General features: G+C 69.3%; 106 protein-coding genes (2 of these 106 only partly in view). 65 read left to right on the top strand and 41 right to left on the bottom strand.

The features are described from left to right. The 7 genes from ACH49X_RS16425 to ACH49X_RS16395 all read left to right on the top strand — a co-directional run. Nucleotides 1-953, top strand: the 3' portion of a protein-coding gene (locus ACH49X_RS16425) for an ABC transporter substrate-binding protein (protein ID WP_323124694.1). It extends 667 nt beyond the left edge of the window; the window shows 953 of its 1,620 coding nt (coding positions 668-1,620); its start codon lies off the left edge, out of view; it ends in the stop codon at nt 951-953. Between the two features lie 2 nt (nt 954-955). Next, on the top strand, nt 956-1,960 hold the full coding sequence (locus ACH49X_RS16420; RefSeq protein WP_357209132.1) for an ABC transporter permease: 1,005 nt from the start codon (nt 956-958) through the stop codon (nt 1,958-1,960). Nucleotides 1,961-2,088: 128 nt separating this feature from the next. Next, complete coding sequence (locus tag ACH49X_RS16415; RefSeq protein WP_397070141.1) at nt 2,089-2,901, top strand: ABC transporter permease; 813 nt, start codon at nt 2,089-2,091, stop codon at nt 2,899-2,901. Further along, a complete protein-coding gene (locus ACH49X_RS16410) occupies nt 2,898-4,520 on the top strand; it encodes a dipeptide ABC transporter ATP-binding protein (RefSeq protein WP_195077848.1) in 1,623 nt (540 codons plus the stop codon). The genes ACH49X_RS16415 and ACH49X_RS16410 overlap by 4 nt, the downstream gene beginning before the upstream one ends. Nucleotides 4,521-4,693: 173 nt before the next feature. Beyond that, complete coding sequence (locus ACH49X_RS16405) at nt 4,694-5,020, top strand: hypothetical protein (protein ID WP_357209133.1); 327 nt, start codon at nt 4,694-4,696, stop codon at nt 5,018-5,020. Between the two features lie 61 nt (nt 5,021-5,081). Beyond that, on the top strand, nt 5,082-5,888 hold the full coding sequence (locus tag ACH49X_RS16400) for a DUF1684 domain-containing protein (protein ID WP_357209135.1): 807 nt from the start codon (nt 5,082-5,084) through the stop codon (nt 5,886-5,888). Beyond that, a complete protein-coding gene (locus ACH49X_RS16395) occupies nt 5,885-7,042 on the top strand; it encodes an LLM class flavin-dependent oxidoreductase (RefSeq protein ID WP_357112498.1) in 1,158 nt (385 codons plus the stop codon). The genes ACH49X_RS16400 and ACH49X_RS16395 overlap by 4 nt, the downstream gene beginning before the upstream one ends. A gap of 113 nt (nt 7,043-7,155) precedes the next feature. Here ACH49X_RS16395 and ACH49X_RS16390 read toward each other — a convergent pair whose 3' ends face one another. Continuing rightward, nucleotides 7,156-8,157: a methylenetetrahydrofolate reductase gene (locus tag ACH49X_RS16390; protein ID WP_195077844.1), complete on the bottom strand. Its 1,002-nt coding sequence runs from the start codon at nt 8,155-8,157 to the stop codon at nt 7,156-7,158. 185 nt (nt 8,158-8,342) lie between these two features. Here ACH49X_RS16390 and ACH49X_RS16385 point away from each other — a divergent pair, with 185 nt between their 5' ends. The 4 genes from ACH49X_RS16385 (at nt 8,343) to ACH49X_RS16370 (ending at nt 13,851) form a co-directional block, all read left to right on the top strand. Then, entirely contained in the window at nt 8,343-9,476 is a 1,134-nt protein-coding gene (locus tag ACH49X_RS16385) for a polyprenyl synthetase family protein (RefSeq protein ID WP_195077843.1), read from the top strand. 14 nt (nt 9,477-9,490) lie between these two features. Then, complete coding sequence (gene crtI / locus ACH49X_RS16380; RefSeq protein ID WP_357209137.1) at nt 9,491-11,074, top strand: phytoene desaturase family protein; 1,584 nt, start codon at nt 9,491-9,493, stop codon at nt 11,072-11,074. 63 nt (nt 11,075-11,137) lie between these two features. Beyond that, nucleotides 11,138-12,856, top strand: coding sequence for an alpha-(1->6)-mannopyranosyltransferase A (locus ACH49X_RS16375; protein ID WP_195077841.1), 1,719 nt, complete (start codon nt 11,138-11,140; stop codon nt 12,854-12,856). Further along, nucleotides 12,853-13,851: a phytoene/squalene synthase family protein gene (locus tag ACH49X_RS16370; protein WP_195077840.1), complete on the top strand. Its 999-nt coding sequence runs from the start codon at nt 12,853-12,855 to the stop codon at nt 13,849-13,851. The genes ACH49X_RS16375 and ACH49X_RS16370 overlap by 4 nt, the downstream gene beginning before the upstream one ends. A 288-nt stretch (nt 13,852-14,139) precedes the next feature. Here the strand turns inward: ACH49X_RS16370 and ACH49X_RS16365 are convergent, their stop codons facing one another. Further along, a complete protein-coding gene (locus tag ACH49X_RS16365) occupies nt 14,140-14,508 on the bottom strand; it encodes an Rv2175c family DNA-binding protein (RefSeq protein ID WP_067800581.1) in 369 nt (122 codons plus the stop codon). 129 nt (nt 14,509-14,637) lie between these two features. Here ACH49X_RS16365 and pknB point away from each other — a divergent pair, with 129 nt between their 5' ends. Then, nucleotides 14,638-16,578, top strand: coding sequence for a Stk1 family PASTA domain-containing Ser/Thr kinase (pknB, locus tag ACH49X_RS16360; protein ID WP_357112523.1), 1,941 nt, complete (start codon nt 14,638-14,640; stop codon nt 16,576-16,578). 63 nt (nt 16,579-16,641) lie between these two features. Here the strand turns inward: pknB and ACH49X_RS16355 are convergent, their stop codons facing one another. Beyond that, entirely contained in the window at nt 16,642-18,027 is a 1,386-nt protein-coding gene (locus ACH49X_RS16355) for a class II 3-deoxy-7-phosphoheptulonate synthase (protein WP_195077839.1), read from the bottom strand. Nucleotides 18,028-18,228: 201 nt separating this feature from the next. Here ACH49X_RS16355 and ACH49X_RS16350 point away from each other — a divergent pair, with 201 nt between their 5' ends. Further along, nucleotides 18,229-18,729: a polyadenylate-specific 3'-exoribonuclease AS gene (locus ACH49X_RS16350; protein WP_195077838.1), complete on the top strand. Its 501-nt coding sequence runs from the start codon at nt 18,229-18,231 to the stop codon at nt 18,727-18,729. Nucleotides 18,730-18,796: 67 nt separating this feature from the next. Here ACH49X_RS16350 and ACH49X_RS16345 read toward each other — a convergent pair whose 3' ends face one another. From ACH49X_RS16345 to ACH49X_RS16330, 4 genes are all read right to left on the bottom strand, one after another. Further along, the gene (locus tag ACH49X_RS16345) at nt 18,797-20,416 is read right to left on the bottom strand and encodes a cytochrome bc complex cytochrome b subunit (protein ID WP_195077837.1); all 1,620 of its coding nucleotides are present in this window, start codon (nt 20,414-20,416) and stop codon (nt 18,797-18,799) included. Continuing rightward, nucleotides 20,413-21,588, bottom strand: a complete 1,176-nt coding sequence (locus tag ACH49X_RS16340) for a ubiquinol-cytochrome c reductase iron-sulfur subunit (protein ID WP_195077953.1) — start codon at nt 21,586-21,588, stop codon at nt 20,413-20,415. Before ACH49X_RS16340 ends, ACH49X_RS16345 begins: the two co-directional genes overlap by 4 nt. Nucleotides 21,589-21,614: 26 nt before the next feature. Next, nucleotides 21,615-22,478, bottom strand: coding sequence for a c-type cytochrome (locus ACH49X_RS16335; protein WP_195077836.1), 864 nt, complete (start codon nt 22,476-22,478; stop codon nt 21,615-21,617). An 85-nt stretch (nt 22,479-22,563) separates the two neighbouring features. Beyond that, nucleotides 22,564-23,175, bottom strand: coding sequence for a heme-copper oxidase subunit III (locus tag ACH49X_RS16330; RefSeq protein ID WP_195077835.1), 612 nt, complete (start codon nt 23,173-23,175; stop codon nt 22,564-22,566). Between the two features lie 186 nt (nt 23,176-23,361). Between ACH49X_RS16330 and ACH49X_RS16325 the strand changes: the two genes are divergently transcribed. Both ACH49X_RS16325 and trpD read left to right on the top strand, forming a co-directional pair. Beyond that, nucleotides 23,362-23,796, top strand: coding sequence for a hypothetical protein (locus tag ACH49X_RS16325; protein ID WP_357112511.1), 435 nt, complete (start codon nt 23,362-23,364; stop codon nt 23,794-23,796). An 89-nt stretch (nt 23,797-23,885) separates the two neighbouring features. After that, nucleotides 23,886-24,947 (top strand): anthranilate phosphoribosyltransferase, encoded by a 1,062-nt coding sequence (gene trpD, locus ACH49X_RS16320; RefSeq protein WP_195077833.1) that lies wholly within the window; start codon nt 23,886-23,888, stop codon nt 24,945-24,947. Between the two features lie 29 nt (nt 24,948-24,976). On the opposite strand, the gene ACH49X_RS16315 is transcribed toward trpD, so the two are convergent. Beyond that, on the bottom strand, nt 24,977-25,252 hold the full coding sequence (locus ACH49X_RS16315) for an Lrp/AsnC family transcriptional regulator (RefSeq protein ID WP_067800602.1): 276 nt from the start codon (nt 25,250-25,252) through the stop codon (nt 24,977-24,979). A gap of 5 nt (nt 25,253-25,257) precedes the next feature. Further along, on the bottom strand, nt 25,258-27,075 hold the full coding sequence (locus ACH49X_RS16310) for a DEDD exonuclease domain-containing protein (protein WP_357209138.1): 1,818 nt from the start codon (nt 27,073-27,075) through the stop codon (nt 25,258-25,260). Nucleotides 27,076-27,670: 595 nt separating this feature from the next. Between ACH49X_RS16310 and ACH49X_RS16305 the strand changes: the two genes are divergently transcribed. From ACH49X_RS16305 to ACH49X_RS16235, 15 genes are all read left to right on the top strand, one after another. Beyond that, complete coding sequence (locus ACH49X_RS16305; protein ID WP_195077831.1) at nt 27,671-28,240, top strand: C40 family peptidase; 570 nt, start codon at nt 27,671-27,673, stop codon at nt 28,238-28,240. Between the two features lie 190 nt (nt 28,241-28,430). Beyond that, nucleotides 28,431-29,495 (top strand): NlpC/P60 family protein, encoded by a 1,065-nt coding sequence (locus tag ACH49X_RS16300; protein ID WP_357113195.1) that lies wholly within the window; start codon nt 28,431-28,433, stop codon nt 29,493-29,495. Nucleotides 29,496-29,636: 141 nt separating this feature from the next. Further along, nucleotides 29,637-30,638 carry a hypothetical protein gene (locus ACH49X_RS16295; protein ID WP_357209340.1) on the top strand — a complete coding sequence of 334 codons (1,002 nt, stop codon included), beginning with the start codon at nt 29,637-29,639 and terminating at the stop codon, nt 30,636-30,638. Between the two features lie 714 nt (nt 30,639-31,352). Beyond that, entirely contained in the window at nt 31,353-32,480 is a 1,128-nt protein-coding gene (locus ACH49X_RS16290) for a glycosyltransferase family 4 protein (protein WP_195077828.1), read from the top strand. Between the two features lie 29 nt (nt 32,481-32,509). Continuing rightward, entirely contained in the window at nt 32,510-32,893 is a 384-nt protein-coding gene (locus ACH49X_RS16285; protein WP_195077827.1) for a polyketide cyclase / dehydrase and lipid transport, read from the top strand. A 37-nt stretch (nt 32,894-32,930) separates the two neighbouring features. Further along, nucleotides 32,931-33,365, top strand: coding sequence for an SRPBCC family protein (locus tag ACH49X_RS16280; protein WP_195077826.1), 435 nt, complete (start codon nt 32,931-32,933; stop codon nt 33,363-33,365). 44 nt (nt 33,366-33,409) lie between these two features. Beyond that, the gene (locus tag ACH49X_RS16275; RefSeq protein WP_397070084.1) at nt 33,410-34,663 is read left to right on the top strand and encodes an ArsA family ATPase; all 1,254 of its coding nucleotides are present in this window, start codon (nt 33,410-33,412) and stop codon (nt 34,661-34,663) included. Next, nucleotides 34,653-35,069: a hypothetical protein gene (locus tag ACH49X_RS16270; protein WP_357205409.1), complete on the top strand. Its 417-nt coding sequence runs from the start codon at nt 34,653-34,655 to the stop codon at nt 35,067-35,069. The genes ACH49X_RS16275 and ACH49X_RS16270 overlap by 11 nt, the downstream gene beginning before the upstream one ends. Then, a complete protein-coding gene (locus ACH49X_RS16265; RefSeq protein ID WP_195077825.1) occupies nt 35,066-36,076 on the top strand; it encodes an ROK family protein in 1,011 nt (336 codons plus the stop codon). Before ACH49X_RS16270 ends, ACH49X_RS16265 begins: the two co-directional genes overlap by 4 nt. A 178-nt stretch (nt 36,077-36,254) precedes the next feature. Further along, complete coding sequence (locus tag ACH49X_RS16260) at nt 36,255-36,986, top strand: 1-acyl-sn-glycerol-3-phosphate acyltransferase (RefSeq protein WP_195077824.1); 732 nt, start codon at nt 36,255-36,257, stop codon at nt 36,984-36,986. 312 nt (nt 36,987-37,298) lie between these two features. Next, a complete protein-coding gene (locus ACH49X_RS16255) occupies nt 37,299-38,063 on the top strand; it encodes a sporulation protein (protein ID WP_357205406.1) in 765 nt (254 codons plus the stop codon). Nucleotides 38,064-38,133: 70 nt separating this feature from the next. Next, nucleotides 38,134-39,699 (top strand): alkaline phosphatase D family protein, encoded by a 1,566-nt coding sequence (locus tag ACH49X_RS16250; protein ID WP_357205403.1) that lies wholly within the window; start codon nt 38,134-38,136, stop codon nt 39,697-39,699. A 52-nt stretch (nt 39,700-39,751) separates the two neighbouring features. Beyond that, entirely contained in the window at nt 39,752-41,029 is a 1,278-nt protein-coding gene (locus ACH49X_RS16245; protein WP_195077821.1) for an FAD-binding oxidoreductase, read from the top strand. Nucleotides 41,030-41,060: 31 nt separating this feature from the next. Further along, entirely contained in the window at nt 41,061-41,321 is a 261-nt protein-coding gene (locus tag ACH49X_RS16240) for a hypothetical protein (RefSeq protein ID WP_195077820.1), read from the top strand. 91 nt (nt 41,322-41,412) lie between these two features. Continuing rightward, nucleotides 41,413-42,510, top strand: a complete 1,098-nt coding sequence (locus ACH49X_RS16235) for a CSLREA domain-containing protein (protein ID WP_195077819.1) — start codon at nt 41,413-41,415, stop codon at nt 42,508-42,510. On the opposite strand, the gene ACH49X_RS16230 is transcribed toward ACH49X_RS16235, so the two are convergent. From ACH49X_RS16230 to ACH49X_RS16220, 3 genes are all read right to left on the bottom strand, one after another. After that, complete coding sequence (locus tag ACH49X_RS16230; protein WP_195077818.1) at nt 42,507-43,163, bottom strand: TetR/AcrR family transcriptional regulator; 657 nt, start codon at nt 43,161-43,163, stop codon at nt 42,507-42,509. The genes ACH49X_RS16235 and ACH49X_RS16230 overlap by 4 nt on opposite strands. A gap of 121 nt (nt 43,164-43,284) precedes the next feature. Then, the gene (locus ACH49X_RS16225) at nt 43,285-43,701 is read right to left on the bottom strand and encodes a cytochrome c oxidase subunit 4 (RefSeq protein WP_067800673.1); all 417 of its coding nucleotides are present in this window, start codon (nt 43,699-43,701) and stop codon (nt 43,285-43,287) included. Nucleotides 43,702-43,714: 13 nt separating this feature from the next. After that, on the bottom strand, nt 43,715-44,848 hold the full coding sequence (locus tag ACH49X_RS16220) for a cytochrome c oxidase subunit II (RefSeq protein ID WP_323124699.1): 1,134 nt from the start codon (nt 44,846-44,848) through the stop codon (nt 43,715-43,717). 364 nt (nt 44,849-45,212) lie between these two features. Between ACH49X_RS16220 and asnB the strand changes: the two genes are divergently transcribed. Further along, nucleotides 45,213-47,156, top strand: coding sequence for an asparagine synthase (glutamine-hydrolyzing) (gene asnB, locus ACH49X_RS16215; RefSeq protein WP_195077817.1), 1,944 nt, complete (start codon nt 45,213-45,215; stop codon nt 47,154-47,156). Between the two features lie 52 nt (nt 47,157-47,208). Here the strand turns inward: asnB and ACH49X_RS16210 are convergent, their stop codons facing one another. Both ACH49X_RS16210 and ACH49X_RS16205 read right to left on the bottom strand, forming a co-directional pair. Continuing rightward, entirely contained in the window at nt 47,209-48,177 is a 969-nt protein-coding gene (locus ACH49X_RS16210; RefSeq protein WP_195077816.1) for a carbohydrate kinase family protein, read from the bottom strand. 250 nt (nt 48,178-48,427) lie between these two features. After that, complete coding sequence (locus ACH49X_RS16205; protein WP_039797033.1) at nt 48,428-48,778, bottom strand: iron-sulfur cluster assembly accessory protein; 351 nt, start codon at nt 48,776-48,778, stop codon at nt 48,428-48,430. Nucleotides 48,779-48,975: 197 nt separating this feature from the next. Between ACH49X_RS16205 and ACH49X_RS16200 the strand changes: the two genes are divergently transcribed. Further along, nucleotides 48,976-49,647, top strand: coding sequence for a DUF3043 domain-containing protein (locus ACH49X_RS16200; protein ID WP_195077815.1), 672 nt, complete (start codon nt 48,976-48,978; stop codon nt 49,645-49,647). 408 nt (nt 49,648-50,055) lie between these two features. Here the strand turns inward: ACH49X_RS16200 and ACH49X_RS16195 are convergent, their stop codons facing one another. Continuing rightward, on the bottom strand, nt 50,056-50,217 hold the full coding sequence (locus ACH49X_RS16195; RefSeq protein WP_195077814.1) for a hypothetical protein: 162 nt from the start codon (nt 50,215-50,217) through the stop codon (nt 50,056-50,058). A gap of 85 nt (nt 50,218-50,302) precedes the next feature. On the opposite strand from ACH49X_RS16195, the gene ACH49X_RS16190 reads away from it, so the two are divergent. The 5 genes from ACH49X_RS16190 (at nt 50,303) to ACH49X_RS16170 (ending at nt 55,262) form a co-directional block, all read left to right on the top strand. Further along, entirely contained in the window at nt 50,303-51,271 is a 969-nt protein-coding gene (locus ACH49X_RS16190; protein WP_357205398.1) for a helix-turn-helix domain-containing protein, read from the top strand. A gap of 219 nt (nt 51,272-51,490) precedes the next feature. Further along, nucleotides 51,491-52,048: a bifunctional adenosylcobinamide kinase/adenosylcobinamide-phosphate guanylyltransferase gene (gene cobU, locus ACH49X_RS16185; protein WP_195077812.1), complete on the top strand. Its 558-nt coding sequence runs from the start codon at nt 51,491-51,493 to the stop codon at nt 52,046-52,048. Nucleotides 52,049-52,592: 544 nt separating this feature from the next. Further along, on the top strand, nt 52,593-53,675 hold the full coding sequence (gene cobT / locus ACH49X_RS16180) for a nicotinate-nucleotide--dimethylbenzimidazole phosphoribosyltransferase (RefSeq protein WP_195077811.1): 1,083 nt from the start codon (nt 52,593-52,595) through the stop codon (nt 53,673-53,675). Next, entirely contained in the window at nt 53,672-54,427 is a 756-nt protein-coding gene (locus ACH49X_RS16175) for an adenosylcobinamide-GDP ribazoletransferase (RefSeq protein ID WP_357205395.1), read from the top strand. The genes cobT and ACH49X_RS16175 overlap by 4 nt, the downstream gene beginning before the upstream one ends. 121 nt (nt 54,428-54,548) lie before the next feature. Further along, a complete protein-coding gene (locus tag ACH49X_RS16170; RefSeq protein ID WP_195077809.1) occupies nt 54,549-55,262 on the top strand; it encodes an MBL fold metallo-hydrolase in 714 nt (237 codons plus the stop codon). Nucleotide 55,263: 1 nt separating this feature from the next. Here the strand turns inward: ACH49X_RS16170 and ACH49X_RS16165 are convergent, their stop codons facing one another. The 3 genes from ACH49X_RS16165 to ACH49X_RS16155 form a co-directional block, all read right to left on the bottom strand. After that, on the bottom strand, nt 55,264-56,361 hold the full coding sequence (locus tag ACH49X_RS16165; RefSeq protein ID WP_195077808.1) for a branched-chain amino acid aminotransferase: 1,098 nt from the start codon (nt 56,359-56,361) through the stop codon (nt 55,264-55,266). Nucleotides 56,362-56,455: 94 nt separating this feature from the next. Then, on the bottom strand, nt 56,456-57,556 hold the full coding sequence (gene gcvT / locus ACH49X_RS16160) for a glycine cleavage system aminomethyltransferase GcvT (protein ID WP_357205392.1): 1,101 nt from the start codon (nt 57,554-57,556) through the stop codon (nt 56,456-56,458). Beyond that, complete coding sequence (locus ACH49X_RS16155) at nt 57,553-58,206, bottom strand: GNAT family N-acetyltransferase (protein WP_357205389.1); 654 nt, start codon at nt 58,204-58,206, stop codon at nt 57,553-57,555. The genes gcvT and ACH49X_RS16155 overlap by 4 nt, the downstream gene beginning before the upstream one ends. Nucleotides 58,207-58,316: 110 nt before the next feature. Between ACH49X_RS16155 and ACH49X_RS16150 the strand changes: the two genes are divergently transcribed. After that, nucleotides 58,317-59,114 (top strand): TetR/AcrR family transcriptional regulator, encoded by a 798-nt coding sequence (locus ACH49X_RS16150; RefSeq protein WP_357205386.1) that lies wholly within the window; start codon nt 58,317-58,319, stop codon nt 59,112-59,114. A 9-nt stretch (nt 59,115-59,123) separates the two neighbouring features. Continuing rightward, nucleotides 59,124-60,635, top strand: a complete 1,512-nt coding sequence (locus tag ACH49X_RS16145) for a leucyl aminopeptidase (RefSeq protein ID WP_195077804.1) — start codon at nt 59,124-59,126, stop codon at nt 60,633-60,635. Nucleotides 60,636-60,814: 179 nt separating this feature from the next. Here ACH49X_RS16145 and ACH49X_RS16140 read toward each other — a convergent pair whose 3' ends face one another. Further along, nucleotides 60,815-61,177 carry an oxidoreductase gene (locus ACH49X_RS16140; protein WP_397070071.1) on the bottom strand — a complete coding sequence of 121 codons (363 nt, stop codon included), beginning with the start codon at nt 61,175-61,177 and terminating at the stop codon, nt 60,815-60,817. 260 nt (nt 61,178-61,437) lie between these two features. Here ACH49X_RS16140 and sucB point away from each other — a divergent pair, with 260 nt between their 5' ends. The 5 genes from sucB (at nt 61,438) to lipA (ending at nt 66,940) form a co-directional block, all read left to right on the top strand. Then, nucleotides 61,438-63,210 carry a 2-oxoglutarate dehydrogenase, E2 component, dihydrolipoamide succinyltransferase gene (sucB, locus tag ACH49X_RS16135; protein ID WP_195077803.1) on the top strand — a complete coding sequence of 591 codons (1,773 nt, stop codon included), beginning with the start codon at nt 61,438-61,440 and terminating at the stop codon, nt 63,208-63,210. Between the two features lie 19 nt (nt 63,211-63,229). Further along, complete coding sequence (locus ACH49X_RS16130) at nt 63,230-64,138, top strand: TIGR01777 family oxidoreductase (protein WP_357205383.1); 909 nt, start codon at nt 63,230-63,232, stop codon at nt 64,136-64,138. Further along, nucleotides 64,135-64,671: a GNAT family N-acetyltransferase gene (locus ACH49X_RS16125; RefSeq protein ID WP_195077801.1), complete on the top strand. Its 537-nt coding sequence runs from the start codon at nt 64,135-64,137 to the stop codon at nt 64,669-64,671. Before ACH49X_RS16130 ends, ACH49X_RS16125 begins: the two co-directional genes overlap by 4 nt. A gap of 396 nt (nt 64,672-65,067) precedes the next feature. Beyond that, nucleotides 65,068-65,814 (top strand): lipoyl(octanoyl) transferase LipB, encoded by a 747-nt coding sequence (lipB, locus tag ACH49X_RS16120; RefSeq protein ID WP_195077800.1) that lies wholly within the window; start codon nt 65,068-65,070, stop codon nt 65,812-65,814. 85 nt (nt 65,815-65,899) lie between these two features. Then, the gene (gene lipA, locus ACH49X_RS16115) at nt 65,900-66,940 is read left to right on the top strand and encodes a lipoyl synthase (RefSeq protein ID WP_357205380.1); all 1,041 of its coding nucleotides are present in this window, start codon (nt 65,900-65,902) and stop codon (nt 66,938-66,940) included. Nucleotides 66,941-67,561: 621 nt separating this feature from the next. Here the strand turns inward: lipA and ACH49X_RS16110 are convergent. Continuing rightward, nucleotides 67,562-67,735, bottom strand: coding sequence for a hypothetical protein (locus ACH49X_RS16110; RefSeq protein WP_357109033.1), 174 nt, complete (start codon nt 67,733-67,735; stop codon nt 67,562-67,564). A 171-nt stretch (nt 67,736-67,906) separates the two neighbouring features. Here ACH49X_RS16110 and ACH49X_RS16105 point away from each other — a divergent pair, with 171 nt between their 5' ends. Beyond that, entirely contained in the window at nt 67,907-68,485 is a 579-nt protein-coding gene (locus ACH49X_RS16105) for a transglycosylase SLT domain-containing protein (protein ID WP_195077797.1), read from the top strand. Between the two features lie 72 nt (nt 68,486-68,557). Here ACH49X_RS16105 and ACH49X_RS16100 read toward each other — a convergent pair whose 3' ends face one another. Next, nucleotides 68,558-69,331, bottom strand: coding sequence for a triacylglycerol lipase (locus ACH49X_RS16100; protein WP_323123881.1), 774 nt, complete (start codon nt 69,329-69,331; stop codon nt 68,558-68,560). Between the two features lie 443 nt (nt 69,332-69,774). Further along, complete coding sequence (locus ACH49X_RS16095) at nt 69,775-70,974, bottom strand: helix-turn-helix transcriptional regulator (RefSeq protein ID WP_357205377.1); 1,200 nt, start codon at nt 70,972-70,974, stop codon at nt 69,775-69,777. A 298-nt stretch (nt 70,975-71,272) separates the two neighbouring features. Here ACH49X_RS16095 and ACH49X_RS16090 point away from each other — a divergent pair, with 298 nt between their 5' ends. From ACH49X_RS16090 to ACH49X_RS16060, 7 genes are all read left to right on the top strand, one after another. Continuing rightward, on the top strand, nt 71,273-71,488 hold the full coding sequence (locus tag ACH49X_RS16090) for a hypothetical protein (protein WP_195077795.1): 216 nt from the start codon (nt 71,273-71,275) through the stop codon (nt 71,486-71,488). Beyond that, the gene (locus tag ACH49X_RS16085; RefSeq protein WP_195077794.1) at nt 71,485-71,694 is read left to right on the top strand and encodes a hypothetical protein; all 210 of its coding nucleotides are present in this window, start codon (nt 71,485-71,487) and stop codon (nt 71,692-71,694) included. Before ACH49X_RS16090 ends, ACH49X_RS16085 begins: the two co-directional genes overlap by 4 nt. Nucleotides 71,695-71,812: 118 nt before the next feature. Further along, on the top strand, nt 71,813-72,319 hold the full coding sequence (locus ACH49X_RS16080) for a DNA-directed RNA polymerase subunit beta (protein WP_195077793.1): 507 nt from the start codon (nt 71,813-71,815) through the stop codon (nt 72,317-72,319). 143 nt (nt 72,320-72,462) lie between these two features. Next, nucleotides 72,463-73,005: a DUF3558 domain-containing protein gene (locus tag ACH49X_RS16075; protein ID WP_357205374.1), complete on the top strand. Its 543-nt coding sequence runs from the start codon at nt 72,463-72,465 to the stop codon at nt 73,003-73,005. 15 nt (nt 73,006-73,020) lie between these two features. Beyond that, nucleotides 73,021-73,395, top strand: a complete 375-nt coding sequence (locus ACH49X_RS16070; RefSeq protein ID WP_357205371.1) for a hypothetical protein — start codon at nt 73,021-73,023, stop codon at nt 73,393-73,395. Between the two features lie 13 nt (nt 73,396-73,408). Next, complete coding sequence (locus tag ACH49X_RS16065) at nt 73,409-74,695, top strand: hypothetical protein (RefSeq protein WP_357205368.1); 1,287 nt, start codon at nt 73,409-73,411, stop codon at nt 74,693-74,695. A 58-nt stretch (nt 74,696-74,753) separates the two neighbouring features. Further along, nucleotides 74,754-75,515 (top strand): ESX secretion-associated protein EspG, encoded by a 762-nt coding sequence (locus ACH49X_RS16060; RefSeq protein ID WP_357109019.1) that lies wholly within the window; start codon nt 74,754-74,756, stop codon nt 75,513-75,515. A gap of 188 nt (nt 75,516-75,703) precedes the next feature. On the opposite strand, the gene ACH49X_RS16055 is transcribed toward ACH49X_RS16060, so the two are convergent. The 4 genes from ACH49X_RS16055 to ACH49X_RS16040 all read right to left on the bottom strand — a co-directional run bounded on the left by ACH49X_RS16055 (nt 75,704) and on the right by ACH49X_RS16040 (nt 78,416). Beyond that, nucleotides 75,704-76,219: a hypothetical protein gene (locus ACH49X_RS16055; RefSeq protein ID WP_357205365.1), complete on the bottom strand. Its 516-nt coding sequence runs from the start codon at nt 76,217-76,219 to the stop codon at nt 75,704-75,706. 378 nt (nt 76,220-76,597) lie between these two features. Further along, nucleotides 76,598-77,494, bottom strand: coding sequence for a WXG100 family type VII secretion target (locus ACH49X_RS16050; RefSeq protein WP_195077787.1), 897 nt, complete (start codon nt 77,492-77,494; stop codon nt 76,598-76,600). Beyond that, a complete protein-coding gene (locus ACH49X_RS16045; protein ID WP_195077786.1) occupies nt 77,491-77,838 on the bottom strand; it encodes a hypothetical protein in 348 nt (115 codons plus the stop codon). Before ACH49X_RS16045 ends, ACH49X_RS16050 begins: the two co-directional genes overlap by 4 nt. Nucleotides 77,839-77,840: 2 nt before the next feature. After that, entirely contained in the window at nt 77,841-78,416 is a 576-nt protein-coding gene (locus ACH49X_RS16040) for a YbaB/EbfC family nucleoid-associated protein (protein WP_357205362.1), read from the bottom strand. A 356-nt stretch (nt 78,417-78,772) separates the two neighbouring features. Here ACH49X_RS16040 and ACH49X_RS16035 point away from each other — a divergent pair, with 356 nt between their 5' ends. Beyond that, nucleotides 78,773-79,513, top strand: coding sequence for a hypothetical protein (locus tag ACH49X_RS16035; protein ID WP_195077784.1), 741 nt, complete (start codon nt 78,773-78,775; stop codon nt 79,511-79,513). Between the two features lie 24 nt (nt 79,514-79,537). On the opposite strand, the gene ACH49X_RS16030 is transcribed toward ACH49X_RS16035, so the two are convergent. Beyond that, nucleotides 79,538-82,984 carry an AAA family ATPase gene (locus ACH49X_RS16030; protein ID WP_357205358.1) on the bottom strand — a complete coding sequence of 1,149 codons (3,447 nt, stop codon included), beginning with the start codon at nt 82,982-82,984 and terminating at the stop codon, nt 79,538-79,540. Nucleotides 82,985-83,120: 136 nt separating this feature from the next. Here ACH49X_RS16030 and ACH49X_RS16025 point away from each other — a divergent pair, with 136 nt between their 5' ends. From ACH49X_RS16025 to ACH49X_RS16015, 3 genes are all read left to right on the top strand, one after another. Beyond that, nucleotides 83,121-84,542, top strand: coding sequence for a WGR domain-containing protein (locus ACH49X_RS16025; RefSeq protein WP_195077781.1), 1,422 nt, complete (start codon nt 83,121-83,123; stop codon nt 84,540-84,542). 127 nt (nt 84,543-84,669) lie between these two features. Next, complete coding sequence (locus ACH49X_RS16020) at nt 84,670-86,163, top strand: serine hydrolase domain-containing protein (protein WP_357205355.1); 1,494 nt, start codon at nt 84,670-84,672, stop codon at nt 86,161-86,163. Between the two features lie 97 nt (nt 86,164-86,260). Beyond that, a complete protein-coding gene (locus tag ACH49X_RS16015; protein ID WP_195077779.1) occupies nt 86,261-88,453 on the top strand; it encodes an elongation factor G-like protein EF-G2 in 2,193 nt (730 codons plus the stop codon). Between the two features lie 581 nt (nt 88,454-89,034). Here the strand turns inward: ACH49X_RS16015 and ACH49X_RS16010 are convergent. Genes ACH49X_RS16010 through ACH49X_RS16000 form a run of 3 tightly spaced genes read right to left on the bottom strand, consistent with a single transcriptional unit; the run spans nt 89,035 to nt 93,570 of the window. Further along, entirely contained in the window at nt 89,035-91,242 is a 2,208-nt protein-coding gene (locus tag ACH49X_RS16010) for a hypothetical protein (RefSeq protein ID WP_357205352.1), read from the bottom strand. Further along, the gene (locus ACH49X_RS16005; RefSeq protein WP_357108994.1) at nt 91,242-93,194 is read right to left on the bottom strand and encodes a type VII secretion target; all 1,953 of its coding nucleotides are present in this window, start codon (nt 93,192-93,194) and stop codon (nt 91,242-91,244) included. The genes ACH49X_RS16010 and ACH49X_RS16005 overlap by 1 nt, the downstream gene beginning before the upstream one ends. A gap of 34 nt (nt 93,195-93,228) precedes the next feature. Continuing rightward, nucleotides 93,229-93,570: a hypothetical protein gene (locus tag ACH49X_RS16000; RefSeq protein ID WP_323123883.1), complete on the bottom strand. Its 342-nt coding sequence runs from the start codon at nt 93,568-93,570 to the stop codon at nt 93,229-93,231. 330 nt (nt 93,571-93,900) lie between these two features. On the opposite strand from ACH49X_RS16000, the gene ACH49X_RS15995 reads away from it, so the two are divergent. Further along, a complete protein-coding gene (locus ACH49X_RS15995) occupies nt 93,901-95,151 on the top strand; it encodes an FAD-binding protein (RefSeq protein WP_357205349.1) in 1,251 nt (416 codons plus the stop codon). Between the two features lie 73 nt (nt 95,152-95,224). Beyond that, complete coding sequence (locus tag ACH49X_RS15990; RefSeq protein ID WP_357205347.1) at nt 95,225-96,247, top strand: hypothetical protein; 1,023 nt, start codon at nt 95,225-95,227, stop codon at nt 96,245-96,247. A 193-nt stretch (nt 96,248-96,440) separates the two neighbouring features. Here ACH49X_RS15990 and glnA read toward each other — a convergent pair whose 3' ends face one another. Then, a complete protein-coding gene (glnA, locus tag ACH49X_RS15985; protein ID WP_067800793.1) occupies nt 96,441-97,877 on the bottom strand; it encodes a type I glutamate--ammonia ligase in 1,437 nt (478 codons plus the stop codon). Nucleotides 97,878-98,129: 252 nt separating this feature from the next. On the opposite strand from glnA, the gene ACH49X_RS15980 reads away from it, so the two are divergent. Then, complete coding sequence (locus ACH49X_RS15980) at nt 98,130-98,585, top strand: RDD family protein (RefSeq protein WP_195077765.1); 456 nt, start codon at nt 98,130-98,132, stop codon at nt 98,583-98,585. A gap of 119 nt (nt 98,586-98,704) precedes the next feature. On the opposite strand, the gene ACH49X_RS15975 is transcribed toward ACH49X_RS15980, so the two are convergent. Both ACH49X_RS15975 and ACH49X_RS15970 read right to left on the bottom strand, forming a co-directional pair. After that, the gene (locus ACH49X_RS15975; protein WP_195077764.1) at nt 98,705-99,439 is read right to left on the bottom strand and encodes a DUF4191 domain-containing protein; all 735 of its coding nucleotides are present in this window, start codon (nt 99,437-99,439) and stop codon (nt 98,705-98,707) included. Nucleotides 99,440-99,501: 62 nt separating this feature from the next. After that, nucleotides 99,502-99,945, bottom strand: a complete 444-nt coding sequence (locus ACH49X_RS15970) for a TY-Chap domain-containing protein (protein ID WP_357108983.1) — start codon at nt 99,943-99,945, stop codon at nt 99,502-99,504. Nucleotides 99,946-100,354: 409 nt separating this feature from the next. On the opposite strand from ACH49X_RS15970, the gene ACH49X_RS15965 reads away from it, so the two are divergent. From ACH49X_RS15965 to ACH49X_RS15950, 4 genes are read left to right on the top strand one after another with little or no spacing between them, the layout of a single operon-like run. Beyond that, on the top strand, nt 100,355-102,022 hold the full coding sequence (locus tag ACH49X_RS15965) for a CocE/NonD family hydrolase (RefSeq protein ID WP_357108980.1): 1,668 nt from the start codon (nt 100,355-100,357) through the stop codon (nt 102,020-102,022). Continuing rightward, nucleotides 102,019-103,389 carry a M20 family peptidase gene (locus ACH49X_RS15960; protein ID WP_357205344.1) on the top strand — a complete coding sequence of 457 codons (1,371 nt, stop codon included), beginning with the start codon at nt 102,019-102,021 and terminating at the stop codon, nt 103,387-103,389. The genes ACH49X_RS15965 and ACH49X_RS15960 overlap by 4 nt, the downstream gene beginning before the upstream one ends. Beyond that, on the top strand, nt 103,386-104,261 hold the full coding sequence (locus tag ACH49X_RS15955; protein ID WP_195077760.1) for an alpha/beta hydrolase: 876 nt from the start codon (nt 103,386-103,388) through the stop codon (nt 104,259-104,261). The genes ACH49X_RS15960 and ACH49X_RS15955 overlap by 4 nt, the downstream gene beginning before the upstream one ends. 9 nt (nt 104,262-104,270) lie before the next feature. Then, on the top strand, nt 104,271-104,723 hold the full coding sequence (locus ACH49X_RS15950; protein WP_195077759.1) for a 6,7-dimethyl-8-ribityllumazine synthase: 453 nt from the start codon (nt 104,271-104,273) through the stop codon (nt 104,721-104,723). A 3-nt stretch (nt 104,724-104,726) separates the two neighbouring features. Here the strand turns inward: ACH49X_RS15950 and ACH49X_RS15945 are convergent, their stop codons facing one another. From ACH49X_RS15945 to ACH49X_RS15935, 3 genes are all read right to left on the bottom strand, one after another. Then, nucleotides 104,727-106,163, bottom strand: a complete 1,437-nt coding sequence (locus ACH49X_RS15945) for a metallopeptidase (RefSeq protein ID WP_357205341.1) — start codon at nt 106,161-106,163, stop codon at nt 104,727-104,729. Nucleotides 106,164-106,293: 130 nt separating this feature from the next. After that, nucleotides 106,294-107,238: an endonuclease/exonuclease/phosphatase family protein gene (locus tag ACH49X_RS15940; protein ID WP_357205338.1), complete on the bottom strand. Its 945-nt coding sequence runs from the start codon at nt 107,236-107,238 to the stop codon at nt 106,294-106,296. 103 nt (nt 107,239-107,341) lie between these two features. Then, a complete protein-coding gene (locus tag ACH49X_RS15935; protein WP_195077757.1) occupies nt 107,342-108,034 on the bottom strand; it encodes a class I SAM-dependent methyltransferase in 693 nt (230 codons plus the stop codon). A 112-nt stretch (nt 108,035-108,146) separates the two neighbouring features. On the opposite strand from ACH49X_RS15935, the gene ACH49X_RS15930 reads away from it, so the two are divergent. After that, nucleotides 108,147-108,473, top strand: a complete 327-nt coding sequence (locus ACH49X_RS15930) for a hypothetical protein (RefSeq protein ID WP_195077756.1) — start codon at nt 108,147-108,149, stop codon at nt 108,471-108,473. 156 nt (nt 108,474-108,629) lie between these two features. Here ACH49X_RS15930 and ACH49X_RS15925 read toward each other — a convergent pair whose 3' ends face one another. Together ACH49X_RS15925 and ACH49X_RS15920 are read right to left on the bottom strand one after the other, a co-directional pair. Continuing rightward, nucleotides 108,630-109,283: a cysteine hydrolase family protein gene (locus ACH49X_RS15925; protein WP_195077946.1), complete on the bottom strand. Its 654-nt coding sequence runs from the start codon at nt 109,281-109,283 to the stop codon at nt 108,630-108,632. A 2-nt stretch (nt 109,284-109,285) separates the two neighbouring features. Next, complete coding sequence (locus ACH49X_RS15920; RefSeq protein ID WP_067801329.1) at nt 109,286-109,612, bottom strand: hypothetical protein; 327 nt, start codon at nt 109,610-109,612, stop codon at nt 109,286-109,288. A 106-nt stretch (nt 109,613-109,718) separates the two neighbouring features. Here ACH49X_RS15920 and ACH49X_RS15915 point away from each other — a divergent pair, with 106 nt between their 5' ends. Beyond that, nucleotides 109,719-110,054 carry a helix-turn-helix domain-containing protein gene (locus ACH49X_RS15915; protein WP_195077755.1) on the top strand — a complete coding sequence of 112 codons (336 nt, stop codon included), beginning with the start codon at nt 109,719-109,721 and terminating at the stop codon, nt 110,052-110,054. A gap of 50 nt (nt 110,055-110,104) precedes the next feature. Here the strand turns inward: ACH49X_RS15915 and ACH49X_RS15910 are convergent, their stop codons facing one another. The 3 genes from ACH49X_RS15910 to ACH49X_RS15900 all read right to left on the bottom strand — a co-directional run. Further along, nucleotides 110,105-113,116, bottom strand: coding sequence for a bifunctional [glutamine synthetase] adenylyltransferase/[glutamine synthetase]-adenylyl-L-tyrosine phosphorylase (locus ACH49X_RS15910; RefSeq protein ID WP_357205334.1), 3,012 nt, complete (start codon nt 113,114-113,116; stop codon nt 110,105-110,107). A 57-nt stretch (nt 113,117-113,173) separates the two neighbouring features. Then, the gene (locus ACH49X_RS15905; RefSeq protein ID WP_195077753.1) at nt 113,174-114,511 is read right to left on the bottom strand and encodes a glutamine synthetase family protein; all 1,338 of its coding nucleotides are present in this window, start codon (nt 114,509-114,511) and stop codon (nt 113,174-113,176) included. Between the two features lie 164 nt (nt 114,512-114,675). Next, nucleotides 114,676-115,343, bottom strand: the end of a protein-coding gene (locus ACH49X_RS15900) for an alpha/beta hydrolase (RefSeq protein WP_357205429.1). Its footprint extends 871 nt past the window's final position; 668 of the gene's 1,539 nt are visible here — the last part of the coding sequence; the start codon falls outside the window, past its right edge; it ends in the stop codon at nt 114,676-114,678.

Below are 115,343 nucleotides of genomic sequence, written 5' to 3'. Positions count from 1 at the left end.
CCGGCTACCACTGGGGTTCGACGGTGTTCGCCCATCGCGGCGAGGCTTACCTGGACAAGATCGAGTTCACCGTGGTGCCCGAATCCGGTGTCCGCACCGGCAGTCTCGCCTCCGGACAGCTGGACGCGATCAGCGACGCGCTGCCGCAGGACGCGGCGCAGATCGAGGCGGCGGGCGGACGGGTGCTCAGCACCGCCAATCCGGGTGTGCCGTTCGGCTTGCAGCTCAACGTCACCCGGGGGCCGCTGCGCGATCCGGCGGTGCGCACCGCCCTGCTGCCCGCCATCGATCGCAAGCAATTGGTCGACACCGTGCTCGGCCCGCAGTTCAAGCCCGCCACCAGCACGCTGGCCAGCAGCACACCCGGCTACACCGACCTGTCCGCGCGCCTGGCCTACGACCCGGCGAAGACGCGCACCCTCCTGGATCAGGCCGGATGGCTGCCAGGGGCGGACGGCGTCCGGGCGAAGAACGGCGAGCGGTTGTCGTTCTCGGTGCTGTTCAGCCAGGTGTTCGCGGGCAACCAGGCGATCCTCGAACTGGTCCAGCAGCAGCTGCGGCAGGTCGGCGTCGAGCTGAAGCTGGATCTGGTGTCCACGGCGGAGGCGACCGCTCGGCAGGGCAGCAAGGACTTCGACGCCTTCTATGGCAACACCACCCGCGCCGACGGCGACATTCTGCGCACCACCTTCGGTCTCGACGGGCGCAATCTCAACGCGCGCGGTCCCATCCCCGCGTTGGACGACGTGCTGAACGGGCAGGTCAGCACCGTCGACACCGCGACACGCAACGGGCTCATCCGCGCCGCGCAGGAACAGGTGCTCGACGCCGGGTTGCAGCTGCCGACCGTCGAGCTGTCCCAGGCCATCGGAGCGAGCGGGAACACACGGGACCTGAAGTTCGAAGCCTCGGCCCGATTGCAGTTCTTCGACACCTGGCTGAGCGGACGATAGTCATGGCGCGCTATCTGGCCCTGCGGGCATTGCAGGCGATCTGGGTGCTGTGGGCGGCGTTCACGCTGTCGTTCGTGGTGCTGTATCTGCTGCCCGCCGACCCGGTCTCGATCGCGGCCGACGGCGGCGGCGCCGGCACGCCGGTGGACAAGGCCGCCATCGCCGAGCTGCAAGCTCGCTACGGGCTGGATCGGCCACTGTGGGAACAATATTCGACCGCGCTCGGGCACGCGGTGCGCGGCGACCTGGGGCATTCGATCGCGACCGGGCAGCCGGTCACCGGCGCGATCGGTGACGCGCTGCCCGCCACGCTCGAATTGGCCGGGACCGCACTGCTCTTCGCGGTCGTCGGCGGTGTCGCGCTGGCGTTCGCGGCGACGCAGAGCCGGCGGCCCTGGCTGCGCAACGCCTTGACCGCGCTGCCGTCGCTCGGCGTCTCGGTGCCGACCTTCTGGACCGGATTGCTGCTGTTGCAGGTGTTCTCGTTCCAATTGCGGCTGGCGCCCGCGTTCGGCGGGCACGGTTTCGCCGGCACGGTGCTGCCCGCGCTCACCTTGGCCCTGCCGATCGGCGCGGTCATCGCGCAGGTGCTCACCGCCGGGCTGGAGACGACCTGGCGTCAGCCGTTCGTCGACGTGGCCCTGGCCAAGGGCGGTTCGCGCTGGTGGGTGCGGCGCACGCACGTGCTGCGCCCGGCCAGCGTGCCCGCGTTCACCATCGCCGGGGTCCTGGTCGGCAACATGCTGGCCGGATCGGTGGTGGTGGAGACGGTCTTCGCCCGCCAGGGCGTCGGGCGGCTGACCCAGACCGCGGTGCTGGCGCAGGACATCCCGGTGGTGCAGGGCATCGTGCTGCTCACCTCGGTGGTGTTCGTCAGCGTGAATCTCGCGGTGGACCTGCTGTATCCGCTGCTCGACCCGCGTATCGCCGCCCGCTCCCGCAGGGTGCGCGGCGAGTCCGAGCAGACCGCCGCCGACACCGCCGAGGAGGCGATCGTTCGTGCCTGACCCTGCTCCCGTCCTTCCCATCGCCTGGCTCGTGCCCGGCGCACCGCTCGCCGAGGGGGTGCGGACTCGTGGTTGACGTCACCGAGGAACAGCGCAGAGCGGTGCTGCCCGGCCTGCGGCGACCGGTCGTGCGATGGAAGACGTTGCGCGGCAACGCCGGAGTGCTGGTCGCGGGCGCCGTCGCCCTGCTCGCCGTCGGGTGGGCGCTGGCGCCGTCGGTCTTCGCCGGTGGCGACCCGCTGACCGGCGTGCCCGCGCAGAAGTTGCAGAGCCCCAGCGCCCAGCACTGGTTCGGTACCGACAATCTCGGCCGCGATCTGTACACCCGGATGGTGCACGGCGCCGGTCTGTCGCTGACCGCCACCCTGGCCGCGGTGGGCATCGCGCTGATCGCCGGGTCACTGCTCGGGCTGCTGTCCGGCGCGATCGGCGGCGTGGTGGACGCGGTCGTCATGCGGGTGGTCGATGTGCTGCTGTCGGTGCCGTCGCTGCTGCTGTCGCTCGCGCTGGTCACCACGCTCGGCTTCGGCACCCGCAATGTGGCCGTCGCGGTGGGCATCTCGCTGGTGGCCAACTTCGCGCGCGTGATGCGATCGGAAGTGCTGCGGGTGCGCCGAGCGGTGTTCGTCGAGGCCGCCCACGCCGCGGGCGTGCGCTGGTACACGGTGCTGGCCAGGCACGTGCTGCCCAACTCCTACCAGCCCGTACTCGCGTTGGCCGCGGTGGAATTCGGCATGGCGGTGCTGGCCGTGTCGGCGCTGAGCTTCCTCGGCTACGGCGCGAAGCCGCCGACACCCGAGTGGGGCACGCTGATCTCCGAGGGACGCAACTATCTGGCGACCGCGTGGTGGATGACCACCCTGCCCGGTCTGGTCATCATCGCCGTCGTGCTCGCCGCCCAGCGCCTCGGACGCGCGATCGGGAAGGGGGAATCCGCGTGAGCGCCTCGGCATCTCCGCTGTTGCAGGTCGAGAACCTGCGGGTTCGTTATCGCTCCGACACCGGTCCGATCACCGCGCTCGACGGTGTGTCGCTCACCGTGGCCCGCGGCGAGGTGGTGGCGCTGGTCGGCGAGTCCGGCTCCGGCAAGTCCACGCTCGCCCACGCCGTGATCGGCTTGCTCGGTCCGAACGCCGAGCTCGCCGGGGGAACCGTGACCTTCGACGGCGCCGTGGTCGACACCGGTTCCGAACGGGCGCTGCGGCGGCTGCGGGGAGCGCGCGTCGGCTTCGTCCCGCAGGACCCAGGGCTGTCGCTCAACCCCGTCCGGCGGGTCGGCGCTCAGGTGGCCGAATCGCTGCTGGTGCACGGGCTGGCCGACCGCAAAGCGGCGCGAGCGCGGGCGATCGAGCTGCTGGCCGACGCCGGACTGGACCGGCCGCAGCTGCGGGCCGCCCAGTACCCGCACGAGCTGTCCGGCGGGCAGCGTCAGCGGGTGCTGATCGCCGCGGCGCTGGCCTGCGCACCGGAGCTGGTCATCGCCGACGAGCCGACCAGCGCGCTCGACGCGACCGTCGCGCGCCGGGTGCTGGATCGGCTCGCCGAGCAGATCGCGCAGCGCGGCACCGCGGTGCTGCTGATCACCCACGACCTGGCCGTCGCCGCCGAACGCGCGGACCGGCTGGTGGTGCTCAACGGCGGCGAGGTGGTGGAGAGCGGCGCCACCGCCGAACTGCTGGCCGCACCGCGCCACCCGTACACCAAGCGCCTGCTCGCCGCCTCGCCCAGTCTCGCTCCGGCCGGCGGCTACCGCGACCCCGAGCCGCGCGACGGCGAGCCGCTGCTGATCTTGCGCGACGTGCACAAGACCTTCCGGGCGCACGGGGGCGACAGCGTGACCGCGGTGGCGGGGGTCGGCTTCGAACTCGGTCGCGGCGAAACCCTCTCGCTGGTCGGTGAATCCGGATCGGGCAAGTCCACCACCGCGCGGATCGCGTTGCGGCTCACCGAACCGGACCGCGGCGAGGTCGTCTTCGACGGGCAACCGCTGTCGCGGGCACGCGGGTCGCGGCTGCGCGCGCTGCGCAAACGCTTCCAGGTGGTGTATCAGAATCCCTACGCGTCGTTGGATCCGCGCTGGCGGGTGGGCGCGATCATCGAGGAACCGTTGCGCGCGTTCGGGGTCGGCGACCGCGCGCAGCGCCGCGACCGCGTGGCGGAGCTGCTCGCGCAAGTCGCGCTCCCGGCCGGGTTCGCCCAGCGCAAGCCCGCCGAGCTGTCCGGAGGACAGCGCCAGCGCGTCGCCATCGCGCGGGCGCTCGCGCTGCATCCGGAGCTGCTGGTGCTCGACGAACCGGTGTCCGCGCTGGACGCCTCGGTGCAGGCGCAGATACTCGAACTGCTCGACCGGCTGCAGGCCGAGTTGTCGCTGAGCTACCTGTTCATCTCCCACGACTTGGCGGTGGTGCGCCGCATCAGCGATCACGTGGCGGTGCTGCGGCACGGTCGCATCGTCGAATCCGGCCGCACCGCGGAGATCTTCGGCGATCCGCGGCACGAGTACACCCGCGAGCTGTTGTCGGCCATCCCGGCGCCGGCCGTGGCGAAAGGCGTGCCCTGATGGCCCCTCCGACCTACCGCCACAGCCGCGTGCTGAACCGGCCCTGCTGGGCTCCGTGCCGCAGCCGCCCGGAACCCGTCCCGTCCTCCGCGATTACCCCTCCCCGCTCACCGGAGCCCACCAGCGGCCACAAGCCGAGCACGTGGTGGCACCGACCGAAAAGGATCGCCCTGATGGTGTACTACGCCTTCAACCGGAAACCCGCCGCCGACGCCGACCCCGCCGACGCGCCGGACGGTCCAGCCGCCACCTTCGACGCCGACCCGGCCCGCTGGTGGCGCACCCGGATGCGCGCCCCGCGTGCCGCCGGCACCTTCGGCAACGGGCGAGTGCACGCGGTCGCACCGGTCCGCGCCCCGCGGGACCGACGCGACGTCCGGTCCTCACCCCCGCTGGCCGCCGCACTGTGGCAGCAGGCGTTGTTCCTGGCACCCGATGTAGCCGCAGCGGGAACGCACCCGGCGCTGCGGCAGCAGATCGACCCGGAGGGCAGGGCCTGATGACCCATCGCCTCCAGCGCCGTCCCCCTCGCCCCACCGCCCACGAAGGAGTCCAAGCGTCATGACCACCAGCATCACCAGCGTTTTCCAGACCGAGTGGGCGCGCTGGCACCACGCGCGCGAAGACCAGCTGCGCGACCCGCTCGGCTTCCTCAGCCTGACCGGGCTGCACTGGCTCACCGACCGTCCCGAGCGGCTGCCGGGTGTCCCCGGCACCTGGTGGGTCACCGACGAGAAGGTGTTCATCACCGCCCAGCCGGCCGATCGGCTGGAGTACGACGGAATCGGCATCGCGGGCGTGCAGATCGTCACGCCCGCCGAAGGCGCGCCCGGACTGCACGTCCGCCAGGAGCGGCGGGTGCTCGAGGTGATCCGCCGCACGGGTCGCTACGCGGTCCGGGTGCACGACCCGGCCGCGCCCGCCCTGCTCACCTTCGACGGCATCCCGTCCTATCGACCGGACCCGCGCTGGGTGGTCTCCGGGCGATTCACACCGTTCGAGGAACCGCGGACCGTGGTCACGGGCGCGGTGGTCGAGGGCATCGAACACCAGCACAGCGCGGCGGGCACCATCGAATTCCGCATCGGCGCGGTGACCGAACGGGTCGTCGCGTTCGGCGACCGCGACGACCTGCGCGTGCTGTTCACCGACGCGACGAGCGGTGTGACCACCTACCCGGCCGCGCGTTCGCTGACCGTCGGCGCTCCCGGCCCGGACGGAACGGTCGTGCTTGACTTCAACCGCGCGGCGAATCTGCCCTGCGCCTTCACCGATTTCGCGACCTGCCCGGTGGCGCCCGCGCAGAACCGGCTGCGCGTGGCCATCGAAGCGGGCGAGCAGGATCCGCGGCAGGGGCGTGCGGCATGAGCGGGCACGTTCCCCTATCCATCCTCGACCTGTCCCCGATCAGCGCCGGCTCCACCGCGCAGCAGGCGCTGCGCAACACCGTCGATCTGGCCCAGCACGCCGAACAGTGGGGTTACCACCGGTACTGGCTGGCCGAACACCATTTCGTCTCGGTGGCCAGCTCATCCTCCATCACCCTGATCGGGTTGGTCGCCGCGGCCACCGAGCGCATCCGGGTGGGTTCGGCGGCCGTGCAGGTGGGTCATCACACCTCGGCCTCGATCGTTGAGGCCTTCGGCACGATCGACGCGCTGTACCCTGGCCGGCTCGACCTGGGACTGGGCCGGTCGGGTCATCGACGCAGCCAGTTCGGGGCCGAAGCCGGGCGGCACAAGGGCGGTAAACCGGTGGTGGACACCGTGACCGGGCGCACCGAGATCCGCGACGGCGTGGTCGTCCCGCCGCCGTTCGACCCGGGCCGCATCCTGGACCGGTCCAAGTTCGTCGCCTCGGTGGGCGCGCTGCAGCAGCGCGGCGCGCAGCCGCTCGACTTCGCCGAGCAGATCGGTGAGGTGCGCGCCCTGCTGGCGGGCAGCTTCGTCAGCCCAGAAGGCGTTGCGCTGCACGCCGTTCCGGGGGAGCACGCCCAGGTGCGGCTGTGGCTGTTCGGAAGCACCGCGGGCGAGAGCGCGGAGCTGGCCGGACGGCTGGGACTGCCGTTCGCCGCGGCATATCACGTCTCGCCGGGCACCGCGCTGGACGCGATCGAGGCGTATCGCGCGGCGTTCCGCCCGTCCGCCGACCTGGCCGAGCCGTATGTGGTGATCTCCGCCGACGCGGTGGTGGCCCCGGACGACGCGACCGCGCAGCGGCTGGCCGCCAGCTACGGGCATTGGGTCTACAGCATCCGCAGCGGCGCGGGCGCGGCCGAGTACCCCGACCCTGCGACCATCGCTCCGCTCACCGCGGAGCAGCGACGTCTGGTCGACGACCGCCTGGCCACCCAGTTCGTCGGCTCACCCGGCACCGTCGCGGAACGGCTCGACGCGCTGCAACGCGTCAGCGGGGCGGACGAATTGCTGGTCACCACGATCACCCATCGGCACGCCGACCGGCTGGAATCGTATCGGCTGCTCGCCGAGGCATGGGGGCTGCGCGCGGCCGTCGCGGCCTGAATACCGGTGCGCCCTGGTGCGGCGCCTGCAGACTTCGCGCTCCGTCGGTCGGCGTCCGGGCCCGCCGACCGTCGGTTCGTCCAGGCGCCCGTTCCCCCGGACAGCCGTTCGCGTCAGGCGCTGACCGGAGTGGCCGTGACGCCGTAACCGAGGTTGGTCAGCACCTCGCTGGTCGCCTTGGCGAAATTGAGCGTGATGAAGTGCAGGCAGGGCGCGCCCTCGTCGATCAGCCGCTGAGCGATCTCGGTGGCGATCTCGATGCCCGCCGCGCGCACCGCGGCGGCGTTCTCCTCGCCGCCGTCGCCCGCCGCCTTGCGCAGCCGGTCCAGCACGGCGGCGGGCAGCGGCCTGCCGCACAGCTCCTCGGCGCGCTGCACCGTGCGCAGCGACGTGATGGGCATCAGCTCCGGAATGATCGGCTTCGCGCCCTCGATCGGGTCGAGCGCAACGAGGCGATCGCGCAGGCGCAGGTAGTGCTCGACGTCGAAGAACATCTGGGTGATCGAATACTCCGCGCCCGCGCGCAGTTTCGCGGCCAGGAACGCGGTGTCGGTCGCCAGGTCCGGCGAACGGTGATGGCCCTGCGGGAAGGAGGCCACGCCGACGTGGAAATCGCCGAGGTCGCGCACGATGCGCACCAGTTCCTCGGCGTAGGAGACGCCCTCGGGATGCTTGTGCCACTCGCCGAGCGGATCACCGGGCGGGTCGCCGCGCAGCACCAGGATGTTGCGGATGCCGGAGTCGGCGTACGCGCCGACCAGCGAGCGCAGCTCGGCGACGCTGTGCTCCACCGCGGTCAGATGCGCCACCGGAAGCAGCGTGGTCTCCTGCGCCAGCTGCCCGGTCACGCGGACGGTGCGGTCGCGGGTGGAACCGCCCGCGCCGTAGGTCATCGACACGAACGCCGGGTGCATGCACTCGAACTGCCGCACAGCGCGCCACAGCCGCGCCTCGGCGGCGGCGTCACGGGGCGGATTGAACTCCACGGAGAACGGCACCGCGTGCCCCGCGTGCGCCCGCAGACTCTGTACGACCGACGGTGTGGCGGAGACGTTCGGGTGCGTCCGGGACGGCCGGCCAGGGGTCGAGCTGCCCCGCACGTTGTCGAAAGTCACCGGTTCAGTGTAGAGGTGGCCGGTGGCGGTCCTGTCGGGTCGCTCGCACGCCCCGCGTATTGTTCGCAGCGGGCGAGTTGTTCGCCACGCCGAGCGACACGCGCGACCGCCTCCCGCTCGGCCCCGAATCATCCGCAGCGCCGGGGCACCCTCCGCGACCCCGTGCGTCCACCGTCCGCACGACCTTGGAGGCTCCTCTGTCCGCCGCAACCGGTACCCAGAAGCCGCGTCCCGCGGTGCCGCAGCCGGGCACCCCCGCCTTTGTCACCGCCGTGGAAGACGCCCTGACCCGCTTCTTCGCCACTCGCCGCCCGGCGACCGAGCGCCTCGGCCCGGTCTTCGTCGAGGCCACCGACGCGCTCGAGCAGTTCGTGCTCCGCGGCGGGAAACGCACCAGGCCCGCGTTCGCGTGGACGGGGTGGCTCGGCGCGGGCGGCGATCCGCAGGCGCCCGACGCCGCCGCGGTGCTCACCGCCTGCTCGGCGCTCGAGCTCGTCCAGGCGTGCGCGCTGATCCACGACGACATCATCGACTCCTCCCGCACCCGCCGCCGCTTCCCCACCGTGCACGTCGACTTCGAGCAGCGCCACCGCGACCGCGGGTGGTCCGGCGATGCGGCGCACTTCGGCGTCAGCGTCGCCATCCTGGCCGGCGATCTGGCGCTGTCCTGGGCCGATGACATGGTGCACGCGTCCGGCCTCGCGCCCGCGGCGATCGCCCGGTTCGCTCCGGTGTGGGCCGACATGCGCACCGAGGTGCTCGGCGGCCAGTTGCTCGACATCAACGGCGAGGCCGGCGGCGACGAATCGGTCGAGGCCGCGCTGCGGATCAACCGGTACAAGACCGCCGCCTACACCGTCGAACGCCCGCTGCACCTCGGCGCCGCCATCGCCGCCGCCGACCAGGAACTGGTCGAGGCCTACCGCGAATTCGGCACCGCCATCGGGATCGCCTTCCAGCTGCGCGACGACCTGCTCGGCGTGTTCGGTGATCCCGCGGTCACCGGCAAGCCGTCCGGCGACGACCTGCGCGAGGGCAAGCGCACCGTGCTGCTGGCCGAGGCGCTGCGGCGCGCCGACGCCGGCGATCCGGCCGCGGCCGCGCTGCTGCGCGCGAGCATCGGCACCGATCTGAGCGCCGAGCAGGTGCAGCGGCTGCGCGCGCTGCTGGTCGAACTCGGAGCGGTCGACGAGGTGGAGCACCGGATCGCCGAACTCACCGACACCGGCCTGGCGGCCATCGAGGCCAGCTCGGCGACGACCGCGGCCAAGGAACGACTGCGCGCGATGGCGCTGGCCGCCACCAAGCGCGCCGCGTGACCAAGGAGACTCGGATGAGAACCGTCGCGGGACCGACCGATCGCGTCGTGGTGGTCGGCGCTGGACTGGCCGGGCTGTCGGCCGCCCTGTATCTGACCGGCGCGGGTCATCGGGTGACGCTGCTCGAGCGAGCCGACCACCCCGGCGGCCGGGTCGGGCGCTACCTGGGCGCCGACTACGAGATCGACTCCGGCGCCACCGTCCTGACGCTGCCCGAGCTGATCACCGACGCGCTCGCCGCCGTCGGCCGTACCCCGGAGACCTGCGCGCCGCCGCTGCGCATCCACCGGCTGGCGCCCGGCTATCACGCCCGGTTCGCCGACGGCGCCGAGATCAGGGTCTTCGCCGACCCGGACGTGATGGCCGCGGAAGTCGAGCGCAGCTGCGGCCCGGGCGAGGCGCGGGGATACCGGCGCCTGCGCGACTGGCTGGCGCGGATCTACGCGGCCGAGTTCACCGAGTTCATGGACACGAACTTCGACTCGCCGCTGGATATGGTGCGCGTCCCCGACAAGCGCCGCGCCCTGGCCGAACTGGTGCGACTCGGCGGCTTCGGCAGGCTCGGCCCCCGGGTGCGCGGGTTCCTGCGCGACCAGCGGCTGGCGCGACTGTTCACCTTCCAGGCGCTCTACGCGGGCATGCCACCCGCTCGGGCGCTCGCCGTCTACGGCGCGATCCCGCACATGGACACCTCGCTGGGCGTGTACTTCCCCGAGGGCGGGATGCGGGCGATCGCCGCAGCGCTGGCGCAAGCGTTCACCGAAGCCGGCGGCACACTCGAACTGAACACCGAAGTGATCGGGATCGACTACGCGGGCCGTCGGGCCCGGCGCGCCCGCGCCGCCGACGGACGCTCGTTCGACTGCGACGCGCTGGTGCTGACCGCCGACCTCGGCTCGCTCGACCGGTTGGGCGTACGGCCGAGGCGCGGTCTACGTGCCTCGCCGTCGGCGGTCGTCGCGCACGGCACCGTCCCCGCCGCGGTGGCGGCGAGCTGGCCGGTGCAGGCGCACCACACCATCGAGTTCGGGCAGGCCTGGGACCGGACGTTCGCCGAGATCACCGCCCGCCGGGGCCGCGGCAAGCTGATGAGCGATCCCTCGCTGCTGCTGACCCGGCCCGCTCTGACCGACCCGAGCCTGGTCATCGACCGCGCCGACGGCCGCTACGAACCGTTCTCGCTGCTGGCGCCGTGCCCGAATCTCACGGCCGCACCGCTGGACTGGCCGCGCCTCGGACCCGCCTATCTCCGCGAATTGCTCACCGTGCTGGAAAAGCGCGGCTACCAGGGAATCGCCGAGCACTTCGCCGTCGATCGGCTCGACACCCCGCGGACCTGGCTCGACCACGGCATGCTCGCGGGCACGCCGTTCTCCGCGGCTCACCTCTTCCGCCAGACCGGTCCGTTCAGGCCGAGCAATTTCCCACGCTCCAGCGACAACGTGGTTATCGCTGGTTGCGGCACCACGCCCGGTGTGGGCGTGCCGACCGCGCTGCTCTCCGGGAAACTGGCGGCAAACCGCATCGCCGGTGAGCTCGGACCCACTTCGCCTGGAACCCCGCGCACCAGCCGGATAGTGTTCGAGGCGACGCCGTAAACTAAGCGCCGACCTATTCGCTCGCGGTTGCGACCGCCGACCATTCGGGGGGACCGACACCAGATGGCATCCCCCGAAACGCGCACCGCTGAGGCCGCCTCCGCCGGTGACATCCGCTCCTCGTCGCCCGCCTCCGCAGGTCGCGAATCGGCTGCCCCCCGCCGTTTCCTGTGGTGGGTCCGCACCTCCGCCGACTTCGCCAGAAGCCCGGAGGGGCATGCCGCCCTGCTCGGCTTCTTCGGCGCGATCATGATCATGTTCGGCGGCTTCGGCGCGGGCAGCGTCCGCAAGCGCGACCCGCTGCTCGAGGCCATGCACCTGTCCTGGCTACGGTTCGGGCACGGCTACGCGCTGTCGACCATCTGCATCTGGATCGGCGTGCTGCTCATGATCACCGCGTGGGTCCGGCTCGGGCGCGCGACGATCGGCACGGCCGACCGCACCGGCGCCGAGGTGACCCTCAACGAGCTGCGCGCCATCGTGGGCATCTGGATCGCGCCGCTGCTGTTCGCCGTGCCGATGTTCAGCCGCGACGCCTACTCCTATCTCGCTCAGGGCGCGCTGCTGCGCGACGGCTTCGATCCCTACCAGGTCGGTCCGGTGGCGAATCCCGGTGTGCTGCTGGACAACGTGAGCCCCGTGTGGACCACCACCACCGCGCCGTACGGCCCGGTGTTCCTGCTGCTCGGGCGGGCGATCACCGCCGTCACCGGCGACAACGTGGTGGCGGGCACCATCGCGATGCGACTGGTCATGCTGCCCGGTCTCGCGCTGATGATGTGGGCGGTGCCGTATCTGACCAAGCACCTCGGCGGCAAGCCGACCGTCGCGCTGTGGCTGGCGGTGCTCAACCCGCTGGTGCTCATCCACCTGATCGGCGGCGTGCACAACGAGATGCTGATGGTCGGCCTGATGTGCGCCGGCATCGCGCTGGTGCTGGAGCGCCATCACGTGGCAGGCATCGTCGTCGTCGCCATCGGCGTGGCCATCAAGGCGACCGCGGGTGTGGCGCTGCCGTTCCTGGTCTGGATCTGGATGCTGCACGAACGCGAACGCCGCGCCGCGCAGCGGGTCGGGCGCGATCCGGCGCACCTGCCCGCGAGCGAACAACCCGGTGACGCCGCCGAGCCCACCGAGGACATGCCGCATCCCGCGCTGGTGTTCGGCAAGATCGCCGGTCTGGGTCTGAGCGTGTTCGCGGTCGTCTTCGTCGCCGCCTCGGCCATCGCGGGCGTGGGCATCGGCTGGCTGACCGCCCTGTCCGGGTCGAAGAAGATCATCAACTGGCTGTCGCTGCCCACCGTGATGGCGCACGCGGTCACCTGGATCACCCCCCTGCGGCTGGAATCGGTGCTCGAGGTGACCCGCGCGATGTGCGCGCTGGCCTTGGTCGCGGTGCTGGCATCGACCTGGTGGCGGTTCCGGCACAGTGAGCGAGAGGCGGTGGCGGGCATCCTGATCGCGTTCGTCGCGATCGTCATCCTCTCCCCCGCCGCGCTGCCCTGGTACTACTCGTGGCCGCTGGCGTTGGCCGCCGGGTTCGCGCTGTCCACCACCACGCTGATGGCGCTGGTCGGGGTGTGCACGTGGCTCATGCTGGTGTTCCAGCCGGACGGTTCGATCGGCCTGTACAACTTCTGGCACGTCGCCGCCGCCACCTTCGCCGCGGTCGTGGCGGCGCTGTCGCTGCGCACGGTGGACCCGCTGCGGCTGCGCGCCACGCCGCCGGGCACTGTCGCGGCAACGCCAGGCGAGGCCACCGCTTCGCCCGCCGCCCGATGACCGAGGGCCGCCTATCCGGTTCCGCCCTGCTCCCGCTGGCCTATCGCGAGTGCAGGCAGATCGCCGCCACCCACGGCCGCACCTATTTCCTCGCCACGCGGCTGCTGTCGGCCGAGCGGCGGCCCGCCGTGCACGCGCTCTACGCGTTCGCGCGGATGGTGGACGACGTCGTCGACCGCGCCGCCCGTCCGCACGACGGCGGCCCGGCCGCGGAACTCGATTCGATCGAGCGAGATCTGCGGGTCGCCCTGGAATCGCGCTCCGGCGTTGCCGCGCAGCACGCGTCGTCCGCCGAGCACGGCGAGAGTTGGGCATCGGTCCCACGGCCGCGCGATCTCGTCTTGGCCGCCGTCACCCACACCATCCACCGTTACGGCATTGCCCCCCAGCACTTCTGGACGTTCCTGGATTCCATGCGGATGGACGCGCCGGGCGCGCCCACGTTCCGTAACCGCTACGGCACCATGGCGCAGCTGCGCGAATACATGCGGGGTTCGGCGGCCGCGATCGGTTTGCAGCTGCTGCCGGTGCTCGGCACGGTCGTCCCGGTGTCCGCGGCCGAGCCCGCCGCCGCCGCGCTGGGCGAGGCGTTCCAGCTGACCAACTTCCTGCGCGACGTGGCGGAGGATCTCGACCGCGACCGCGTCTACCTGCCCGCCGATGCCATCGCCGCGTTCGGCGTCGACGAGGAGCTGCTGTTCGAGTGCCGCCGCACCGGCCGCACCGATCCGCGCGTCCGCCGCGCCCTCGCCCACCTCATCGCGGTCAACCGCGACCTCTACCGCCGCGCCGAACCGGGCATCGACCTGCTCGAACCGCGAGTACGCCCCGCCATCCGCACCGCGGCAACCCTGTACGCCGACATCCTGCACCACATCGAACGCAGCGACTACGCCGTCTTCGACCACCGCGCGGTGGTCCCCCGCCACCACCGCCTCCGCATAGCCGCCACCGAATTCACCACCGCCACCCTCCGCGACCGCCTCGCCCGCTGACGGCGGCCCCGCCCATGCGACACCGGCTTCGAGCGAAGCCCAGACCAGCAAGGTCATCACGCAGACCAGTCACTCCAGACCCGCATGCGACGGACAGCGCATTCCGCTACCGACGCGCCCAGCGCACCGCAATACGACTTTCGAGCGAAGCGAGACCGAGCCTGTTCCGTTCTCGGCCCGGCTCGCGTGTGCGCGGTCGCCGCGCAAGCGACGAAGGAGCAAGCGGCGGTCACTCGGACGCGAGCCACAAGAGGGCCGCGAACACGCCGCGACGAAGTCGCGGCCGAACTAAAACGGCTCGGCGGCGGCTCGGCGCAGCACTTCGCGGGCCAGTGGCCCGTGCAGGGCGTCGATCGGCTTGCCGGGCAGGCTGTCGTCGTCGGTGAAGATCCACTCCAGGATCTCTTCGTCGGTGTATTTGGCGTCGCGCATCACGGTGATCAGGCCGGGCAGCGCTTTCACGACCGCGCCGGTGTCGTCGAAGAATCGCTCGGGCACGCCCGCCACGCCCGCTCTGCGGACGGCGATCAGTTGGTGGTCGCGCAGCATCTGGTGCACCCGGGTCACCACCAGCCCGAGTCGCTCGGCCACCTCCGGCAGCGACACCAGGGGCACCGACTGCGGAAGGACGTCGTCACTGCAGGGAAATGCACTCACCCGCACAACGGTAGACGGTCCCCCGCCGCACGTCGTGAGACACCCGGGGTGGTGCGAGTCGATACCATCGTGGGGGCCGCACGGAGCGGCTGACTTGTGAAAGCCGGAGGACTTCTCTTGATCGGCCAGATGCTGGAAGGGCGCTATCGGATCGATGCGCCGATCGCCCGCGGCGGAATGTCGATGGTCTTCCGCGGGGTCGACACCCGCCTGGACCGGCCGGTCGCCATCAAGGTGATGGACCCGAAGTTCGCGGGCGACCCCCAGTTCCTGTCCCGATTCGAGTTCGAGGCGCGCGCGGTCGCCAAACTCAAGCATCCTTCGCTGGTCGCGGTGTACGACCAGGGCGTCGACGGCGACCACCCCTTCCTGATCATGGAGCTGGTGGAGGGCGGCACGCTGCGCGAGCTGCTGCGCGAGCGCGGCCCGATGCCGCCGCACGCGGTGCGCGCGGTCGCCGAACCGGTGCTCGCGGCGATCGGCGTCGCGCATTCGGCCGGGCTGGTGCACCGCGACATCAAGCCGGAGAACGTGCTGATCTCCGACGCGGGCGAGGTGAAGATCGCCGATTTCGGTTTGGTGCGCGCGGTGGCGGCGGCGAACACCACCTCGGCGAGCGTCATCCTCGGCACCGCCGCCTATCTGTCGCCCGAGCAGGTGACCAGCGGCTCCGCCGACTCGCGCAGCGACGTCTACTCCTTCGGCGTGCTGATCTTCGAGATGCTGACCGGCCGGGTTCCGTTCACCGGTGACACGTCGATCTCGGTGGCCTATCAACGCATCGAGAACGATGTGCCCAGCCCGAGCGGGTTCATCTCCGGGGTGCCGCCGGAGTTCGACGATCTGGTCGCGAAGGCGACCGCGCGCGAACCCGGCCACCGGTTCGCCGACGCGAACGAGATGGCGGCCGCGCTGCGGCTGATCGGCGCCGAGCTACGGCTGCCCGCCTACCGGGTGCCCGCGCCGCAGGACTCCGCCGAGCATCTCAGCGCCGGCTACCGAGCCGTTCCGCCGGACGACCGGCCCGGCTCGGCCGGTGCGTCGGCCCATCCACCGCAGCCGGTGCAGCACACCAAAGTGGTCACCGCCCAGCGTCCTCGTCTCGAGCACAACGCGCTGGAGGGTTACGACCCGCAACCGGTGCGTCAAGCGCACCCCGCACCGCCGTATCCGCCCTACGCCGACGACCTCAACCGCTCCCGGCGCACGGTGTGGGTGTGGGTGGCCGTCGTCGCGGTTCTCACCCTGCTGGTCGGCGTCGGCGGCTGGTGGCTCGGGGTCGGCCGCTACACGGCGGTGCCGCCGATCGCCGGGCTGGACACCGACAAGGCGGTCGCCACCCTGCAGAACGCCGGATTCGAGACCGAGATCAGGCAGAAGGCGTCGGACACGATCCCGGTCGGCGGCGTGGTCGGCAGCGACCCTTCGGCCGGATCCAAGATCACCAAAGGGTCGACGGTCGCCGTCCTGGTCTCCAACGGCAAGCCCAAGGTGCCGGACGTGAAAGCGGGTGACCAGGTGTCGAAGGTCAACCAGCTGATCCGGGACAACGGCCTGCAACCGGTCGACGCGGGCGAAGAAGGCAGCACCGCGCCCAAGGGATCGGTTGCCAGGGTGGAGCCGAAACCGGGCACCGTGCTGCCCCTCGGCGCGCAGGTGAAGGTCTACCGCAGCAAGGGATCCCAGCCGGTGAAGGTCCCCGACGTCCGCGGCAAGTCCACCGAGGAAGCCACCAAGATCCTCGCCGCCGCCGGCATCGCGATCCGCGAGACGAAACCGCAGTTCGACCGCAGCGTCGAGGCGGACAAGGCCATCGGCACCCAGCCGGGCGCGGGCGCCACCATCCAGTCCGGCGACGGCGTCGTCCTGCTGATCTCCAACGCGTTGAAGATGCCCGACGTCCGCGGGTGGACCGTGGCCAACGCCCGCGCGAAGCTGGAGAGCCTGGGGTTGCAGGTCGAGGTGAAGCAGTTGGCGCGCGCGGACAGCTCCCTGGTGGTCTCGCAGACCCCCGCGATCGGAGTCAACCTCGAGGCGGGCGACACCGTCACCATCGTCGCTCTGCCCTGATCACGGCTCCGCGGGAAGGCAGGCGCCCACGCGCCTACCTTTCCGACGATCGCCGTGCGGAACTCAGCGCAACATCTCGGCCACGAGGAACGCCAGTTCCAGCGACTGCTGGGTGTTCAGCCGCGGGTCGCAGGCGGTCTCGTAGCGGCCGGACAGATCGAGGTCGGAGATGTCCTGGGCGCCGCCGAGGCATTCGGTGACGTCCTCACCGGTGAGTTCGATGTGCATGCCGCCGGGATGCGTGCCGAGCGCGTGGTGCACCTCGAAGAAGCCCTGCACCTCGTCGACGATGCGGTCGAAGTGGCGGGTCTTGAAGCCGGTGGACGCCTCGTGCGTGTTGCCGTGCATCGGGTCGCACTGCCAGATCACCTGGTGACCGGTGGCCTGCACCTTCTCGATGATGGGCGGCAGCACGTCGCGGACCTTGCTGTGGCCCATGCGCGACACGATGGTCAGCCGGCCGGGCTCGTTGTTCGGGTCGAGCCGTTCGACGTACTCCACGGCCTGCTCGGGCGTGGTGGACGGGCCGATCTTCAGGCCGATCGGGTTGGCGAGCAGTTCCGCGAACGCGATGTGCGCGCCGTCGAGCTGGCGGGTGCGCTCGCCGATCCACAGGAAGTGCGCCGACAGGTTGTAGAGCACCGGCTCGCCGATCGCGTTCTCGCTCAGGCGCAGCATGGCGCGCTCGTAGTCCAGCACGAGCGCTTCGTGGCTGGCGTAGATGCGGGCCGACTTCAGGCTCGGGTCGTTGACCCGGCACGCGGTCATGAACGCCAGGCCGCGGTCGATCTCCTCCGCCAGCGCCTCGTAGCGGGCGCCCGCGGGCGACTTGGCCACGAAGTCGCGGTTCCAGTCGTGCACCTTGTGCAGGTCGGCCATGCCCGCACCGGTCAGCGCGCGCACCAGGTTCATCGCGGCGCTCGCGTTGGCGTAGGCCCGGACCAGGCGCGACGGGTCGTGCTCGCGCAGCGCCGCGTCGGCGACCAGCGAGTTCACCATGTCGCCGCGGTAGGACTTGAGTCCGAGCGCATCGGTGTCCGACGAGCGCGGTTTGGCGTACTGGCCCGCGATCCGCGCGACCTTCACCACCGGCAGGCTGGCACCGTAGGTGAGCACCACCGCCATCTGCAGCAGCGTACGAATGTTGCCGCGAATGTGCGGCTCGGTGTTGTCGGCGAAGGTCTCCGCGCAGTCACCGCCCTGCAGGAGGAATGCCTCACCGCGGGCGACCTCGGCCAGCTGCCCGCGCAGCTCTTCCACCTCGGCGGGCACGCAGATCGGCGGGACGCTCTCCAGCACGGTGCGCATTTTGGCCGCCTGCTCCGGGTCCCAGGACGGCTGCTGCAGCGCGGGGCGCGCCAGCGCGTCGTCCAACCGCCTGCGCAGCTCGACGGGCAGCGGCGGCAGTTCCGGCAGGCGATCGATGGGTACGTCGACGGTCCAGTTCACGACTTCAGCTTACGGACCGCAGACCCTGTGGGGACACCCAGTCCCAGGGGTGGAATCGCTCCACCCAGGGTGAATGGGTTCTGCCCGGTAGGTGGCGCCACCTCGCGCGACCCGTATGGTTCCAGTGCGATCGAGAACATCGGCAACGCCCCCATTGCGGTCGAACTTCCGGCCGACGGAGATATCAGAGAGGCACAGTGCTTGCGATATTTTTATGACTGCGAATTCATCGAAGACGGAGTGACCATCGATCTGGTCTCCATCGGCGTCGTCTGCGAGGACGGCCGGGAGTACTACGCGGTGTCCACCGAGTTCGACGCCGGGCGTGCGGGGCCTTGGGTGCGCAAATTCGTGCTGCCCCAACTGCCTTCGCCTGCTTCGCCGCTGTGGCGCAGCCGCGCCCAGATCCGCGACGAGCTGTACGCGTTCCTGGTGCCGCGGCCGACCGTGCAACCGGAACTGTGGGCCTGGGTGTCGGCCTACGATCACGTCGCCCTGTGCCAGTTGTGGGGTTCGATGGTCGACCTGCCCAACGCGCTGCCGCGCTACACCAACGAATTGCGCCAGCACTGGGAGGCGCACGGCCGTCCCGAGCTGCCGCCGATCCCGCCGGACGCGCACGACGCGCTCGCCGATGCCCGGCACAATCTCGCCAAGTTCGAGGCCATCGAAGCCGCCCGCCGCGCGGCGCCACGCCTGTGACAACGGCGGCATGACGCGTGACGGCCCCGAGTCGTGATCGACTCGGGGCCGTCGGCGTAAGGGGGCGTCAGTGGCCGTGCTTGCCGTTCGCCGCCTCCTGCGCCTGCTGCAGCACCTTCAGCTGCTTGTGCTCCTCGGCGTGCTCGATCTCGAAGTGCCGATCGCTCTCCTCCTGCGGGTCGGGCCGCAGGAAGCTGCCGGTGCCGGGCTTGCCGGCCGAACCCAGCTTGCTCATCTTCTTCGGCACGGGCGCGCCCTGGTACTCCAGTGGGATCGGGTGGCCGTGGTCGTCGACCGGGCCGAGCGGCTGGTGCACCTCGATGTACTCGCCGTGCGGCAAGCGCTTGATCACGCCGGTCTCGATGCCGTGCTCGAGCACCGCCCGGTCGCTGCGCTGCAGGCCGATGCAGAACCGGTAGGTGAGGTAGTACGCCACCGGCGGGGCGACGAGCAGGCCGATGCGGCCGATCCAGGTGGTCGCGTTCAACGAGATGTCGAACTTGAGCGCGAGGATGTCGTTGACGCACGACAGCGTCAGCACCAGGTAGAACGCGATGGCCATCGCGCCGATCGCGGTCCGGACCGGGACGTCACGCGGACGCTGCAGCAGGTTGTGGTGCGCGCTGGTGTCGCCGGTGAGCCGCTTCTCGATCCACGGGTAGGCGATCAGCACCGCGAACACCAGACCCATGATCAGCGCGACCCAGAACACCGCGGGCACCGTGTAGCGGCCCAGGTACAGCTCCCACGGCGGCATCAAACGCGCCATGCCGTCGGTCCACATCATGTAGAAGTCCGGCTGCGAACCCGCCGAGACCTGCGACGGGTTGTACGGACCCAGGTTCCAGATCGGGTTGATCTGGAACACGCCGCCCATGATGCCCACGATGCCGAGGGTGAAGGCGAAGAACGCGCCCTGGTCGGCGGCGAACACCGGCACGATCCGGGCGCCGACCACGTTGTTCTCCGTGCGGCCCGGGCCGGGGAACTGCGTGTGCTTCTGATACCACACCAGCGCCACGTGCGCGGCGATCAGCGCCAGGATGATGCCCGGGAACAACAGCACATGCGCGATGTAGAGCCGCGGGATGATGATGTCGCCGGGGAAGTCACCGCCGAAGATCAGCCAGTGCATCCAGGTGCCGATGATCGGGATGCTCATCGTGATACCGCCGAACGCGGCCCGCAGGCCCGTGCCCGACAGCAGGTCGTCGGGCAGCGAGTAACCGAAGAAGCCCTCGAACATCGCCAGGATCAGCAGCAACGAGCCGATCACCCAGTTCGCCTCACGCGGCTTGCGGAACGCGCCGGTGAAGAAGATCCGGAACAGGTGGATGATGATCGACGCCGCGAACAGCAGCGCCGCCCAGTGGTGCACCTGCCGGACGAACAGACCGCCGCGGACCTCGAAGGTGATGTTCAGCGCGGTCTCGTAGGCGCGCGACATGGTCACGCCGCGCAGCGGCTGGTATGCGCCGTTGTAGACGACCTCGCTCATGGACGGGTCGAAGAACAAGGTCAGGTAGACGCCCGACAGCAGCAGGATGATGAAGCTGTAGAGCGCGATCTCGCCGAGCAGGAACGACCAATGCGTCGGGAAGACCTTGTTGATCGACCGCTTCACGAAGGCGGCGGCGCGGTAGCGCTCGTCCGCCTCGCTGGCTTGGGCTGCGACTGAAGGACTCATGAACGGCGCTCCCAGTAGGCCGGGCCGAGCGGCTCGATGAAGTCGCCGTTGGCGACCAGGAAGCCCTCAGCGTTGACGGTGATCGGCAGCTGCGGCAGCGCGCGAGCGGCGGGACCGAAGACCGGCTTGCCCCACTCGGTCGCGGAGAACTGCGACTGGTGGCAGGGGCAGAGGATCCGGTTGGTCTGCTGCTCGAACAGCGAGGTCGGGCAGCCGAGGTGGGTGCAGATCTTCGAGTAGGCGAAGTAGTCGCCGTAGTTGAAGCTCTCCTGACCCTTGCGCTTGATCGCCTTCTGCGCGTCCTCGGTGCGCAGGCGGATCAGCATGACGGCGTTGCGGATGCCGCGCAGCGACTGCAAGGTCGCGTGCTCGTCACCGCGCCACTTCTCCTTCCACGGGAACACCGTCTCCATGGCGCCCGCGTCCAGATCCTCCGGACGCACCAGCACCACGTCCTCCGGGCGACCGGTGTCGCGGCGGATGTAGATGGTCTCGCCCGGGTAGTCCGGAGTCCAGCCGGAGACCCACAGCGGCGACTTGTCGCCCTTGGCCCACGGGTTCTTGACCAGACCGCCGACGAACACCAGCAGCGCGCCGATGCCGAGCACGCCGACGCCCGCGCCCGCGGTGCGGGTGATCATCTTGCGGCGTCCCAGCGTGGAGGTATCCAGCGCGTCCTGCAGCTCGGCGACCAGCGTGCGGCGCTCGACCTCGGGCGAAGGACCGTCGTGCCGCTCCTGGATGGAGAGCTCGGCGGGGATGAACAGCTTGCGGATCAGCACCACCGCGATGCCGATGACCAGCACCGAGATGCCGAAGGTCAGGCCGACCAGCGGGGTGAACAGCGAGTAGAGCCCGTGGCCCTCCTCGTCCTTGCCCTTGAACTCCCACGGCCAGAACAGGAACACGCCGACCAGCGCCGCGGCCGCGATGCCGGACACGGCGAACCAGAAGGTGACCGCGCGCTCGGCCCGCTTCTCCGCCCGGGTGCCGGGGATCGGGAAGCGCTCGCGGCGGTAGGCGACGTCGACGCCGTCGCGCTCGGTTCCGAGCTTGACCAGCTCGTCGCGCGACATCTTGTCGAGGTCGGCCTCGGTGGGCTCCGCCGGGGTGGCGTTCACCGACTGCTCCTTCGACAGTTGCGCGTCGTGGCCCTCATCCGGCCGACCCATGTCGTCTCGCTCCTTCTCGCTATTGCTCATGACCTGGATCCGATCCACATCGCGGCGCCGACGACGAGCGTGATGCCGACCACCCAGATGGCCAGGCCCTCGGTCGCGGGACCGAACCCGCCGAGATCCCAGCCGCCGGGGCTGTGTTCCTCGGTCGCGTTCTTGACGTAGGCGATGATGTCGCGCTTCTCCTCCGCGCTCAGCTGGCGGTCGGAGAACTTCGGCATGTTCTGCGGGCCGGTGAGCATCGCCGCGTAGATCTGCTGCTCGCTCGCCGGTTCCAGCGGCGGCGCGAACTTACCGGAGGACAGCGCGCCGCCGCGTCCGGTGAAGTTGTGGCAGGACGCGCAGTTCATCCGGAACAGCTCGGAGCCGCGGGCGATGTCGTCGCCGCGCATCGACTCCTGGGCGACCTGGCCGTCGGCGTCGCGGACGACGGTCGGACCGCCGCCGTTGGAGGCCACGTACGCGCTCAGCGCGTCGGTCTGGTGGGCGTCGAACTTCGGCGGCTTGCGCTGCGCCTGGGCCTCGTTGCGGGCCATCGGCATGCGGCCGGAGGACACCTGGAAGTAGACCGCGGCCTCGCCGACGCCGATCAGGCTGGGACCGCGGTCGGCGACACCCTGCAGGTTCGCGCCGTGGCAGGTGATGCAGGACGTCTCGTAGAGCTGCTGGCCCTCGCGGATGAGCGCGGACTGGTCCTCGTTCGCGGTGGCGCGCTGCGGGTCCGGTGTGAGGGCCGATGCCAGGAAGCCTGCTCCGACGAGGCCCACCAGCAGCGCAAGCCCGCCCGCGATGCGACGGCGAACGCGGCGCTGCCTGCGCGTCTTGCTGGCCTGGCCGTTCCCGGGGCTGGCGGGCTCTGGCGCTGACGGGGGCGATGAACTCATCTGTGTCCCTTTGGAGTAGACGGAACCGACTTGTGCGAAGGATCTTGGGTCGCACCGCGCCCGCTGAGCGGCGCGGCGTCCACGATCAGCGGACGAAGTAGATCGTGGCGAACAACCCGATCCACACGATGTCGACGAAGTGCCAGTAGTAGGAGACGACGATCGCCGCGGTGGCCTGCGCCGGGGTGAACTTGCTGACCTTGGTGCGCGCCAGCAGGAACACGAACGCGATCAGACCACCGATGACGTGCAGACCGTGGAAGCCGGTGGTGATGTAGAACACCGAGCCGTAGGAGCTGCTGGAGATCGAGGTGCCCTCGTGCACGAGGTTCATGTACTCGTAGCCCTGGCCGCCGACGAAGAACGCGCCCATGATCAGAGTGATGACGTACCAGCGGCGCAGGCCGAACACGTCGCCCTTCTCCGCGGCGAACACGCCCATCTGGCAGGTGAACGACGACGCGACCAGCACGGTCGTGACCGGCACTGCGAGCTTCAGATTCAGCTCGGTCGGCTCCGGCGGCCAGTTACCGTGCGCCTGGGCGCGGGCGACGAAGTACATCGCGAACAGGCCGGCGAAGAACATCAGCTCGCTCGACAGCCAGATGATGGTACCGACGCTGACCATGTTGGGCCGGTTCAGCGAATGCACACGCTGGGTAATGGCCGATCCTGGGGTCCCTACTGCGGTCGTCACGGGGGTAAGTATGACTCGTCGTAGTACGACGGCCGTAGCCGGGTACGAAACTCGTTCCTCCGTGTCGGAAAACGCAGGCGAGGACGGGCTCCCGACCAGGCGGGGGGCGGTGACGAGCTCGGTACGCGAGCCGCGCGCGGACGAGCGCCCGGTCAGCATGACAGGCGAGGGTAAGGAGAAGCTGAGATGAAGGTGACACCGCGACTGCGGCGGCTGCTGCGGCGGGACCGGCAGGCCGCGCTCGACCCGGACCGGGCGGATCTGGTCGTGGTCGCGTCCGGCTTCGACGACGCGGAGGCGTGTTCGGCCGCGCTGGCGCGCGCGACCGATCTGACGCCGGACGCGCCCGCGGTGCTGCGCCACCACCTGCGCATCCCGGCCCGGCACGTGCAGGCCGTCTGCGCGATCGCCGCGCAGGACGGCTACTCTCCCGCGCCGCGGGTCGGCGACCCCGGCGCCGACGAGTTCGAGACGGTGATCCTGCGGCGCGTCCAGATCCTCGACGCCCTGCACTGCTCCCAGGAGCGCTCCCGGATGGCCGGGCTGGCCCAGCGCCACGACGGCATCGCCGACGGATGGGACGCCTTGCAACCCGGCTCCGCACCACACGCCCCGGCATAACCGGTCGCGCACTAGGCTGCTCTGCGGACAAACTGGTGCGCGGACCGGTGTGCCGGGACAGGTCGCGACCAGTGTGACGGGAGTGTGGAATGAGCGTGCGCAGCTGGCCCCAGGTGCTGGGAACCCTCGCCGACGGTGGCGACTTGGCCGCGGACGACACGGCGTGGGCGATGAGCGAGATCATGTCCGACAACGCCACCCCCGCGCAGATCGCCGCCTTCGGCGTCGCCATGAAGATCAAGGGCCCCACGCCCGCCGAGCTGACCGGCCTGGCCACCGGCATGCTCGAGCACGCGCGGCTGGTGCGGATCGATGGCGACGCGGTCGACATCGTCGGCACCGGCGGTGACCGGTCGGGTTCGGTGAACATCTCCACCATGTCCTCGATCGTGGTGGCCGCGGCCGGGGTGCCGGTGGTCAAGCACGGCAATCGGGCCGCGTCCTCCAAGAGCGGCGGCGCCGACGTGCTGGAGGCGCTGGGCGTGAAGCTCGCGCTCGGTCCGGAGTCGGTGGCGCGCTGCGTGCGCGAAGCCGGCATCGGGTTCTGCTTCGCGGCGGTGTTCCATCCCGCCCTGAAGTACGCGGGTGCGGCGCGCAGCCAGATCGGCATCCCGACCGTCTTCAACGTGCTCGGTCCGCTGACCAATCCCGCGCAGCCGCGCGCCGGTCTGGTCGGCTGCGCCTTCACCGAATTGCTGCCCGTGATCGCGGGCGTGTTCGCCGAACGCGGCGCGAGCGCGCTGGTGGTGCGCGGCAACGACGGCTTGGACGAGATCACCACCTCGGACACCACCGAGGCGTGGATCGTGTCGGGCGGACGGACGCGCCGGGCCACCATCGATCCGACCCGCATCGGTATCCCCCGGGTCGATCTGGACGCGCTGCGCGGCGGGGACGCCGAAGTGAACGCGGGCGTTGCCCGCGACGTGTTCGCCGGTCGCGGCGGCGCGGCGCGGGACGCGGTGCTGGTGAATTCGGCGGCCGCCATCGTCGCCTACGACTGGTCGCGCGGCGTGGGCGATCCGGACGCGGACCTGCACGCCGCGCTGGCGGCGGGCGTCGAGCGCGCGGCCGAGGCGATCGACACGGGCGCCGCCACCGCGCTGCTGGAGCGCTGGGCGAAGCTGACGCAGACGCTCGGCGACAACTGACGCCCGGCCTGGCGCCGCCCGGTGGAGAACTACTCCCCGAGCGAGAAAGCGGCCTCCACCTCGGCGCGGGAATACGACTTGAACGCGATGTGCGTCGTGGTGCGCAGGACACCAGGGGTCTTGTCGATCCGGCCGGTCACCACATCGGCGATCTGCTCGTGGTCGCGCACCCGCACGATCGCGATCAGGTCCACGTCGCCCGCGCAGGAGTAGACCTCGGCGACGCCGTCGGTGTCCGCGACCGCCTGCGCGGTCTCCGGGATACGGCCGTTGTCGGCGTGGATCAAGACGATCGCGGTAATCATGACGCTCAGCCTAAGCGGTCCAGATAGCCCTGCTCGGTCGGTTGGGCGCGGACCGCGGCGTCGGCCAGTTCCGCCCAGCCCAGCCAGCGTGCCGCGCCATACATCGGCTCGTGGTAACCGTCCGTGGTCCGCACGATCCGCACCCCCGGCCGGGCCAGCCAGCGGGCGACCAGCGCCACTTCTTCCGGGGACGCGCCGCGTAACGGCGGGGCGTCCTCGACCGGAGTCCATGTGTGGTCCGGCAGGTGCGGGCCGAGGGCCGGCAGCGCGCCGGGGTTCGGCAGAGTGGCCGCAACCACGGTTTCGGCGGCGGCGGCGATCTGCTCCACGATGGGCATCGGCGGCACACCGCGCGCCGCGGTGCCGGAGCCGGCGAGGCGGCCGTACCGGATGACCGCGAACTCCCACCCGCCGTCGCCGTCGGGATGCGCGGCGATCAGTTCGGCGATGCGCGCCACCGCGGCCAGTCGCTGGGTGCGCCGCAGCGCGCGCACCACGCGCGCGGCACGATCGCGCAGCCGCGCGGCCGCCTCGAAACGCTCAGCGCGCGAATGGGTTTCGATGCGATCGAGCATGAGGCGAATCGGCGCGTCGCTGTACCCGGCGAACAACGCGCGCACGAGCGCGGGCGCCGCGGCGTACTGCGTCATGTTCGACCGCTTCCCGCCGGAGCCCGCCGGACACCCGCCGACCAGAGCGGGCGGGCACTCGTGCACCGCCTTTCGGGACAGCCGTGCCGTGCAAGTGCGCAACCCGGTGAATTCGGCGATGATCACGCCCAGGTCGGCGGCGTCGTTGCGGGAGTGGAACGGCCCCAGCGCGGCCGCGCCCGGCTCCCGCACCACCGAGAAGCGCGGGAACGGCTCGTCGGTGAGAGTGAGCCACCAGGCGCGCTTGGGAAATTTCGACCGGCGGTTGTAGGGCGGGGTGTGCGCCACCAGCAGCCGAAGTTCGCGCACCCCCGCCTCGAGCGCGTGCGCGCACACCACGTGGTCGACCCGAACGGCCAGTGACACCATCTCTTTCATCCGCCCCCGGGTCTCCGAACCGGTGAAGTAATTGCGGACGCGACGGCGCAAGTTCACAGCCGTGCCTATATATAGGACTTCATCGGAAGGCCCCCGGAACAGATACACCCCCGGAGCGGCGGGGAGATCGGCCGCGAGGGCGCGTTTGGAGCGCTGCCGGGGTGTGACGTCGGGCAGATAGTCGAGCAGCTCGGTGAGACTGTGCACGCCTTGGTTCCCGACCCGGGCGATCAGGGCGTGCAGCACGTCGACGGTCGCGCGGGCGTCCTCCAGCGCCCGGTGCGTCGGCTGGGTGGTGGCGCCGAGCAGCCGGGCCAGCGAACCCAGCCGCACCGAGGGCGCCTCGTCCCGTCCGAGCACCCGCCGCGCCAGCTTCACGGTGCACAGCACCTGCGCGGGCGGCCATGCGGTGTCGCACTGCGCCGCGGCGGCGCGCAGGAACGCCATGTCGAACCTGGCGTTGTGCGCGACCAGCACCGCGCCCGCGGCGAATTCCAGGAAGCCGGGCAGCACCGCCTCGATGCGCGGCGCGGCGTACACCATCGCGGTGGTGATGCCCGTGACGTGCACGACCGCGGGCGGAATCGCCCGACCCGGGTTGACCAGCGTCGCGAACTCGCCGAGCACCTCCCCGCCGCGCACCTTCACCGCTCCGATCTCGGTGATGCCGTCGGCTCCCGGACTGGTCCCGGTGGTCTCCAGGTCCACGACCACGAAAGTCGTGTCGTACAACGGGGTGTCGAGCTCGTCGAAGGCCAGCTGCTTGGCGGCAGGGCGCGGCACGGGTTCGGACACGGCCAGCAGCGTAGAGCGACGGTCCGACAGGAACCGGACGCGCGGAGACGCCACGAAATGTCCGAATAACACCTTGCGGATTCGGAGGCGATACCCGGGAATTGATCTAGAAAATCGAAAAAGAGACCCAGATCACATAAGGTCGAAAACTGTATCAAACATTGCCGCGCGTCCGGTGAAACGCGAGCCGGCACGGCCGGGCGTGTCGCCGCCGGTCGGCTCTACGGTGTACGAACCGGCGACCATACCGGATCCTACGGCGAGTAAACCGCTTCTAGCTGGCGAAATGCCGCACATCCGCACCCCGGGCGGCAGGCCGGTCCGCCCCGCCTCGCGACCCCACCCGGGCGCACATATCCCTACGCATTCCGCGTCGTTATCTTTTCGTGATTCGCTGGGACATATCTCACACCCATTAGCCACCGAAATTGTTGAGCAAGCCCTTTTCGCTTTGCCGAGGCTTTACAAACGACCGTGATGTATTCGTAACCTTCCTGAGACCTCACGGAGTCCGCCGCGCCGAACGGTGCGGCGCCGACGAAGTCCGCGGCACCACCGGGTGCGGCGTCGTGAGGCAGATTGGGAGTACCGCATCATGACGACCAACGCCGCCAAGCGTCAGGCGAAGCGCGCCGTTGCCGCCGGGGCCGTCGGCGCTGCCACCATCGGCGCGTTCCTGCTGCCCGCAGCACCCGCGTCGGCCCAGCCGGTGACCATCCCCGGCGTGGGCACCTTCGACGTTCCGAACGAGCTGCCGGTTCCGCCGGGCCTGCCCGGCCTCGAGCTGCCCGGCCCGGCTCCCCTGCCCTTCGTGGCACCCAAGTCTTCCGGCGACGTCGCGCTGGACGCCGCGCTCAGCAAGGTCGGCTCGCCGTACGTCTACGGCGCGGCGGGCCCGGACGCCTTCGACTGCTCCGGCCTGGTCCAGTGGTCCTACCGCCAGGCGGGTGTCGAACTCCCCCGCACCAGCGGCGCCCAGCTGGCCGCAGGCAGCCCCGTGTCGCTCGACGACCTCCGGCCGGGCGACCTGGTGTCGTTCTACGGCGGCGGCCACTCCGGCCTCTACGCCGGTGACGGCAACGTCGTGCACGCGTCGACCTCGGGCCAGCCGGTGAAGGTGGCGCCGATCTCCTCCATGCCGATCGCGGGCGCGCGCCGCTTCTGAGCAGCCGGTCGGGCCGCGACGTCGCGGCCCGACCGCACCACGGCCCTGTGATCAATTCGTTCTCTGCTGGACATCGACACGGGCCGTTCCGTAACCTAACCGAGACCTTCGACCGATTACCCCGGGTTCGCCCGGAGCAAACCTCGGGGTTCGCCGAAAGCTTCACGAGGAGAACGGGGCACCGCGGGCTGTGGCTGTACATCACCGGGGACAGCAGACCAAACGTCTGGTCGCAGGAACGCTGGCAGCCGGATTCCTCGCCGCTTGTCTCTACGGCGGCGGCCCGGCCGGAGCGGATCCGGTGGCGCTCCCCACGACCGCCGGCGAAGCCGTACAGCGGATGATCGACCTGTCTCGTCAGTCCGAACAGCTCAACCAGCAGGCGCTCGGCGCGGAAGCCGAGTTGGAGGCGAAGCTCGCGGTCCAGCGTGACGCCGACGCCAGGCTGGCCGCCAGCACCGACCTGGTGAACCGGGCCAAGGACGAGGTCCGCCGGTATCAGCCGGTCATCGACCGCACCGCGATCGCCGCCTACCAGGGCGCCCGCACCAATCGCCTGTTCGCCGTGCTGGTCAGCGATTCACCGCAGCAACTGCTCGACCAGATGTCCACGCTGGACGTGGTGTCCGCGCAGACCTCCGCGCAGCTCGAGCACTACAAGAAGGCCACCGACGCCGCGACCGCGGCCGAATCGGAGGCCCGCACCGCCGCCGACGCCGCCCGGTCGGCCGCGCAGAAAGCCGACGCGGTGCGCATCGATCTGGAACGCAAGCGCAGCGATCTCGGCGGCGCCATCGCCGAGGTGGTGCAGGCCTGGGGCACGCTGTCGGCAAAGGACAAGTCCGCCCTCGCCGGATCGCCGTTCCCGCCCGGCTTCGACCGCGACAGCCTCTTGCAGGGCCTCGTCCCCGGCAGCGGAACCAGCGCGCTGGCGGCCGGGCTCACGCGGGTCGGCGACCCTTACGTGTGGGGCGCCACCGGTCCGGACCAGTTCGACTGCTCCGGTCTCGTGCAGTGGGCGTTCAAGCAGGTCGGCAAGAACGTGCCGAGGACCAGTTCGCAGCAGGCCACCTACGGCACACCCGTGCCCAAGGAGGATCTGCAGCCCGGCGACGTGGTGTTCTTCTACTCCGACATCTCGCACGTCGGCATCTACGCGGGCAACGGACTCATGCTGCACGCCTCCACCTTCGGCGTGCCCGTCGCGGTCGCGCCCATGGGCTCGACGCCGTTCCATTCGGCTCGGCGATACTAGAGGCCGTGAGCGAGCCAACCAGCGGCACCGCGTTACCCACCACCCCACCGACCCGCGACGGGCGACGGTGAGCCACCCGCGCGGTCGGCGCGGCATCGCCGCGGCGAGCGGCACAGCCGTGTCCCCGGCCGGGGCGCGCCGATGACCGGGATGCGAAGACTGCGCGCGTGGTGGTCGGCGCGGCGGCGATTCGAGTTCTGTCTCACCGTCGCGATGGTGGTGGCGCTCACCGGCGTGTGCGTGGCGCTGATCATGTTGCCGAGCACGGTGCTCCCCGAGCTGCGGGCCGCGGAGCCGGGGGCGACCGAGGCGGTGGGTCAGGCCGCGGCCGCCGATCCCAGGCTGGCGGAGGTGCGGCGCATCGTCGAGCCGTTCGGATCGATCGTCGCCCGCCAGGTGCCGACCGGAGACGGGCGGCGATCACTGATCGTCGGGCATCCCGATCAGCGGATCGAGATCGACGTGCTGGAACGCGAACTCGCCGACGCCACCGCCGCGGTGACCGACGTCTGGGGTCCCGGCTGGGCGCAATCGGCGCTCGTCGTCGTCGCCTCCTCGCCTTCCGAATTCGCGGCCCTGCTGCGCTCGCCCGATCTGCTGTCCGCCGAGGTCGCCGCCGCCTCGGTCGCCGACCCGTTCACGCCGGGCAGCAAGCCGACCGGCCAGCGGGTCGTGTTCGGCCCCGACACCGGACGCCGCCTCGATCCCGAGGGCATGGCCACGCTGCTGCGGCACGAGCTCACCCACATCGCCGCTCGCGCCGACACCGTCGACGGCGCCCCGCTGTGGATGCTGGAAGGTTTCGCCGACTACACCGCGCACCATCGCGACGGCCAGCGGTTCGCCGACATCGCTCCCACGCTCACCGCGCACGCCCACGCCGGCCGCATCCCCGACGACCTCCCGCCCGACACCGACTTCTCCGGCCCCGACGCCGCCTTCACCTACGAGAAGGCCTGGTCGGTCTGCGCCTTCGTCGCCGAGAAGTACGACCGAACCCACCTCGTCGAGCTCTACCGCCGCATCGCCGCGAGCAGACAGACCCCCGCCACCGAAGACGCCGTCCTCCGCGAAGTCCTCGGCACCACCCGCACCGACTTCGTCGGCGACTGGCGCGAGTGGCTCCGCACCCGAACCGCCTGACCCCGCTCCGATCGTCGGCGCGCGCGGCGCCGCCCCGCTGCCTTGGTCGGTGACCCCATCCTTCGGTCTGCCGCCGCCGCACGGCCCGCACGCCGAGTGGGACATATGACGCAATCGCGACACCACCCGCACCGATCCGCCGACCCGAATCGGCCCGACCCTTCCTCTTCGCAGGCGGAGCTTTCGCCATGCATCGCAGCCTGAGCCCTCGGCTTATGACATGCCCCGCGCACCGCGACGCCTTCCAAGCGAAGCAAGACCGAGCCCCCGCCGATCGCGGCCCGCGCACACATCCAACTGCCCTGCCCACAGTGACCCCACCAGTCCAACCCACACCGCCCACGCGCACAACGTCCCGACTTCTGAGCGCCGACGCGCCCAGCGCACCACAACCACGCCTTCCAACCGAAGCGAGACCGGGCATCGGCCCGGCTCACGTCCAGCGCTCACCGCTCATGGTGACCCACCAGTCCACCCACACGGCCCACGCACAGCGTCCCGACTTCGGATCCCGGACGCGCCCAGCGCACCGCGACCACGTCTTCCGAGCGAAGCGAGACCGAGCATCCGCCGTTCGCGGCCCGGCTCGCGTCCGAGTGGCCGCCGCGCAAGCGACGAAGGAGCAAGCGGCGGCCACTCGGACGCGAGCCACAAAGGGGCCGCGAACACGCCGCGCCGAAGGCGCGGCCAAACAAACACAGTATTTTGTTGCGCATGGCCCGAACTTTGCTGGTTACCAATGATTTCCCGCCGCGGCCGGGCGGTATCCAGTCGTATCTGCAGGCGCTGGCCGGTGAACTGCCGCCGGACGACCTGGTGGTCTACGCGCCGCGCTGGCGCGGCGACAGCCATCTGAAGTTCGACGCCGGGCAGAAGTTCCAGGTCGTCCGCCATCCCACCACGCTGATGCTGCCGACTCCGCTCGTGCTGCGCCGCGCCGCGCGGCTGTTGCGCGGCGAGCAGTGCGACACGGTGTGGTTCGGGGCGGCGGCGCCGTTGGCGCTGATGTCGCCCGCCCTGCGCCGTGCGGGCGCCGAACGCATTCTGGCCAGCACCCACGGGCACGAGGTCGGGTGGTCGATGCTGCCCGGCGGCAGGCAGGCGCTGCGGGCCATCGGTGAGCACACCGATGTGGTCACCTATGTCAGCCGCTACACCCGCCGCCGGTTCGCCTCCGCGTTCGGCCCGAACGCGGCGCTCGAGTATCTGCCGCCCGGCGTGGACTCCGAGGTCTTCCGCCCGGATCCCGCCGCGCGCGCCGAACTGCGCGCCCGGTACGGCTTGGGTGACCGGCCGACCATCCTGTGCCTGTCGCGGCTGGTGCCGCGCAAGGGGCAGGACGCGCTGATCCTGGCGATGCGCGATATCCGTGAGCGAGTGCGGGGCGCGGTCCTGGTGATCGCGGGTGGCGGTCCGTTCGAGGACAAGCTGCGTGCCCTCGCGGTCGCCGCGGGCGTCACCGAGGACGTGGTGTTCACCGGCCGCGTCCCGTCCGGTGAGCTGGCCGCGCATCACACGCTGGCGGACGTCTTCGCGATGCCGTGCCGGACCAGGGGCGCGGGGCTGGATGTGGAGGGGCTCGGCATCGTCTACCTGGAGGCGTCGGCGTCGGGCGTCCCGGTGGTCGCGGGCAATTCCGGCGGCGCGCCGGAGACGGTGATCGAAGGCAAGACCGGCCGTGTGGTGGACGGCCGTTCGGTGCAGCAGATCGCCGACGCCCTGGTGGAGATCCTGTCCGACCGGGACGCCGCCGCGCGGATGGGCGCGGCGGGACGCGCGTTCGTCGAGCAGCAGTGGCGCTGGGACAGCCTGGGCGCGCGCCTGCGACAGCTGCTGCGGTGATCCGCGTCGCATCTACTACGCTCAGCGGAGTGAGCAGTATCCAGGTCGCAGACCAGACCTTCGTCGCCGCATCGGGTGCCGCCGTGGCCGAGCTGCTGGCGGGGCCGAACAATTGGCGCCGCTGGTGGCCGGACCTGGCCTTGGAGGTCAGGGAGGATCGGGCCGAGAAGGGTATCCGCTGGTCGGTGACGGGTGCGCTGACCGGGACCATGGAGGTGTGGCTGGAGCCTTCGCTCGACGGGGTGATCCTGCACTACTTCTTGCACGCCGAGCCGCAGCCCCCGCTGCCCGCGGGCAAGCTGGCCGCCGCCAACCGGGCGCGCCGGGTCGCGGGCAAGAACATGTCGTTCGAGTTGAAGTCCCGGTTGGAGGCGGGCCGTCCCGCCGGTGTCACTCCCGCGCCCCAGCCTTGATCCACCGGCACCGACGCTGAAAGGAACCGCTGTCCGCATGGCCGACAGGACCCAGAGATCGATCGTCATCGAGGCCCCGTCGCAGCAGGTGATGTCCGTCATCGCCGATCTGGAGTCCTACCCGGAGTGGGTGTCCGCGGCGAAGTCGGTCGAGGTGCTGGAGACCGGGCCGGACGGTTTGGCGAAGACCGCGCGATTCGTGCTGGACGCCGGGGTGGTCAAGGACACCTACGTGCTGTCCTACGACTGGCGCGCCGACCGCAAGGCGGTCAGCTGGCGGCTGCTCAGCGGCGAATTGCAGAAGGCGCAGAACGGCACCTACGAGTTGATCGATCGGCCCGGCGGCACCGAAGTCGTCTATACGCTGACCGTCGATCTGAACATCCCGATGATCGGCATGTTCAAGCGGAAGGCCGAGAAAGTGATCACCGATACCGCGCTGAAGGAACTGAAGAAACGGGTCGAAGGCTGACCGCGCACAAGACCCGGGTCGAGCTGTTCATCGGCAAGGGCGGGGTGGGCAAGACCACGCTCGCCTGCGCCACCGCCATGGCCGAGGCAGGGTCGGGCCGTCGCGTGCTGATCGCCTCGCTCGATCAGGCGCATTCGCTGGGCGACGCGCTGGGTTTCCGCTTCCCGCACGATCCGGGCACCGTCACCGGTATCACCACCGTGCTGCCCGGACTGGACGTGATCGAGATCGATTCGCTCGCGCTGCTCGAGGACCGGTTCCGCGACGTGGTGCGTCTGGTCTCCACCGGCCGCGGGCACGAGCACGGCTTCGACCTCGGCGCGCTGGATCCGGCGGAGCTGACCGGTTTGCCCGGCGTGCAGGAACTGCTGATGCTGGTGGAGATCGCCCAGTTCGCCGCCGAGGACGACTGGGATCTGATCGTCGTCGACTGCCCGCCCTCGGCGGACATGCTGCGCATCGTCACCGCGCCAGGCACCCTGCTCGGTTACGTGGAACGGATCTGGCCGCCGCACGCGCGAGCGATGAGCGCCGCGGGCACCGACCTGCGGCGCGCCGTGCTCGCGGCCACGGTGGAGCGAATCGTCAAGGCGGTCGCCGAGGTTCGCGATCTGCTCGCCGACCACCGGCGCACCGGCGCGCGGCTGGTCACCCTCGCCGAGCGGGTGGCGGTGGCCGAATCGCGGCGGGTGCGTTCCGCCGCGGCGCTGCTGGGCTTGCGGCTGGATGCGGTGGTGGTGAACAAGGTGCTGCCCGATCTCGCGGCGCCCGCTGGGGCCGAACATCCGGCGGTGCAGTGGTATTCGAACCGGCGCGGCGAGCAATCGGACATCATCGCCGAGTTGCGGAGCGCGATGCGGGGTATTCCGGTGGTGATCGCGCAGCACACCGGTCCCGAGCCGATCGGGCTGAAATCGCTGGCCGCGCTGTCGGACGCGATGGGCTCGGCGGGCGGCACCGGGGACGCTGCGCTTATGCTGAGCGACAATCAGACGGAGGTCGACGCGAGTTCCGGCGAACCGCTGGTTCGCCTGGAATCCGGCACCGGGTTGCGGTCGGTGTACGCGCTGCGCATGCACCTGCCGGTGGTCGACGCCGCCACGTTGCGCCTTGGCCGAGTGGAGGACGATTTGATCGTGGGAGCGGACGGTGTCCGGCGCCGGGTGCGCCTGGCGCCGGTATTGCGGCGGTGCACGGTCGACGGCGCCGAACTCGAGGACGAATATCTGGTGGTCCGCTTCCGGCCCGATCCCCGGGTCTGGGCGCACGCGTCCGAAAGTCACGGCCATGACCGATGATCCGCACTCGCCCAGGGGCGAGCAGGCCGGCGGTCACACCGCGCCCGACGGTGTCGCCGAGTTCGCCGAGGAGCTGAAGCTGCTGGCCGAGGCGGTGCTGGAGCGGGTGGAGCCGGTGCTGCGGCGCGCGGCCGACGGTCAGGTCGAGTGGTCCAGCTGCAGCTGGTGCCCGGTGTGCGCGGCCGCGGCGCTGGTGCGCGGTGAGCACCACGAGGTGCTGGCCGCGATCGCCGATCACGGCACCGCGATCGTCACCGTGCTGCGCGAAGCGTTGGCGGGGGTGCCGGTCGAACCGGTCATGCCCACCGACGCCGATCCGGAGACCGGCGCGCCGCATCACCACGACCGGCGCGGGGACGACGACGGCCCCCGTTACGTCGACATACCCGTGACGATCAAGGTATGACGCAGCAGATGGCCGGTACGCGATCGCTGACCGTCGGAATAGACGTCGGCGGCACCAACATTCGGGCGTCGGTGATCGACGACAGCGGCGAGGTGCTGGACACGGTCCAGGCGCCGACGCCGCATTCCGCGCGAGCGCTGGAGGACGCGCTGGACCGGGCCGTGCGCGAGCTGTCCGGCAGGCATCCCATCGGCGCGGTGGGCTTGGCGGTCGCCGGGTTCATCAACGGCGACCGCTCCACCGTCCGGTTCGCCCCGCACCTGCCCTGGCAGGACGCCCCGGTCGCCCAGCGCCTGACCGAACGACTGGAACTGCCGGTGATCCTGGAGCACGACGCCAACGCGGCGATGTGGGCCGAGTACCGGTTCGGCGCCGCCGCGGGCGGGCACAACGTAGTGCTCGTCGCCATCGGCACCGGTATCGGCGCCGCCCTGCTCATCGACGGCCAGTTGTACCGGGGCACGCACGGCGTCGCGCCGGAACTGGGTCATCTGCAGGTGGTTCCGCAAGGGCGGGCCTGCCCGTGCGGCAAGCGCGGATGCTGGGAGCGTTACTGCAGCGGAACCGCCCTGGCCGAGACCGCGATCGAGATGCTGGCCAGCGACACCGTGCGCTCCGTGCTCGCCAGGGACGTGGCGCGCGATCCCGGCTCGCTGACCGGACGGCGGGTCGCGGGCGCGGCGCAGGACGGCGACCCGCTCGCCGTGCGGGTGATGGCCGACTTCGCGCGCTGGCTCGGGCTCGGGCTCGCGTTCGTCAGCGACATCTTCGATCCGGACCTGGTGGTGATCGCGGGCGGGGTGAGCAGTTCGGCGCCGCTGTTCCTGGACGAGGCGCGCGAGGAGTACGCGCGGGCGATCACGGGCGCGGGGCACCGGCCGCTGGCCCGCATCAGGACCACTCAACTCGGCGAGGCCGCAGGCATGATCGGCGCCGCCGACCTCGCCAGGGCCGCGCTGCCCTCGGACGCGCGCAAGTCCGCGCGCGTCGCCCGGACCAGCCGGTGACACCGCCGCCGCGAGCCGTCGCGGCCTGCCGCGACACGCCGACGCGTACCATCGCTCGGCGTCGGGGCCGAAGTGTGGTGAGATTCGCCGCTGCGGTTGGATGTGATCTTGCACCAGCGGTAAAGTCGGCAATTGACGCAGGTGCCCGCTACTATCCCGGTCCCGGGGGAAGGACGTCATGTTCTACTGGCTGCTGAAGTTCGTGCTGCTGGGACCGTTCATTCATCTCTACAACCGGCCGACGGTCGAAGGTGTGGAGAACATTCCGGCGGACGGGCCGGCCATCATGGCGGGTAACCACCTCTCCTTCGCCGACTGGCTGTTCGCGCCGCTGCTGAGCCCGCGGCGAATCAACTACCTCGCCAAGGCCGAGTACTTCACCACGCCCGGCATCAAGGGCCGGTTGCAGAAGTTCTTCTTCAGCGCCACGGGTCAGTACCCCATCGACCGCAGCGGCGCCGACGCCGCCGAGGACGCGCTGAACGCCGCCCGCAAGCTGCTCGACCAGGGCCGTCTGGTCGGCCTCTACCCCGAGGGCACCCGCTCCCCCGACGGCCGCCTGTACAAGGGCAAGACCGGCTTGGCCCGCCTGGCGCTGGAGACCGGCGTCCCCGTCATCCCGGTCGCGGTCATCGGCACCGACGAGGTGAGCCCGCCAGGGCCGTTCCGCTGGCGCCGCAGGAAGGTGACCGTCAAGTTCGGCGAGCCCATCGACTTCTCCCGCTACGAAGGCATGGGCGGCAACCGCTTCGTCGAGCGCGCCGTCACCGACGAGGTCATGTACGAGCTGATGCGGCTCACCGGCCAGGAGTACGTCGACGTCTACGCCCACAGCCTGAAGAAGGGCGTCCCCAGCGGCAGCCGCCCGTCCTCCGTCTCCGTCCGCATCCCGGACACCGCCGCGGGCTGACCCGAAGCCCCGCCTCGGCCCCGAGACAGTTCTCGGGGCCGTTTTCGTATCGGCTGAATGCCCGCGCAGCGCGGCTCCGCGACCGCAGCACCCCAGAGTGGGCCGCCGCGCCCTCGGGAGTCCGCCGCCGCTCGAGCCGTGGCCGCTTCCGTGTGCCTCTCGGAACATGCTGCCGTGTCGAGCATTCCGAGTTCGGCAGCGCGACCGGCTCCGGACGCGGGAGAAGTACGGGACAAGGGATCGAGATGGCGTTGCCCACAACGTAAGGGAACGCCAAGGTTTTGTTCGGCGAGGTCGGGGAGACTGCGGAGCATGTTCGAGAAGTTGCTGGCGGCGGCCGGGGTCGGCGGGGCCGAAGTGGAGACCGAGTTGTTCACGCCGGGGGTGCAGCCCGGGGGCACGGTGGAGGGCGTGATCCGGTTGCGGGGCGGGGCGGTCGCGCAGGAGATCACCCGGGTGGCCGTCGAGTTCGTGACCAGGGCCGAGCAGGAGTACGAGGATCACGAAGGCGTGCGCGACATCGCGTTCGGCCGTACCGGGGTGCACGGGCCGTTGTCTCTGCCCGCGGGTGCGCCGCTGGAGTTCCGGTTCGCGGCCCGCGCGCCCATGGAAACACCGATCACGTTCTACAACGGACGGCACCTGCCCGGCACGGTGGTCTCGCTGCGCACGATCGTGGGGATCCACGGCGCGGTGGACGCCGCCGACACCGACCCGATCGGCGTCGGCGCGCTGCCCGCCCAGCACGTGCTACTGGAAGCGGTGGAGCGCTTGGGATTCCACCTGCGCAGCGCGGACGTCGAGTCCGGCCGGGTGCACAACACGCCGCAGACGCTGCCGTTCTACCAGGAGATCGAGTTCACCGGCGCGCCGAACTACCCCCGCTTGAACCAGCTCGAGGTGACTTTCGTCCCGACCGACACCGGCATGAGCGTGGTCCTGGAGGCGGACAAACGCGGCGGCTGGCTCTCCGAGGGCCGCGACGTCTTCGACGCGCTGTGGGTGGACTACCAGCAGCTGGGCGGGGTGGACTGGGCGGGCGAACTGCACCACCGCATCGCGCGCCTGGCGCACTGAGCCCTGCTTGTTGTCCGCCCGGACCCGGCCCGTTCACGCGCCGTTGAGGTAGTCGCGTCAAGGTTGCCTCATGACCGGCTCGGACTCGAGACCATCCCGGCGAACCGTATTGCGCGCCTCCGCACTCGGATTGGTGGCGGCTCCCGCGCTGGCGGCATGCGCACGGGACGACGGCCCGGCGCTGGTGCGGCAGCGTCCGGCGCTCACCCACGGAGTCGCGGTGGGCGATCCACGCGCGGACGGCGCACTGATCTGGGCGCGCGCCGATCGCCCCGCCACGTTGCTCGTGGAAACCGCGGCTACCGAATCGTTCCGCGACCCCAGGCGTTTCACCGGGCCGCTGCTCACGCCCGACTCCGACGGCACCGGCCGGGTACGCGTCAACGGCCTGCCCGCCGGGACGCAGGTGCACTACCGGGTGACGCTGCGCGGCGAGGACGGCGCCACCTCCGAACCGGTCACCGGCGTCTTCCGCACCGCGCCCACGGCCGCGTCGGACATCCGGCTGCAGTGGTCCGGTGACGTCGCGGGCCAGGGTTACGGCATCAACCCGGAGCTGGACGGCATGAAGATCTTCGCCGCCATGGCCGCCCGCGACCCGCACCTGTTCCTGCATTCCGGCGACTCGATCTACGCCGACGGACCGCTGCGGGAATCGATCACCCTTCCCGACGGCCGGATCTGGCGCAACGTCGTGAGCGAGGCGAAAAGCGCTGTCGCGCAGACTTTGGACCAGTTCCGCGGCAACTACGCCTACAACCTGACCGACGAGAACTACCGCCGCTTCAACAGTGCGGTCGCGCAGGTGGTGCAGTGGGACGACCACGAGACGGTGAACAACTGGTACCCCGGCGGCCTGGTCGCCGAATCCAAGGGCTACACCGAACGCGCCATGGACACCCTGGCCACCCGCTCCTGGCAGGCCTTCCACGAGTGGATGCCATTGGAACCGAGGGAAGCGGTGGACGGCCGCCTGTACCGCAAGATCGCCTACGGCCCGCTGCTCGACGTCTTCGTGCTGGACATGCGCACGAACAAGGACGCGAACGACGCCAACACCGGACCGGACGGACGCATCTTCGGTCCGGCACAGACCAAGTGGCTCGTAGACAGCCTGCGCGAGTCCACCGCCACCTGGAAGATCATCGCCAACGACCTGCCGCTCGGCCTGGTCGTCGCGGACGGTGAGCAGAAGAACGCCACCGCATTCGAAGGACCCGCCAACGGCGATCCAGGCGCACCGTCGGGCCGGGAGCGCGAGATCGCCCGGGTGCTGTCGTCGATCAAGGCGAACAAGGTGACCGGCGTCGTCTGGCTCACCGCCGACGTGCACTACACGGCGGCGCACCGCTATTCGCCCGAGCGCGCGGCCTTCACCGACTTCGACGAGTTCTGGGAGTTCGTCTCCGGCCCGCTCAACGCGGGCGCGTTCGGCCCGAACCAGCTCGACGGGACGTTCGGTCCGGAGGCGGTCTACGTCCACGCACCGCCGGTGCAGAACAGCTCACCGCTGGACGCCTTCCAGCATTTCGGCGAGGTGCGCATCGACGGAAGATCGAGGGAACTGACCGTCGATCTGTGCGACGCCGCCGGATCCGTCCTGTTCAGCAAGAGCCTTGCGCCCGCGTCGCGATGACACCCGGCTTCGGGGAAGCGGCGCGGGCCGCGCTGTGGTTAGCTTTTCTGCCATGAGCACGCCGCACATTGTCTCCAACGCCGAGGAATACCTCCCCCGCGATACCGCCGATGTCGTTCGCACGGTGCGGGATTCACGCGGGCGAACGGAACGGTTGATGGTGCGCGGCGGCGAGCTGATCGACGAGGGGCTCACGCTGCCCGCCCAGCCGACCGTGGTGTCGCTGCGCCGGATGAACCAGGTGCTGGACATCAACCTGGGCCGGCGCACCGTCCGGGTGCAGGCGGGCGCGAAACTGTCCGATGTCGACCGCAGGCTCGGCGCGCACGGACTCGGCCTGCCCATCGTCGGCGACCACCGCGACATCACCGCGGGCGGCTTCGCGTCGGTCGGCGGCGTCAGCGCGGCCTCGCACAAGCACGGTCTGTTCATCGACCAGATCGTCGATCTGGAGTACGTCGACACCGATGGGCGCATCGGCACCTGCGGGCGCACCCACCACACCGAGCGGTTCCAGCGCATCCTGGGCGCGGGTGGCCGGGCGGGCATCATCACCGCGCTCACCCTGGACGCGATCGAGATCGACAAGGAGCGCACCTGGCTGACCACGCACGCCGACCGGTTCCTCGACTTCGACTCCTTCGTCGAGCACGCCTACGCGGAGATCCTGCGCCCGGGCAACGCCGAACTCCAGGTCGGCCGCTGGGTGGACACGGCGCCGCTGAAGGTGGCGCGTCCGGTCGGCACCGGCCACGTGCAGCTGGGCACCGTGCGGTTCGGGCAGTGGTCGAGCCTGTACCCCACCGCGCCGACCAGGGGGCTGCGCGCCCGGCGCGAGGTCGGGTCGCGTGCGCGGAAATCGCTGGGCGCCATCGCCTCCGCCGCGCCGGGCAAAGCGGGCATGCCCGTGCGCAACGCGGCCGCGGGCGCGGTGCTGTTCGCGCCGAAGGTGCAGACCCTCCGCGATGCCGAGTATCTGGCCGATACGGCGCTCAGCTCGTCCGAGCGTGGTCCCGCCTACCGGGTGGGCGTTTTCGCGCCCCTGTCGAGCTACACGTCGGTGTTCTACCGTCTGCACGACCTGTTCTCCGGCCACCGCGAACGCACCGGCTGCTTCACCGTCATCTCCGCGATGACCTACGGCGTCCGCTCCCGCTACCTGCGCGCCGAATCCGCCGCCCGCGGCCTGCCCGCCGAGGACCACGGCCTGATCACCTTCACCTGCCGCCTGCGCCCCGCCGCTCTCCCGTCCGAGCAGTTGCGCGACATCGTCTCCGGCATCGAGGAGATCTGCCGTTCGGAGAACTCGCTGCGGTACGAAGCGGAGTAGCGGTTCGGCCCCGCGCCGTCCCGTGGATCCGGTGCGCCCGGACCACGGTCGGTGGCTGGAGCAATTCGTCGCCGGCCAGTCGCTCGTGCAGGCGGGACGCCGCGTCCCGTTGGTGGGTGGCGTCTACCTCACCGCAGGCATGCCGCACGATCGGCTCGACGCGATCCTCGCCACGGATCCGTGCCTTCTCCACGGCGTCGCGACGCACGAAGTCGTCGAATTCACCTTGCTGCTCGGCATGCCGACCTGCTCGCGGCCACTCACACGGAATTCCCGGAAACGCCACCGGTAGCGAGTCCCCGTGCGACATAGTTGTAAACGCTCGCGTTCCCTACTTATACGCGGGCGTACCCCACTCCATGTTCGTGATCGGATCAGACTTCATGAGGACGAGCACATCTGCCGCGGCGATCAGCGCATTCGCCATTTCGGCCCTGGTCGCGGGGACCGCGGCCTGCTTTCCGGCAACGGCCTACGCCGACGACGCACCCGACGGAGCCGCACCGGGGGTGATCACGGTGGACACCACCAGCGACGAGGCAGCGGCCGATCCCCGAAGCGGGCAATGCCGCACGGCCTCCGGCGCCTGCACATTGCGCGCCGCGGTGCAGGCGGCCAACGCCCATCCGGGTAGCACGATCGCGCTTCCGGCCGGTCGATATGTTCTGACGATAGCCCCCGACCAGCGAAAAGTGCAGGGGCGCAACCCCGATGCGACGACAGGAGACCTGAACCTCACCGCGCCGACGATGCTGCGCGGCGCCGGTCGCGATCGGACGGTGCTGGACGCCGACGGGATCGACCGCGTGCTCAGCGTCTCCGCGCCCGTGACATTGACGGGTTTGACCGTCACCGGCGGAGTCGCCGCCCAGCACGAGATCCCGTTCTATGACACCGGCGGGGGCGGCATCGCGAATTCATCGGATCTCGTCCTCGATGACGTCGTAGTCCAGGGCAACAGCGCCGGATACGGCGGCGGCATCTTCAACGTGCCGGGCTCGGACCTGAAGACGCGGAATACGGTCATCACCGGCAACTCCGCGGGCGAGGCGGGCGGCGTGCGCTGCGACAACACCTGCGCCTTCACCGACACCACGATCACCGGCAATCGCGTGGTCGACCCCGGAGTCTGGTACCGCCCTGGCGGATTCGCCGGTCGTGGCGGCGGCGTCGACGTCCGAGGCAGGGGCGTGGTGACGTTCGATCGCGCGACGATCACCGGGAACACCGCTTCGGACGGCGGCAGCGGCATCAACGTGGCGCCTGCCTACCTCGACACCCTTCCGCGCCGGCTGACCGACCTGGTCGGCGTCCCGCTCGGCACGGTCGTCCTGCGGGACTCCACCGTTCTCGGGAACAGATCCGGCGCCGCCGTGGTCAACTGTGTCGAGGTGTTCGCGAGAATCGTCTCCGAAGGCGGCAATACCAGCGACGATGCGTCCTGCAACCTCACCGGGGCCGGCGACAGAGTCCTGTCCTAGCCCGCGGGCGTCGCCGGGCCGAGCAAGGCGCGATGGATGTACACGACGGCTTCCTCGAGCTCGAGCAAGTCTCCTCCGGCCCGGAGGGTTCGTCGGATGGCCTCGTTGGTCGCGTCGGTCACCGCGAGGTACGCGTGGTCCGGAACGGAGGGATCGACCGGGCCCGCCGTCGCACGCCACGATCGGATGAAACCGGCGAACCAGTGCTGGCATCGTTCGAACGACTCGATCGCGCGCGGCCCCGCCACGGCGGTCTCCAGATAGAAGGCGCGGGCGAACGACGGCTCGTCCCGCAGCAGGGTGAGGTATTCGCGTATGCCGCGGTGAAGCGCCTCGAGCGGCTCGACGGGTTCGGCCAGGATCCGTCTCATCGCCTGCCGCAGATGATCGATCATCAGATCGCGGCCGGTCTCGGCCGCCGCGAGGAAGCAGGCTTCCTTGTCCGGGAAGTGCTGGTAGAAGGTCCGGCGCGAAACCTTCGCCGTCGCGGCGATGTCCGCGACCGTCGCATCGAGGTAGCCGCGCTCGGCGACAACGACCGTGACGCCGAACAGCAGACGCTGACGTTGCGACCCCGTCACCAGGTCGCGAGCCAGTCCGTGCGGCCCGTGCGGTAGGGCCTTCAGGATCGGCTCCAGCAACTTCTCTCCCACCCGCACCTTCATATCAGGTGCGGGCCTGGCAGCCGTATGAACTCCGCCCTCCGGCAGGCTCATCACCCACGAAAACGGCCCCACCGGACAACCGGTGGGGCCGTTTCGGTGCGATGTCGGCTCAGTGCTTCTCGGGCCCGAGGTAGTACTCGAACACCAGGCCCGCGGCGGCGGTCAGGATGCACACGACGCCGATGCCGATCAGCCAGAACTGGAAGAAGGCCAGGCCGAGGGCGGTCACCGAACCGGCGGCGGCCAGGGTGATCGGCCAGAAGCTGCCGGGCGAGAAGAAGCCGAGGTCACCGGCGCCGTCCACGATCTCGGCGTCTTCGTAGTCCTCCGGGCGCAGGTCGAGACGACGGGCGACGAACCGGAAGTAGGTGCCGATGATCAGCGACAGACCCGCGGTCAGCACCATGGCCGTGGTGCCGGCCCATTCGACGCCCGTGCGCGACTGACCGGTGAAGAAGCCGTAGACGCCCGCGATGATGACGAAGAACACCGTGAGCAGTTCGAAAATCCGCGCTTCGATCTTCATGTCAGATCAATCCTCACTTGCTCTCGGCCGAGGCGGCGCTCTTGGTGTCGCGCCTGGTGTTGAACGGCGCGGTGGACGTGGCGACCGGGGACTCCCCGATGGACTCGAGCGCCTCGGCGTTGGTCTTGCCCGCCTGGCGCGCGTCCAGGTACTTGGTGAACTTCTCCGGCGTGACCGCGCGGACCTCGAAGTTCATCATCGAGTGGAAGGTGCCGCACATCTCCGCGCAGCGGCCGACGAACGCGCCTTCCTTCTCGATCTTGGTGATCTGGAAGACGTTGTCGGAGTTGTTCTCCTTCGGGTTCGGCATCACGTCGCGCTTGAACAGGAACTCCGGCACCCAGAAGGCGTGGATCACGTCGGCGGCGGCGAGCTGGAACTCGATGACCTTGCCGGTCGGCAGCACCAGGACCGGGATCTCGTTGCTCGAGCCGATCGTCTCGACCTTGTCGTAGTGCAGGTAGGACAGGATGTCGTTCTCCGGCTTGCCGTGCACCGGGCCCGGCTGCGGGTGACCGTCCTTGGTCCGCTCCTCGTACCCCTCGAGCTGTTCCTGGTTCAGCGCCTCACGCGAGGCGTCGATGCCGTCGAACCGGTAGCCGTCCTTGAAGTCGACGTTGCGATAGCCGAACTTCCAGTTCCACTGGAAGGCGGTCACGTCGACCGTGACATCGGGGTTGTCCACCTTCTCCTGCACGTAGCCCTGCACGACCACGGTGAAGTAGAACAGCACGGCGATGATGACGAACGGGATCGCCGTGTAGGTCAGCTCCAGCGGCACGTTGTAGCCGGTCTGGCGCGGGAACTCCGGTGAGTCGGCCTTCTTGCGGTGGAACGCGACGGTCCAGAAGGTCAGGCCCCAGACCAGCACGCCCATCGCCAGCGCGGCGACGACCGACCAGGTCCACAGTTCCCGCATCCGGGTGGCCTGCGGCGTGATGCCAGACGGCCAACCGAACCGCAGCCAAACATTGTCGATCGAGCAGCCCGAGACGAGCAGCGCGGTGATCCCCAAGGACACCGCCAGCCCGGCCCGCCGAAGGATGCGGCTGGGGGGACGGTTGGCCGGCGAAGCCGGCGGGGCGGGTGAGTACTGCCCACCCCGGGCGGGTCGTGCCCCGATCTCTTCGCTCGCCTTGTGCGCCACGCTCACGCCTTCCTGGTCGCCACACATTCCGACAGTGCATCGTCGGGGCTGCGATCTACCCCGGCGATACGTCCTAAGCTCGTTCCAGGGCACCCTCTCGACCAGCGCGTGACACGCGGGTCGCCTGAGAGAGACCTGAGTACTACGCAGCGTAGACCAAACGCACCCCTCGGTCGTCGTCGGGTCGGCTTCGACACCTCGGGGAGCTCAGCGCGATCACCGCCACCAGCGATTCCGCCCGCGACGTGATGCGCGCGACGCGCGGACGCCACGGGTGCGGCATACTCGGACACTAGATTTCGTCCCCTTGCGCGCCATCCGGTGCGCGCGTATCCCGACTGCGAGAAATGAGGTTGCCGACGCCGTGTGTGGACTGCTCGGATTCCTGGCATCTGACGAGGCGGCACCTGGCACGGTGGAGCAGGTCTACGAGGCCTTGCACTGCGTGCGTCACCGCGGCCCGGACGAGCGCGGCACCTGGCACGACGACCATGTGATCTTCGGCTTCAACCGCCTGTCGATCATCGACATCGAGCACTCGCACCAGCCGCTGCGCTGGGGCCCGCCCGAGCAGCCCGACCGCTACGCGTTGACCTTCAACGGCGAGATCTACAACTACCTGGAGCTGCGCGCCGAACTCGCCGAGGCGCACGCCGCCGAGTTCCCCGACGGCAAGATCTTCCAGACCGAGGGCGACAGCGAGGCCATCGTCGCGGCGTTCCACTACTGGGGGCCGGAGGCGGTGCGGCGGCTGCGCGGCATGTTCGCCTTCGCGATCTGGGACACCGAAACCGGGGAGCTGTTCCTGGCCCGCGACCCGTTCGGCATCAAGCCGCTGTTCCTGGCCACCGGACCGGGCGGCACCGCGTTCGGCAGCGAGAAGAAGAGCCTGTTGGAACTGCTGCCCGCGCTGCGGTTGAGCGACGCGCTGGACCCGAGGGCGCTGGAGCACTACACGGTGCTGCAGTACGTCCCGGAGCCGGAGACGCTGCACAAGGACATCCGCAGGCTGGAGTCGGGCAGCTACGCCACCGTGCGGCCCGGTGCGGCGCCGGTCGTCACCCGGTACTTCACGCCGAAGTTCCCGGTGCGCCCGTTCACCCCGGGTTCGGCGGCGGCGCGCTACCGGGAGATCGCCGCGGCGCTCGAGGACTCCGTCGCCAAGCACATGCGCGCCGACGTGACCGTCGGTTCGTTCCTTTCCGGCGGCATCGACTCCACCGCGGTCGCGGCGCTGGCCATGCGGCACAACCCGAAGCTGATCACGTTCACCACCGGGTTCGAACGCGAGGGCTACTCGGAGGTGGACGTCGCCGCCGAGAGCGCCGAGGCGATCGGCGCGCGCCACGTGGTGAAGGTGGTCTCCCCCGCCGAGTTCGCCCAGGCCATCCCGGAGATCGTCTGGTATCTCGACGACCCGGTGGCCGACCCGGCGCTGGTGCCGCTGTACTTCGTCGCGAAGGAGGCGCGCAAGCACGTCAAGGTGGTGCTCTCGGGTGAGGGCGCCGACGAGTTGTTCGGCGGGTACACCATCTACCGCGAGCCGCTGTCGCTGAAGCCGTTCGAGAAGCTGCCGCGTGGCCTGCGCAGACTGGCCGGCAAGCTGTCGGACCGGATTCCGGACGGCACCAGGGGCAAGAGCCTGCTGCACCGCGGCTCGCTCACCCTCGAGGAGCGCTACTACGGCAACGCGCGCAGCTTCAACGACGCCCAGCTGCGCGCCGTGCTGCGCGAGTTCCGGCCGGAGTGGACCCATCAGGACGTCACCGCGCCGCTGTACGCGCAGTCGCGCGGTTGGGACCCGGTGGCCCGGATGCAGCACCTGGACCTGTTCACCTGGCTGCGCGGCGACATCCTGGTCAAGGCCGACAAGATGACCATGGCCAACTCGCTGGAACTGCGCGTGCCGTTCCTGGACACCGAGGTGCTGAAGGCGGCGGAGGGGCTGCCGTTCGAGCAGAAGATCACCAAGGACACCACGAAGTACGCGCTGCGTCAGGCGCTGGAGGGCATCGTGCCTCCGCACGTGCTGCACCGCGCCAAGCTCGGCTTCCCGGTGCCGCTGCGGCACTGGCTGCGCGGCACGGAACTCTACGACTGGGCGCAGCAGCAGATCGCCGAGTCGCAGACCGACCACCTGCTGAACAAGGCCGCGATCAGCGAGATGCTGGTCGCGCACCGGGCGGGGACCGCCGATCACAGCCGCAGGCTGTGGACCCTGCTGGTGTTCATGGTGTGGCACGGCATCTTCGTCGAGGACCGGATCAAGCCGGAGATCCAGGAGCCGGTCTACCCGGTCTCGCTCTGAGGTACACGAAAGGCGCGCACCCGGTCGGGTGCGCGCCTTTCGTCGTTCAGGGTCAGAGCAAAGTCTTGATGTCCGCCGCGGCCTCCGGGCCGTAGGCCTGGGTGAGGCGCTCGAGCGCGGACTCCTTGTTCAGCGTCCACTCCTGGGTGCCCATGGTCTCCAGCACCAGCACGGCGATCAGGGAGCCCAGCTGCGCGGAACGCTCCAGGCTCAGCCCGGCGGTGTGCGCGGTGAGGAAGCCCGCGCGGAAGGCGTCACCGACGCCGGTGGGCTCCACCTTCTCGAGCTCCGGCACGACGCCGACGGTCACCTCGGTGCCGTCGCGGTCGACGATCCGCACGCCTTCCGCGCCCAGGGTCGTGACGCGGACGCCGACCTTCTGGGCGACTTCTTCCTCGCTCAGGCCGGTCTTCTGCAGCAACAGCGCCCACTCGTACTTGTTCGTGAACAGGTACGCGGCGCCGTCGATCAGCTGCACGGACTGGTCACCGTCCAGGCGGGCCAGCTGCTGCGAGGGATCGGCGGCGAACGGAATGCCGAGTTCGCGGCACTCGGCGGTGTGCCGCAGCATCGCCTCCGGGTCGTTGGCCCCGATCAGGACGAGGTCGAGCTCCCTGGACTCGGACAGCTCGGCGATGGAGATATCGCGCGCCTCGCTCATCGCGCCGGGGTAGAACGACGCGATCTGAGCCATGTCGTCGTCGGTGGTGCAGACGAAACGCGCGGTGTGCGCGCGATCGGACACCAGCACGGTGGAGCAGTCGACCCCGTGCTTCTCCAACCAGGCGCGGTACTCGCCGAAATCGGCGCCGACGGCACCGACGAGCAGGGGCGTGCGATTGAGCAGGCCCATGGCGTAGGCGATGTTGCCGCCGACGCCGCCGCGCCGAATCTGCAGATCGTCGACGAGGAAGCTCAGCGACACGTGGTCGAGCTGATCGGCCAGCAGTACGTCGGCGAACCGTCCGGGAAAACGCATGAGGTGGTCGGTCGCAATGGACGCGGAAACGGCTATGGACACGTGGCTGAGCCCCTTCAACGGTAGGCGGCAGGCGGTGCAGACCGGGACGCGAGTCCCGATCTCACCGTAGCTGATGCCGCCTGTCCGGGTCTTCAGGCCGTACTAGTTGAGCGGCACCGGATTTGCGTTCAGGTCCTGCGTGAGTGCCGCTCGGGTCCTGGGCGTTCCCGACGAGTTACCCGTGTCCGCACGAGATCAGGTGTTCCGATCGAACGCGGCCGATCTCCGCGACCGCGCCGGGATCACTGCCTCAGTTGAAGGAGTCGCCGCAGGCGCAGGAGCCGGTGGCGTTCGGGTTGTCGATGGTGAAGCCCTGCTTCTCGATGGTGTCGACGAAGTCGATCGAGGCGCCCTGCACGTACGGCGCGCTCATCCGGTCGACGGCCAGCGTGACGCCGCCGAAGTCGACGGTCAGGTCGCCGTCGAGCGAGCGGTCGTCGAAGAACAGCTGGTAACGCAGGCCGGCACAACCACCCGGCTGCACCGCGATTCGCAGCGCCAGGTCGTCGCGACCCTCCTGGTCGAGCAGGGCCTTCGCCTTCGCGGCGGCGGCGTCGGTCAGAGTCACACCGTGGGTGGCGGTCTCGTTCTGCACAGTCATGAACTCTCCTCGAGGAACCTGTGGTCAACCCGTGAACAGCGCACGGGTCGTGTCGGTCAACACCACTCGGCAGGCTGCTATTCCTCCATCTTGCCACCACCCCCGCCGCGACGGCGCGCAACCTCCGTGACCCCGCACACTCCCGGCGAATCGGACCGCATTTCTCGCCGCGCTACCCATCGAATAGCCTGGTCGATGTGAAATTGTTCCGTCGCGGCGAGTCCAGCACCACCGACGCGACCGCCGAATCGACGGTGGTCACGGACGGCGACTCGGCCGCGGGCACCACCCGCGCGGCGGCGACGGCCACCGCGGGCAAGGGCCGTCCCACCCCGAAACGCCGTGACGCGCAAGGCAAGCGCCGCGGCCCGATAGCGCCCGCCCCGCTCACCGCCAAGGAGGCCCGCGCCCGGCGCAAGGCCGCGCGGGGCACCAGAGCCGAGCGCAAGGCCGCGGCCGCGAAACGGCGCGAGGCCGCCGCGGATCGGCGCGAGCGCATGCTCGCGGGCGAGGACAAGTACCTTCCGCCCCGCGACCAGGGGCCGGTCCGGGCCTTCGTCCGCGACATCGTCGACGCCCGGCGCAACCTGGTCGGCCTGTTCATGCCGATGGCGCTGGTGCTGATCTTCTCGATGTTCCTCGCCCCCGCGCTGCAGACCGTCGTCACGTTGGCCATGCTGGTGATGATGCTGTTCATGGGCATCGAGGGCGTCCTGCTCGGCCGGGTGGTGAACAACCGGGTCAGGGAGCGTTTCCCGGAGACCACCGACGGCGGATACCGCCTCGGCTGGTACGCCTTCGTCCGCGCGTCGCAGATCCGCAAGATGCGCGCCCCGAAACCACGGGTCGGCCCGGGCGACGCTGTGTAGTTTTTCCAGCGCCTGCGGCGCTGGGTGTTCGCGGCCCCTTTGTGGCTCGCGTGTGCGCGGCCGCCGCTTGCTCCTTCGTCGCGTACGCGGCGGCCGCGCACACGCGAGCCGGGCCGCGAACGGCGGATGCTCGGTCTCGCTTCGCTCGAAAGTCATAGTTGGGGTGCGCTGGGCGCGTCGGTGGCGAAGCTACTGATCAGGTGCGCACCGTCCGGAGTGGCTAGTCGGCTGGCCGTCCGGGGTGACTGGTCGGACGGCCGTCCGCCGCGCCGGTCGCAGCCTTCGGCTTGATCGGGTCGGCGGTCGGCGCCTACTCCTTCGTCGCCTATGCAGCGGCCGCGCACGCGGGCTGGGCTGCGGATGACAGGTGCACGGTTTCCGTCGCGCGATCAGAGCGATTCGGCTGGGTCAGCGGTGGTGGGTGTTGCGGCCGAGGATGGCGGTCAATTCTGCGTGCAGCCGTTGTGCGTCGCGGTCGATCACCTGCGCGGAGCCCGCGCGGTCGGTGCCGCGGGCGACGAGTGTGGCGAACGCCACGATGACTGCCAAGGTGATGAGGAAAGTAACCATGGCAGTAATTTTGCGGTCAATGATTTACCGCCGACAGTGGCGGTACCGACATTGTTCGTCAAAATCCGGCCACTAGACTGGCGGCATGCTGTCGAAGGTCGCCGTGGTGCTGTCCGAACGCATGGCCATGTTCGAATTCGGGGTCATCTGTGAGGTTTTCGGGCTCGACCGCACCGCCGACGGACTACCCGCCTTCGATTTCCGGGTGTGCGGGGCCGAGCCGGGCGTCCCGTTGCACTCCACCAGCCCCGGTATCACCGTCACACCTGAGTACGGGCTGGAAGAGCTGGCGGCGGCCGATCTGGTGGCCATCCCCGCCGCCGCGGCCGATCGGGGGTTCGATCCGCGGATCGTCACGGCCGTCCGCGACGCGGCGGCCGCCGGGGCGACCGTGCTCACCGTGTGTTCCGGCGCGTTCCTGGCCGGTGCGGCCGGGCTGCTCGACGGCCGTAAGTGCACCACGCATTGGCGCTACGTGGAGCAACTCGCCGCCGAGTATCCCGCGGCGACCGTCGATCCGGATGTGCTGTTCGTCGACGAGGGCGATCTGATCACCAGCGCGGGCACCGCCGCGGGCATCGACGCCTGCCTGCACCTGGTGCGCCGCGAACTCGGCAGCGGCGTGGCCAACGCGATCGCGCGGCGGATGGTGGTCCCGCCGCAGCGCGACGGCGGGCAGCGCCAGTTCATCGAACGCCCGGTCGCGGCCTGCACCTCCGACAGCCTCATTCCCACCCTGGAGTGGATGAACGAGCACCTGGATCTGCCGCACACGGTGGAAGACCTGGCCACACGCGCCAACATGTCCACCCGGACCTTCGCGCGCCGTTTCGCCGCCGAGACCGGAACCACCCCGGTGAAATGGCTCACCAACCAGCGCGTACTGCTGGCCAAGCAACTGCTCGAGGGAACCGACCTCGGACTGGAACAGATCGCCGCCCGCTCCGGCTTCGGCTCCGGCGCGCTCCTGCGCCACCATTTCCAGCGCCTCGTCGGCATCGCCCCCACCGAGTACCGCCGCCGCTTCGGGCGCAGCTCGGACGCCTCCGCCTGATCACGGAGCCATACAGCCGACCGGCTTTCCGCGTACGTCCGAGACGTCTCGGCATACTCGCCCCGGTTCATCGAGCACCGTTGCTGGTCGCCGTCTGTTCGGCCTACCGTCACAGATTCACCGCGGCTGCGCCTGCCCCATCTTCGGAGTTCCCCGCCCGGACCGGGCATGCCTCGAGAGTCACGCGGCAATCCGCGGTTCGGTTGATACCGTGCACTCGTGTCCGAGACTCCCGCGCCTACGCCACGCAGCATCCTCGTTCTGGGTGGCGCGCGGTCGGGGAAGTCGGCGTTCGCGGAGGACCTGGCCGTGCGGGCGGGCGGCCGAGTACGCTACCTCGCCACCGCCGTGCCCGACCCCGCCGATCATGATTTCGCCGAGCGCATCGCCGCACACCGAGGCCGACGCCCAGCGGGCTGGTCGACCATCGAAAGCGCCGACCCCACAGCGGTTCTCCTCGCAGCCATGCCGAGCCCGCCGCCGGTCACCCTGATCGACGACATCGGCACCTGGCTGACCGCCCGCATCGACGCGCGCGAAGCTTGGGAAGCGCCGCGCGGCACGGTCGCTCCCGACACCGACGCGCTGGTCTCTGCCGTCGCCGCCTACACCGGCGACCTCGTGATCGTCAGCCCGGAGGTGGGTATGGGCGTCATCCCGGCCACGCGTTCGGGCCGTCTCTTCCGCGACGAGATCGGCACCCTCAACCAGCGCTTGGCCCAGGTCTGCGACGAGGCTTTCCTGGTCGTCGCGGGCCTCCCCCTCCGTCTCAAGTAGCCGCCGTTCGCAGCGCTCCCTCGTTGCGAGCAACCACCGACCGCGACAGGCGGCCCGCGACGCGCCGGGCGACGCAGCCGCGGCTCGGCGGCGTCGGAGGACTGCCTGGTCACTTGGATGTCGCGGCCGGAAAACGCGTGTTGTCGCCCCGGAATCCCCGGCCGCGCCGCCGGTCGCCCGCCGCGTTTCCTGCATGTGCGCCGACCACTGCGCGAGACGATCGCCGGGACGTCGTCGCAGAGGCTCCTGGCTCCGACCTCGATCACACCGCTGTGTCGAGCAGGTCGCGCCCTTGGCGCCGATTCGCGACGTCGATCATGGTGTCACCTGCGCCGATCACCGACCCGGCTCGCGGAGGTCTCGCCGACACACCGCCGACCCGGAGCAGGCCGCGTCCTACCTTCTCCGGCAGCGAACCGGCAGGTGGTCCTGCGGCGCGTCGAGCGGCTACGCCGTGATCAGGTCACGGCCCCACGGCGTGGAAGGGCAATGGCAAGATTGGGCGGCGTAGTCGGCGGGACCGCCATGACCGAAAGGCTCGATAGTGACGCACGGATTCGGACCGGTAGCGCCTCCGGACACACAGTTTCGTGCGGCGGCCGAGCAGCGGCAAGCCCAGCTGACCAAACCCGCTGGTGCACTGGGCCGATTGGAGCAACTCGGCAACTGGGTGGCGGCCTGCCAGGGCGCCTGCCCGCCGAAGCAGTTCGAGCGCGCCAGGGTCGTGGTCTTCGCCGGGGATCACGGCATCGCGCGGCACGGGGTGTCGGCGTATCCGAGCGAGGTCACCGCGCAGATGGTCGCGAATTTCCTCGGCGGCGGCGCAGCGGTGAACGCGCTGGCGGCGGTGGCCGGCGCGACGGTCAGGGTGGCGGACATCTCCGTCGACGCCGACACCGACCCGCAGGTGTCCAAGCACAAGGTGCGCCGCTCCAGCGGGGCGATCGATCGCGAGGACGCGCTCACCGCCGACGAGGTCCAGGCGGCGATCGAGGCGGGCCGCGCCATCGCCGACGAGGAGATCGACGCGGGCGCGGACCTGCTGATCGCGGGTGACATGGGTATCGGCAACACCACACCCGCCACCGTGCTCATCGCGAGCCTGACCAATACCGAACCGGTCGCCGCCGTGGGGCGCGGCACGGGCGTCGACGATGCCGGATGGATCCGCAAGGTCGCCGCGATCCGCGATGCGATGCGGCGCGCGCGCCCGGTGGTGAAGGACCCGGTCGAACTGCTCCGCGTGGCCGGTGGCGCCGACTTCGCCGCGTTGGCCGCGTTCCTCGCCCAAGCCGCCACCCGGCGCACACCCGTCGTCCTTGACGGCGTCGTCGTGACGGCCGCGGCGATGGTCGCCGAGGACCTCGCCGCGGGCGCGAGCGCTTGGTGGCTGGCCGGTCACCGCTCCACCGAACCGGCGCACGACCTCGCGCTGCGACACCTGCGCCTGGAACCCCTGCTCGACCTGACCATGCGCCTCGGCGAGGGCTCCGGCGCGCTGACCGCCCTCCCGATCCTCCGCTCGGCGGTGGCCGCCCTCGCGGAGATGTCGACCTTCGCCGAAGCGGGTGTCAGCACCGCCGACGCCGAACCGGCGAGCGCCCCGCCGAACCTGCGAAAGTCGTGAACGGTACCCGGCTGGCGATTTCCTGGCTCACGGTGCTGCCGGTGCGCGGGCCGGATGCCGTCGACCGGGCCGCGGCGGGCCGTGCGATCCTGCTGGCGCCGCTGGTCGGCGCGCTGCTCGGAGCCGGAGCCGCGGGTTTGCTGTGGGCGCTGAGCCGGGCCGGGGCGAGCGCGGCGCTGGCCGGGTTGCTGGTGGTCGGCGCGCTGGCGTTGATCACCAGGGGCATGCACCTCGACGGCTTGGCCGACACCTTGGACGGACTCGGCAGCTACGGTCCGCCGGAGCGGGCCAGGCAGATCATGAAGAGCGGCGGGGCCGGCCCGTTCGGTGTCGCGGGGCTCGCGTTCGCCATCGGCATACAGGCGTTCTCGTTCGCGTCCTTGGCCGACTCGGCCCGATGGTTCGCCGTCGCCCTCGCCGTGGCCACCGGCCGCGTCGCGGTGATCCTCGCCTGCCGTGGTGTCCCGGCCGCGCCTGGCACCGGGTTCGGCGTCCTGGTCGCGGACACGCAGTCGGCCACCGCCGCGGCCTTCTGGTCCGTGACCACGGTGGGTCTGGCCGTGTTCGCGGTTCCGCGCTGCCCGTGGCTCGGCCCCTTGGCCGTCGCCCTCGGCCTGACCGCCTCCACGCTCCTGGTCCGGCACTGCGCGCGCCGCTTCGGCGGGCTCTCGGGTGACGTCCTCGGCGCGGCGGTCGAGACCACCGTTGCGCTCACGGCAGTCGTCCTGTCACTCACCGTCCAGCCCGTCTGACCGTCCCCGAGAGGCCGGATGGAACGTTGTCCGGGGTGAATCAGCGGCGAGAGTCTGAGTCACTGGAATTTTTCCGGCCGTGGTGCGCGGATCGTCTGGGTCGGGCAATAAGGTGGGCGGTATGTCTTCTGAGCGCCTGTATTTTCGCCAGCTGTTGTCGGGACGCGACTACGCCGTGGGCGATCCGATCGCGACGCAGATGCGCAACTTCGCGTATCTGATCGGCGATCGGGAAACAGGCGAGTGCGTGGTGATCGATCCCGCCTACGCCGCGGGTGATCTGGTCGACATCGCCGAGGGCGACGGTCTGCGCTTGAGCGGGGTGCTCGCCACCCACCACCACCCCGACCACGTGGGTGGCACGATGCTCGGCTTCACCCTGCGCGGGGTACGCGAGCTGCTCGAAAAGACAAGCGTCCCAGTGCATGTCAACGCCAAAGAGCTGCCGTGGGTGGCGAATGTCACGGGAATCGCCGAGAGCGAGCTCACCGGCCACGAGCACGGCGACAAGGTCACCGTCGGAGCCTTCGACATCGAATTACTACACACGCCCGGCCACACTCCGGGCAGCCAGTGCTTCCTGTTCGACAACCGCCTCATCGCGGGCGACACCCTTTTCATCGACGGGTGTGGCCGCACCGACTTCCCCGGCGGCGATTCGGACGAGATGTTCCGCAGCCTGCGCTACCTGGCCGGACTCGCGGGCGACCCGGTCGTGTATCCGGGCCACTGGTACTCGCAGGAGCCCAGCGCGGCGCTGTCCACTGTCCGGGACAAAAATTACGTCATGCGCCCGCAGACGCTGGAGCAGTGGCACATGCTGATGCCGGGCTGAGTCACATCCGCCGCATCCAGCCGTGCTTGTCGGCGAAGGTGCCGCGCTGGATGCCGGTGAGGGTGTCCCGCAGGGCCATGGTCACCGTGCCGGGCTCGCCACCGCCGATGGTGAATTCGCCCGCATCGGAACGAACCCAGCCGACAGGCGTGATCACCGCGGCGGTTCCGCACGCGAAAACCTCGGTGATCTCACCGGATTCGGCGCCCTTGCGCCATTCCTCGACCGAGATCCTGCGCTCCTCGACCGGGAAGCCGGAATCGGCGGCGAGGGTGAGCAGCGAGTCGCGAGTGATGCCGGGCAGCAGCGAACCGGACAGTTCCGGGGTGACCAGCCGTGCGTCGGAGCCGGAACCGAAGACGAAGAACAGGTTGTTCGTACCCATCTCCTCGACGTAGCGGCGCTCGCACGCGTCCAGCCACACCACCTGGTCGCATCCCTTGGCCGAAGCCTCCGCCTGCGCCAGCAGGGAAGCGGCGTAGTTGCCCGCGACCTTCGCCTCACCGGTCCCGCCCGGCGCGGCGCGCACGTATTCGGTGGACAGCCACACCCGCACCGGCTTCACGCCACGCGGGAAGTACGCCCCCGCCGGGGAGCCGAGCAGCAGGTACTTGTACGCCGCGGCCGGTTTGACGCCCAGCCCGGCCTCGGTGGCGAACATGAACGGCCGCAGGTACAGCGATTCCTCACCGCCCGCCGCGGGCACCCAGTCGCGGTCCACCTCGAGCAGCTGGCGCACCGACTCGATGAACAGTTCGTCGGGCAGCTCGGCCATCGCCATCCGGCGAGCCGACCGGCGGAAACGCGCGGCGTTGGCGTCGATGCGGAAACAGGAGACGCTGCCGTCGCTCTGCCGGTAGGCCTTCAGGCCTTCGAAGATGGCCTGGCCGTAGTGGAACACCATGGTCGCGGGGTCCAGCGCCAGCGGCCCGTAGGGCTCCACCCGCGCGTTCGTCCACGTGCCGCCGACGTAATCGATCGAGACCATGTGATCGGTGAAGTACCGCCCGAACCCCGGCTCCGTCAGTACCTCCTGTCGCCGCTGCGCCGGAAGCGGCGCGGGGTGCGGAATACGGGTGAACTGTGCGGCAGCGGTCATGGCGACGATCCTATCCGGCCCCGTTGCGGGCATTTCGCCACGGTCCACCCCCCTCCCCGCGCGGCCGAGCGCCGCCGGGGCCTGCGGAAAGCGGCTACTTCGTGCTGGTCCGGACGAACGGCGGGCGAACGATCTCGCAGCGCAGGCGGCGGCCGCGCACGTCGACCTCGACCTCGGCGCCGGGCTCGAGGCCCGCCCCGGTGTCGAGCAGGGCCAGCGCGATACCGAGCTTGAGGGTGGGCGAGAAGGTCCCTGAGGTGGTTTCGCCGACCGGCTCGCCATCGCGCAGCACGGTTTGCCCCTGCCGGAGCACACCGCGGTCGAGCGCCTTCAGCCCCAGCAGGATTCGGCGCGGACCAGCCGACTTCTCCTGTTCCAGCGCGGCCTTCCCCCAGAACTGCGGCTTCTGCCAGCCGACCGCCCAACCGCAGCGCGCCTGCACCGGGGAGATGTCGAGGGAGAGTTCGTGCCCGTGCAGCGGATAGCCCATCTCCGTGCGCAGGGTGTCGCGGGCGCCGAGCCCGGCCACCTGGCCCTCAGCGGCACGCACCTGCTCGACCGCGGCGCGGAACAGCGGTTCGGCGTCGTCCCAGCGGGGCAGCAACTCGTAGCCGTGCTCGCCGGTGTACCCGGTGCGGCAGACCCGGACCGGGCGGCCGTCCCAGTCGGCGTCGGCGTAGGCCATGTACTCGAGGTCGGCGGGCAGCCCGAGCGCGCTCAGCACCTCGACGGAGCGCGGGCCCTGCACGGCGAACACGGCGTAGTCGCGGTGCTCGTCGCTCACCGTGACGCCTTCGGGCGCGGCCTTGCGCAGTTCCGCGACGACCGCCGCGGTGTTGGCGGCGTTGGGCACCAGGAAGATGTCGTCGTCGGAGACGTAGTAGGCGATCAGGTCGTCGATCACGCCGCCGTCGGGGGCGCAGCACAGCGTGTACTGCGCCTTGCCCGGCCGGATCCGGCCCAGATCGTTGGTCAGCGCCGAGTTCACGAACGCCGCGGCGCCGTGGCCGCGCACCGTCGCCTTGCCGAGGTGGCTGACGTCGAACAGCCCCACCGTCGTGCGAACCGCCTGGTGCTCGGTCACCGTGCCCGCGTAGGACACCGGCATCTCCCAGCCGCCGAACGGCGCGAAGGTCGCCCCCAGCTCGACGTGCACGGCGTGGATGGGTCCTTGCAGGAGGTTCGTCTCGGTCACCAGCCGAGCTTATCCGGGCCGGGTCCGGCCGAGTCCCGCACGCGCTGCGGCCGGTACCACATCGGGATGAGCGTCGGGCCGTTCTCCGGCAACGTGTGCGTCGTTCCGGTCGGCGCGAATCCGCAGCGGCGGTAGAGCCGGGCGGATCGCTCGGTGCTGGCTTCCAGGAACGCCGGGACGCCGGCTTCGGAGGCCGCTGCCAACCGATCGGCCAGGATCGCCGCACCGGCTCCCTGACCGCGATGCTCCGGCACCGTGACGATCACTTGCAGGTAGCGGTGCGGGAACTCGCGGGGATGCTCGCGGGCGAGCAGGTCGGTGACGATCGCCAGCCGCTGCGCCACGCGCAGATCGGGAGCCTGTTCGAGCATGGTCCGCGCCTCGGCGGCTTCGTCGGCGAATCGCTCCACCGAGGTGACGTGCTGCCAGATCGATATCGACCAGATCTCCTCGCCCGCCCCCGCGACCCAGATCTCGTCCTCGCGCAACGCCCGGTCGACCAGGCCGGGCACGAACGCGGTGCGCAAACCCGCGTCGGACTGCCCTTCGAGCACCCACGCGGTCACCACCTCGTCCGCGCTGGCGATGCCGAACGCCTCGATCAGCGCGTCGCGGTCCGCGACACCGGCCTGGCGAGCGGTGATTTCCATCCCCGTCCCCTTTCCTCGTGAACACCGTTTTCCGAGCTCGAATCTAGGCAGCTCACAGCGGTATCAGTAGCATTTCGTCACACCTGTTGGTGTGTCGAAAAGGATCGGCGATGACCTGCGCTACCTGCCGCGACGAACTCACCCAGCCCAGCCGGGGCCGGCGGCGCAAATACTGCTCACGCTCCTGCCAGGCCCGCGCCTATCGCGCCCGCCGCGCGGCGATCCCGGTACGTGGCCCCGCTCGTACCACGCGACTGACCACCGTCGGCATCGCCCGCACGGCGGTGGAGCTGGCCGACCGCGACGGAATCGACGGCCTCACCATGCGCCGCCTGGCCAGTGCGCTCGGCGTCGCCACCGCCACCCTCTACCGCCACTTTCCCGACCGGGAAGCGCTGCTGGCGAGCATGGCGGAACTGGTGCTCGCCGAGATCCCGCCGCCAGGGCCGGCGTGCACCGGCCTGCGCCCCCGGCTGCGGCACGAGGCGCACGAGGAGTGGCGCCTCTACCGCAGGCATCCGTGGATGCTGCCGCTGCTGGCGCGGGTGCGCCCGCCGCTGGGCCCCGCGCTGCTGGACGTCCTGGAACGGAACTTCGCCGCCCTCGATCATCCCGGCCTGACCAGGCAGAACGGATTCACCATCTATCTCGCCGTGTCCGGCCTGGTCCAAGGGCTCGCCCTGCTGTGGAGTTCCGAGCGCGCCGACCGCTTCGGCGATCCGCGCGACGCCGCCGAGACGCCCCCTGAGTTCGCCGAGTTGCTCGACCCGGCGCTGCGTCCGGTCCTGCACCGCTACTTCACCGACCTGGACTCCGGCTTCGGCATGGACTTCGACGACCTGCTGGCGAACGCGGTGGAACTGCTGCTCGACGGCGTCGCGCTGCGCCATCCGGAACCAACCGAATAGCCTGTGCCAATGACCGCTGTTGCAGATCGCTCGCTCGGACCGGAACTGGCACGCACCGAGACCATCGGCGCGGACACCGATGTGCTCGTCATCGGCTTGACCTCCTCGGAGGACGGCCCCGCCATCGTGCCCGAGGACCTGTTCGGCGACGTGCTCACCGCCGACGTGCGCGCGGAACTGCTCGATCAGCTCGGCGCGGTGGGCGCCAAGGGCAAGGCCGAGGAACTCACCCGCATTCCGGCGCCCGCCGGACTGGACGGGGTGACCAGCGTCCTCGCCGTCGGGCTCGGCTCCGCCGAGAAACTCGACGCCGAGCAGATCCGCCGCTCGGCCGGTGTCGCCGCCCGCGCGCTGTCGGGCACCGAATTGGTGGTGACCACGCTGTCCGGGCTGGATATCGGCGCCGCCGCCGAGGGCTTCTACCTGGGCGCCTACTCGTTCACGCCGTTCCGCTCGGACAAGTCCGCGCCCAAGCCGGACGAGCGGCCCGTGGCCCGCGTCGAGTTGCTCGTGCCCGAGCCGGGATTCGGCGAAGAAGCCCTGTTCCGCGCGCAGCTCACCGCCGAGGCCGTCGCCACCGCACGGGATTTCGTGAACACCCCGCCCAGCCACCTGTTCCCGGCCGAGTTCGCCTCGCGCGCCCAGGAACTCGCCGAGGCCGCGGGCCTCACCGTCGAGGTGCTCGACGAGAAGGCCCTGGAAGCGGGCGGTTACGGCGGCGTGCTCGGCGTGGGCAAGGGTTCCTCGCGCCCGCCGCGGCTGATCCGGATCACCTACGCGGGCGGCCCGAAGAAGGTCGCGCTGGTCGGCAAGGGCATCACCTTCGACACCGGCGGCATCTCCATCAAGCCCGCGCAGAACATGGAGAACATGACCTCCGACATGGCGGGCGCCGCCGCCGTGATCGCCACGACGCTGCTGGCCGCGCGGCTGAGCCTGCCGATCACCGTCACCGCCACGGTGCCGATGGCGGAGAACATGCCGTCGGCCACCGCGCAGCGCCCCGGCGACGTGCTCACCCAGTACGGCGGCACCACCGTCGAAGTGCTCAACACCGACGCCGAGGGCCGGTTGATCCTCGCCGACGCGATCGTGCGCGCGAGCGAGGACGAGCCGGAGTACCTGATCGACGTGGCCACCCTGACCGGGGCGCAGATGGTCGCGCTCGGCACCCGCACGCCCGGCGTGATGGGCACCGACGAGTTCCGCGACCGGGTGGCCCGCATCTCGCGCGAGGTCGGGGAGAACGGCTGGGCCATGCCGCTTCCCGCCGAACTGCGGGCCGACCTGAACTCCAAGATCGCCGATCTGGCCAATGTCGCGCCGCACCGCTGGGGCGGCATGCTCTCGGCCGGGCTGTTCCTCAAGGAGTTCGTGCCGGAGAACGTGCAGTGGGCCCATCTCGACGTCGCGGGCCCGGCCTACAACACCGGCGGTCCGTTCGGCTACATCGGCAAGGGTGGCACCGGCGTCCCGGTCCGCACGCTGATCGCCGTGCTGCAGGACATCGCCGCGGAGTGAGCGTCACGCGCGCCGTCCGGGGTGGCTCCCGGACGGCGCGCGTCGTCCATGCGCCCGGCAGCACGCGTCCGGCGGACTCCGAGCCCACCGGGAATCGGCGGATCCGGCCGGCGTTCACGACCGCTCGGGAAGCGGCGCACGGCGCCCGGGAATCGGGCGCAACGGACAAATCGACAGCCTCAGAGGTCGTACAGATCGCGCTCCAACTCGCGCTGCCGCTCGATCCGCTTGCGCGCGTCGTAGTCGCGCATCCGCTGCGGATATCCGGTCTTGCCGACGTCGTAGACGGGGATGTGCAAATCCTTGGCAAGCCTTCGCGCCCCGCGCTCGCCGACGATCCGGCGTGTCCATTCACCATCCGCGGCAACAAGGACGACTGTGACATCTGTCACCGTGGTCTTCGGTTCGATATAGCCCTCGACGCCCACATGCGTGCGCACCCAGTCGGCCAGGTACCGAGCGTCCTGCCCGGACACCGAACCCCCACGTAGAGTGCCGCCACCCCGGGCGACGCCGCCGCGGAAACGATCCAGCAAACCCAACGACGCCGACCTCCTTTCCTGCACCGGAGAATGTTCACCGCCGGTCTTCCCATACTGCCAGCTCCGCGCAGTTCGCCGCCCTGTGCTACATGGCTTGCGGACGAGTGCAAGGATGGACCGCGGTACAAGAACCACACGGATCTCCGGTGCCACGCACAATGATCGGTGGCTTCCGGACTCCCGTCGCGACCCGCGGCGGGCGTCCGCAGCGAGATCAACTGTTGTAGAACCCCGTCGAGCAGTCAGAGGAGTCAACGGACATGGCCTTCTCCGTCCAGATGCCCGCTCTTGGTGAGAGCGTCACCGAGGGAACGGTGACCAGGTGGCTGAAGCAGGAAGGAGACACGGTCGAGGTCGACGAGCCGCTGCTCGAAGTCTCCACCGACAAGGTCGACACCGAGATCCCGTCCCCCGCGGCGGGTGTGCTGTCGAAGATCGTCGCAGGCGAAGACGACGTGGTCGAGGTCGGCGGCGAACTCGGCGTGATCAGCGAGCCCGGTGAGGCGGAGTCCTCCGCTCCCGCGCCCGCTCCGGAAGCCGCGGCGCCCGCGCAGGAGACTCCCGTCCCCGCGGAGGAAGCGCCCGCCGCCGAGCCGCAGGCCGAGCAGTCCGCTCCCGCCGCCCAGGCCGCTCCCGCGTCGTCCGGTGACGGCACGCCGGTGAAGATGCCGGAACTCGGCGAGTCGGTCACCGAGGGCACCGTCACCCGCTGGCTGAAGTCGGTCGGTGACGAGATCGCTGTCGACGAGCCGCTGCTCGAGGTCTCCACCGACAAGGTCGACACCGAGATCCCGTCCCCCGTCGCGGGCACCCTGCTGGAGATCACCGCCCAGGAAGACGATGTCGTGCCCGTCGGCGGGCAGCTCGGCGTCATCGGCAGCGGAGCACCGGCGGCCGCCGCACCGGCTCCCGCCCCCGCACCGGCCCCCGCGCCCGAGCCCGCTCCGAAACCCGCCCCGGCACCGAAGCCCGAACCGGCTCCGGCCGCCGCCGCTCCGGCCCCGAAGCCCGCGCCCGCCCCCGCACCGGCTCCCAAGCCCGAGCCTGCTCCCGCGCCCGCCGCCACCGCGGCCGCCGAATCCTCCAATGGCGCAACCCCCTACGTCACTCCGCTGGTCCGCAAGCTGGCCGAGGAGCACAACGTCGACCTCGCCGCGATCACCGGTTCCGGTGTCGGCGGCCGCATCCGCAAGCAGGACGTGCTCGCCGCCGCCGAGGCCAAGAAGGCTCCGGCCGCCGCCCCTGCCGCGTCCGCTCCGGCCGCGCAGGCGCCCGCGGCGCCCGCCGCCGCCCGTTCGCAGCTGGCTCACCTGGTCGGCACGGTGCAGAAGGCCAACCGCATCCGTCAGATCACCGCGACCAAGACCCGTGAGTCGCTGCAGACCACCGCGCAGCTGACCCAGGTGCACGAGGCCGACGTCACCAAGATCGCGGCGCTGCGCAATCAGGCCAAGGCGGCGTTCAAGGAGCGCGAGGGCGTCAACCTGACGTTCCTGCCGTTCTTCGCCAAGGCCGTGGTCGAGGCGCTCGGCGTGCACCCGAACGTCAACGCCAGCTACGACGAGTCCAGCAAGGAGATCACCTACCACGCCTCGGTGCACCTCGGCATCGCCGTCGACACCGAGCAGGGCCTGCTGTCGCCGGTGATCCACAACGCCAGCGACCTTTCGCTGGCCGGACTCGCCCGCGCCATCGCCGACATCGCCAACCGGGCCCGCAACGGCGGCCTCAAGCCCGACGAGCTGGCCGGCGGCACCTTCACCATCACCAACATCGGCAGCCAGGGCGCGCTGTTCGACACCCCGATCCTGGTTCCGCCGCAGGCGGCCATGCTGGGCACGGGCGCGATCGTCAAGCGCCCGGTCGTGGTGACCGACGAGACCGGCAACGAGTCCATCGGCGTCCGCTCGATGTGCTACCTGCCGCTCACCTACGACCACCGCCTGATCGACGGCGCCGACGCAGGGCGCTTCCTGACCACGATCCGGCACCGGCTCGAGGAAGCGGCGTTCGAGGCCGATCTCGGCCTGTGAGGAAGGTCCCGCGGCACGTATGAAGGTCGTGATCGCCGGCTCGTCCGGGTTGATCGGGACGGCGCTCGTCGCGGCTCTGCGCCGCGACGGGCACGAGGTCGCCAGGCTGGTGCGCAGGAAACCGGCTGGCCCGGACGAATTCGCCTGGAACCCCGCCCGCGCCCAGCTGGACCAGCGGGCGCTTCGCGACGCCGACGCCGTGGTCAACCTGTGCGGGGCAGGCGTCGGACGACGGCGCTGGAACGGCAGCTTCAAACAGGAGTTGCGCGACAGCCGGATCACACCGACCGACGTGCTGGCCGGGGCGGTGGCCGCCGCCGGCGTGCCCGTGCTGCTCAACGCCAGCGGGGTGCACTACTACGGCGGCGACACCGGCGATCGGGTGGTGGACGAGTCCTCCCCCGCCGGTTCGGGATTCCTCGCCACGCTGTGCCAGGATTGGGAGAAGGCGACCGAGCCCGCCGCCGCGGCCGGTGCGCGCACGGTGCTGTTGCGCAGCGCCGTGGTGTTGTCCCGGGCCGGCGGCCTGCTCGGAATGCTCCACCCGCTGTACGCGATCGGCTTGGGCGGGCGGCTGGGCAACGGCCGCCAGTACACGCCGTGGATCTCCATGACCGACGAGATCGGCGCGATCGTCTTCGCGCTCACCCACGACACGGTGTCCGGTCCGATCAACGTGGTCGGCCCGGCCCCGGTCACCAACGCCGAGTTCAGCCGCGCGCTGGGCCGGGCGCTGCATCGCCCCACGCCGCTCGTCGTCCCGGCGTTCGCGCTGCACGCGCTGGTCGGTGAGCTGGCGCGGGAGGCGATCCTGCGCGGGCCGAGAGCGATTCCCACCGCCCTCGAGGAAGCGGGCTACCAGTTCCACCATCCCACCATCGGCGCCGCGCTGGCGGCCACGGTGGGACGACCCGGAGATGCTCGATGACCGACCGAATCGACACCAGGCCCGCCACCGTCATCCGCGACGCCACCACCGACGATCTTCCGGCGATCCTCGACATCCACAACACGAATATCGCCACCTCCACCGCGATCTGGGACACCGAGCGCGTCGGCCTGGACGAGCGCCTCGGCTGGTTCCGCACCCGCACCGGCGCCGGGCTGCCCGTGCTGGCCGCCGAGAGCGACGGGGAACTAGCCGGTTACGCGAGCTACGGGCCGTGGCGCGCCAAATCGGGATACCGCTACACGGTGGAGAACTCCGTGTACGTCGACGACCGTTTCCAGCGTCGCGGCATCGCCACCGCCCTGCTCACCGAACTGATCGACCGCGCGCGCCGCGCGGGAGACGTGCACGCCATGATCGCCGCCATCGAATCCTCCAACACCGGTTCGATCCTGCTGCACGAGCGCTTCGGCTTCCGCACCGTCGGCGTGCTGCCCGAGGTGGGCCACAAGTTCGGCCGCTGGATGGATCTGACGCTCATGCAGCTGACCTTGCCGGTCGACGTCGACTGACCCCGCGTCTTCACACCGGGGCCTGCCGAATGCGCCGGCAGCGCTAGGGGTGCGCGCTCGTTGATCTACGCCGGGCAGCGAGCCATTCGGCGCTGCTGCGAGCGCGCGGGGTCTTGCACTCCCACCGGCAGGTGTCAGTGACGAAATGCGCTTCCGCCGGTGGGGATGCCGATCGTCGCGGCGAGCTCGGGCACCGCCACGGTCGGCCGGGCGCTGGACCACCCGGTGCGCCCGAGCTGACCACGCGCGCGGTCGGCGCAGTAATCTGCCGCCGACCACAACGACTCCACCGCGCTGGACCTTGTCAGCTCTCCCCTGGCAACCCCGATTCAGCTGTGGGGGCTCTCACCTCGAGGTGCTGGAAACGGCTGCCCCCGTGGGCGTACCGTCATCGCTGTGACCAAGCCGCGCACCACCGTGTCCGCCCGCTTCGATACGACCCCGATCGTGGTCGACGACCTCGGGCTGATCGACTACCACGCCGCCTGGGACCTGCAACGCGGCATCGCCGAGCAGCGCGCCGACGGCACCGGATCCGATCATCTGCTGCTGCTCGAGCACCCCTCGGTGTACACCGCGGGCCGCCGCACCGAAGCCGACGATCTGCCCATCGACGGCAGCCCGGTGGTGCAGGTCGATCGCGGCGGCAAGATCACCTGGCACGGTCCCGGCCAACTGGTCGGCTATCCCATCGTGCGGCTCGCCGAGCCGGTCGACGTCGTCGGCTACGTGCGCCGCCTCGAGGAGGCGTTGATCACCGTGTGCACCGGCCTCGGGCTGGTCTGCGGCCGCGTCGACGGGCGCTCCGGCGTCTGGTTGCCCGCCACCGAGTGGCATGCCGAACGCAAGATCGCCGCGATCGGTGTGCGCGTGCAGCGTGGCGTCGCTCTGCACGGCGTCTCGCTCAACTGCAACTCCGCCCTCGACGGGTTCCAGGCCATCGTCCCGTGCGGCATCCGCGACGCGGGCGTCACCACGCTGACCCGCGAACTCGGCCGCGAAGTCACCGTCGCCGAGATCAAGCCGCTGGTGGCCGACGCCATCGTCCGCGCGCTGGACGGCGACCTGCCGGTCACCGACCACGACATAACCCGCGTCACCCCTGGTGACACCACCCCGCAGTCCCCGATCACGACGGCGTAAGGTCGATCAGGTGACCTCAGTCGACACCCCGACACCACACGGCGCGTCCGCAGCCGAATCCGCTGCGGCACTCCCGGGTCCCTCCGTGGCTACGCACGCTACCGCCTCCGGGCCCGACGCTCGCGCCGCAAACGGCCGCAAGCTCCTGCGCATCGAAGCCCGCAACGCGGAAACCCCGATCGAGCGCAAACCCAAGTGGATCCGCACCCGCGCCACCATGGGCCCCGAGTATTCCGAACTCAAGGGCTTGGTGAAGCGCGAAGGCCTGCACACCGTCTGCGAGGAAGCGGGCTGCCCCAACATCTTCGAATGCTGGGAAGACCGCGAGGCCACGTTCTTGATCGGCGGCGAACAGTGCACCCGCCGCTGCGACTTCTGCCAGATCGACACCGGCAAGCCCGCCGCCCTCGACCGCGACGAGCCCCGCCGCGTCGCCGAGAGCGTCCAGGCCATGGGCCTGCGCTACTCCACCATCACCGGCGTCGCCCGCGACGACCTGGAAGACGGCGGCGCGTGGCTGTACGCCGAAACCGTCCGCGCCATCAAGCGTTTGAACCCGCACACGGGCGTGGAACTGCTGATCCCCGACTTCAACGCCGATCCCGACCAGCTCGCCGAGGTCTTCTCCGCGCGCCCGGAAGTGCTCGCGCACAACCTCGAGACGGTCCCCCGCATCTTCAAGCGCATCCGCCCGGCCTTCCGCTACGAGCGCTCCCTCGCGGTCCTGACCGCCGCCCGCGAAGCCGGCCTGGTCACCAAGTCCAACCTCATCCTCGGCATGGGCGAAACTCCCGAGGAAGTCACCCAGGCCATGCGCGACCTGCACGACGCAGGCTGCGACATCCTCACCATCACCCAATACCTGCGCCCCTCCCCCCGCCACCACCCCGTGGACCGCTGGGTGAAGCCGGAGGAATTCGTCGAGCACTCCAAGACGGCCGAGGAAATCGGCTTCGCCGGCGTCATGGCCGGCCCCCTGGTCCGCTCGTCCTACCGGGCCGGACGGCTCTACGCCCAGGCGATGGCCCACCACGGCCGCGAGATCGCCCCGGAAATGGCCCACCTCGCCGAGGAAGGCACGGCCTCCCAGGAAGCCAGCTCCGTTCTGGCCCGCTTCGGCAGCTGACCTACCTCCGAGCACCTTCGGCCCTCGCGTCCTTCCTGCGCGAGGGCCGACGCATATCTGCGAAGTCCGGGCAGACCGAGCAACTCCAGCAACCGGACAAACTAAATTGCGAGCTTAGTAAGTCGGCGTCTTAGTTCCCTGCCACGCTGTCGCCGGTGCCCTCGATCGCCCGGTTCAGCCGACGAGCGAGCAGGTCGGGTCTCGACAGCCTTGACCGCTCGGTACTCGCGGCCCTCCGGCACCGGCCGTGACACCGGTCGTTGCTGTCTCCCACCCGGTGTCGCCGAGACTTGCCGCTTTTAATGCCCTGGGGGCCAGAGGATCTCGTCCGAGCGTGGGAGTGACCCACCGCCATACGGTCGCTTCCGTTGTCGGTAGTGTCCATTCCAGCCCCTGAATTGCAATTCACGGCAATACAGCGAGACATGCTTGCGAGGAAGATTCCGATCGCTCAGCTCAGCCGTAACGCATTCGCCGGGTACCTCGCGCCGAACGGTCGCCTCAGGTCGGGATCGGGACTCCGGTGATCGAATCGAGACAAACTCGGTCTCATTACCGCGAAAGTGAGATTTGTGGCGTAAATCACGTTTATCTGCAAAAACGCAGGTCAGCGCCGCGCGCTCAGGCGTAGAACAGCACTCCAAGATCGGTAATTACTGTCATTAATTTTGAGTTTGCCCAATGTTCACCGGCCGTGATCAAGCTGAGATCAGGTCCGGAAGAGACCTGAGAAACCAGCTTCACAGCTCCACCGGCTTGTTTCTCTTCGGGTACGGCAGCGGCACCGTCGGGCACCGCCCGATTGTGCACCGCGTCGCGCCGCCGGGGATTCGAACCCGGCTTTCACAACGAAATCCGAAAACCGCACACGAGCCGAGACGGCGAACACCGCGCCTGGTGCCCGCCGTGGATCCCGCGCTGGTTTTTCCGGCCGGATCGCCGCACGAACAAGGAACTGATTTCTCGATGCCTGACGCACGCCTTTCTTTCCTCCGCCGCCCGTCCCTTCGTAAGGGCGCAGCCCTCGCCGCCACCGTCGGCGTGATCGCCGTCGGTTTCTCCGCAGGTGTCGCGGTGGCCGACGACCACGCTCCGGCTCCGGTCGCCGCCGCCGCGCCGATCGACCTCCCCGGCCTGCCCGGCCTGCCCGCGCTACCCGAACTGCCCCCGCTGCCAGGCCTGCCCGCACCCGAGGGTTTCCTGCCCGCGCCGCCCCCCGTCTACGAGAACAACCTCGACGGCTGGATCCGTCAGTCTCTCGACATCATGCGGATGCACGGCATCCCGGGAAGCTACGAGGGCATCCACCGCAACATCATGCGGGAATCCGGCGGCAATCCCAAGGCCATCAACCTGTCGGACTCCAACGCCGCCAAGGGAACTCCGTCCAAGGGCCTGCTCCAGGTGATCGACCCGACCTTCAACGCCTACCACGTCGACGGCACCGCCTTCGACATCTGGGACCCGGTCGCCAACATCACCGCCGCCTGCAACTACGCGGCGCATCGGTACGGCTCGATGGACAACGTCAACGGGGCCTACTGAGCCTCGAACCGAATCCGGGCAAGCGCCTCCTCGTCTCCTCGACGCGGAGGCGCTGCCGTTTCCGGGCCCCGACTACTTCACGAAGTCGCGCACGCCCTCGAAAACCGTCGACGACGACAACAGCGCGACATGGCCCAGACACGGCGTCTGGGTGTTGGTCGCGCCGCTGAGAACGGTGCTCTGATCAGGGTTGATGATCTCGTCGCACGGTGACCACCAGGTGCCGTAATTCACGCGGCCGGGAGTCTCGTCGGTGCTGTTGAGTTCGGCGAGGAAAGCTGAACCGGGCCGCATCTCGGTGCAGGAGACGTCGAAGCATCCGTTGGCGACGTCGGTGCCGTGATTAGGGCCTGCGATGGAAACCCAGTCGTCGACGGAATTCAGGCCGTCGAGGTTCTTCAAGTACCAGCGACTGTTGAGGCCGCCCATCGAGTGGGAGACGATATCGACCTTGGCTGCGCCGGTTTTCGCGCGCAGGGCATCGGCCTGCGCTTTCACCTCCAGTGCGATGTCCTTGTTCGACTGGGTGGTGTCGTAGCTGAATCGTGCCATCTCACCCTCGGAGTATCCCGCCTCCAGGAATCGGCCCCACATGTAATTCCAGTCCGCCGCAGATCCTTGCCAGCCATGGACGAAGAGGATCGGATCTCGCGCCGGCGCGGCGGCCGCCTGCGGCGTGGCGATGCCGAGGGAAGCGGTAGCGGTCGCGACCAGGGTGAGTAGTGCCATCCCGATGCGGCGCGTGATCGATGTGGTGCGCATGAATTGACTCCGATCTGCTCGCTGCACTGCGAGCAGACAGAAGATAGCGTCCAGCGGCTCATCCGGAGAGTTGTGAGACTTCACTGTTTCAACTCGCCGCCGACTTCCGGGATCTATCGCGGCGCGCGAGACAATCGCGGGAGAAGCTGTGCCAGGCCACGCCTCGACCGTTCCCCGGACGCGGCAGCAGCCACAGCGTGACTCACCGAGGGCCGCTTGGGTCTGGGCGTACCCTTCACCTTCACGGCCGTGGTCCGTCGGCGGACGAAATCCGAATTGCCGAGCAAGGCCAATGCGTGTGGCCTTGTCGATCTCACTCCACTGGCCAGATGGGCGTCAGCGCCGCACATCGATTCCGAACATGAGGAAACTCCGTCATCCGGTAACTTCGGCACCCTCAATGGCCATGTGCACTAAGGCAATTCGACCGGCGACACCTTTCCCACGAACTCCGCGACGGTCAGGGGATACGGCGAGGCTTGTTCACGACTTCTCGAGCCGTTGGCGCTGCGAACAAATACGAGTTGTCAGACCTGCGCCGCGCGCCGAGCCAGGAACTCTCGCACCTCGGGGACGCGAGCGTGGCCGCGCACCGTACTCGCGATAGCGTCGATGCGTTGGTGCAAGCGGGTGGATGCCAGTCCGGCGATGGTGTCGTAGTTGTCGGCAAGCAGTGAGCAGGCTCGTGCGACGTCACCCGCGCTGACGAAGTTGCGCGCCAGGCTGAGCTGCCACGCCGCGCGCTCCCTGGGCCAAGCCGATGAGCCGTCGATGGCAGCTTGCATGTGTGTCGTTGCCGCCGCGTGCTCGCCGACCCACATCTGGGCTTTGCCGGTGATGAAGTTCAGTTCGGCCTCGGGCAGGAATACCCACTCCGGATCATGCCCCCGAGTGGATTCATACGCACGGAAAGCTCGGTTGATCGCCGACGTCATCGCGGTCTTGTCTCCACGGGCACCGTGTGCCTCGGCCTCGCGAACGGCCATCAGCGCGCGCAGTTTCGGCCCGCCTTGACGAAGGGAAGCCTGTGAGGCGGCCTGCGCGTACTGCACCGCCAAAGGGTTCTTTCGCATGTCTCCTGGAAGGCTGATCATCAGACAGCTGGCATTCCCCAGCGCATGCGCCGCGGCGATGCCGTCCCCGGCCGCGTTCGCGGCGTTCGCCGCGTCCGCGTAATACCGCCGCGCGTCGTCGAGACGCCCGGCGTCGTAGTGCACCCACCCGGCGGCGGTCATCATCTCGGCCGCGGCGCTGGTGAGCGCACGCCCGACCGCCTCGGTGTAACTGCCCTGGTCGAGAAGCTGTTCGACATAGCGGACCTGATTGGCCGCCACCCGGCACAATCGGTCACCGCCGACCACCAGATCCAGTTCGTGGATCTGGTTCACGCTGTCGATGATGGCTTCCACGTCGCTCGCGCCGACTTTCCCGCCGGACGCCGACGCGGCGCTCGCGGTGGCGGAAACCGACATCATGGCAGCCCCGGCGCTTCCTAATGCCCCTGCTTTGAAGAAGTTGCGACGGTCCACATCTGCCTCCTGGTCCGACTCCACTACCAGTATGGCAAGCGGAACTCCCAGTGCGCGGGCTACGAGCCGTAAGACCCGAACGTCGTGCGAGGCAGGCCCGCCGCGCTCCAGACCCGAGACGGCGGGCTGTGAGAAGTTGATGAGCGCACCCAATTCCGTCTGCGTCATGCCGACGGATTTCCTGATGCGCCGGATCACTTCGCCCGTGGTCATGTACATGGCCGAGCGTCCCCCTGATCGTTGGTCGGATTTCCCCACAGCTTTTACCCCGAAAGCGGTTGTCCCGGGAGGATATACGGCTCTTCGGATAGCCGGAACGAAAACGGCGATCGACGCTCCCGTTTGGCGGATTACCGCGCTTACCTTCGGTCGCGGGTGCCCGGGACCGGGATGACGCCGCGCCATCAGCGGTGCATCAGCCCGTCACAGTGGCGGGCCGGTGGCGAGAGCCCCCGGCGCCGGGCGCCGGTCGATCCGCGAGACAGAGAGGTTTCCCGTGTCCACCCATTCCCTCGCCATCTACCAGCTCATCGCCCTGTGCGACGCGGCCGCCCACCAAGCGCCGATGCGACCGTTCAGCGTCGGCCAGGCCCATGACGTGATGCAGATCCATGTGGCCTGCCGCGCGAAACATTGCGCACGCAAGGCTGCGGCACGGCAGGTGCTCGTCGACAGCGGACGAATGGTGCCCGATCCGAGCAGGCCGCAGTGACGGCAGCCCCGCCGGGGCCGCCGCACCGGCGCCGCCACATCCGGATCGAGTCCGGCCCGTTGCGCCTCGACTACCAGGCGAGCGCCGAACACGCCGAAAGCGTCGCACATGCGCTGGCGCAACGGTTCCCGGCTGTCGAGGTCACCGTCGACGACGACTGGGACGACGATCTCCCGCACCTGCCATGCGCCCGGCTGTGGGACTGACCGCCGCGCCCTGCCACACCCTCATCCATCATCGAAACGCCAACGGAGATCTCATCGATGCGCTCCACTCGTCCGAAACAAGGCCGACTGTTCCCTACTGCGCGCTAGGGAGCGGGCCATGAACACGGATTCCGCCTCCGATCCCACACTCACTCGCTGCCTGCGCTACCGGCACGTCTATGGGCTGCCGTGCTATGTCCACGAGGAAACTCGGCGAATCACCCTGCGCGCAGGTGAAGTAGGCGCGGTGACGGTGCCCGAACAGGTCGGCAGAATGGTCCACGCCGACCTCGCCAGGCAATACCTGCTCGGCCCCGTCATCGCACACGGCTCCGGACGCTGGACGATTCTCGTCCGCCCCGACGACACCCGCCGGCTCACCGACGACACCGGCATTTTCATCGCACTGCTGCGCGCCTCCGCGACCATCGTCCCCGACGGCGGCGAGATACTGCTGCCCTCCCCCACCGACGAACGGACCGGCTACCGGTGGTGGGCCGTCGCACCGCGCGACGCGTTCCGCCCCCATATCACCACCGTTGTCCGGTCGATCATTCTCTGCACCGACCGCACTGCGCACCCCTCCGGCTTCCAACAACCTCACCGGCCGCGAGACCACTCGTAGCGACGATCGCCGAGCCACGCTCCCGCCGATGGGATGCGCGAGCCGAGCCGATCTCGTCTGAGCGAATCCGATGGAACCGAGGGCCACCCGAGCGCGTCATAGACTTCAGGGACGACTTCGACGGCCCGGATCGGGAGGCTTCGGTGGGACGACGGACGACAGCGACGGTTGCGGTGCTCGCTGGAGCGGCGCTGGTCGCATCGGGGTGCGATTCCGGCACGAACGGAACTGCCACGCCGAGCACCACAACCGACACATCAGCGGCCACTGCGGCACTGTGGGATCCGTGCACGCAGGTTTCGGATCAGATACTTCTCAAGATCGGCGTGAGTCCGGCGACAAGGGAGTCCGGCGTCGCCGGTGTGGAGGAGCCCGGATGGAAGCACTGCACTTGGAGCAGTGCAGACTTCGCACTCGGTGTCTGGTCGACAATCCACTCCGTAGACGACTTCCGAAAGAAAGAAGGAAATATCGAGTTTACTGATATTTCAGTCCGTGGGCGAAGCGGAGTTCAGTATCGTCGAGCAAAGGACAAGTTCGATGAAGACTGTGCTCTAGTCTTTCCCGCAAGCTATGGCGCACTGAGTATCACGATTTACAACCATGCGTCATCGAAAAGTGTGATTGCACCATGCACCAGGGCAATGACAGTTGCCGAGACTCTGGTCCCGACATTTCCTCGCTGACCAAGGAGATCATCTATGGCGATGGAAGAGGACGTATCGCGCTGGCGCTACCTCGCTGACGAAGCGAAGGCTGGCCGCCTTCACTTAGACCGCTCGGTCGCGAAAGAGTGCTGGGATGCCTGTGAGCGCCAGATCCAGCTCTACAACTCTCTGCGCACGAGTTTGAAGGATGTCGAAATGGTCACGGGTCTCGGCAGGTTCGACTGCTCCGACGAGCTGGCGAAGATGCTGGGCGCCAAGGCCATCGGCGGAGACGGCGATGTGGACTCCGCGCTGAGAGAGCACATCGAGGTATTGACCCTGATGCGTGATACCATCCAGATTTCCGTGGACCGCATCGGCGCACAGGACGACTCCAACGCGCAAGACACGAGCAATCTGCTGAACTGACCGGGGGAAGATCATGGGTCTGCCATTCTTGGTGGCGATCGGCGCCGCCCTGCTGGAGCAGTCGAAATCGGGTCCACCGGACAGCGGCTCGCGCGACGAGAGCCCCGACGCGGCCATCGCACGCAACCGCATCGCCGAGATCATGCGCGGTGGCACCGATTTACAGACCCAGTCGCCGAGAGTGTCCGAGAGCGCCTACAAGAATCCGGACGGAATCGACGATCTCTACCAACGCGTGCAGGCTATGTCGATCACCGATGTCGTCGCGCTGCATCAGCGATGGGAATCCATTCGCGATCGGCTCGAGCAGGGATTGCGGAGTTTCGGCCCGGAGATCGGCAAGGCCATGGAGGGCAAATGGGAGGGGGCGGCGGCGAAGGCCGCGGCGGACGGGATCAAGGAATACGTCGACAAGTCCAGCGGCCTGATCGGTTCGGTGCAGATCGTCGCCGAGAAGGTCAAGATCATCCGATCCGGCATCGAGGTCACCCGGCCCGCCGTGCAGGAAGCGCCTGCGCACACATGGACCAGCAACGTCGCGAGTTGGGTGCCGGGCCCGACCTGGAAGTTGAACCAGCATCGCGACGACGCCGCGCACGATGCGTCGGTGAACGTCGTCAAGAACGTCTTCTATCCTGCCGTCCGGGAGGCCGACACCGGCGTTCCGCTGGTGCCCAAGCCGTACAACCCCGTGCAGAAAGCCGGAGACCAGCCGCCCGCGCCTAACAACGGTTGGCAGCCGTCGTCCTCCGGTAACGACACCGCCGACAAAGCGACCACGACCGACCGAACGCAAGAACCAGCTACCCAGAACACGCCGGAGAGCGCCGTTCCGGCCAGCACGAACCCTGCTGCGGAGCTGGAGAGCACGCCCGAACAGACCACGACCACGCCCGCAGGCACGAGCCCGTCGACTCAACCGGCAAGCACGAATGCCGGCACCGATCCGGCATCGACCCGCCCCGGAACACCGAGCCCCGGCTCCCCCGGCACGCCTCACCCGAGCACCGTCACCCCGGGCGTGCCCGGCCTCGGCACTCCCGCGCCGGGTCGCAGCAGCAATGGTGTGCCCGGCGTCCCGGGCGGCGTTCCCGCAGCCGCGTCCGCGCGTCCTGGCACCGGGCGGCCGGGGGCGAGCGGCACGCCGGGCATGATGGCGCCGGGTGCTCGCGGCAAGGGCGACGACGACAAGGAACACCAGACGAAGGACTATCTGGTGAACCAGCGCAACGGCGAGGAACTCACCGGGCTCGGTACGGAGAACAGGGCGAAGTCGGTGCCGCCGGTGATCGGTGAATGAGCGACCCGGGTATCGACGCCACGCGACCACCCTGGCAGACAACGAAGGAATCAGCTTCATGAACCGGCGGGACTGGTCATTCACCGCACTCGGCTTCACGGTGCTGTGGCGGGCCGTCGACCGAGACGTGCTGCCTTACCCGCTGCAGTACCGATCCACCGCGGAGACCGTCGCGGATTACGAGTCGGAGTGGAGGTCCGAAGCCGCCGGGCTGCACCGCCGCCTCGACGAGTCCCTCTACAGCGCGCTACGAGTGCTGGCCGAACCCGAGGCACGCGTCGAAATGGCGGGATTCCACGGGGAAGACAAACTGCGCGTTCACGCGGCCGTGCATTACCGGCATGCTGTGCTGCTGGTGCAGGAGCCCACGTCGTCGCCGGATCGCGGCGGGGCGGTGCACATGTCGCTGATAGATGCGCAGAGCGTCAGCCGCCGGGTCATCGACCTGCTGCCCGACGGTGCACGCGGCAGCGGCCCCGGTATCGAGATCTCCCGGCACGAACTCGACGCCGAGGACGAGGAACCGTATCGCGTGGGCGCCCCGGCCCCGCCCCGCGTCCGAGCCCAGCAGTTCTTCGAACGCCCCCGCACCACCATCGCCCACGTCGCGGTGTATGCGGGCCCGGCATGGGACAACCGCCCGGCACCCGCCCGTGGCTTCCACGTGATGGACTATCCCGACGGCCGCTATCTCGTCCGCAGTGGAGCCACCCTCGAGGCCATCCCTGCCGACACTGCGGAAGCACGATCCCAACTCGACCGCGCCATACACGCCACGGTCGCGGCCTTCCGCGAGGAAAACGATCCCAGCTACAGCTGACGCCATCGGTACCGCTGCTTCCCAGCCGCAACCGGAATCGAGCGCGCCGACGGACTCGGCAAACGGTCCAGCGCCGGATCGCACCGGGCGAACAGCTCACTTCCCCCTCTGTGCAGCGGAACCGGCCGCCCGATGGCATGTCGTTGCCGATCCGCACCAGCACCGACATGCCACAGCGCTTCGACGACTCAGTCGAGGATGTTCATCACCACCGCCGTGAGCGCCAGGGCGAGGAACAAGCCGCAGACGACCCAGCTGGTGCGAATCCAGTTGAGACCCGGCCATCTCGGCGGTTTCGGAGCGATCGCGCCGGGCAGAAGGTGAAACGCCGGGGAGCGGTAGTACACCGTCGTCCGGCATCCGGGTTCCACCGGCACCACGGCGTCGGCCGGACCCATATCGGAATCCCACGCCCGGACGAACCACGTGACGAGGCCGTGGACGCCTCGCGTCAGAACTTCTACCCGGTAGAGTCCAGGCGCCGCCGGAATGCGAGTGCGTCCCCACGAGGCGTTCGGTATTTCGTTGCCGTTGACGTAGATGCGCGGTCCGGTCGTCGCGTACACGGGGGCCGCGATCCACCACCGGAAGTAAGACGTGTCGACCACTATCCCGGTCTCGCCCGGCTCCGGCCGGTAGGCGTCGACCGGGTGACGCTCGGTGTCTTGGGCGAACCGGAGTCGCGGCAGGCCAACGGTGTGCATCGGTGGCGGCACATAGTGCGTTCTCCCGCCATACGAAAACATCTCCGGTGCGTAGGGGTTCGGCTGGACCGCGTGGGGCGCGGACCGGCCTCGGTCCCCATGCGGCGGCAACGGTGCGCCGAAGCCCGGCTGCGGTGCGGGCGGAGGCCCCGCCTGCGCGGGCCGCCACGGATCGCCCCAACTCGACTGCGGCGGCGGAGCACCCGGACCGGTTGTCCCGGGTGGCGGCGGACCGAAGCCCGCCTGCCCGACAGGCGGGCCGCCCGAGCCCTCCACCGGCCCCGTCGGCCGAGACGGTCCATTTGCCGGACCACCGGAATGTGGCCCTTGCTGATAGTTCACGGTACTGATTCCCCTCGTCGTGCCGACTGTGGATGATCAGGCCTGGGCAGGCTGGTTGTCCTTACCCAGAAGGGCATAGATGACAGCGACAACGGCCTGCGTGAGCGTATGGACGTCTTTGAAGGCCTTCGCCATGTCGAGAAGCAGTGTCGAGATCTTCAATCCATCGCGCCCGATCCTCGCGAGCGCCGCCGCGGCGACATGCGGCCCCGCGGCGCCCAAGCTGATCGCGAGTTCGATGGAGTAGCCGATCAGGGCTCCCGCCAAGCTGGTCAGGATGTCCTGGACCATCTTCCGGAAAGCTTTGACGATCTGTGCGACGGTGTGCATGATCTCGCCGAGAGTGGCCGCTACCCCGCCCGCCCCGGCGATCTGGTCGATGAGATCCGTGGCCCGGCTCCGGTACGCATCTCCCGCGCTCCCGGTCCATGTCGCGATATCGGCTTCCAGACCCGACTGCCACGACGTGCTCATAGTGGTCAGCTCGGTGGCGATATTCTTCCAAGTCGTGGAATACGCCTCCACCATCTTGTCGTTTCCGGCGAGCCCGTCCAGCACCTTGCGGTATGGCTCGACGTGCGTGAGCATCCAACCGGCGATCTGGTCACCCACGAACCCGAACGGATCGACCCACGCGTCCGCGGCGGTCACCCCGGCCGCGATGCCACCGGTGATCGACTCGAAGGTCTTCCCGTTGCGGAAATTGGCGTACGCCTCCCAAGCGTCCCCGGCGATCGTGCCGGACAGGAACCCGGGCAGCTTGGTTTCCTCGTCCGGCTTCAGGCCGACGTCGTGCATCCAGAAGACGGTCTCCTGGAAATACTCCTCCCGGTAATCGGTCCCCTCCGCGATCAGTCGATTGTTCTCGGGCTTCTTCCGGTCGTCGAAACCGGGAGTGTTCTCGTTGAGCCAATTGCCGACACTCGTGCTCACTTCGGGCCTCCAGACGCGCCGGCGATGGTTTCCCGCAGTTCGGTCACCGACCTGCCGAACGCGCCGTCTTTGTCTTCGAATGCCGTTGCCACGGTGGCGAGTTTGTCGGGCAGCGCTGCGACGTCCTCCGCGAGTTTGCGAATCACCGCGATGGTGTCGCGATGCTTTTCGGCCAGCACCATCCGCACGAACGGCCGCGGGATCTCGCCGAAACCGTCGTCCGCTTCGCCAAGGTAGCAAGCGGCTTCGAGCGACAGCCGCAAGCTCTCCATGAGCGTCCGCAGGTTCGCGGCGTGATCGCGCACCTCGCCGGGATCGACGGAGATGGCGTCGGGATTGGTCATGGTCACACCAGCCAGGAACGGTTGTAGTACTCGGTCTCCGGATCCGGCTCGTCGGGAACGACGATCTGGTCACGGTTGGGTTTGCGGCCGCGCGGGGAGGAAGTCGCGTCCGCGGCGACCGGGCCCGGCGGCGGGGCATAGGCGGGCGGCGTGTTGGGCGCGCTGTCACGCGGTGAGCCCTGAGTACGGTCGTCGGACGCTGCGGAAGGCTCCGGGTCGGGGAAGCGCTGGGCGTACTGGGCGGTGATCGCGGCGCCCGCCTCGTCGTCACCGACGGTGTCGCGCACCAGCTCGGTGACTCGCGTGCGCAGACTCGACTGCGCCCGTCGCATGCACGACAGGATCTCCGCGGACAGCGCCCCCGGATCCATCCCGCGCGAGTTCGGCGACAGATCGATAGCCGTGGGGACACCGCTGCTGTCCACGGTGACACCGACCCGGCCGTCCCTGCTGGACTCGGTGACCGTCAACGCCTGCATCCGGCCTTCCAGCTCCTGAAACCGCCCGGCCCTACGCTCGAGATCCGCTGCCATCCGCGCCAAATCATCCGCGGCATGGCCCACATCGAATGCGGCCATCAACACCTCCACTTCGTCGCTGCCTACTTCGAATCGACCTGCCGACACGCGACAACCGGAGTTCCGCTGTGTCTCATACCGACACAGACGCAGCGCACGGCCGATCGGTTCCATGGAATTTCGCGTTCCGACCGAACCGGCGCGTGCCGATCCGGCCCGAACATACGAAGGCGGCCTTGCCCTGCACCGGCACGTCGCTGTCCGATACACGACAAGTACTGCGCCACAGGGCATTCAGCGTCGAGCAAGTCGCCGCAACTGGCTCATCGAGCCGACGAACCACCATCGACGCAGGTCGGACGGGTACTCCCGCCAGTGACAACAGGTGCGGCTCCTGGGACACCTAACCTTGCCCTATGCCTCGCTGGAGTACGCACCGTCGCAAGCCGGCGGAGGTGGGCAGGCTGGCACGGGTCGGTGGCGATCCCGAATCATTCTCGGCCGCAACTCTTTCCAGATCGATCACCAGATCGATCACCGCCGCGGCGAGCGGACCGGGCAGGTCGTCGAACGCGAACAGCGAAGCACCACCGCCGCCGCGAGTGCATCCCGGCTCGCTGGCGCCCAAGAGCGAATCTCTCGCGCAGGCGACGGCGATGCCGCCGCCGCCCGAACGTGAGGATGACGAGCCGCATCGGGTGCACCACTCCGGGGCGGCCGCATTCGTCGGGCTCTGCGTCGGTGTGGTGCTCCTGCTGGTGTCGGGGTGCCTACTGGTGAACAACCACCCGACCGGAACATCGGCAGCTGCCACGACGGCGCTGCGCACCAGCGCACCGAGCGCCCCGGCGGCGACATCCACCGTGCGGACGACAACGCAGGCAGCCGCTGCGCCTCCCGTCAAGACGGGCATCGGGGTCACCTTCGGAAAGGTCGTCGCCAACGACGGCACGACCATGGTGGTCAGGAACGCGTTCACCAGCAGCAGCGTCAAGGTCCGCGCGGACGCCGACACCAAGGTCAACGTCTTGGTGGCCAAACGGGCGCCGGACATCCGCGTCGGCGCCATCGTCGCCGTCTACGGGCGGCAATATCCCGATCACACCATCGTCGCCGAGATCATCACCGGCATCTCGATCGGCGCACCCTCCAGGTGAGCGCAGCTGGGCGGGATCGCAGCGTCAGTCCCTCCCGCGCAAAGCCGCCTCCACCGCCGCGTCCTCGACCGGCTCGGTCTGTCCCCACACGACACGTGCCAGCCGCAGCTTCCCGGACATGCTGGCCACCAACGCCGCCTCCGCCACCTCGCCGGCCTCGCCCTGCCGGAGCGCTTTGCTGTAGCGAACCGCATCCACGACGACCGATTTGACCCGCTCGTGATCGAGATAGGTCCGCAGGTCACGACGCCACTGCCCGATCGCAGCCGCGGGCTCCGCGGCGACCCATGCGGCGAGGAACGCCTCCTGCTCTTCGGCCAGGTACCCCATCTTGTGCAGATGCGTGGCGACGTCGTAGACCGGGTCGCCGAACAGTGCGAATTCCCAGTCCAGGAAGACGACCCGGTCGTTTCGCACAATCATGTTCTTCCGATGCACGTCGGCATGCAGCATCCGGAAAGGCCTGGCCTCGAGGGTGTCCCACGCCGCGACGATGTGCTGCAGCGGCTCGTCGGGCACGCCCAAGCGCCGGTATACCTCACCGAAGTCGGCGCTGCTCTCGCGGTGCACGCGCGCGGTGACGGCGGACAATCGGCGGGCGAACGCGGCGGGGTCCTCACCCCAATCCGGCTCGACCGGCGGCAGCAGATCCCGTGGGATACGCCGGAGCTCACCGAACAACGCCGCCACGTCCTGCGGTACGTGCGCCGGAACCCGGACGCCGCGCGGCGCGATGTGATCCAGCAACTCGCCGTCGATGTAGTCGTGGATTTGGTATGCGGGGTGGACCGATTCCCAGCGCAGCCTCGGCGCCGAGGTGACGAAGGGCTCGATCGCGATCAGCACGGCTGGTTCTGGCCACTGCCGCAGATCCATCACATCGGCGCCGTCGACGGGAATTCGCACGTTCACCGTCCCGGCGACGCCGTCGACGCGGACGTTGTGGTTGTAATACCCCGCAGCCGACCGCGATCGGGAAAGCGCGTCGTCGTACATCGACTCGGCGTCGACACCGATCACCCGCGCGATCACGCGTGCGGCGTCGCGGTCCGAGACAGACCCTGGCGTCGGCGGCTGGATGCGCGACCGCGCGGCCGCCGCGGCTTTCGAGATATCGGGTTCGGTCCAGCCGTACAGCGCCAAGACCGCTCGCGCGACGAGGACCAGCCCCGGGTAGACGTTCGCGCCCTCGAATTCCGCGATGGCCCAGCGCACACTGCGGACAGCATCGTCGCGCTGCCCGCGGCGCGCGAAGACCCCCGCGCGGAACAGTTCGGCCCTGGCCCGTCCCGAGCGGTACCCGGCCTGCTCGAGAATCTCGCACGCTTCGGCGAGTGCGTGCTCGGCCGCGTCCAGTTCTCCGAGCGACAATCGGGCGAGCCCCAGGGCGGTGTAAGCCTTTCCGAGTTCGTGCAACGCGCCGAGTTCACGCTGCCGCACGATCGCCGCTCCGGCTGCCTCGATCGCGCGGGCCGGGTCCGTGAGCGCCAGGAGTTCGGCCAGGTTCGTCGCGACATTCGCCTGTCCGACGACGCTGCCCGCCGCTCGGTAGTGAGTCTCGGCCTCGGTCAGATACCGGGCGGCACGTTCGGTGTCGAACGCCAGCCGGTAGGCGAGATGACGCAACCGTGCGATGTCGCCGAGGAACTCCCGGTCGTCGTCGTCCGCCATCGCGACGAGTTCCTCACACATGGTCAGGGCCTGACCGAATCGACCTTGGCACATGTGCAGATCGGCCGCCCACTGCCCGGCGACGAGCCGGGCTCGCCCCGAGCCGCGCGACCATACATCGTGATAGATGGCCAACGCGTCGTCGGTGTCGCCGAGTATGCGGCGTGCGTTCGCCGCCGCGACGGCCAATCGCTCGGCGATCGGACCGGTCCGGTCCAAGGCGACGTCCCGGGTGAGCCGATCGGCTTGCTTGGCGTCGCCGAGCAGCACCGCCGCTTCCGCTTCCAGGCACCGCGTGAGTTCCGACAGTTCGGCCATACCTGTCAGGTTCTCATGCGTTTCGCTCAGGTAGCGGTCCAGATCGCTGATCACGCCGCCGATTCCCTGGCTACCGCCCGCCGCCTCGATCCGGTCGACGTATCCCAGCAACGTCACTGCGGACAGCAGCCCCGACCGGACACCGTGGTACCCCGCCTCCCGCAAGGCCGCGACCCGGCCCGTCGGCCGCTCGGCGCGCGCGAACCAGAGATCGTGCAGCAACGCGTGCAGATTGCGCCGCACATCGGGATCCAAACGCCGCTGCAACGCGTCGACCATCAATTGGTGCAGCTGGAACCGTTCGCCCTCGTCGCTCTCGTCCGCCGCGTACACGAACGAGTACGCGACCAGGGACTTCCACGCGGCTATGTGGTGCGGTAGGTGGAACTGCCCCGCCACCGCGGTGAAGATCTCCTGATCGAACGTCCGTGGCAGTCCCAGCAGTTCCAGTATGCGAACTTCGTCAGGGCGCACATGTTGCAGGAAGCGTTCGAGAATCGTCTCCGGAGAGACCAATTCGGACGGTGTCACCCAACCCGCACGGGTGCGGGCATCGATGGCCAGATGCAGGTAGAACGGGACGCCCGCGCTGGAAGCGGCGATCGCCGCGCGCTCGGCGGGATCCTCTATGCCGGAGGAATCGAGCAATTCGAAGCGGGCGTCCATCGGCAGGTCGTCGACCGGCACGGCCCGGATCCGGGTCGACCACTCCGGGTCATGACGCTCCCACCCCAGCGGCTCGCGGCTGGCGATCACCACCAGCCCGGTGTCCAGCTGCGCGACCACGTCGCGTAGCCAGGCGTCGGACGCGGCCGCGCGGCCTTCGCGATCGGTGCCTCCCATCAGCGCTTCGTAAGCGTCCAGGAAGACCACATAGGGCTTGCCTTCGGTCCCGCTCTTCAGGTCTTCCGCGAACAGGTAGGAAACGGCTTCTTCCAGGCCCGCGAGACTCAAACGGTCCAGTTCCTGGAGGACCGGATCGTGGCGGACCCGATGGGTGCGGATCACCCTGCGGGCGCCGAGATCGAGCAGCCGGGTCGCGGTGCCGAAGACCGGGATGCCGGTGGCGTCGTTGAGTATCTCGGTCAGGATCTCGCTGTGCTCGGCGAGCGCGAGCGAGTCCGGGGTCAGGCGCAGATGCGGGTGCATGCGCTGCCACAACACCGCACGGGCGATGTCGAAGCGGTGGAACTTGATCTTCTGCGCGCCGAACTGCATGCGCAGCACCGCGAGTCCGTCGGCGGCCTGGCGATGACTCGGAACCTGCAGGTCGAGCACGGCCGCCGGATACTTCTTCCCGACCCGCGCCCGCAACTCGGTGACCAGCCGGGACTTGCCGATCCCGCCGACTCCGCCGAGCAGCATGATCCGGGGACGCTCGGCGGCCTCGGCCAGCAGTTCGTCGAACCGCGTCAGCACCGGTTCGCGGTCGACGAACGGACGGCTGGTCGATCCCGGCTGGAACCGCGCGGTCAACACCATGGCGTATCCCCCTCCTGACGAGCCCGGCACGATTCTGCCAGATCCGGCCACCGGTGAATCCGGACCCGCCGCCGAATGTCGGTGCCCGTTGCTAACTTTCGTCCCGTTCCGATCTGACGAAAACAGGCGAGGCGCTATGACTATCGGGGGAACCACCTATCTCGAACTGTCCGAGGACAGTGGTACCGCGCACAAGTTCTACGAGGTGATCGTCGCGGGTACGCAAGTGAGCGTCCGCTTCGGTCGCATCGGTGAACAAGGGCAGACGAAGGTGAGTTCGTTCGCCTCCGAGGAGAAGGCGCGGGCGGCCGCGGCGAAGAAGATCGGCGAGAAGGTGCGCAAGGGCTACGCGCCCGCCGTGATGGGCGCGCGGGCCAGGCGTCCGGTGACCAGGCGGGCGATCAGCAGCGGGCGTTCCACCGCGAAGGCAGCGCCGGTGCTGTGGAGTTTCGACTCCGGCGCGGCCGCCTTCGGCATCTTCGTCGACGAGCGCCGCTGCTGGGTGGGCAACGAGAGCGGCGACGTGTTCACCCTGACTCCCGACGGCGTGGTCACCGGCCGCTACCGCCTGCCGGATTCGGTCAAATGCATCGTCGCCGACGACTTCTGGATCTATGCCGGATGCGACGACGGGCGCGTGTACGACCTATCCGGCAAGGTGCCGCGGGCGGCCTACGACATCGCGGCCGATGTGGACATCTACTGGCTCGACATCCACGACGGCATCCTCGGCGTCTCCGACCGCCAAGGCGGCATCACCGTGATCGACCACGAGGAGGAGTCGCTGTGGACCCGGCGCAGCACCGGCGATTCCGGCTGGATGGTGCGCATCGACGCCGACGGCGTCTACCACGGGCATTCCACCGGCGTCACCAAATACGACCTGGACAGCGGAAGCACCATGTGGCAGGTGGGCACCGGCGGCGACGTCCTGTTCGGCTGGCAGGAATCCGATGCCGTCTACGCGGGCACCGCCCGAAACCAGGTCCGCATGGTGTCCAAAGGCGGCCGGGCCGAGCGCACCTACCAGTGCGACGCCGCGGTCTTCTCCTGTGCCGCTTCCCCGGACGGCCGCTACGTCTTCGCCGGCGACAACTACTCCTCGGTGTACTGCTTCGACGCCGCGGGCAACCGCGTGTGGAAGCTGGCCACCGGCTGCGGATCGGCGTACTCCATGCAGTACCACGACGAGAAGCTGTACTTGGTCACCACGACCGGCACGCTGGCCTGTCTCGATGTCGCCGAGGCCGCCATCCGCGATGCCGAGCAAGGTGTGCTGCCGCAGACGGTGTCGGTGAAGGCCCCCGAGATCTCGGTGGTGGTGCCCAGCAACACCGTCGAACTCACCTCCGAAGCGGGCAACGGCATCGTCGTCGAGTGCGTCAGCCATGGCAGTTCCCTGCGCGTGCGAGTCGTGTCGCCGGGATATCACCACGGATGGAACGTGCAGTTCCCCAAAGACATTCGCCGAGCAGGCGCTCGATACGTGGTCGACGGCATCGCGGAGTCGGTGCGCGGTTTCTATCGCGTGCGCGGGGACATCCGCCGGCTGTCCTGAGACAGACGTTCGGCAAGAAAGCGTTCCTCGCAGGTCTCGTAGATGTGCGAGGAACGCTGACAGCAACCCGGCCGCTCCGGGTCCTGGCACACTGACAGAAGCACTTTCGAAGAGGGGGGACGACTCGATGGGTGGACGATTCACATCGCTGGGTGCGCTCGTCGCGGCGCTGACGACCACCGCGGCGTTGCTGGCCGGGTGCGCGTCGAACCAGCGCGAGGACCGAAGCTTTCCAACCGAGGCAGCCGAGCAGATCGACCGCGTCGTGCGACCGCAGATGGACGCGCGGCTGGCTCCTGGAGTGCTGGTCGCGGTGCGTGACCCGAAACGGGGCGCCTTCGTCAGGGCGTACGGCACGGCCGATCTCGCCACCGGTCGTCCGATGGACGTGGCCGATCATGTCCGGATCGGGAGCATCACCAAGACGTTCACCGCCACCGCGGTGTTGCGCGCGGCCGACGAGGGAAAGCTCTCTGTGGACGACGTGCTGGAACGGTACGTGCCGGGCGTGCCGAACGGAGACACCATCACCCTTCGGGATCTGCTCGGGATGCGCGGCGGCGTCTGGGATCTTCGCCGAGAGCGGGCCTTCGCCGACCAGATAGTCGCAAAGACCCCGGCGTTCGAATGGCACGAGGGCGACCGCCTGCGCGCGATCATCGCGCATCCGGAGAAGGCGATGCCGCCGCGCGGCCGCGTGGAGTACTCCAACTCCGAGTACTACCTGCTGGGCCTGGTGCTCGAAAAGGTCTTCGGGAAACCGGTGCACCAAGTGATCGGTGAAGTCGTCGCCGCGCACGGACTGCGCGCCACGACGTATCCCACCGACGCCGCCGTCCCCGCGCCCGAGAGCCGCGGGTATTCCTACTTCGACGAAACGCCCACCGATGTCACCGCCCGGACCACCCCGGCCCTCTTCGGCGCGGCAGGCACCATGGTGTCCACGATCTCCGACCTCGCTGAGTACGCCCGCCTGCTCGGCCGCGGCGACCTGCTGAAGCCGGAGACCTTCCGCGCCAGGACCCAGTTCGCCGGAGATCTGCGCTACGGCCTGGGCATGGTGGAGTTCGGCCGCTGGATCGGCCACAACGGCGCCGTGCCCGGCTACACCACCCACATGGCCTATCTCCCCGAGCAGGACGCCGGCGTCACCGTCGCGGTCAGCGAATTCACCTCTCCGCCCCTGCTCGGGGTGACCGCGTCGGTCATCTGGTTCGGCATCGTCCGTCAGCTGTATCCGGGCACGGTGCCCGGCGTGCCTGCGGGCACGGAACCGGAGCCGCCACCGGTGCCCGCGGTCGCCGATCTCGACAACCGACTACGACAGACGCTGGACCCCGCGGTTCCCGTCGCGCGGAAGCCGCTGCGGATCGCGGACGACGACAAGGACCCGGATTTGGTCACTCGGGTCGCGGAGAGCTTGTCACCGACCACCACGACGGTCGGCAAAGTGACCGCCGCAGGCGGCCACTTCCTCGCGACCGTCGTCTTCGCCGGGCCCAACGGCCGCCGCCCGGCCATCGTGCCGTTCGTCCCGCGCGACGGCTCCTGGCGTATCGACCGGTCTTGGGCGTGCGAGAACATCGCCGGAACCGGGCCGCCCTCGCCCGCCTGCGAATGACCCGCGCTCCGCACCCTGATCTGCCGATTCGTCGGCGGAACGCAACGCCCGGTGGGAAGGTGGACGTACGGCAGGTGTCGGCAGAGGAGCGAGACACATGGTGGACAAGACCAACGGAGCTGCCGCGGGCGACGGCGGCGTGATGACGGCGGAGCGGCCCGACCAGATTCGCAACGTGGTCCTGGTCGGGCACAGCGGGTCGGGAAAGACCACGCTGGTCGACGCCATGGCGCTCACCGCGCGGGCGGTCAATCGCGCCGGGCGGGTCGAGGACGGCACCTCGCTGTCGGACTACGACGAGATCGAGCACCGCCAGCACCGATCGGTGCAGCTGTCGGTGGTGCCGGTGACGTGGGACGGTAAGAAGGTCAACCTGGTCGACACGCCCGGGTACGCGGACTTCGTCTGCGAGCTGCGGGCGGGGTTGCGCGCGGCCGACGCGGCGCTGTTCGTCATTTCGGCGGCCGAGGGAGTGGACGGGATCGCGGGAGCGACCAGGGCGCTGTGGGAGGAGTGCGCCGCGGTCGGGATGCCGCGCGCGATCGTGATCACCCATCTGGACACCGCGCGCGACGAGTACGACGTGATGACCGAAGCCTGCCGCACCGTGCTCGGCGGCGGATCGGAGAGCATCCTGCCGCTGCACCTGCCGGTGTACGGCCCGAAGAACCCGGACGGTCACCGGCCGGTCACCGGCATGGTGGAGCTGCTGCCGCACTGCGTGGGCGACTACTCCTCCGGAGAGGAGGTCCAGGGCGACCCCTCGCCCGATGAGGCGCCCGCGCTGGAAGAAGCGCGCAATCGCCTCATCGAGGGCATCATCGCCGAGAGCGAGGACGAGAGCCTGATGGAGCGCTACCTCGACGGCGAGGAGATCGGCCTGGCGACGCTGGTCGCAGATCTGGAGCGAGCGGTCGCGCGGGGCACCTTCCATCCGGTGCTGTTCGCCGCGCCCGCGCCGGAAGGGGCCAAGCAGGGCCTCGGCACGGTGGAGCTGCTCGACCTGATCACCGGTGGTTTTCCGACGCCCGCCGAACATCCCATCACCGCCAGCAACGGCGCCGAACCGCATCCGCTGCGCTGCGACCCGGACGGTGAGCTCGCCGCGGAGGTCATCCGCACCGCGTCCGACCCGTACGTCGGGCGGGTCTGCATGGTCCGCGTCTTCTCCGGCACCTTGCACGCCGACGACACGGTGCACATCAGCGGGCACGGCCTCGAGGACCGCGGCCATGAGAGCCACGAGCTGGACGAGCGGGTCGGCGCGATCTCGGCTCCGTTCGGCAAACAGCAACGCCCGCTGCGCCAGGCGATCGCGGGCGACATCGCCTACGTCACCAAACTCGGTCATGCCGAGACCGGCGACACGCTGTCGTCCACGGACAGCCCCTTGCGGATCGAGCCGTGGCCGATGCCCGATCCCCTGCTGCCCGTCGCCATCCGCGCGCACAGCAAGACCGATGAGGACAAGCTCTCCCAGAGCCTCGCCCGGCTCGCCGCCGAGGACCCGGCACTGCGGCTCGAGCACAACGCGCAGACCCACCAGCTGGTGCTGTGGTGTCTCGGCGAGGCGCATCGCGACGTCGCGCTGGAACGATTGCGAACTCGGTTCGGCGTGCAGGTCGACCTCACCGACTACCAGGTGGCCTTGCGGGAGACGTTCGCGGGCAAGGCGACCGGGCGCGGCAGGCATGTGAAGCAGTCCGGCGGGCACGGGCAGTACGCCGTGTGCGAGATCGAGGTCGAACCGCTGCCCGAAGGGTCCGGGATCGAGTTCGTGGACAGAGTTGTCGGCGGAGTCGTTCCGCGCCAGTTCATTCCGTCCGTGGAGAAGGGCGTCCGCGCGCAAGCCACCCGTGGATTGACCGCCGGTTATCCGCTCGTGGACGTGCGTGTCACGCTGTTCGACGGCAAGGCCCATTCGGTCGACTCCTCCGACGCCGCGTTCCAGACGGCTGGTGCGCTCGCCCTCCGTGAGGCAGCGGCCGCCGCGGGGATCAGGGTGCTGGAGCCGCTGGCCGAAGTCTGGGTGCTGGTCTCCGACGACTACGTCGGACCGGTGCTCAGCGACCTGTCCAGCCGTCGCGGTCGCGTCCTCGGCACCGAGCCGCACGGCGCCGGGCGCACGCGGATCCACGCCGAGGTTCCCGAACTCGAACTCAGCCGCTACGCCATCGACCTGCGCTCCATCTCCCACGGCACCGGCGATTTCACCCGCGCGTACGCGCGCCACGAACCGATGCCCAACCAGGTCGCCGCCGCGGTGCGCGGGGAGAAGGCACGCGCGTAGTCCGCTTCTGCCGAGCCGCTGAGCCGCGCCGTTCCGCCAGCGCGCTCGGCGAGCGGCATCGGTCACCGGCTCAGGCGGATCGATGCCGCTGATCCGACCGCACGGCGCGACAACGCATACGCCGACTCGAAACTCGCGAACCTGTATGGGCTCGACCGGCGAGGCCGCGATCGCGGTGGCCGCTGACCGGGGGCGCGAGCACCGAAGCGTCCCGCTACTTCCCCACTGTTCCGTCTGCCGAATCTGGCGATAGCCGGGCATTTCGGCCGCACACCATCGATGGCGCCCTTCCCGCCCTGCGCAGCGCCACCGACCCGGAGGTCGAAGGCGGTGAGTACTGAGGTCCTGCCCGACTTCCGAGATACAGAAGCTATCCGGCCAGGGTCCAGCCGAGCAGCCGCGCGCGCGATGGTCAGCGGGACATCAACCTGTGTGAGGCATCGGAGTGCCTGACCGGAGGGCGCTACTGCGTCGGATCCGCGGCAGGGCAGGCGAAGCCGAACGCCTGACCGCGCGCCCGGCGGGCGAGCATCGCGACCGGTCCACTTCGCGAGGGATTCGGTCGCGATGCTTCGCGTCGCTCAGACCTGCGGCGGATTGATGGCCGGCGGACCGGCGGGTTGCGGAGCAGCGGGCGGTGCCGTGCTCAGGGTGGGCGTAGGCGGTGTCGCGGCCGTGGGGTCGGTGGCGGAACCGACGTTCAGACCCGTCGGATGCGCGTAGCCGGTGAAACCGCCGTACTTGTCCGTCAGCGGCGGGTTGTTGGGGTCCAGCGGAATCAGTTGGCCCTCGTCCACGATGGTCAGCCCGGTGTCGGTCTTGACGATCAGCGCGCTGTGCTTCTCCCATTGCACGACATCGCCCGACTGCAACTGGGCGACATCGTTGACCGTCGCCCAGGGATGCTCCGCCGTCGACTCACCGGGAGTCCCGGCGTACGCGGCCGCCGCGTCCATGGCGGTGTTCTGCGCCTGCCGCTGCAAGGGTTCCGAGATGTCCGGGGGCACCTGCACGGTCTGGTTGCCGATCTGGAGCGGCACCGTTGCGCCCGGCGTCGTCACAGCCGGCGGCGTACCCGCGTACGTCGGCGCCGTCACACCGGAAGGGCTTCCAGGCTGCGGCTGACCGGTTTGGTTCGCGGCGGCCGCCTGCGCCTCGCGCTCGCGCCGCCGTTCCTCACGCCGCTCTTCGCGCTCCTCGCGCTCCCGCCGGTCCTCTTCTTCCTGGTAACCGTTGTGCTGGTTGCCCTGGTTCATCATCCCCGCCATGGCAGCCATCATGGCGAGATTTTGCAGCATGCCCGCGCCGCCGTCACCACTGCTGCCGGTCGAGCCGGTGGAGCCGGTATTGGCGCCCGTAGCGGTTCCGGTGCCAGTGCCCTGCGATGACGAATCACCCGTGGAATTCCCATTGCCCGACGTGGACGTATCGGTGCCACCGTCGGAGCCCTCCGTGTCACTGTCGGATTGCGAGTTGCCAGTGGAATCGTCGTCACCGGTGCCGTCTTTGTCACCGGCGCCCTCTTCGTCACCGGTGCCGTCTTTGTCACCGGTGTCACCGTCATCGTTGCCGTTATTGTTGTTGCCGTTGTTGTCGGTGCCGTTTCCGTTGTTGTTCCCGTTGTTACCGTTGCCGTCGTTACCGTTATTGCCGTTATTGCCGTTTCCGTCGTTACCGTTGCCCTGGTCGCCCTTGTCCCCCTTATCTCCCTTATCCCCTTTGTCGCCCTTGTCGCCCTTGTCGCCTTTGTCGTCACCGCCGCTGTGGTCATCGGCGTCTTTTCCGTCGACGTCCTCAGCTTGCTTCTGATATTTTTTCGTCGCTTCGCCGTATACCTTTTCCCACTCGGCGGTGGCATCGTCGATGGCCCGGACGTAGTACCGCTGCTCCGCCTCGGCAGTGAGAAAATATTCGCCGTAACCCTTGGTTCCCTCTTTTGTATTCTTCTCGTAGACAGGCACCTGCATCTCGGAGGTGGGGGGACCACCGGAGCTCTCGGTGAGCGTATTTCCGCTGCGCGTGAGACTCGCCATCGCAGGTGCGTACTCGAGATCCTTGTTGAGCTCGTCCATGATTCTTTTCAGCTCTTTGAAGGTATCGGAGCCGGTGATCTTCGAATCATAGGTGGCATTTGCGACAGACTTGTGGTCGCTGGTGTGGTCCTTCTGCCGCTTCTCCAACTGGGTTTTCAGTTCGCCGTGCGCGTCTCTGACCTTGGACCAGCCGTCCGCGCTCTCGACCTGCTTGCCGTCGAGGACCGCGGTGAAGTCCGGCGCAGCTTTGGGATTACCGACGCCGAGCGTGTCGAAGTCCCACTGCATCGTGAACTCGGTGTCCGCGATCAGTTGTCTCAGCGCCTCACTCGCACCTTTCGGCACATAGAGGTCGACGTACTGCGCGTGCTTGTCCTCGCCCTTGAAATCCTCGTAGCCGTAATCCCCGAACTTCGGATCGCCGGCGGCATCGTCCTCTTTCTTTTTCTTGGCGTTGAGGTAATCTTCCGGCTTTTTGGTCTTGAGCGATTGGATGAGATCCTTGTACTCGGGCTTGTCGGCGAGACCCTGCTCCTCGGCATCGTGCACCAAACGTTCCATCAGATCGTACTGATATGCGTCGGCCCATCTGATGTCACGAAGCCTGTTGAATGCCTCTGTGAATTCGGTCGAATTCAGCCCTGCGAGCTTGTTCAATGAATTCTTGGCTTGGTCGTCCTGGAAACCGACACTATCCCACCCGTGTGCTTCGTAGTCGTGTTTGATCTGCGAGACGACGTCGTCCACCTTGCTCATCAGGCTCTCCTCTGCTCACCGGAGCTCTCCGACCCCGCCAGACCACTCAACAATCCGGTGACGGAAGGGGGACTCTCGCCATGGCTCATAGAACTCACACCGCCGGAGACCGTTCTACTCATGCGGGCAGTCTGCGCAACCGATACCCGCGCTGTCGCCGGGAACAACGGATGCTCGGTGATCTGGCTGTAGGTGTAGAGCGCGTCACGGAGGGTCTGCCGGTCGGGCTCGCCTTCGGCGAGCGACAGCAACAGTTCATCGACACGACGTTCGAAGACCATGCCGCGCAGTACCTCCATGTCGGCCACCCGCAACGGGACGCCGCCGACCGGGATGTGGGACACGTCGATCCGTCGCGAATTCGCCGCGGCCGCTGTCAGCGCGTCGGCCGCTCGTATCTGATGCCACCAGCTCGGCGGGACGGGCAGACCCGCGTGCAGGGCATCGAGGATTCGAGCGCGGTGGGGCGAGCCATTCCCGTCGGCGCCTGATATGGCCGCCCGCACTTGAGCATCCGCGGCCCGCGCCAACTCGACGCACTTCGCCCGGATTTCCGCATCCGGCACCGTCGCGGCCTCCCGCAGCAAGTCGTCCGATCCGGCCAGCGTGAGCCGATCGACCAATCCGGGCCCTGGGGATGTGAGATCGACCGCGGACTCGGCGGCGGGCACCCGGTCCTCGATGGCGACGTCGCGGCCGAGTGTTGTTCGCAGGTCGTCCGCTATAGCCGCGGACGACACCAGGGCACTGATCCGGACCGGCCTGCGCTCGCCTACCAACAAGGTGAATTCGGCGAGCATCCGGGCCGGATCGGTAGTTCCTTCCAAGGCCGCGACGGCTTCTCGACCTGCGGCACGCAATATCGAGTCCCACCGCCACGGGATGATGACTTCCGACGGAAGGAACAGTCCGGGAGGCAACCAACCACGCCCCTCGGTGGAAGTCAGCAGGACCAGGGGCCCGGCGGGAGTCCGCGCCACCGCTACCCCCCAGTCGAGACCGAGCGCCGAATCGGCTACGGCGGAGAGAATCGCGGCAAGCAGAGTGCGCGCGAGCGCCAAGTCGTCTTCTACGCGCTCACCCACCACGAACGACGGCAGCGCCCTGCGATCCTCGGCCGGGTGGAGGGCCGCCGCCAACGGGCCGGTAGACAGTGGAGCGGGTGGACGAATGGCCGTACGCGCACTCATACCGTCTGTGGGAACCGCCGCGGGGAAGACGCTTCCCGCCATTGGTGCGAGCAACCCGTCTGTCGTGCCCATGGGACCGCTCACGTCGATCGACACCTCGGCGCTGCCGTTCTGGAATCCCAAAGGGTCGAGAGATGCGCCAACGGCACCGGGCTCCGGCATCCCGTTCACGCCGAACTGCGGCATGCCGGGCGTAACGGGCATCGTGCCCTGCGGGGGGACGACTCCCGTCGGCATGCTGTCGTGGATCTGCGGGAGGGATGCCGCGGGCTGCGCCGGTACAGAGTCGGAGTGTCGAGCGCTCTCCGGCATCTGAGGCGTGGCCGATGTGGTGGGAGGATGCCCCGGTTGTGCGCCGTTCGTCAGCGGCGTGTCCGGAGCTGCGCCGACCGGCGCCGGGGGACCGGGGAGCGTACTGAGAGCAGGACCGCCTCGCGGCGCGCCGTTACCGAAGTCACCCGCATTGCCGATGGTCTGCCCACCGGAGTGGTCGGCGTCTTCGAGGGCGGCCGCGGCGGCGAGCAATTCGTCTCGCGTCCGCTCATGTCTGGCGGCGAGGCGCTCAGCCGACTGGTGCCGCCTGTTGTAGTAGTCCACCAGAGCACCCCGCATCGGGTCGGCGATCACACCGTAGGTGGACTCGAACTCGGCAAGCCAGTCGTGCGGGATCTCGCCCCACTTCCGGATGTCCGCGGCGAGCGAATCATGCTGCTGGGCCATGCGGCGCAGCTGATCCGGCTCAACATCCAGGTGATTGGGCATGCTCGGTCGATCCCTCCCGCCAGCTATCTCGGGTTCATTGTTCCGCCTTCCCAAAATTGGGGACCGGATCGCTTCCGGTTTTCCACTCCTGCATCACCTCGGCGAAGGGGCGGGGCAAATTCTCGGCATTGTTCATGGCGAAGTGGTATTGCCGCCGGGCATCCTCGGTACTTTCGGTGATGGCGGCCATGATCTCGGCGGCGAGTTCCTGGTTGCCGAATCGGGCACAGGTGCCGGGCGCCAGATAGAGATCCCGCAGCCGTCCCATCACGTCGACCTCGGGAATGACCAGGCCACTCGGGGAGGGTCGGCGCGCCACGATGGCGTCGGACCGTTCCCGCATCTCAGCGATGCGGTGCCGCAACTCCCGGGCCATGCTCAGTCCGGCGCGTACGTAAGGATGTACTTCCCTCACAGATCCTCACTTATCCGCGGCCACCGAACGCCCGCCTATGGGCGATCGGCGCGCCCGCACTCGTACACATGTCGGCAACGCCGTCGCCGAGCGCCCGGCTCTGCCGAGCGCAGGGCGCCCTTCAGGATGCGGCACCCCGAAAGAGTCCACTTCCCAACCGTGGGAAGCGAGCATACTCGAGCCAGAGCCGGTTTCCCGCACGGAGATCACGAGTTCCGCGAGGCCCCCATCGACGATTTCAGCACCGACTTCGGAGGTCTGCGCTACGCCGTCCCACGCGCTGTACACCGGATGCCATCCGCATTTCCTTCCGCGCTGCTCGGCTCCGGTCGGCAGTTGACGTTGCGCGGCGCGGGTCATTCCTCGGACGGGCAGACCGTCACCGAGGGAGAACTGCTGGTCACCTATGCGCCGGAATCCGCCGCCGCGCAAGTGCGGGACCTCGGTGACGGCCTGATCGAGGTCCCTGCCGGGATGAGCTGGTACGGCTTGGAGCGTTATCTGAATCGCCGGGGCGCGGCATTTCCCGTGCTGCCCGACTATTTGCAGTTGTCGGTGGGTGGCACGCTGTCGGTGGGCGGCATCGGCATCGACTCCGTGCGCTCCGGCATGCAGGTCGATCACGTGGAGCGGATCCAGCTGATCGACGGCACGGGGACCAGCCGTTGGTGCTCGCGTACCGATCACTCCGAGCTGTTCCGGTTCGCGCTCGGCGGATCGGGCACCGTCGGACTGATCGAACGGGCGGTGCTGCGCACCGTGCCGTACCGTCGCGACACCCACCTCCACCGCACGCGGCACGACACGACGGCCGAACTCGCGGAGCACACCGAGCGGATGGCGTTGCGCGACGACATCGACATCTTCTACGCGTCCATCCGGCACGGCGTGGTCCAGACCACCACCGGATGGCGCGGAAGCGGTCCGAAGCGCTGTGGCGACGCCGACTGCGCGATAGTCGCCGATCTCTCGCTGCGGGGAAACTACGGCACCGCGCGCACCGTCGCCCCGCCCGCCGGCCATGCCCGCTTGTGCGCCGACTTCATCGTGCCCGCCGGGCAGCTGGCGCCGTTGCTGGCGGCCGTGGACGCACTACGGCACCTGGATGCACTGGACGGTGGGCTCGAGCTGTTGTGGATTCTGATCGTGCGCCGTTCCTCGGACGCGACCGCATTCCCTTTCACTCCGGTCGGCAGTGCTCCCGTCTCGATCGCCGTGGGCTTCTGCACATCGCTACACCGCGAGTTCGCCGCCGTCGACGCTACCCGGACCGCGTTGCGCGGCCTGCTGGAGCGCTGTCTCGAGTTGGGCGGACGTCCCTACCTCTACGGCTTCGACGTCCTGGACGCCGCACCGGCCGAGCGCCTCTACGGAGCGGACCTCGCCCGGCTCGCGCAGCTGCGCTCGGCCCACCGCCTGGACCACGTCAACGCCCACCACCCGCTTGTCCGTGCGACCGTGAGCCCTCCTCCCGACAGTGCCCACTCCCCTGCTGCCGCCAACGATGGGAAGCCCGATGACAGGACGTCTCGATCCGAGTGAGAGAGTTTGGCGATATGGGTAGAAGTGTCCATCCGCCGCTCGCCGCTCCCGACATCGGCAAACAGTCCTGACGATGGTGTCGTCTGAAGCGGCGGGAGACTTCCTGGTCGATTTGGCCGAGCGGTTGACCGTCTCGTGTGACCCCGCCTCTGTTCGCGCGATGATGGAGCGCGCCTGCGGTGGACAGCTTTCCGAGCGAGGGCCGGATGGATACCGCGCCAGTCTTCTGACCCTCTCCGGACTTCCGTTCGAGGCAAGTGTGTCCGGCGGCGGCGGCAAAGTGGCGCCCGTGGTTCGTTACGCCACCGAGACCGCCACTCAGGAAACGCGATTCGACTCGCGCGTGGCCGCCCAGATCGCCGCGATCCGTGCACTCGTCTCCTGGCTGCCGAACGGAGACCAGACGGTCGCCGATATGTTCGAGTCTTTCGTCACGACGCTGTATCCCGATCCGGCGAGTGTGTCTGCACGTTATCGCTCGGCTTCGTGGATCGGTGTCGTCCACGACTCCGCGGTGCCGGACCACGCGGCCCGGCTCAAGGTATACGGCTACCCGGACGTCGTGCCCGGAGGGCTGCGCCGGTTGTGTGACGTGTGGCCTGGATTCGCCGATCTGGCTCCGGTGCCCGACGATCCGAAGCTCATCAAACCGGTCATCGCCGCGCTCGAAATGGATGCCCGCGGCGAGTTGAACCACAAGATCTACCTGCGCGCCGGATACGACGCCGCCGTGCCGATGAAGCTGGTCCGAGACTTCGGCCATCCGGCGTGGGAGGTCCTGTCCGAACTCGTCCGGTGCGGTCTCGACGCGGCCGAACTGCACAGGTATGACTACTTCATCTGCTGCGCACGCGGTTCGGGCCCCCCGACCTACGCCTTCACCTTGGCCGCCCGCGTCGGCGACGACCTGGCCGGACTCGCACGCGAACTCGCGTCCCGGCACCACGGCAGCACCGTCGCCGTGGACGCACTCGCACAGGTGGCAGCGTCATCCGGCGCGAGCTGGCGTTACTCGGCAGTCGGACTGGGTGTATCCGCCGAGCACGGCCTCGACAAACTCAACGTCTACGGCGTCCCCACCTGGAGCGACGCGTAGCACCGCGACCACCGACGCACTGGCGCCCGTTCCACTGTGAACCTCGCCTGCGGATGGCCGGGCCGAACGCAGACGAGTCCACCCGCTCCGCGATCGATGAAGTGATCGCGGAACGGATGGACTCGCCGGAACCCTGCTGCGGACGGAGGACCTCGGTCAGATCCTCCGCCGCAGGTAAGAAGCCCGGAAGGGCTTACACGTCGAAGTACAGCTCGAACTCGTACGGGTGCGGACGCAGGTTCACCGGGGCGATCTCGCCCTCACGCTTGAGGGTGATCCAGGTCTCGATCAGGTCCTCGGTGAAGACATTGCCTTCGGTGAGGTAGTCGTGGTCCTGCTCGAGGCGGTCGATGACCGAGGCCAGGCTGGTGGGGGCCTGCGGGATGTTCTTGGCCTCCTCCGGCGGGAGCTCGTAGAGGTCCTTGTCGACCGGGGCCAGCGGCTCGATCTTCTTCTTGATGCCGTCCAGGCCGGCCATCATCATGGCGGCGAAGGCCAGGTACGGGTTGCCCGAGGAGTCCGGCGCGCGGAACTCGAGGCGCTTGGCCTTCGGGTTGTTGCCGGTGACCGGGATGCGGACCGCGGCGGAGCGGTTGCGCTGCGAGTACACCAGGTTGATCGGGGCCTCGTAGCCGGGGACCAGGCGGTGGTAGGAGTTCACCGTCGGGTTGGTGAACGCCAGCAGCGACGGCGCGTGGTGCAGGATGCCGCCGATGTAGTGGCGGGCCAGGTCGGACAGGCCGCCGTAGCCGGCCTCGTCGTGGAACAGCGGCTTGCCGTCCTTCCACAGCGACTGGTGCACGTGCATGCCCGAGCCGTTGTCACCGAAGAGCGGCTTCGGCATGAAGGTGACGGTCTTGCCTTCCTGCCACGCGGTGTTCTTGACGATGTACTTGAACAGCTGCAGGTCGTCGGCCGCGGCGAGCAGGGTGTTGAACTTGTAGTTGATCTCGGCCTGACCGGCGGTGCCGACCTCGTGGTGGCCGCGCTCCAGCTCGAAGCCGGAGTTCTGCAGGTTGGTCGAGATCTTGTCGCGCAGGTCGACGTAGTGGTCGTAGGGCGCGACCGGGAAGTAGCCGCCCTTGTTGCGAACCTTGTAACCGCGGTTGCGGGTGCCGTCCGGGTTGAACTCCGCGCCGGTGTTCCAGGAGCCGGAGACCGACTCGATCTCGTAGAAGGCGCCGTTCATGGCCGAGTCGTAGCGGATCGAGTCGAAGATGTAGAACTCCGCCTCGGGACCGAAGTACGCGGTGTCGGCGATGCCGGTGGAGCGCAGGTACTCCTCCGCCTTGCGCGCGACGTTACGCGGGTCGCGGCTGTAGGCCTCGCGGGTGAACGGGTCGTGCACGAAGAAGTTGAGGTTCAGCGTCTTGGCGGCGCGGAACGGGTCGACACGCGCGGTGGAGAAGTCGGGCAGCAGCAGCATGTCCGACTCGTCGATGGACTGGAACCCACGAACGGAGGAGCCGTCGAACGCTAGCCCTTCCTCGGCGAGGTCGGTCGTGAAGGCCTTCCCCGGGATCGAGAAGTGCTGCTGCACACCGGGCAGGTCGCTGAAGCGGATGTCGACGTACTCGATGTCCTCGTCAGCGATGTATTTGATGACCTCGTCGGCCGTGCTGAACGTCACTTGTTCTCCTTACGGATCGGTTCCCAGCCAGTGTCGCTTGCATGGGTTCGTCGCGACCAGACGCTATGGATGCCGTGTTTCCCTGCAGTCAAGGATGTGTTTCGCCGGTGTTACACGTGCATCCGGCGGCGTGGTGCTGACCACCATGACTCGAAATGCATGGTAGTCCTGCCCTCGCGGTGGCGCGCGGCGACGCTGAACTCCGCATATGCGATGCCCGGAGCCCGTTCCGTCGCGCCTATTGTGGGGTGCATGGCACGCATCACCGGCTCCTGGCTTTCCGGACCCCCGGCCGACTCCGGCGGCCCGGCAACCCCCGAGTTCCCCGGTGCGCAACTCGGCCTGCCGAAGACCGGGGCGGGCTCGCTGGCCGGTATGGGCCGCCGCATCGCCGCCCTGTTCGTGGACTGGCTGATCGCCCTCGGCATCGCCGCGCTGATCACCCGCAGCGGTTCGGCGTCGAGTCTGACGCTGCTCATCTGGTTCGTCATCGGCGTGGGCGCGGTCACGCTGTTCGGGTTCACCCCGGGGCAGTATTTCCTGCGGCTGCGCACGGTGCGCGTCGACGCGGCGGTGCCGGTCGGCTTCGTGCGGGCGCTGGCCAGGCAGGTGCTGCTGCTGTTCGTGGTGCCCGCGCTGTTCACCGACGCCGACGGGCGCGGCATGCACGACCGCGCGACCGGCACGGCGCTGGTGCACTCACGCTGAACGTCCGATTCGCGCGGTAGCGATCCGACCGAAAGGCCCGCCTCCGGGACAGGGAGGCGGGCCTTTCGAGTTCGAGGACAGCGCGCGCCCACAAGGCCGCCCAGCGCGCCGGAGCAGGATCAGCGACGGCGGATCGTGCGCTGCACGCCGCGCATCTTGGCGCCCGCGGGCATCGGCCCCTTCGGCAGGGCGGGCCCGCTGCGCGCGCTGAGGGCCGAGAGCCTGCCTTCGATGAGGTCCATGCGCTTGGTGTCGATGTTGCGCGGCAGCTTGGTGAGGTAACGCTGGAGGTCCTTGAGCGGGACCTGGCCTTCGTCGTTGCCGATGACGACGTCGTAGATCGGAGTGTCGCCGATCAGCCTGGCGGTGCGCTTCTTCTCCTGGGCGAGCAGCGACTTGACCCGCTGCGGGGCGCCCTCGGCGACCAGCACCACACCGGGTAGGCCGATCACCCGGTGCACCGCGTCCAGTTGCGTAGTGGCGGCGACGCCGTTGCTCACCCGCCATTTGCCTTGCAGGTTGTCCAGCACCCAGGCCGCGGCGCCCGCTTGGCCCTCGGCCTTGCGGTAGACGCTCTTCTGCACCCGCCTGCCGAAGATGATGAACGCCACCAGCGCGCCGAGCACGACGCCCAGCGGGATCAGGAACCAGGTCAGCCCGAAGATCAGGCCGATGACGGCGAAGACGGCGGTGCTGCCGACCAGGGCGCCGATCATCAGCGGAAGCAGCAGCTTGTCTTCCTTGCGCTGCATCTGGAACGCCTGCCACAACTGCTTGCGGCGTTCCCTCGACTGCTGCTTGCGGGCCGCTTTCGCCGCGGCCTTCGCTTCCTTGGTGGGCTTACCTGCTGCCATGACTCTCAGGATAGTGCCCAGGTAGTCGCGGCTCCGCCGTGGGACAGCGGCCCGACCGGGCGCTACCCCCGGCGCGCGATCGATCCGAGCACCGTGAGATCCAGGTCACCCGATGCCTCGGTCCAGCCCATCGCTCGCAACTCGGCCGGGGCAGCGACACCGAGAGCGTCGCGCAGGCCGACGGCGACCGAGCGCGCGAACTCCAGCAAGCTGTTCGGCGCGATGGGCCAGAACAAGACCCTGGTCCAGTTGTCCGCGTCGTGCCCGTCCGCGGGCGCGTGCCAGCCCAGTGCCCGCAACTCCCGCACGGCGGTCTCCGGTATCGGGTTGCTCAGATAATTGTTTCCGGCCAGTTCGGCGGATAATTTGATGTCGTATTGGACAAATTGGACATAGCGATTTCCGGGGGCGGCGATGATGAGGGTTGCCCGCGACGGCAGCTCCGAGAGGCAGTGCGCCAGCGCTTGCACGAACTGTTCCCAATCCGTTGTCGCCGGCTCGCTCATTCTTCCCCCGGGTATTCGCACTGGGGTGATCATACGCCGCCGCAGCCGGGACACCAGACGAATCCTCTTGCGAGTTCACGTAGTTCGCCGGACTATAGCCGTTTGCCATATCAGATATCGCCTCCGCGCCGAACACCGCCGGGACCTGCGACATCCGCGCCGCGTGACACCGGGCCGCGCGCGGCGGGCGCACGGATCACGCGGCGGAAAGTCGATCCCCGATCGAGGTTTTCGATTACCTCCGGCGTTTTCGGGCTGGCGCAGAATGGCTTCCGCAGGAATGCTTTCGATTCGCATCGCATTGTGGCTTCGCCCCGGCCCGCGCGAAGTCGGCGGGGAGACGACAAGTACAGAACCACTACCCCGGTTCCGGGGGCTGGACGACCGTGCGGCCACACTCGATAGTCCTATGGTGATCGAACGAGCCGTCCTGTCTCGTGCCCTCTGCGGCCTGATGTTGCTGTTGGCCGCGTGCGTCCCCGCTCGAGCGGCCGCGGAACCGCTGCCGGTGCCCTATCAGTGGAAGCAAGCGTTCATCGACGGCACGGACGGCACTCGCCTGCACGCGGACATCCTGCGCCCGGCCGACGTCTCCGATGACACCCGCACGCCCGTCATCCTCACCGTCAGCCCGTATCGCGCGCACCTGGCGTACCTGAGCGAACCGCGCGTGACCGGCGGCCCGTCCACCGACAATCTCACCGCCGAGTTGTTCCTGAACGCCGGATACACCTACGTCATCGTCGACCTGCGCGGGTTCGGCGGCTCCAGCGGCTGCCCCGATTTCGGCGGCCAAGGGGAACGAGCCGACGTCGCCGCCGCCGTGGAGTGGGCGGCGAGCCAGCCGTGGTCCACCGGCCGGGTCGGACTGTTCGGCACGTCGTACGAGGCGTGGACCGGCCTGATGGGCCTGGCCGCCGCCCCGAAGGGCCTCGCCGCGGTGGGCGCGTTCGAGCCGGTCGTCGATCCGTACTCCTACCTGTACATGCAGGGCGTCTCGTGGAAGTTCTCCGGCAAGCCGGTCACCGAGAGCGGGGTGCGCCCGGCCGACTTCGCGGGACTCGAGCACCTGCTCATCGCCTCGACCCCGCCGCGCCCGGAGGACTCCGGCGAATACCAGGCGAATGCGACGCAGTTGCCGTGGCAGTGCTATCAGCGCTACCTCGCCGAGATCGGCGACCACAACCCCGACACCGTCTTCTGGCGGGATCGCGATCTGGTCGCGCGGCTGCGCGGCGCCACGATCCCGCTGTTCCTCGGGCAAGGCTTCGTCGACTACAACACCCGGGCCTACCGTGTGTTCGATCTGTGGAACGGCCTCGGGCCAGGCGAGCACCGCGCTTGGTTCGGCCAGTGGGGACACCGCACCTGCCACGACAAATGCGGCACGCCCCACTTCGACACCGAACTGCTCGCGTTCTTCGACAAGCACGTCGCCGCCCGCGACGTGCAGGTGCCGGGCCCGCGGATCACCGTCGGCCAGTTCGACGGCCGCTGGCGCGCCGAGACGGCGTGGCCGCCCGCCGACGCGAGCCGGGTCCCGGTCGAGTTGCGGACCGGCGAGTACACCGACCGCGGGCTGCTCCCCGGCCCCGATCGCGAGATCTGGTCGGTCTCCGCGCCGCTGACCGGTGACCAGCACCTTTCCGGCATCCCCACCGCAACCCTCCGGCTCAGCGGCCCGCCGAGCGCCACGGTCGCGGTCGAGCTCTACGACATCGCGCCCGACCTGCGGGCCACCGTCATCACCCGCGGGATCGCACCCGTCCGCGACACCGCCGAGGTCCGGCTGCTCGCCCAGGACTGGCCGATCGCGGCGGGCCACCGGATCGGCGTGCGGATCACCGACGTGGTCGACGACGTGTGGTCGCACTCCCCCGCCCTCGCGGCGGTCTCGGTGACCTCCGCGCGCATCGAGCTGCCCCTGCTGACCGGAACGCGTCGTCCCGATCTGCCGGGCGGGCTCACCGAAGGCATCGTGAAGTGGCGAAACGAGAAGACGATCGCCTTGGACCCGCGTGTGTTGAACAATGCAACGGTGTCCATGAATCCGCCCGACCGCGCCGGTGACCGATGACGGAGCCGGTCGACGACCCGACCGCCGAACGCCTCGCCGCCGCGCTGCGCTGTGCGACGGTGTCCACCGACGACCCGAGCGAAGCCGACAGCGCGGCGTTCGACCGCCTCGACGCGCACCTGCGGGCCTCGTTCCCCCGGGTGCACGCCGAACTCGAATTGCGGATGTTCGCCCACAGCAGGCTCTACCGCTGGCCCGGCGCCGAACCGGACCGGGTGGCCGCGATCCTGCTCGCGCATCAGGACGTGGTGCCGGTGGACGACGCCAAGCGCTGGACGCACCCGCCGTTCGCCGGCGTGGTCGACGGCGAGTTCATCTGGGGGCGCGGGGCGATCGATGACAAGAGCCGCGTGCTCGCCATCCTGGAGGCGGTCGAATCGGCGCTCGTCGCGGGCCTGCGGCCCCGGCACACCGTGTACCTGGCCTTCGGGCACGACGAGGAGGTCTTCGGCGGCGAGGGCGCCGAGCGGATGGCCGAGCACCTGCGCGCGGCGGGGGTGCGCGCGGATCTGCTGCTGGACGAGGGCGGCGTGATCACCGCCGGCGTCGTGGAGGGCGTGCGGCAGCCGGTGGCGACGATCATGCTCGGGGAGAAGGGGTACGCGACGGTCCGGCTGTCGGTCACCGAGGTGGGTGGGCACTCGTCCATGCCGGGCAGGCAGACCGCGGTCGGCCGGATCGCGCGGGCGGTGAGCCGCATCCAGGACCATCCGATGCCGCTGCGCCTGACCCCGGTGATCGCGGACATGCTGACCAGGATCCGCGAGGTCATGCCCGCGCCGCGGCGGCGCCTGCTCGGTCTGGCGAAGCTGGCCGCGCCGGTGATCACCCGGGTGATGGCCACCCAGCCGCAGACCGAGGCCATGGTGCGCACCACAACGGCGCCGACGGTGATCCGCGGCGGCGTGCGGGCCAACGTGCTGCCCCAGCGGGCCGAGGCCATGGTGAACTTCCGCATCCTGCCCGGCGACACGGTCGCCTCGGTGCTGGCGCACTGCCGGAAAGTGGTGCGCGACAGAGGAATCCGATTCGAACTCGTCGGCATGTCATCGGAGCCGTCACGGATCACCGGACCGGGCCCCGCCTTCGATCTGATCGCCGGCCTCGCCCGCGCCGTCGTCCCCGGCATCGCGGTGACCACCGGCATCGTCCCCGGCGCCACCGACTCCAGGCACTACGACGACCTGGCGGGCACCCGGTGCAATTTCGCCCCCATCGTGCTGGACGAGCGCGACCTCGGCTCGATCCACGGAACCGACGAGCGCATCTCCCGCGTCAACTACGCTCGACTCATCGAGTTCAACCGGCGACTGATCGAGCATTTCGCGACGGTCGGCGCGCCATCGACGTCAGGAGCTGATGGATGACGACCGAGCCGACGGCGGGCGACGCCACGCCCGCGATCCGCACCGAGTCCGGTGAGTTCGACGGCGTCGGCAGCGGAGTGGCCTGGCGGGCGTGGCTGCCGGAGGGCGCGCCGCGGGGCGTGATCGTCCTGGTGCACGGTGTGGCCGAGCATTCCGGCCGCTATGTCCACGTGGGGCAGCGTCTGGTCGCCGCCGGTTTCGCGGTCTACGCGCTCGATCACATCGGCCACGGCAAGTCCGCGGGCGGCAAGGCCAATATCGGCTCCATGGCGGGCGCCGCGGACAATGTCGCCGCCATGCTGGACATCGCGAGCCGGGAACAGCCCGGCGTGCCGCGCTTCCTGCTCGCGCACTCGATGGGCAGCCTGATCACCCTGTACCTGGCCACCCGCGCGCCGATCGACGTGGCGGGCATCGTGCTGTCCGCCCCGCCGCTGGACATCCCGGTTGGCAATCCGGTGCAGCGCGCGCTCGCGCCGGTGCTGAGCAGGTTCACCCCGAATCTCGGTGTGCTGAAACTCGATTCGTCGCAGATCAGCCGCGACCCCGCGGTCGTCGCGGCCTACGACAACGATCCGCTGGTGTATCGCGGCAAGCTGCCCGCGCGCACCGGCGCCGAGATGCTGAGCGCCACCGACACGGTCAAGCAGCGCTTGGCGCGGGTCACCGTGCCGCTGCTGGTGCTGCACGGCACGGCCGACGCGATCGCCGCGCCGTCGAGCTCCGACCTCATCGAGCGGGGCGCCGGGTCGAAAGACCTCACGGTGATCCGCTACGAAGGGCTCTACCACGAGGTGTTCAACGAGCCCGAGCAGGACAAAGTGCTCGATGATGTCGTCGGATGGCTGGAAGCGCACCTTACCGGACAGTAGTATCCCTGCATGAGTACCACCGGATCCATCGCGTTCATCCGTGCCAGCTGGCACGCCTCGATCGTCGGCAAGGCGTACGAGGGCTTCCGCGCCGAGTACGCCGACCTCGGTTTCGATCCCGCGACCATCGACGTCTTCGAGGTGCCGGGCGCTTTCGAGATCCCGCTGCACGCCAAGCGCTTGGCGCGTTCCGGCCGGTACGCGGCGATCGTCGCGTCCGCGCTGGTGGTGGACGGGGGTATCTACCGGCACGATTTCGTGGCCTCGGCGGTGATCGACGGGCTGATGCGGGTGCAGCTGGACACCGACGTGCCGGTGTTCTCGGTGGTGCTCACCCCGCACCACTTCCACGAGCACAGCGAGCACGTCACGTATTTCACCGAGCATTTCGTGACCAAGGGCGCCGAAGCGGCCCGCGCGCTGGCGGGCACGCTCAGCTCGCTGCGGTCGCTGCCGGTGTAGCGCCTACCGGAACTCGGCCAGGCAGGCGCTCTCACCGTCCAGGACGCCGGTGCGGAACGCTTCCAGCCGCTGGTAGCCGCTCGGCACGACCTTGCCGTTCACGTCGGCGGCAGCGAGACCGTCGGCGAGCAGGCCGGAGACCGCTTCGTCCAGATCGCCCGCGGACAGGTGCGGGTCGCTGCCCGGCTCGCTCAATCTGGTGGTCACCACGCCGCTGAGGCAGGCGGTGCGCAGACCGGCTGTCTCCGCGCCGGTCAGCGACAGCTTGCGATCCTGTTGCACCGCGAGCACATAGCGCGAGACGAAGACGACGAACGCGTTGTAGTCGCCGTCCACGACCGCCGACAGCGGGTCGTCGTCCGCCATCGTTCCGCCGCGGCGGGCCAGGGCGGGCACGTCCGTGCCGATCCGGTTGACGCTCGGGCAGTACGACACCGGCCGGGTGACGGTTCCGTCCGAGCAGCCGCGGCCGACGCCGGAGTAGTCGAATTGCGGCGTGCGGGTGACCGGGAAGATCTTGGTCAACGCCGCGCTCAGGCTGGTCAGCGCGGCGGCGTCCACCGGAAGCTGCGCCTGTTCCTCACCGGGCTCGAAGGTGGTGGGGAGATTGCCCCGACGCTGGGCGATCTCCTTCCTGGTGATCTTCTTGCAGCCGTCGGCGCCGTCGGTGTAGCCGATCTGCACCGCGGTCACCCGCTCGAAGGCCGAGCCGTGCACGTTGTCCGGATCGTTCGGGTCCCGGTCGCGCACGGCCACCGTCGCGCCGAGCACGGCGTTGAGGCCGTCGGTGGTGTTGAGCGTGAAGTGCGCCGAATTCCCTTCGGCCACATGCCGCAGGAAGACACCGGCGAGGCAGTCGGCCTGCTGCTCCTGCACCAGCGGCGGGGTCAGCAAGCCCGCGAGCCTGGCCTGCCCTTGGATGGCGTGCCCGTACTCGTGGGCGAGCACCATCACCACCGCCATCTCGCCGTACTTCTGCACCAGCTTCGGCAGCAGGACTCCCCGGTCCCAGCCGATGGTGTGGTCACCGCCGCAGTAGGCGGCGTTCACCACCTGGTAGGTGTCGGATTTGCAGAACTTGACCGACTGGGTTCTCGGCGCCTTGGCGTCCCAGGAGATGAACCTGGTCACCGGCTTGAAGGTGCCGGGGAAGTGCTCGGGATACTCGGTGGTCCAGAAGTCCTGCACGTCGGCGATGGTGTTGAGAGCCAGCTTGTCGACGGCGCCGCCGTCGCCGTTCTCCGCGGTGAGCGGCGCGTCCGGCACGCCCTTGCGGGGACCGTTCGGGCCGGAAGCCGTCATCGATCCGGCCAGCTCCCAGGTGTCGGAAGGCGGCGAAACCGGCTGCGCCGCACGGTCGTTCGCGCCCTGCGCGCATCCGGCCACCACCGTCGCCATCACCGCGAGCACGGCAACACCGAATCGCCTGATCCTCGTCATGAACTCGCCTCCCCGAGTACCGCGTCTCGGGCCCGCCGAGCGCTCACATCGTAATCGCCGCGAGCGCGCTGCGCGCATCACGGCGCCCCGACCGCCTTTGGATGGGCAAGGCGGCGCGGCGATTTCGCCGTCACCGCAGGCGGACGCGGGACAGCAGCGCTCGGTGGTCGGAGCCGGGGACGGAGAGGGTGCGCACCTGTTCGGCGGTTGCGTCGGCGAGCAAGATGTGGTCGATGCCGATGACCGGTCCCCAGGTGCGATCGGCCGGGAAGGTGGGCAGCAGGCCCGCGCCCGCCTGGTCGGCCGCCGAGGCGAAGCGTCCACGCAGCAGGTCGCGGAAGGCCGTGTGGTCGCGGGTCGCGTTGAAGTCGGCGCCCACGATGGCCGGACCACGCTGGGCGTCGAGGATCTCCCGGGTCCTGCGCATCTCCGCCTGCCAGGCGGGGAAATCGAACGGTGGCGGGACCGGATGGAACGCGAAGACCGTGATCGGACCCCGTTCGGGGTGATCCATCGTCGCGGAGACGTTGTTGAGGATGTATCCGTCGTATTTCACGGTGTCGCGCAGTGGATAACGGCTGTAGATACCGGTGCCGCCACCGCCGTCGCGGGTGGGCTCGGTGTAGTGATACGGCAATTCGCCGGGCAGGCCTGCGCTCGCCAACCGATCCAGCGCGGCCTCGGTCAGTTCGTCCACCGTCAGCACGTCGACCCGGTTGTCCCGCACCGCGCGCACCACGGCGGCCGGATCGGCGCCGCCGAAAAGCAGATTCGACTGCATGACGGTGAGCTCCGGGCCGCTCGCGGCGCGGCTCTCCGGCACGAACGCGGGCACCAGCGTCCACAGCGCCGCGACGGCCAGCACCCCGGCGACAGCCGCGCTGCGCCACCCGCGCGCTATCAGCAACAACACCAGGCCGACGATCGCGCCGGTCATGAAATACGACGCCCCCGACGCGAGCAACACCAGCCCGCGTCGCTGCCACGCCCCGAAGTGCAGCACCATCCCGATGGCGCCCACGGCTACTGCGCACCACCCCACACCGAGCAATGCCCGGTCCATCCATCTACGCATGCGGTCGAGCCTAGGCAATGCCGGTGAAGCCCTTGAGATGGTGCAGCTCGAGACCAGCGCAGAGGAAGCCCGGGCACTTCGATGCGACCTCGCTGTCGGAGAATCAGCCCAGGTGGGCCGACAGCAGCCAGGCCGGAACCGACTTGCGGCCGCCGGGCTCGTCGCGTATCCCTTCGAACCGGACCGGCGCGCCCTCGGGCAACTCCGCGGGCAAGTCGGCGTGAATTCGCGCCGGCCTGATCTCATCGATCGTCCAATACTTCGACACCACCTCCCCGAGCTCATCGGCGGTGACCGGCGACGGCCCCGGCTGGGGCACTTCGGGCAAGCCTGCCCGGTCGAACACGAGCGCGAAGTACGACGCGCCCGGCGCGGCGGCGCGGACGATCGCCTGCTGGTAACCATCCCGCGACTCGACCGGGATCGAATGGAACAGCGTGCTGTCGACGATGGTGCCGAAGCGGCCGTCGTAGCCGGTGAACGAGGTGATGTCGGCGACCTCGAACGAAGCGTTCGGCAAGCCACGCCGGGCCGCCTCGGCACGAGCCAGCTCGATCGCGGTCGGCGACAGATCCAATCCCACGGTCCGGTAACCCCGCTCGGCCAGATACAGCGAGATCGCCGCCTCCCCGCATCCGACGTCGAGCACGTCACCGTGGAATTTGCCCTGCTCGATCAAGACGGCGAGCTCCGGCTGCGGTTCGCCGATACTCCACGGCGGTTTGACACCCGGCCCGAACGGGCCGCCCGCGCCCCGATAGATGGCATCGAAATCCAGATCATCCGGTGTCGTCATAGCAAACGAATATCAGTGCACCGGCCCCAGGCCGGGGACCTTCGCACGCGACGCGCCTGATCCGCTCGGTGGGCGCCGGGAGGGGTGATATCCCGCCTACACTGGCGGCGTCGTGAAAGGGGGAGGAATGTACGTCGAGGAGTTTCGCGCGGCGGGACCGTTGACGGCCGAGATCGCCGAAGACCTGGCACTCGTTCCGAGTATGTATCGTTCGTCCATCACGATCAGCAGCAACGGGCGCAGCGTGCACGCGCCCGTGCTGCCGGTGGCCTGGGACGTCCTGCGGATCCGCTCCGGCACCGAGGTCACCGTCACCACCGCGAACGGGCTCGGCGACGAAGACCGGCAGGCCCTGCGCCGGTTCGTCGATCGCTTCCAGAGCTTGACCGGCGGCGCGAACGTCCCACCGCGCGTCGACTCGCCTCGCCGGAGCCGGTGACCCGGCTGCCTCGTCCGGCCGGTCGTCGACTCGGGCAGCCCAGGAAACCGTGCGACCGGATCGCGGTTCGCTGCGTACGGATATGGCTGCCCGTTCGGCCGGGCGGACAAGGCGATGACCATGACACCGGCACGCCGCGCGCACCGGCTCGGACCGTCAACGTCGGTCGGCGTGCCGACTCATGGCCGCGGTCAGCGCGGCGGTGTCCGTCGTCAGCGATCCACCGGTGAACTCGAGCGTGGCATAGGACCTCTCGGCCGCCGCCGGATGACCGGCGCCGCACGCGTCGGTGACGATGATCGGCAGGTAGCCCAGGTCCAGGCTGTGCCGCACGGTCGGCTCGATACCCACCTCCATGGCGATGCCCGCCACAGCGTAGGTGTCGATCCCGCAGTCGCGCAGCGCGAAGTCCAGTGGGGTGGCCACGAACGCCGACATGGTGATCTTGTCGAACACCACCTCGTCCGGACCCGGCGTCAACTCGGGGACCAAGTGGAATTGCGGCGACCCCTGCGGAAAGCTCGAGCGCACCTGCGCCGGATCGTCCACCCGCTGCCAGGACATCGCGCCGCGCAGTTGGGCAACGCCCGATGCCGCGACCGGCAAGGACATGTGCCGGGTGTAGAACACCCGGAAGCCCGCCGCTCGCGCGGCATCGCGCAGCCGGACGCACGCCCGCACGATCTCCTCGCCGCCGGGAATCTGCCGCACAATGCCTACCTGCATGTCATAGATGAGCAGCGCCATCCGCGCGGGATCGCAGGCTTCCGGCACGGTCTGCGGAATGCTCAGGCCGAATGCGTGCCGCATGCTCACGCGGTCCGGTCGTAGGGCTCGGCGACGTCGACGGCCGGATCCATCAGCGCCTCCAGCGGAAGCGGCGCCTGGACGGGGACGAAAGTCCATTCCAGGTAGCCGGCCTTGGTCAGCGGGAAGTCCGCTACGTACTTCCGCGCCTCCTCGACACTGCCGACCTCGAAGACGATCACCACGCCTGGCTCGTCGGCGCGGGCGTAGTTCTCCCGGACGATGCCCGCCTTCCACAGCCGCCACACATTGGCGACCTCCTCGGGCAGGTACGGGTTGATCGTCTCCAGGGTGACGCCTGGCTTGAAGCGGTCGAAAACGATGACCTTCACGATGTTTCGCTCCATGTCTGCGGTGGTCGATCCGAACGTCATTCATGGAATCGCGATGATTACAGTGTTACAAGAACGCACTTTTCAGTGAGTACCCGGAGGACAGGTGCCCGGCAAGCGCTACAACTGCGCCGTGGAGGTGACCGTCGATCTGATCGGCGGCAAGTGGAAGCCGGTGATCCTGGCCCACTTGAAGGAGGGCGTGCACCGCTACGGCGAGTTGCGCAGGCGGATGCCGTCCACCAGCGAGAAGATGCTGATCCAGCAGTTACGTGAGCTGGAGTCCGACGGCTTGGTCCGGCGCACCGTCTTCGACACGGTGCCTCCGCAAGTCGAATACACCCTCACCGACGAGGGCCGCACGCTCGTCCCCGTGCTCACCGCGCTCTACGACTGGGGCGAACAGCGCGCGGCCCGTGCCGGCCTCACCGTCGGCGCCTGAGTCCGGGCGCGCTCGATTCCGCCGAGAAGGACCCCGACCGAGCAGCAACCTCACGCCCCGAAGACTCGTTCGACAACCGCTTTGGCGCGCCGGGTGACGCGCATGTAGTGGTCGAGGAATTCGCTGCCGTCGTCGTTGGGCCATCCCGCGACACGTGCGACGGCGGAAAGGAGCCGCCCCGGGCCGGGGAGCTGATCGCTCGGCTTGCCGCGCACCAGCACCAAGGCGTTGCGGGCGTTGGTGGCGGTCAGCCACGCGTCGCGCAGCAGCGCCACGTCCTGCGCGTCCAGCAGCTCGGTCTGCTCGATCACGTCCAGCGCCTCGAGCGTGGAGGTGTTGTGCAGGCCGGGCACCTCGTGGGCGTGCCGCAGCTGCAGCAGCTGGACCGTCCACTCGATGTCGGCCAGCCCGCCGCGGCCCAGCTTGGTGTGCGTGGCCGGATCGGCGCCGCGGGGCAGCCGCTCGGCGTCCACCCTGGCCTTGATCCGCCGGATCTCACGCACCGCCTCGGCCGACACACCGCCCTCCGGGTACCGCACCTTGTCGATGACGTGCAGGAAGCGCACCCCGAGTTCCTCGTCACCGGCCACCTGGTGGGCGCGCAGCAACGCCTGTACCTCCCACGGCTGCGCCCACTGCTGGTAGTACGCGGCGTAGGCGGCCAGGGTGCGCACCAGCGCGCCGTTGCGGCCCTCCGGACGCAGCCCGGCGTCCACGTGCAGCGGCGGGTCGGTGCTCGGCGCGCCGAGCAGCTGCTGCACCCGGTCGGCCACCCCGATCGCCCACTTCACGGCCTTGGTCTCGTCCTCGCCGGGCCGTGGGTCGCAGACGAACAGCACGTCGGCGTCGGAGCCGTAGCCGAGTTCCATGCCACCGAGCCTGCCCATGCCGATCACCGCGATGTCGGCGGGCGCACGGCAGCCCAGGTCGGCTTCGCTCGCCCGGATCACCGCGCGCAACGACGCCTCGAGCACCGCGACCCACACCGACGACAACGCCAGGCACACCTGCGGCACCTCGAGCATGCCGAGCAGATCGGCCGACGCCACCCGCGCGAGTTCGTGCCTGCGCAGCGAACGCGCCGCGGCCACGGCGCGTTTCGGGTCCTCGTAGCGCGCGGCGGCGGTGAGAATGCCGCGGGCCACCTCGTCGGGCTGCGGGCCGAGCAGCAGCGGGCCGCTTGGACCGTCGGCGTACATCCGGATCGTCTCCGGCGCGTTGATCAGCAGATCCGGCAGGTATTCCGAGGAGCCGAGCACGATCATCAACCGTTGCGCGATCGCCCCCTCGTCGCGCAGTTCGCGCAGGAACCAGATCTGGTCGGCGAGCCCCTCCGACACGCGGCGATAGGCCAGCAGGCCCGCGTCGGGATTCGGTGTCTCCCCGAGCCATTCGAGCAGCGTCGGCAGCAGCAAGGCTTGGATGCGCCCTTTACGGGACACACCACCGGTGAGGGCCTTCAGGTGGCCGAGAGCGTGTTCCGGCGCCGCGTAACCGAGCGCGGCCAGCTGCCGGATGGCGGCCTCGGGGCTCAGGCGCAGCGCGTCGGGTTCCATCCGCACCACCGATTCCAGCAGCGGCCGGTAGAACAACTTGGCGTGCAAGCGCCGCACCCGCACGGCGTTGCGGCGGATCTCGCTGCCCAGCACGCCCACCGCGTCCTGTCTGCCGTCGGGCCGGATGTGCGCCGCGCGGGCCAGCCAGCGCATGCCCTCCTCGTCGTCGGCGGCGGGCAAGGTGTGGGTGCGGCGCAGCCGCTGGAGCTGGAGCCGGTGTTCGAGCAACCGCAGGAACTCGTAGGACGCCGTGAGATTGGCCGCGTCGTCGCGACCGACGTAACCGCCGGCGGCCAGCGCGGTCAGCGCCTCGACGGTGCCCTGTACGTGCAGGGTCTCGTCCACCCGCCCGTGCACCAATTGCAGGAGCTGCACCGCGAATTCGACGTCGCGCAGACTGCCGCGCCCCAGCTTGAGTTCGCGTTCGCGCAGATCGGCCGGCACCAGATCCTCCACGCGGCGGCGCATCGCCTGCACGTCGGCGACGAAATCGGGCCGCTCCGACGCCGACCACACCATCGGCATGACCGCGTCGCGGTACTGCTCGCCGAGCGCGATGTCGCCGGTCGCGGGACGATTCTTCAACAGCGCCTGGAACTCCCAGGTCCGTGCCCAGCGCTTGTAGTAGGCGATGTGCGAATCGAGCGTCCGCACCAACGCACCGGCTTTGCCCTCAGGCCGCAGCGCCGCGTCGACCTCGAAGAAGGCCTGGCTCGCCACGCTCATCATCTCCGCGGCCAGACGAGTGCCTGTGGCGTCGGCGGGTTCGGCGACGAACACCACGTCGACGTCGCTGACGTAGTTCAGCTCGCACGCGCCGCACTTGCCCATCGCGATCACCGCCAGCCGCACCGGCACCGGCTCGTCCTTGCAGACCCGCGCCACCGCGACCGCGAGCGCCGCGGTCAGGGCGGCGTCGGCCAGGTCGGTGAGGTGCCTGCCGACCACCTGGTAGGGCAGCACCGGCTCGTTCTCCACCGTGGCCGCCAGATCCAGCGCGGCCAGCAGCATCAGGTGATCGCGGTACCGCTTGCGCAGCGACGCCACCACTTCCGGCCCCGAGATGCCCGCGCGGAACAGCATCGGGGTCGCGTTCGGCCCCTCCTCTTGCGCCGCGTCGACCACAGCGAGCAGATCGGCGATCAGCTCGTCGCGTCCAGGTAATTCCTTGCGCCGCAACCGTTCCCACGCCTCCGGCGCCGCGACGAGATGATCGCCGAACGCGCTGGAAGAGCCGAGCAGCGCGAACAGCCTGCCCCGCAGCGCGGTATCCGTGCGAATCGCCGAATCGATGGCGTGCCAACCGTCCCCGATGCTCTCCCGCAGCCGCATGAGCGTGGTCAACGCGAGATCGGCGTCCGGCGCGCGGGACAACGACCACAGCACGGGGATGCTCTCGACGTTGTCCCAGCCGAGATCACGCAGCGACGCGGCGGCGGAGGGCTCGAGCAATCCGAGCCGGCCGACACCGGGGACGGCGGAGCGCGCGGAGGGGGGCCGGACCATGGTTCTCAAATTACCCGGCCGCGATCGGGGGCACGCGGCCCCGTGGCATCGCTCGGATTACAACCCGAGATATTCCTTCAGCTCGAACGGCGTGACCTGGCTGCGGTAGTCCGCCCACTCCCTGCGCTTGTTGCGCAGGAAGAAGTCGAACACGTGCTCGCCGAGGGTCTCGGCGACCAGCTCGGAGCGCTCCATCGCCTGTAGCGCCTCGTCCAGCGTGCCCGGCAGCTCGCGGAAGCCCATCGCGCGGCGCTCCGCGACGGTCAGCGACCACACGTCGTCCTCCGCCTCCGGCGGCAGCGTGTAGCCCTTCTCGATGCCGCGCAGACCGGCCGCGAGCAGCACGGCGAAGGCCAGGTAGGGGTTGCACGCGGAATCCGGGCTGCGGATCTCGACGCGCCGCGAGGACGACTTGTTCGGCGTGTACATCGGCACGCGCACCAGCGCGGAGCGGTTGGACCGGCCCCAGGAGGCCGCCGTGGGCGCCTCGCCGCCGTGGATGAGGCGCTTGTAGGAGTTCACCCACTGGTTGGTGACCGCGCTGATCTCCGGGGCATGCTCGAGGATGCCCGCGATGAACGCGCGCGCGGTCTCCGACAGGTTCATCGGGTCGTCGGGGTCGTGGAAGGCGTTGGTCTCGCCCTCGAACAGGCTCATGTGCGTGTGCATCGCCGAGCCCGGGTACTGGGCGAACGGCTTGGGCATGAAGGTCGCGCGCACGCCCTCGTCGATGGCCACTTCCTTGATCAGGTAGCGGAAGGTCATCACGTTGTCGGCCATGGACAGCGCGTCGGCGTAGCGCAGATCGATCTCCTGCTGGCCGGGAGCGCCCTCGTGGTGGCTGAACTCCACGGAGATGCCCATGGACTCCAGCGCGTCGATGGCGTGGCGGCGGAAATTCGGCGCCGAATCGTGCACGGCCTGGTCGAAGAAGCCGCCGGAATCGGCGGGGATCGGGACGCCGTCCTTCGAGGTGTTCTCCAGCAGGAAGAACTCGATCTCGGGGTGCACGTAGCAGCTGAAGCCGACATCGCCCGCCTTGTTCAGCTGGCGGCGCAGCACGTGGCGCGGGTCCGCCCAGGACGGCGAGCCGTCCGGCATGGTGATGTCGCAGAACATGCGCGCGGAGTGCTGGTGGCCCTTGCTCGTGGCCCACGGCAGCACCTGGAAGGTGGACGGATCCGGCCGGGCGACCATGTCGGCCTCGGAGACGCGGGCGAAGCCCTCGATGGCCGAGCCGTCGAAACCGATACCCTCTTCGAACGCGCCCTCCAGCTCGGCGGGCGCGATCGCGACGGACTTCAGGTAGCCCAAGACGTCGGTGAACCAGAGACGTACGAAGCGGATGTCCCGCTCTTCGAGCGTCCGCAGCACGAATTCCTTCTGGCGATCCATGCCCGCGAGCGTAAGCATCCGGCGTTAAATCTGTGTTACATACACGCTTAAGATTGCTGACCTGGATCTTTTCGGAAGACTCCGCACAGTCGGATCGTCCGGTTTGTGAGTTTTTTCCGTACCGGGCCGGGGTGCGTGATCGATCAGCAACCCGGCCCGTCCGCTCAGCAGGTGAGGCCGGAAGCGGGTTCGGTCAGGTCGACCAGATAGGCGACGACCGCGTCGTCGACGCACGGAACGCCGCCCGCGAGCGCCACCGTGTGCCGGTTGCCCTGATAGGTGATCAGCGCGGCGCCCAGCTGGCCGGCCAGATCGACCCCGGCCTGGTACGGCGTCGCCGGGTCCTCGGTGGTCGAGACCACCACCGTCTTCGGCAGGCCGGTCACCGAGATGCGATGCGGTTCACTCGAGTTCGGCACCGGCCAGGCGGCGCACAGCTCCAGTGGCGCCGCGCCGGTGCCGCGCCCGTCGTCCAGGAAGGGGGCCGCCTTCCGGTATTCCGCGTCCTGACGTCCGGCCACCGCGCGGTCGGTGATGCGCGGATCGTCCACACAGCGGATCGCGTTGAACGCGTCGGTGGTGTTGGCGTAGGTGCCGTCGTCGCGGCGGCCGTCGTACAGATCGGCCAGCGTGAGCAGCGTGTCGCCGCGCCCGTCGCGCAGCTCGGACAGCCCGAGCGTGAGCACGCCCCAGAACTCGTCGGTGTAGAGCGCTTGACGCACGCCGGTGATCGCGTCGCCGTAGGTCAGCCCGCGCGGGTCGGTGGTCGCCGCCGGCTTGTCCCACAGCGGGTTCACCAACGCGCGGAACCGCGCCACCGCCTGCGCCGGGT

Origin of the sequence: Nocardia sp. NPDC019323 (assembly GCF_044389845.1) — a bacterium.
GTDB lineage: Bacteria > Actinomycetota > Actinomycetes > Mycobacteriales > Mycobacteriaceae > Nocardia > Nocardia implantans.
The sequence above is the reverse complement of the archived record's forward strand: the minus strand, read 5'-3'. Positions and strand labels throughout refer to the sequence as shown.

Bases quoted from the DNA above. Each gene is read 5' to 3' on its own strand.
- ACH49X_RS16420 (WP_357209132.1), top strand. From the start codon at position 956: ATGGCGCGCTATCTGGCCCTGCGGGCATTGCAGGCGATCTGGGTGCTG.
- ACH49X_RS16405 (WP_357209133.1), top strand. From the start codon at position 4,694: ATGGTGTACTACGCCTTCAACCGGAAACCCGCCGCCGACGCCGACCCC.
- ACH49X_RS16400 (WP_357209135.1), top strand. From the start codon at position 5,082: ATGACCACCAGCATCACCAGCGTTTTCCAGACCGAGTGGGCGCGCTGG.
- ACH49X_RS16395 (WP_357112498.1), top strand. From the start codon at position 5,885: ATGAGCGGGCACGTTCCCCTATCCATCCTCGACCTGTCCCCGATCAGC.
- crtI (WP_357209137.1), top strand. From the start codon at position 9,491: ATGAGAACCGTCGCGGGACCGACCGATCGCGTCGTGGTGGTCGGCGCT.
- ACH49X_RS16375 (WP_195077841.1), top strand. From the start codon at position 11,138: ATGGCATCCCCCGAAACGCGCACCGCTGAGGCCGCCTCCGCCGGTGAC.
- ACH49X_RS16370 (WP_195077840.1), top strand. From the start codon at position 12,853: ATGACCGAGGGCCGCCTATCCGGTTCCGCCCTGCTCCCGCTGGCCTAT.
- pknB (WP_357112523.1), top strand. From the start codon at position 14,638: ATGCTGGAAGGGCGCTATCGGATCGATGCGCCGATCGCCCGCGGCGGA.
- ACH49X_RS16345 (WP_195077837.1), bottom strand. From the start codon at position 20,416: ATGAGTCCTTCAGTCGCAGCCCAAGCCAGCGAGGCGGACGAGCGCTAC.
- ACH49X_RS16340 (WP_195077953.1), bottom strand. From the start codon at position 21,588: ATGGGTCGGCCGGATGAGGGCCACGACGCGCAACTGTCGAAGGAGCAG.
- ACH49X_RS16335 (WP_195077836.1), bottom strand. From the start codon at position 22,478: ATGAGTTCATCGCCCCCGTCAGCGCCAGAGCCCGCCAGCCCCGGGAAC.
- ACH49X_RS16325 (WP_357112511.1), top strand. From the start codon at position 23,362: ATGAAGGTGACACCGCGACTGCGGCGGCTGCTGCGGCGGGACCGGCAG.
- trpD (WP_195077833.1), top strand. From the start codon at position 23,886: ATGAGCGTGCGCAGCTGGCCCCAGGTGCTGGGAACCCTCGCCGACGGT.
- ACH49X_RS16315 (WP_067800602.1), bottom strand. From the start codon at position 25,252: ATGATTACCGCGATCGTCTTGATCCACGCCGACAACGGCCGTATCCCG.
- ACH49X_RS16305 (WP_195077831.1), top strand. From the start codon at position 27,671: ATGACGACCAACGCCGCCAAGCGTCAGGCGAAGCGCGCCGTTGCCGCC.
- ACH49X_RS16295 (WP_357209340.1), top strand. From the start codon at position 29,637: ATGACCGGGATGCGAAGACTGCGCGCGTGGTGGTCGGCGCGGCGGCGA.
- ACH49X_RS16290 (WP_195077828.1), top strand. From the start codon at position 31,353: ATGGCCCGAACTTTGCTGGTTACCAATGATTTCCCGCCGCGGCCGGGC.
- ACH49X_RS16280 (WP_195077826.1), top strand. From the start codon at position 32,931: ATGGCCGACAGGACCCAGAGATCGATCGTCATCGAGGCCCCGTCGCAG.
- ACH49X_RS16270 (WP_357205409.1), top strand. From the start codon at position 34,653: ATGACCGATGATCCGCACTCGCCCAGGGGCGAGCAGGCCGGCGGTCAC.
- ACH49X_RS16265 (WP_195077825.1), top strand. From the start codon at position 35,066: ATGACGCAGCAGATGGCCGGTACGCGATCGCTGACCGTCGGAATAGAC.
- ACH49X_RS16260 (WP_195077824.1), top strand. From the start codon at position 36,255: ATGTTCTACTGGCTGCTGAAGTTCGTGCTGCTGGGACCGTTCATTCAT.
- ACH49X_RS16255 (WP_357205406.1), top strand. From the start codon at position 37,299: ATGTTCGAGAAGTTGCTGGCGGCGGCCGGGGTCGGCGGGGCCGAAGTG.
- ACH49X_RS16250 (WP_357205403.1), top strand. From the start codon at position 38,134: ATGACCGGCTCGGACTCGAGACCATCCCGGCGAACCGTATTGCGCGCC.
- ACH49X_RS16245 (WP_195077821.1), top strand. From the start codon at position 39,752: ATGAGCACGCCGCACATTGTCTCCAACGCCGAGGAATACCTCCCCCGC.
- ACH49X_RS16235 (WP_195077819.1), top strand. From the start codon at position 41,413: ATGAGGACGAGCACATCTGCCGCGGCGATCAGCGCATTCGCCATTTCG.
- ACH49X_RS16225 (WP_067800673.1), bottom strand. From the start codon at position 43,701: ATGAAGATCGAAGCGCGGATTTTCGAACTGCTCACGGTGTTCTTCGTC.
- ACH49X_RS16205 (WP_039797033.1), bottom strand. From the start codon at position 48,778: ATGACTGTGCAGAACGAGACCGCCACCCACGGTGTGACTCTGACCGAC.
- ACH49X_RS16195 (WP_195077814.1), bottom strand. From the start codon at position 50,217: ATGGTTACTTTCCTCATCACCTTGGCAGTCATCGTGGCGTTCGCCACA.
- ACH49X_RS16190 (WP_357205398.1), top strand. From the start codon at position 50,303: ATGCTGTCGAAGGTCGCCGTGGTGCTGTCCGAACGCATGGCCATGTTC.
- ACH49X_RS16170 (WP_195077809.1), top strand. From the start codon at position 54,549: ATGTCTTCTGAGCGCCTGTATTTTCGCCAGCTGTTGTCGGGACGCGAC.
- ACH49X_RS16165 (WP_195077808.1), bottom strand. From the start codon at position 56,361: ATGACCGCTGCCGCACAGTTCACCCGTATTCCGCACCCCGCGCCGCTT.
- ACH49X_RS16155 (WP_357205389.1), bottom strand. From the start codon at position 58,206: ATGGAAATCACCGCTCGCCAGGCCGGTGTCGCGGACCGCGACGCGCTG.
- ACH49X_RS16150 (WP_357205386.1), top strand. From the start codon at position 58,317: ATGACCTGCGCTACCTGCCGCGACGAACTCACCCAGCCCAGCCGGGGC.
- ACH49X_RS16145 (WP_195077804.1), top strand. From the start codon at position 59,124: ATGACCGCTGTTGCAGATCGCTCGCTCGGACCGGAACTGGCACGCACC.
- sucB (WP_195077803.1), top strand. From the start codon at position 61,438: ATGGCCTTCTCCGTCCAGATGCCCGCTCTTGGTGAGAGCGTCACCGAG.
- ACH49X_RS16130 (WP_357205383.1), top strand. From the start codon at position 63,230: ATGAAGGTCGTGATCGCCGGCTCGTCCGGGTTGATCGGGACGGCGCTC.
- ACH49X_RS16125 (WP_195077801.1), top strand. From the start codon at position 64,135: ATGACCGACCGAATCGACACCAGGCCCGCCACCGTCATCCGCGACGCC.
- ACH49X_RS16105 (WP_195077797.1), top strand. From the start codon at position 67,907: ATGCCTGACGCACGCCTTTCTTTCCTCCGCCGCCCGTCCCTTCGTAAG.
- ACH49X_RS16080 (WP_195077793.1), top strand. From the start codon at position 71,813: ATGAACACGGATTCCGCCTCCGATCCCACACTCACTCGCTGCCTGCGC.
- ACH49X_RS16070 (WP_357205371.1), top strand. From the start codon at position 73,021: ATGGCGATGGAAGAGGACGTATCGCGCTGGCGCTACCTCGCTGACGAA.
- ACH49X_RS16065 (WP_357205368.1), top strand. From the start codon at position 73,409: ATGGGTCTGCCATTCTTGGTGGCGATCGGCGCCGCCCTGCTGGAGCAG.
- ACH49X_RS16060 (WP_357109019.1), top strand. From the start codon at position 74,754: ATGAACCGGCGGGACTGGTCATTCACCGCACTCGGCTTCACGGTGCTG.
- ACH49X_RS16055 (WP_357205365.1), bottom strand. From the start codon at position 76,219: ATGCACACCGTTGGCCTGCCGCGACTCCGGTTCGCCCAAGACACCGAG.
- ACH49X_RS16045 (WP_195077786.1), bottom strand. From the start codon at position 77,838: ATGACCAATCCCGACGCCATCTCCGTCGATCCCGGCGAGGTGCGCGAT.
- ACH49X_RS16040 (WP_357205362.1), bottom strand. From the start codon at position 78,416: ATGGCCGCATTCGATGTGGGCCATGCCGCGGATGATTTGGCGCGGATG.
- ACH49X_RS16035 (WP_195077784.1), top strand. From the start codon at position 78,773: ATGCCTCGCTGGAGTACGCACCGTCGCAAGCCGGCGGAGGTGGGCAGG.
- ACH49X_RS16030 (WP_357205358.1), bottom strand. From the start codon at position 82,984: ATGGTGTTGACCGCGCGGTTCCAGCCGGGATCGACCAGCCGTCCGTTC.
- ACH49X_RS16025 (WP_195077781.1), top strand. From the start codon at position 83,121: ATGACTATCGGGGGAACCACCTATCTCGAACTGTCCGAGGACAGTGGT.
- ACH49X_RS16020 (WP_357205355.1), top strand. From the start codon at position 84,670: ATGGGTGGACGATTCACATCGCTGGGTGCGCTCGTCGCGGCGCTGACG.
- ACH49X_RS16015 (WP_195077779.1), top strand. From the start codon at position 86,261: ATGGTGGACAAGACCAACGGAGCTGCCGCGGGCGACGGCGGCGTGATG.
- ACH49X_RS16010 (WP_357205352.1), bottom strand. From the start codon at position 91,242: ATGAGCAAGGTGGACGACGTCGTCTCGCAGATCAAACACGACTACGAA.
- ACH49X_RS16005 (WP_357108994.1), bottom strand. From the start codon at position 93,194: ATGCCCAATCACCTGGATGTTGAGCCGGATCAGCTGCGCCGCATGGCC.
- ACH49X_RS16000 (WP_323123883.1), bottom strand. From the start codon at position 93,570: ATGGCCCGGGAGTTGCGGCACCGCATCGCTGAGATGCGGGAACGGTCC.
- ACH49X_RS15995 (WP_357205349.1), top strand. From the start codon at position 93,901: ATGCCATCCGCATTTCCTTCCGCGCTGCTCGGCTCCGGTCGGCAGTTG.
- ACH49X_RS15990 (WP_357205347.1), top strand. From the start codon at position 95,225: ATGGTGTCGTCTGAAGCGGCGGGAGACTTCCTGGTCGATTTGGCCGAG.
- ACH49X_RS15980 (WP_195077765.1), top strand. From the start codon at position 98,130: ATGGCACGCATCACCGGCTCCTGGCTTTCCGGACCCCCGGCCGACTCC.
- ACH49X_RS15975 (WP_195077764.1), bottom strand. From the start codon at position 99,439: ATGGCAGCAGGTAAGCCCACCAAGGAAGCGAAGGCCGCGGCGAAAGCG.
- ACH49X_RS15970 (WP_357108983.1), bottom strand. From the start codon at position 99,945: ATGAGCGAGCCGGCGACAACGGATTGGGAACAGTTCGTGCAAGCGCTG.
- ACH49X_RS15965 (WP_357108980.1), top strand. From the start codon at position 100,355: ATGGTGATCGAACGAGCCGTCCTGTCTCGTGCCCTCTGCGGCCTGATG.
- ACH49X_RS15960 (WP_357205344.1), top strand. From the start codon at position 102,019: ATGACGGAGCCGGTCGACGACCCGACCGCCGAACGCCTCGCCGCCGCG.
- ACH49X_RS15955 (WP_195077760.1), top strand. From the start codon at position 103,386: ATGACGACCGAGCCGACGGCGGGCGACGCCACGCCCGCGATCCGCACC.
- ACH49X_RS15950 (WP_195077759.1), top strand. From the start codon at position 104,271: ATGAGTACCACCGGATCCATCGCGTTCATCCGTGCCAGCTGGCACGCC.
- ACH49X_RS15945 (WP_357205341.1), bottom strand. From the start codon at position 106,163: ATGACGAGGATCAGGCGATTCGGTGTTGCCGTGCTCGCGGTGATGGCG.
- ACH49X_RS15940 (WP_357205338.1), bottom strand. From the start codon at position 107,238: ATGCGTAGATGGATGGACCGGGCATTGCTCGGTGTGGGGTGGTGCGCA.
- ACH49X_RS15935 (WP_195077757.1), bottom strand. From the start codon at position 108,034: ATGACGACACCGGATGATCTGGATTTCGATGCCATCTATCGGGGCGCG.
- ACH49X_RS15925 (WP_195077946.1), bottom strand. From the start codon at position 109,283: ATGCGGCACGCATTCGGCCTGAGCATTCCGCAGACCGTGCCGGAAGCC.
- ACH49X_RS15910 (WP_357205334.1), bottom strand. From the start codon at position 113,116: ATGGTCCGGCCCCCCTCCGCGCGCTCCGCCGTCCCCGGTGTCGGCCGG.
- ACH49X_RS15905 (WP_195077753.1), bottom strand. From the start codon at position 114,511: ATGGATCGCCAGAAGGAATTCGTGCTGCGGACGCTCGAAGAGCGGGAC.